Consider the following 101662-nt stretch of genomic DNA (forward strand, 5'->3'; position numbering starts at 1 on the left):
GCTCCGCTGATCGAGCGGAGTCGAGATAGCTCCGCTGATCGAGCGGAGTCGAGATAGCTCCGCTGATCGAGCGGAGTCGAGATCCACCCCGAAGGAGCACCACCATGACCGACGTCATCCCCCACTACATCAACGGCAAGCGCACCACCACGATCGGCGACGCCACGCCCTCGGGCCGCACTGCGGACGTACTGAACCCGAGCCTGGGCACCGTACAGGCGCAGGTCGCTCTCGCGTCGACCGACGAGGTCGCGGCCGCGGTCGCGATCGCCGCCGAGGCGCAGAAGGAATGGGGTTCGTGGAATCCGCAGCGTCGCGCCCGTGTCCTGATGCGGTTCATCGCGTTGGTGAACGAGAACATGGACGAGCTGGCGACGTCGCTGTCGATGGAGCACGGTAAAACGTTCGAGGACGCCAAGGGCGATGTGCAGCGCGGCATCGAGGTCATCGAGTTCGCGACCGGTATCCCGCACTTGATCAAGGGCGAGTACACCGAGGGCGCAGGCCCCGGCATCGATGTCTACTCGATGCGTCAGCCGCTCGGCGTCGTCGCTGGCATCACCCCGTTCAACTTCCCCGCGATGATTCCGCTGTGGAAGGCGGGTCCGGCCTTGGCGTGCGGAAACGCCTTCATCTTGAAGCCCTCCGAGCGTGACCCGTCGGTCACGGTGCGTCTGGCCGAGCTGTTCACCGAGGCAGGCCTGCCGGACGGCGTGTTCCAGGTCGTCAACGGCGACAAGGAGTCGGTCGACGCCCTCCTGACTCACCCCGACGTGAAGGCTCTGGGCTTCGTCGGCAGCAGCGACATCGCGCAGTACATCTACGAGACCGCGGCTGCCAACGGCAAGCGGTCGCAGTGCTTCGGCGGCGCGAAGAACCACATGATCATCCTCCCGGACGCCGACCTCGACCAGGCCGTCGACGCCCTCGTCGGCGCGGGTTACGGCGCCGCCGGCGAGCGCTGCATGGCGATCTCGGTGGCCGTGCCGGTCGGCGAGGAGACGGCGGAGGCGCTGCGCGCCAAGCTCGTCGACAAGGTGAAGGCGCTGCGCGTCGGCCACTCGCTCGACCCGAAGGCCGATTACGGTCCGCTCGTCACCGGTGCCGCGCGTGACAAGGTCATCGACTACATCGGGCAGGGGGTCGAGTCCGGAGCCGAACTCGTCATCGACGGACGCGAACGCACCAGCGACGACTCGACGTTCGGCGACGACGACTTGTCGAACGGCTACTTCGTCGGCCCGACCCTGTTCGACCACGTCACCAAGGACATGTCGATCTACACCGACGAGATCTTCGGTCCGGTGCTGACGATCGTGCGCGCCAAGGACTACGACGAGGCACTCGCACTCCCGACCGAGCACGAGTACGGAAACGGCGTCTCGATCTTCACCCGTGACGGCGACGCCGCGCGAGACTTCACCTCGCGCGTAGAGGTCGGCATGGTCGGCGTCAACGTGCCGATCCCGGTCCCGGTGGCCTACCACACGTTCGGCGGCTGGAAGCGGTCCGGATTCGGCGACCTGAATCAGCACGGCCCGGCATCGATCATGTTCTACACGAAGACCAAGACCGTCACCCAGCGGTGGCCGTCCGGCATCAAGGACGGGGCCGAGTTCTCCATTCCGACGATGGAGTGACGCCTCCTTCTCCCGAGAACTGTCCGCTCATCGCTCCGTTTGGACTATTGGCCCAAACAGGGCGGTGAGCGGACTGATCTCTGCACGTGGCCGCCATTCCAACCGGTCTCCGACCGATCCGACCCGAATCCGAGAGCTGCGCCGTACCGTGACAAACGTGGATGTCCGAGTGAACACAATCGATTCCCTTCTGCGCAGATCAGCGGCGCGCACGCCGAACGCTGTCGCGCTCCGGTTCGCCGATCGCGACTGGACATACCGTGAGCTCGATGACGCCGTGACGCGTGCCGCCGCACGGCTCCTTGCGCTCGACGTCGAGCCCGGGGCGCGGATCGCGGCGTTCGGAGTGAACTCCGACGCCTACTTGATCGGATTCCTCGCCACAGTCCGCGCAGGTCTGGTTCACGTGCCGATCAACTTCGCGCTCAAAGCCGGTGAACTGCGATATCTTCTGGAGGACTCCGGTGCGTCCATCGTGCTCGTCGATCCACCCCTGCGGCCGACGCTCGACGAGGTCACCACCGACCTCCCGGTGATCCCCCTGCGCGACGCGGACAACAGTCTCGTGACGTCGTCGTCGGACGGCCCGGTGCCCGAGCTCGATGTGACGGTCGGCCCGACCGATCTCGCGCAGCTGCTGTACACGTCGGGCACGACATCTGCGCCGAAGGGCGCGATGATGACTCATCAGGCACTGGTCCACGAGTACGTGTCGAGTCTGGTCGGACTCGACTTCACCGTCGACGACTCCCCTCTGGTCGCGATGCCGCTCTACCATTCGGCGGGCATGCACGTGTTCGCGCTGCCGTACCTGTCGATCGGCGCGACGGTCTCGTTGATCGAGAAGCCCGACGTCAGCGAGATCCTCCGGCTCATCGAGGAACGTCGTGTCGGCTCTCTGTTCCTGGCGCCGACGGTGTGGGTGCCGCTCGCGAACAGTCCCGAACTGGACTCACGGGATCTGAGTTCGCTGAAGAAGGCACAATACGGGGCGTCGATCATGCCGGTCACCGTCTTGAATCGGCTGCGCGAGCGCTACCCGGACATCGGCTTCTACAACTGTTTCGGCCAGTCGGAGATCGGTCCGCTCGCGACTGTTCTGCTGCCCGAGGAGCACGCCGACCGTCCCGCATCGTGTGGACGTCCGGCCTTCTTCGTCGAGACCCGGATCGTCGACGGCAACGGTGACGACGTCCCGATCGGCGAGCAGGGCGAGGTCTGCTACCGATCGCCGCAGCTGTGCAGCGGCTACTGGAACAAGCCCGAGGCGACCGAGGAGGCGTTCACGGGCGGCTGGTTCCATTCGGGCGATCTCGTGACCAGCGACGAACAGGGCTACATCACTGTCGTCGACCGGATCAAGGACGTCATCAACACCGGCGGCGTCCTGGTCGCCTCGCGCGAGGTGGAGGACGCGGTCTATCTGCATCCCGCCGTCGCCGAGGTCGCGGTGATCGGTACACCGGACGAGAAGTGGATCGAGGCGGTGACGGCGGTCGTCGTCGTCAAGGGCGGCCAGTCGGTCACCGAGGACGAGTTGATCGCGTTCGTCAAAGAGCACATCGCGCCGTTCAAGGTCCCCAAGTCGGTGCGGTTCGTCGACGAGTTACCGCGCAACCAGAGCGGCAAACTGTTGAAGCGGGAGCTGCGCGCCAAGGCATGATCGGAATCCCCTCGGTGAGGAGATGATTCGGTTGCATCCCATGCGGAGCAGTCCGATTAGACGATAGCCTCGGAAGTGGGCCCGTGCCCCGGTCGCGGGTCCGCCACAGCCCACGTCTACCTCCCTAGGAGGACGAGCATGACCGAGGAGAACAACTACACGACCGCGGACTCCGGCGCGCCGGCAGGAAGCGATGAACACTCTCTCACTGCGGGAGCTGCGGGTCCCATCGTCCTGCATGATCACTACCTGATCGAGCAGATGGCGCAGTTCAACCGCGAGCGCATCCCCGAGCGTCAGCCCCACGCCAAGGGCAGCGGTGCGTTCGGCACATTCGAGACCACCGAGGACGTGTCCGCGTACACGTGTGCCTCGTTGTTCCAGCCCGGAGCGAAGACCGAGATGGTGGCCAGGTTCTCCACCGTCGCAGGCGAGCGCGGCAGCCCGGACACCTGGCGTGACCCGCGCGGATTCGCGTTGAAGTTCTACACCGATGAAGGCGTCTACGACATGGTCGGCAACAACACGCCGGTCTTCTTCATCAAGGATCCGATGAAGTTCCAGCACTTCATCCGTTCGCAGAAGCGTCGCGCCGACAACAACCTGCGCGATCACGACATGCAGTGGGACTTCTGGACGTTGTCGCCCGAGTCCGCGCACCAGGTCACCTGGCTGATGGGCGACCGCGGTATCCCGCGCACGTGGCGTCACATGAACGGCTACAGCTCGCACACCTACATGTGGGTCAACGCCGAGGGCGTCAAGCACTGGGTCAAGTACCACTTCATCTCCGATCAGGGCGTCGAGTTCCTCAAGCAGGACGAGGCAGATCAGCTCGCGGGCGCCGACGGCGACTTCCACACGCGCGACCTGTTCGACTCGATCGCGAAGGGCGACAACCCGAGTTGGACTCTCAAGGTCCAGCTCATGCCGTTCGACGATGCGACGAGCTACCGGTTCAACCCGTTCGATCTGACGAAGGTCTGGCCGCACGCCGACTACCCCCTCCACGAGGTGGGCAAGATGACGCTGCACACCAACCCGACCGACAACCACGCACAGATCGAGCAAGCGGCGTTCGAGCCGAGCAACGTGGTGCCGGGGATCGGTTTCAGCCCCGACCGGATGCTGCTCGGTCGCGTGTTCGCGTACTCGGACGCACACCGCGCACGACTCGGAGCCAACTACAAGCAGATCCCGGTCAACCGGCCGCACAATGAGGTCCGCAGCTACTCGAAGGACGGCGCGATGCGCATCGATCCGGTGAGCGACCCCGTGTACGCACCGAACTCGAAGGGCGGTCCGGCCGCCACGTACTCCGGGCAGGCCGAGCCGCAGTGGGCCACCGACGGCGAGATCGTCCGCACCGCCTACGTCGACCATCCCGAGGACGACGACTGGTCACAGCCCGGCTCGATGGTCCGTGACGTTCTCGGCGACGAGGAACGGGACCGACTGGCGGGCAATGTCGCCGGGCATCTCCTCGACGGCGTCAGCGAGCCGGTGCTCGCTCGAGCATTCGAGTACTGGCGCAACGTCGACGGCGATCTCGGAGCCGAGATCGAACGGCGGGTACGCGCCGGGTAAACGCGATAGACGCGAATGACAGACGGCGCCAGGGCACCCGTGCCCTGGCGCCGTCTACTCTTCCCAGCGCTCGCTCGAACTCGGGTATCGGACGCGGAGATAGCTGTACAGGTAGGTGCTGGCGAGCAGAGCGGCCGCCGAACCGACGGCCCACCAGAGCCACGGATTGACGAGACCGTCGCGGACGGCGGCGACGATCCAGACGAGGATCGTCGCGAAGCTCGCGATCGTCGCCGTCAGTCGGACGGTCAGCACGACGGTCGCGGCAAGCGACCACGCTGCTCGTCGTCCCGCCTCGGTCATATGGGCAACACTATGCGGTCGGCTTGTCGCCTCGCGCATCATGGCAGGTGTCTGCGCGAGCCGTACGCGATTGCGCCGAGCGAGATCCCGAGTAGGACGATCAACGCGATCAGCAGTTCCAGGGTCGTGAACGGCGGCGTGAGCGCGGCCAGGATCGTCGGCATCGCGAACCCGACGTACGCGACTGCATAGAAGATCCCGGTCAAGCGTGCGAGGTCCTCGGGCGGTGCGATCCGCTGCACCTCCATCAGCCCCGAGGTGAGCCCGATTCCGAACCCGACCCCGAACACGATGCTGGCGACGACGCCGATCGCGAGGCTCTCCGCGGTGACGGCGGCGATCATGATGACGATGCCGACCATGAGGGTGGCCAGCGAGACGAGCAGTCCGCGTGCGCTCGAGGCGGAATCGATCCGTTTGGCCAGGGGCTGCACCGCCGCACTGGTTCCGAGCGCGATCACGCTGAGCAGCGTCCCGTACGCCAGGCCGAGGCCGCCTGCTGCGTCGGCGAGCAGCACCGGCTGATAACCGTACGACAGTCCGCACGCGATGAACAGCCAGGGGCAGCAGATCAGCACCACGCGCACGAATCGACGGTGCCGAGCCGACCGCACGAGGAGCGGCCCTCGGTCGACAGTCTGCCCGGACACGGCAGGGGCCGTCTCCGTCGGCCGCAGCAGCAACCAGGCGAACGGGGCCGCGACGGCGATGTGCAGGAGGAACGGCAGGGTATGCGTCCACGGGCCCCATTGGGCGATGCAGCCCGCGACGAGTGCCCCGAGCGCCGAGCCGAGGGTGAACGCGAGCGATGCACGACGTGCACCCGACGACACGTCGGCGCGCGGGTCGAACGGGGCGCGTGAGAGTTCTTTGAGCCAGGTGGTGCCGACCGCTGTCGCGGTGCCGACGGCGACACCGGAGAACATCCGTCCGAGGAAGATCGTCCACAGGCCGAGTTCCTCGCTCGCGAGCAACGCACTGCCGACGAGGCCGGCCGCCACCGCGACCAGCATCGGTGCACGACGCCCCACGCGGTCGGCGACAGCGCCCGAGACGATGAGGGCAGGCACCAGTCCGACGACGTAGATTCCGAGGAACGCCGTGACCGTGGACGCCGAGAAATGATCCTGCTCGCGGTACATGACCAGCAGCGGACTGAACTGGTTACCCGACCACGCGCACACGAAGAGCGCCCCGAACACGAGCACCCAGTCGCGCGAGAGGGTCCTCGCCACCGCCTCTGGCCGGGCGCCGACCTGCGTCCCGGCCGTCACAACGCGCCCTGGTACAGGTCGAAATGGGTCTGCAACAGCGCCGAGTACTGCTCGGCGGCGCCGTCGCGCAGGCAGGCGGCCAGCTGCTCGTGATGATCCAACGACGATCGGAGATTGGCCGGGTCGATGCGCAATAGGAGGTTCCGCAGACGCTGTTGACGAGCCCACAACTGCTCGTAGAAGTGCACGGCTATCGGATTGCCGGAGGCGCGGACCACGATGAGGTGGAACTCGTCGTCGACGCCGATGAAGCCGTCGACGTCCTCAGCGTCCACGAGCACGCGTTGGCGTGCGAGGTTCGCTCCGAGGTCGGCGCGGGTCTGCTCGTCGAGCCCGCCCTTGCCGAACAGCTGAGCTGCGGACGCCGCCTCGATCGCGTGCCGCATCGCCAGGACGTCGTTCGTCTCGGACGGAGTCATCGGCCGGACGACGGCGCCGCGTCGCGGCTGCAGATCCAGCAGCTGCTCCGCCTCCAGACGGAGGAAAGCCTCATGAACCGGCGTACGACTGAGCCCGAGGTCCGTGCTGACGGCGACCTCGCTCAGCAGCGCCCCGCCCGGCAGATCGCCGTTGATGATGCGCCTCTTCGTCGTCGTGTACGCACGCTCGGCAGCGACTTCCGCATTCGATCCCATGACTCATGAAATTACTTGCATGCATACTTGCATGCAACGAACGTGAGCTACGAGACTCCCCGTTGGCCGTCGTCGTGGATGATTACGGTATGCGCACTCTGCTGAACATCATCTGGCTCCTGCTCTGCGGTCTGTGGATGGCGATCGGTTACGTCGTCGCGGGCATCATCTGCTGCATTCTGATCATCACCATCCCGTTCGGGATCGCGTCGTTCCGCATCGCCGCATACGCGCTCTGGCCGTTCGGGCGGACCACCGTCACCAAGCCAACCGCAGGTACGGCCTCCACGATCGGCAACGTCATCTGGATCGTCTTCGCAGGCATCTGGCTCGCCATCGGGCACATCACGACCGGCATCGCCCTGTGCATCACGATCATCGGCATCCCGCTGGGCATCGCGACCTTCAAGATGGTGCCGATCTCCTTGATGCCGCTCGGCGTCGACATCGTCCCGGTCGACGCGGTCCGGCCCGGGGTGTACGAAGCCCGCTGAATCGCACCGATCCAGGCCCAATGCTGATCGAGCGGAGTCGAGATCCCTCACCTCACGCCGATCGAGCGGAGTCGAGATCCCCGGACGACAGTGCGCCGCACGGGGTCTCGACTCCGCTCGACCAGCAGTGGAAGGTCTCGACCAGCGGAGTCGAAGCGCTCGACCAGCAGCAGCAGTCAGTTACCGCGCCGGATCCACTCGTCGAGGTCACCTGCCTCGGCGCCGACCGTGGTCTCGTCACCGTGGCCGGTGCAGACGCGCGTGTCGTCGTCGAGCACCAGGATCCGATCCCGGATCGACGCGATGATGTCGTCGAAACTCGAGAACGACCGGCCGGTGGCACCCGGACCGCCCTGGAACAGGGTGTCTCCGGAGAACAGCACCTTGGCCGACGGCGACCAGAGCACACACGATCCCGGCGAATGGCCCGGAGTATTGATCACCTCGAGGCGGTCGCCGCCCACCTCGATGACCTGCCCGTCGAAGAGGTCGCCGTGCGGGACACCCGGATGGGTCTGCTCCCACAGCATCTCGTCGGCGGGGTGCAACAGGATCGGCGCATCCGTGGCCTCGGCGAGCTCGGGTGCCACGCCGATGTGGTCGTTGTGCGCGTGCGTCAGCACGATCGCGACCACCGTGCGGCCGTCCACCGCGGCGAGAATCGGTGCGGCGTCATGGGCCGCGTCGATGATGACGACTTCGGAGTCGTCGCCGACCACCCAGATGTTGTTGTCGACGTCCCAGGTTCCACCGTCCAACGAGAACGTGCCGGACGTGACCACTCGATCGATGCGCAACGTCATAGCTGAACCACCGATCGCAAGACCTTGCCCGCCTCCATCGACTCGAACGCCTCGTTGACGCCGTCGATGCCGATCCGCTCGGACACGAACTTCTCCAGCGGCAGACGTCCCTGCAGATGCAGGTCGACGAGCATCGGGAAGTCGCGTTCGGGCAGACAGTCGCCGTACCAGGACGACTTCAACGCACCGCCCTGGCTGAAGAAGTCGACCAGCGGCATCTCCAGGCGCATCTCCGGTGTCGGGACGCCCACGAGGACGACGACGCCGGCGAGGTCGCGCGAGTAGAACGCGGTCTCGTAGGTCTCCGGCCGGCCGACGGCGTCGATCACGACGTCGGCGCCGTAGCCGTCGGTCAGTTCCCTGACCGCTTCGGCGACATCCGTGGTCTTCGACGCGTCGATGGTGTGCGTCGCACCGAGTTCGGTTGCCCACGCGAACTTTCCGGGATCGCGGTCGACGGCGATGATCTTCGTCGCTCCTGCCAGACGAGCGCCCGCGATCGCGGCGTCGCCTACTCCGCCGCAGCCGATGACGGCGACCGAGTCGCCGCGCGACACCTGCCCGGTGTTCATCGCCGCGCCGAGTCCCGCCATGACGCCGCAACCCAACAGACAGGCGACGGCTGGGTCAGCCGACGGATCGACCTTGGTGCACTGGCCCTCGTGGACGAGAGTCTTCTCGGCGAACGCACCGATACCGAGCGCAGGCGTCAACTCGGTGCCGTCGGTGAGCGTCATCGGCACACTCGCGTTGTGCGTGTCGAAGCAGTACCAGGGCTTGCCCTTGCGGCAGGCGCGGCACTCGCCGCACACCGCACGCCAGTTCAGGACGACGAAATCGCCGACCTCGACGTGTGAGACGGCGTCGCCGACGGACTCGACGACGCCTGCCGCCTCATGGCCCAATAGGAACGGGTACTCGTCGTTGATTCCGCCGCTCGCATAGGCGAGGTCGGTATGGCAGACGCCGCACGTCTGCACTTTGACGACCACGTCGTGCGCCCCAGGATCGGGGATCACGACGTCGACGAGTTCGGTCGGCGCGTTCTTGGTACGGGAGACGACTCCCTTGACCACCTCGGACACTCCGGGCTCCTATTCGGTTCGATGCATAACTGACCCTGTCGATGGTAGGTCAGTTCTGCCGTCGACCTACTTCAAAGCGGCGATCAGCGCGGCCTTGTTCATCGTCGAATAGCCCTTGACGCCCTTAGCCTTTGCTTCGGCCTTGAGCTGGGCGACAGTCTTCGAGCCACCCGCGGCAGGCTTGGGTCCGGGCTTCGCGGCAGGCTTGGGTGCCGACGCTGCGGCAGGCTTGGCAGCCGCAGGCTTGGGTGCGTCAGCCTTCTTCACGGCAGCAGGCTTCTTCGCTGCGGCGGGCTTGCTTGCCTTCTTGGGTGCATCGGCCTTCTTCGGCGCATCAGCCTTCTTGGGGGCGTCAGCCTTCTTGGCAGTGTCCGCCTTCTTAGGCGCGTCCGCCTTCTTGGCAGCGTCGGCCTTCTTGGGCGCGTCGCTCTTCTTGGAGCCGGACTTGGTCACCGCGGCGACGATCTCGGCGCCCGGCTCATCCTTCTTGGCGAGCGGCGAGTATGCGACGACGAGGTCACGCAGAGCCATCACCTCATTGGTGAGGCGCTTGACCTCGTCCTCAAGGCGCTTGATCAAAGTCTTCTTGGCAGTCATCGGCAGATCCCCTCCGAAGATGTCGTGTCGCCTGCCGGCGGTTCCGAGCAGGCTCGTCAATCACCCTACGACGCCGACCCCTCCGTCGTGGTATCCGGCGCGGCGTTGATGTCAATTCCAGTCACATGCTGCACCTGCAGTTCTTCGTCCAGAACGACGAGATCGGCGCGATATCCGACCGCCAGAAGCCCGATGTCCTCGCGCCCCAGAACGCGGGCGGGCGTCGTCGAGCACATCGCCGACGCCGCGAGCAGCGCGTCATCACGCGGCATCGGATTCGGTTCGGCGACGAGTCCGGCGACGGTCCTGGAGAACAGCGCGTCCATCGTCGCGGTGCTGCCTGCGATCGCATCATTGCTGCGTAGACGCGCCACACCGTGCAGGACGCACACATCGAGAGACCCGAGAACGTAATCGCCGTCGGCCATTCCCGCCGCGACCATCGCGTCGGTCACCAGCGCCGTGCGGCCGGCTCCGACAGTCCGCTCCACGTCGGCGACGAGCGCCGGATGAAGGTGAACGCCGTCGCCGATCAGTTCGACGACGACACGCGGATCCTCGGTGAGCGCCAGGACCGGCCCGGGCTCACGATGTCCGAGCGGCGCCATCGCGTTGAACAGGTGAGTCGCGACACACGCGCCTCGATCGAGGGCCGCGCGGGTCTGCTCGTAGGTGGCGTCGGTGTGTCCGACGGCCACGCGAACTCCCGCGGCGACGAACCGTTCGACGGCGTCGAGCGCGCCTGGCAACTCGGGCGCGATCGTCACCATGACGATGGTCCCGTCGGCGATCTCGAGCAGCCGGTCGATCTCGTCGAGGTCGGGTGCGCGCAGGCGGTCCGGGGCGTGGGCGCCGCACCGCCCGGGCGCGATCCACGGACCTTCCAGATGAATGCCCGCGCTGACCCCGTCCCGGACCAGCGGTGCGAGGCGCGCGACGATTCCCGCCAGCTCGGCGCGACTCGCACTGACCGTGCTGGTGACGGTCGTCGTGGTCCCGTGCCTGCGGTGGAAGGCGACACCGGCACGCACCTGGTCCGGATCCCCGTCCGTGTACGATGCTCCCCCGCCCCCGTGTACGTGCTGATCGACGAAGCCGGGAACCATTGTGCTGCTGCGGAATTCGAGGTCGGGTCCGGTCGGCGGCAGGCCCGAGCCGATATCGTCGATCACCCCGTCACGGATTGAGACCCAGCCCGGCCGGTGAACCACGCCGTCGCCGACGACGGCCCCGGCGGCAATGATCATCTACAGCGTCCGATCACTACAGGGTCTCCGTCACCTTGCGCAGGCCGCGCGGGGTGTCCGGGTCCTCCCCGCGCGCGATCGACAGGTGCAGCGCCATCTGCTGAAACGGGATGATCTCGAGCAGCGGCGACAGTTCCTCGGGCGCGTCCGGGATCGCGACCCCGCCGGTGAGGCCGGCGATCGACGACGCCGCTCCGACGCCGAAGATGTCCGCGCCGCGCTCTACGAGTCGTTCGATGACCGGAACCATCGCGTCTCCGCCACGACCGGCTGGCACCACCGCGAGCACCGGCACCTGCGGGTCGACGGTCGCGAGCGGCCCGTGAAGCAGATCCGCGCCCGAGAACGCCTGCGCGGTCAAGTACGACGTCTCCATGAGCTTCAACGCGGCTTCGCGCGCCGTCGGATACGAGTAGCCGCGACCCGTGGTGAGCAGGCGTTGCGCGTACCGATACTTCTGCGCGGCCTCCGCCAACGCGTCGCTCGCGAGAAGCACGTGGTCACCGAGATCCGGAAGCGAGTCGGCAGCCGACGTGTCGATGCCGCGCCACGCCGCTATCACCAGGTAGAGCGCCAGCAGTTCGGAGGTGTAACTCTTGGTCGCCGCCACGGACTTCTCCACGCCCGCACGCACATCGACGTGGAGTTCGGCCGCATCCGAGAGGGGCGACGACTCATTGTTGGTGATCGCAAGTGTCAGCGCCCCCTGCTCCCGACCCACCTCGACCGACTTCACGAGATCGGGCGACCCTCCGGACTGGGAGACCGCGATCAGCAGTACATCGCGCAGGTCCGGTCGCGCACCGTAGACGGTCACCGCCGACGGCGACACCATGCCCGCCGGTATCTGCAGCCCGATCTCGACGAGGTACTTCGCATACAGCGCGGCATGATCGCTGGTGCCACGCGCGACGAACTGAACGAAACGCGGTGCGCGAGAAGCGATGACGTCGCCGACCTCAGTGCAGGCCGCACGAGCGGTGAGAAGGTCGCGCCACGCCGCGGGTTGCTCGGCGATCTCCGCCGCCATCAGATGTCCGGACTGGTGATCGTTCGCGGTCATGAGAGTCCTTCGCGGCAGGAGCAGACGTGTCGCCTCGACCATATCGACGATCAGCGCGTCCCACAGGCGGACGGCACGTTCGTCAGTTCAGTCCAACTTCGCCTGGTATCGACCCGGAACTGCGCAGATCGGCGATCGATGGACAAGAGAATCCAGCTCGGGCGAGGAGCGTCACGACTTATCCACCCGGCATGCCCAACCACCGTACGGCTACGGACCAGACGGGTATGGACAGGATGCGGCGACCACTCGTTTCAACACTGAGCGCCGAAAGAGCCGCCGCCGGATGACCTTGGTGCTCTCGGCTATCGTCGCGGTCCTCGTCGTCGCGGTCGGCCTCGGGGCGGTGAAGCTGCACCAGGACAAGACCGGGAACATCTTGATCCCGGCGTTGAGCCTGCGGGCGGCCGACGACCCGGGACCCGACCCGTTCACCGACTCCGTGGTCTTGCGCAACCAGATCGATCCGCCGACTATCGCGCCGCGCGGTGCGAGCGATCGCGGCGTCCGAGCAGTCAGCGGCACCACGCCCGGCCTCTACGGGACGACCGGGAGCGCGTCGTGCGACACAGCAGCGCTGGGCACCTCCCTGGCCAATGATCGCGCCGCGGGCGACGCGTGGGCCAGCGTCTTCGGTATTCGACGCGTCGACACCCCGTGGTACCTCAACACCCTCACGCCGGTCGTCCTGACGGCCGACACCTGGGTGACGAACCACGCGTACCGCAGCGGGATGCCTGCACCCTTCCAGTCTGCATGGCAGACCTTGGTTCCGGTGGCGACGGAGACCTCGGAGACGACTGCACCGACGACCACCGAAGAGCCGACGACGACCGTGGAGCCGACACCAACGGAGACGGAGGCTGCGACCGAGACCACGGAACCGGAGTCGAGCGCGGCGTCGGCGGAGTAACCCCCGATGATTGAGACGGTTCGTGATTGTCGTCTCAATATCCTTGACCCCGGTACACGGCGAGGTGAGAGTCGGTAGGAGACACCATTCCTACCGACTCTCCGGAGGCACACCGTGAGCACGACTGCGACGTCTTGGCTGGTACCTGTTCGTCACCCGTCACCCGATGACCTCGAGCTGTGGCTGGAGAAGAAGGCGGCTCGCGGTGAAATCCTCAGCACGGTCGACGCCTGGAGTCCGCTTCGGATGAAGTTCGAGAAGGGCGACGCCAGTCGCTACCGATACGCACTCGAGCGCCGCGACCAGCCGGTGCCTGCCCTCTACTTCAGCGCGCGCGAGGAGATGGGTTGGGAACGAGTCGGCAACTTGTCGAACATCCACGTGTGGCGGCGCGCGTACACGGCCGAACGCCCGGCCGGGTTCATCGGCAACGACCTCGGACGCCGAGCCGCCCTGGTCGGCGTCGGGCTGAGCGTCGTCGCTGTCATCGCGTTGATCGGGGCGATCGCACTCGGCGTGATCGCCGGCCTCGCGGACTTCGCCGCGGCGGACGACTTCTGGATTCCCACGGCGGTGCTCGGCGCGGTCGCTGTCGTCGCCGGGGCTACCGCACTGGTCATCGGCGCATCCCGCCGTTCGGCCGCTGTCGCAGAGTCGGAGACACCGAGCGATCGCGAACTCGTCCGCTCCTGACGTCTGCCACCACCGTCCGCCAGGGCCGTGCAGTTACGGCGTGAAGAACCGGGCCGTCTGATCTTGATCGCCCGTCAGGTATGCGGGGTCGGGGACGTCCCACACCACACGGAACGCGTACTCGACCGCGACGGCAGCGGCGTCGACGTGTCGGCGGTCGAAGTCGATGGCAATCGTGTCGTCGCCGTGCACCTGCCAGCCCTGGGACCGCAACAGGTCGACGCGGGCCGACCGATCTGTCGCCGCGTCGGCGAGTCGTCCGGTCTCGACGACGAGTTCGAGTGTGTCGTCGGTCGTCGCGACCGCTTCGGCGTGCGCTGTCGCGCCCTCGTGATCGGCCATCATGTCGTAGACGGTGAACCGGTGCCCGGCGGTCAGATCGGCAAGATAGTCAGCCAACCGGATCCGGAAATCCCGCCATCGTGAATCGAGTTCGGCGTCGTACGCGGACTCGTCGAATCCGTTTACGTCCTCGGTGATCGGATCTGTCACAACACACTCCCGCGTCGGCGAAACGTGGCTTGCATCTTCAACCGTAGTCTCACCTCGATCCGTCATGGGCGGATTCGACGCAGCCTCTCGCGCTCGTCGCCGGTTCACTATGCGCAAGTGTCGATTTCGCCGCGAACATCACCCAAATGTGGGTACGGTCAGTTCACCCGAAGAGTCGACACTGCGAAGTTGTGCGGTTCTTGGGAACATTACGAGACTCGGGCGACCTGCCTAGGCGGTCACAGTGCCGCGGTCGGCGTCCACCAGGGAGAACGCGACCATGAGAATCAAAAGCGCCGCCTTACTGACCGCCGCAGTCCTCGCGACGACCGCCGTCGCAGGCTGCACGAAGACTGACTCCGGCGACACCGACACCCTTGCGAGCCTCCGCGACGCCGGTACGGTCACCGTCGCGTACGCCGATGAAGCTCCGTACTCGTTCGACAAGGACGGCGAGGTGACCGGCGCGACGATCGCGCTGCACCGCGAAGTCTTCAAGCGCCTCGGAGTCGACGAGGTTAAGGGCGTCAAAACCGATTGGGCCGGGCTGATCCCTGGTCTGAACGCGAAGCGGTACGACCTGGTAAGTGCCGGAATGTCGATCACACCGGAGCGATGTGGACAGGCCGCGTTCAGCGTCCCCGAGATCAACTACACGACCGCGCTCATGGTCAAGCCCGGCAACCCGAAGAACTTGTCGGACATGAACTCCATCAAGTCGAGCGGCGCACAGATGGCCGCGATCACCGGCGCGATCGAAGCCAACTACGCCGACGAACTCGCGATCCCGAATCCGATGCTCGTGAAAGACCAGCAATCGGGAATCGATGCGGTGACGTCCGGGCGCGCCGACACCTTCGCCCTCACCGCGGTGTCGTTGAACTACGCAAAGGAGAACAACCCCGGCCTCGACGTCGAGGTGACCAAGCCGTTCATCGCCGTGATCAACGGCAAGGAACAGAACCCGGCCGGTGCGACGGTCTTCCGGAAGGACGACACCGAGCTGCGAGACGCGTACAACACCGAGGTGAAGAAGATCCTGTCCGACAAGGCCGAGTACATGCGGATCCTCGGGCCGTTCGGATTCACCGAGGAGAACATCCCCGACCCCTCGCTGACGACCGAGCAGCTGTGCGCAGGCGAGTAGCGGGCTCCACAGACTGGTGAACACCAATATCGACGACCTCGTCGACTCCCTCCCCCGGATCGGCGAGGGGATCGTCGTCACCCTCGAACTGACCGCAGGCGGTGGCCTTCTCGCATTCGTCCTCGCGCTCGCACTCGGAACCGTTGTGCGCGTTCGGTTCTTGCCCGTCCGATTCGTCGCGCGCGTCTTGATCGAATTTTTCCGCGGGACGTCGCTCGTTGTGCAGTTGTTCTGGCTGTTTTATGTGCTGCCGTTGCTCGGCTATCAGCTCGAACCGCCGTTCTGCGGAATCCTGGCCCTCGGGTTGAACTACGGTGCCTACGGTGCCGAGGTGGTTCGCGGCGCCCTCAACGCAGTGCCCGAAAGTCAGATCGAGGCGACCATCGCGTTGAACTTCACGCCGTGGCAACGGCTTCGGCTGGTGATCTTCCCCCAAGCGTGGGCAATGATGGTGCCGTCGCTGGGCAACCTGCTCATCCACCTACTCAAGGGCACAGCGTTCGCGTCGTTCATCATGTTGCAGGACCTGACGGCACGCATCGTCGACCTGCAGAAATCGACCGGCGACACGCTGTTCTCCTTCGGCATCGGCCTGCTCATCTACCTGGTCTTGGCCTACGTCGTGACGTTGGTCATCAACCTCGTCGAAGCGAGAGCCAAACACAAGCTGGGACGTGGACCGTCGTTGCGTGAGGTACTGAGCTTCCGTCCGACGACGGACGCCGCCGTCGGAGGTGGCCTGTGATCGACTGGAGCTGGCAGCGCGCCGAAGAGTCGATGCCGATCCTGTGGGACGGCTTCAAGATCACCTTGCTGGCGACGGCGATCGGCTTCCTGGTGGCTGCCGTCCTCGGCCTGCTGATCGCGGTGATCCGTCGTTCGGGTCCGCGCTGGTTGTCGATGCCAGTACACGCGGCGAGCGAATTCGTACGATTGACGCCCCTCGTGGTGCAACTCCTGTTCGTATACGCCCTGTTCCCGCAGTTCTCGGCGCTGTCGATCGGTGTGACCGTGCTCGGCGTCCACTACTCGAGTTATATGGCCGAGGTGTATCGCGCGGGCATCGAGGCGGTGCCGAAAGGCCAGTGGGAGGCAGCGCACGCGTTGTCGTTACCGCAGTTCCGAACGTGGCGCGCAGTGGTCCTCCCGCAGGTGATGCGGAACAGTCTGCCCGCGCTCGGCAACAACGCGGTCGCCATGTTCAAGGACACCCCCTACTTGTTCACCATCAGCGTCGTCGAACTGGTGACGGCCGCACAGACCTACGGTGCGTCGCAATTCGCCTACCTCGAGGCGTTCACGTTGGCAGGCGCCTTCTTCCTGGTGGCCAGCTACCCGACCTCCGTCCTGATCCGACAACTGGAGAAACGCCTTGCCTACTGATCTGACTAAACAGACGCCCGGCGGGCCGGGCGAGATGATCCGCTTCGACAACGTGGTGAAGAAGTTCGGCGACCACGTGGTGCTCGACGAACTCGACTTCACCGTCGACCGCGGCGAGAAGGTGACGCTGATCGGGCCCAGCGGGTCCGGCAAGACGACGATCCTGCGGCTGCTGATGACCTTGGAGAAGATGACCGAGGGCGACATCCTGGTGGACGGCGTGTCCCTCAACCAGAAGGAGAAGAGTCTGCGCGAGGTGCGCAAACGCATCGGGATGGTGTTCCAGCAGTTCAACCTCTTCCCCAATATGGATGTTCTCAGCAATATCACCGAGGCTCCCGTCCACGTTCTCGGACAGAGCCGGGGCGAGGCGCGGACACGGGGAAACGAACTCCTCGAGATGGTCGGCCTCAGCGACAAGGCGCACGCGCATCCCAGCCAGTTGTCGGGCGGACAGCAGCAGCGCGTCGCGATCGCTCGATGCCTCGCGATGAATCCGGAAGTGATGCTGCTCGACGAAGTCACGTCCGCACTCGATCCCGAACTGGTCGACGACGTGCTGTCGGTTCTGCGCGACATCGCGACGAGCACCGACATCACGATGCTGATCGTCACGCACGAGATGCGCTTCGCGCGAGAGGTGTCCGACCGCGTGATGATGTTCGACGCCGGCCGCATCGCCGAGACGGGACCGCCGGCGCAGATCTTCGAGGATCCGCACAGCGACCGGACCAGAGCGTTCCTCAAAGCAGTCCTGTAGCGCGGCCGTCGGCTGCCATGATCAGGCCACAGCACCCTTCGTTCACGAGGCAACGCGAACGATCCGCCGTTCCGACGCACTCCGCTCTGCGTTTCGCGTGCGTCTCGCGCTTGTTTCTACTCCGTGTCTAATCCCACATTCCAAGAGCGAAGTTTCACGTGATCGTTACACGCGGCTACAGTTACACGCGGAATCGCCCGGCGACCGATACGTGTTACACGCGTTCGCCGAGGTCGAGGGACGTCGCAATGGCGGGACGTCACTCAATTTCTAGTAGAGAGAGTTGCCTATGAGTACCTGGGATCCCCAGCTCCAGGAGATCTTCGACGCCGTCGACCGCCGCAACCCGGGTGAGCCCGAGTTCCAGCAGGCAGTACGCGAGGTCTTCGATTCGCTGAGCCCGGTCGTGGCCAAGCACCCCGAGTACGCCGACGTGCTCACCCGGATGTGCGAACCAGAACGCCAAATCATCTTCCGCGTGCCGTGGACCGATGACCAGGGAAACGTCCAGATCAACCGCGGCTTCCGCGTCGAGTTCAACTCAGCGCTCGGACCGTACAAGGGCGGACTGCGGTTCCACCCGTCGGTCAATCTGTCGATCGTCAAGTTCCTCGGCTTCGAGCAGATCTTCAAGAACTCCCTGACTGGTCTGCCCATCGGCGGCGGCAAGGGCGGCTCGGACTTCGACCCAAAGGGTCTGTCCGACCTCGAGATCATGCGCTTCTGCCAGTCGTTCATGACCGAGTTGTACCGCCACATCGGTGAGTACACCGACGTGCCCGCGGGCGACATCGGTGTCGGCGGCCGCGAGATCGGCTACCTGTTCGGCCAGTACAAGCGCATCACCAACCGCTACGAGTCCGGCGTACTGACCGGCAAGGGCATGTCGTGGGGCGGCTCCCAGGTGCGACCTGAAGCCACCGGTTACGGCGCGGTGTTCTTCGTCGACGAGATGCTCAAGTCCAAGGGCCAGAGCTTCGACGGCAAGCGAGTCCTCGTCTCCGGTTCGGGCAACGTCGCGACCTACGCGATCGAGAAGATCCACCAGCTTGGCGGCACTGTGATCGGCTGCTCGGACTCGTCGGGCTACGTCATCGACGAGAAGGGCATCGACCTTGAGATCCTCAAGGAGGTCAAGGAGGTCCGACGTGCCCGCCTGTCGGAGTATGTAGAGCTGCGCGGCAACGGCACCAAGGTCGGCACCGAGGGCTCGCTGTGGCAGGTTCCCGCCGACATCGCGTTCCCGTGCGCCACGCAGAACGAGCTCGACGCCGCAGACGCCGAGAGCCTCGTGAAGAACGGCTGCACCATCGTGGCCGAGGGCGCCAACATGCCGACCACGCCGGACGCCATCAAGGTCCTGCAGGCTGCAGGCGTCGGCTACGCGCCGGGTAAGGCTGCCAACGCAGGCGGTGTCGCAACCTCGGCGCTCGAGATGCAGCAGAACGCCTCGCGTGACTCGTGGAGCTTCCGTTACGCGGAGGAGCGTCTCAACGCGATCATGCGCGACATCCACAACAACTGCCTGACCACCGCCGACGAGTACGGCGATCCGGGCAACTACGTGACCGGCGCCAACATCGCCGGCTTCGTGAAGGTCGCCGACGCGATGCGGTCGCTGGGCGTCATCTGATCTGGACTCCCCGTACGTGCGACGTGCGGACTCACGTGGCCGCCGTACCCTCTCAATGGCGCGAGGGGACGGCGGCCATCGTCATTTCGGTAGCCATTGTCATCGGGCGCACTACCAGCGAACTATTAACTTCTGTCCCACCTATAACTTTCGACTCACCGTGGGCTATTCGACTGGAACCCCCCGGCAGGAGGGCTGACCAGCCCGTATACGGCGACCTTCGGTTTCGATTTGCTGCACGGTTGCTCCACTGGTGGAATCAAGGCGGGGAAACGCTCCGCCGACGAAGATCCGTCGGTAGACGAAACAGGGGGTTTGGTCATGGGAGGAAACGGTCAACACCGACGGCAGGGTCTGGCGTCGGAGGTCTCCGCGATAACGGCGCACGGATCACCATCTCTGCGTGTCGCGATCTTGCAAGTCAGCGTTCTGATCGCAGTCGCCGTCGCGATCGTGCTCGCGGTCGTCGCCGCTCCAGCGCAGGCGACGACCGCTGACAGCCCGGACGGTCGACTCGTTCACGCCGTGCACCCGGGCACGGCCGATGAGCGATGACGCCGCGCACACGCTCGCGCTCGCACTCCGACTGATCATGGTGATCGCGACGGTGCTGGCGCTCGGAGCCGTACTGTTCGCCGGGCGATGATCAGCGGAGGTCGGCAATGACTACGTCTCGTCGACCGCTTTCTGAACGGCCTTGACAAACACCTCGTCGAAGCCGGCGCGGTCGATCGAACCCGACGGGTTCGGCGACGACGCCTGCACCGACACGGTGTAGCCGTTGACCTCGGCGTAACCGGCGATCATGTGTTGCGTCACCGACTGAGTGCCGACCTCAGACACAGTCGTCATATCGACGACGAGGGTGTCATCGGCACTCGTCTTCGGGCCGTCGATCAGCTTCTGGTCGACGGTCCCCTTCACCGACTGGCCTTCGACAGACATGTTCATCGTCAGGTGGGCGCAATCGCCACTGACCTGTGTTCGGTACTGCTCCAGCGACGCCGTCGAGACACCGACGCTCTCGGCGATCATCGACTCCGTCCCCTTCATCGCGACCGCGAGTCCCAGATCGTCTGCATCGACGGTCGGCGGGACGGCACTGAGTTGCAGACAGTGCGACGGCGTGATGTCGGCGGACCGCGTGCTCTTGAGGATCGTGTCCACCATCTGCTGAGTCTGACCGCGTGGCACCTCCTGCACTTCGTAGCCAGCCGGAAACTCACCGGCGCCCAGTACGAGTTGGCGAGCCTTGGCCGGATCAGCAGCCGACGGCGTGCTCTGCGACCCAAGTGAACCGGCCGCGACCGGGGAGCCGTCGGTCCCACACCCGGCGACCAGACCGATCAGACCCGCACCCGCCACACACGCGCCCAGCGTTCGCTTCAACCTGACACTCACGACCGACTCCCTCATCCTCGACTTGGCATCGTTCTCACTCGGCGGGGTCTCGTCCCTGCAAGATGTCGCAACCCTACGGCGACGACTGTACGAGCATCGGTTGTCCGAATGGTTCTCTTCGTCAGCCCGACGCGGCGACCTTCCGCACGGCGGCGGCGAGGGTCGCGTCGAAGGCCGACCGGTTCGGCGCCGAGCCATCGGCGTTCACCGCCTGCACCGTGACGAGGTAGCCGTCCACGGGCACGCGCCCGATGACGAGTTCCCGGGATTCCCCACCCTTGTCGGGAAAGGTCGACACCTGCCGGAACACGACACCGCGATGGCCGTCGACGGTCGGCGTCGTGACGTCTGCGTTGGTGATGTCGAGGGTCGTTCCGCTCGCTGCGCCGGTCGTCACTTCGACGTGCACTCGGGCGCACTCCCCGGTGACGGCTGCGCGGAGCGTCGCGTCGTCGACGCTCGACGCGGTGACCGACTGACTCAGCGTCGACTGACCGTTGGACGCGACCACACGGCCCGTCTTCGCGACATCGGGTGCGTCGTCGTCCGACGTGCACCTCGCAGGCGTGACGGTAGCGTCCTTGCGGCTGTCGTCGAATTGCTCGGAGATCGCGCTCTCGGCATCCTTCCCGAGCTTCACGACGCTGTAGCGCGCGGGAAACTCGCCGTCGGTCAGTGCCGAGTCGAGCGCGCGCTGTGTCTGTGGGTCCACCGACTCCGGCTGCCCGCACGCCGCTAGCGTCGCAGCGAGTGCGGCGCCGGTGAGGACTGTGGCGACTGCCCGAGAGGTCTGCGACATGCAGATCAATCTACTGTGCGACGTCCTTGTAGTAGACGAGCTGGTGGGTGGTGGCGAGCAGGACGTCGGCGTCACCCCAGATCTGACCGTACTGGTCGAAGTGGCCGTTGCCGAACCGAGCGCCTCGTGCGGTCGCCCTGACCGCATTCGCGCCTTGTGCGGCGAGCTCGCCGCGGGTCGCGTGGAAGTAGGTGGTCAACGAGATCGTGCCGGCGGGCATGTAGGTCCCATGCCGAAGGAACACGCGGGGAAAGAAGGCGTCGGTCATCGAGGTGAGCGCCGGGAAGTCGAGTGGGCGCGGCGGTTCGTCGCGCAGCCAGAGCGTGGACGTCGAATCGTCGCTCGCGGCCTCAAGACTTCCGGTGACGAACCGCTTGTCGTAGTTGCGGGCCCACGCGATGAAGTCCGGGAAGTCCACGGCCGGCACATCGTCGACAGGAGGCAGTTGCGGTGCGTCACCCTCGGTGTCGCCCCAGGTGTCACGTCGCACGCCGAGCACCGCGGTGCCGGAGGCGACGACCTGATCGTTCTGGTCGATGGTGAACGTCCAGTGCTGATTGGTCCGGTTGGTGCGGATCAACACGAGCGCGAGATCCCATTCGCCTTCGGCGATCGGTGCCGCGTAGTTGATGGTGAGCGCGAGCGGCTCACCGAGCGCTTCGGGGTGCTCCTGCAGCGCACGGACGACGGTGGCCGCGGTGACCCCGCCGAACGGCCCGACCATGTTGTTGTAAGCCGGGTGCGTGGTGGCACGGACGACGTGGCCATCGGTCTTGTCGAGCCGGGCGACGGCGGTTGCTTCATCGAAGACGTGGGTCATGTCTTAGAACCATACATACCAATCGTTCTACTGCGCTAGGCTGTGGGCATGCCCACCCCGTCCGTACACGACCGACTGGTGTTGTCGGCGGTCACGATGCTGCGCACGCACGGTGCCGACGGATTCGGAATGGCTGCGCTCCTGGAACACAGCAACGTCGCGAGACGTTCCATGTACCAGCACTTTCCGGCCGGAAAGGGCGCCCTCCTCTGCGAGGCGACCGCCGTTGCGGGCAAGGCCCTGTGCGGCCAACTCGCGGCCCTCCTCGCCGAACACGACGCGATGGACGCGTTCGATCTGTGGGCCGACTACTGGAAATCGGCCCTCACCGACAGCGACTACACGCTCGGCTGTCCGCTCGCCGCGGCGTCGTTGAGCGCCCCGGAGTATCCGGACGCCGCCGCCGAGGCCGCAAGAGCGTTCGAGCGGCTCGCGTCGATCATCGGCGACGCGCTGGAGCGTGAAGGCCACGACGCCGAGCGGGCCCGAGCCGCGGGGAGCGCGATCGTGTCGGGGATCGAAGGCGTGATCATCGTCGCGCGTGCCACGAGGTCCGTCGAGCCGTTCGACAGCTTCGTCGCGCACACTCGCGCCACGTGGGGTCGCAGGCCGCACTGACCGACCCGATGCTCGTCCTGCCGTTCTGGGAAATCGGCGCCGTTCAATTCGTCGTGCTCCTCGTCGGCGTCACGTTCACCGTCGTACGGCGTGGGGCCCGGCCGCCACTACTCTGCGACTCTGCCGTGACAGCGGACCCTATAACCGGTTCCACCGTTCATCCACTGGTGACCCTGGCCGAGCTCCGTGGACTAGTTGTTGCTGGCCATGAGGTTGTTTACGGCCCGGTGTTCAAGCGTCCCAGTCGAACGCGTCTTTCGGTCATCGAGGCGGGCCCTGGGTAGCCGGCTGGGTCGGTTCCTGGGGCTGGATGCGTCTGCTACTGTTCTGTTATCAGAACGGTGGTGATGCGTGAACGAGTCAATGGGCTCCAAACTGCGGCGGCTTCGTGGTGAGCGCGGCATGTCTTTGTCGGAGCTGTCGCGGCGAAGCGGGATCGGCAAGGGCACCATTTCGGAACTCGAGAACGATCGCCGGGGGGCTCGGCTGGATACGCTCTTCGCGTTGACGACCGCTTTGGGCGCTCCCCTCGGCGCGCTCCTGTCTGACGATGCCGCCGCTGAGACCGAACCTGTCGCTGGTGCGTCGGTTAGTGCAGTCTTGCTTGACCGTTGGACGATCAGCTCCGGTTTGGTGGAGGTCTATCGCGCGACCCTGGCGCCGGAGCGGCAGGACTCGCTCGCCCATGCTGCGGGGGTCGAGGAGACCGTCACGGTCGTGCGCGGGCGTGTCTGCGTCGGGCCGGTCGGCGCCGAGCGGGAGTTGTGCGAGGGCGAGAGCCTGCGCTACACGGGCGCGGCCTCGCACATGTTCCAAGCGTGCGGACGCTCGGCCGAGGTCGTCCTGCTCATGCACTACCCCCAGCATCTCTCCGAGGAAGGAAGTATCCGTCATGACCGATGACCAACAGTTGCCCGAGCGCAGCCGGATTGTGCAGCAGTACCTGATCGAGGCCGGCCTCACCGCCCGTGTGCGGGAACTGCCGGACTCGACCCGCACCGCCCCCGAGGCGGCGGGCGCATTGGGCTGCGAGGTGGGGGCGATCGCCAGCAGTCTCCTGTTCCTCGCCGACGGCGACCCGCTGCTGGTGATGACCAGCGGCCGGCACCGCGTGGACACCGGCATTCTTGCGGGCCAGGTGGGCGCGGCCGTGATCGAGATGGCCAGCGCGAAGCGGGTCCGCGCCGTCACGGGGCAGGCTATCGGCGGGATCGCCCCGGTGGGGCATCCGGCGCCGCTACGCACCGTGGTCGACGCGACGCTAGGGGACTACGACACAATTTGGGCCGCCGCCGGCACCCCGCACACCGTGGTCCCGCTGACCTTCCCGCAGCTCACCGCGCTCACCGGCGGCCAGCAGGTTCAGGTCGCATCGCGCTGACGGCCGGCCGCCGGTCAGCCCATCGTCTGCGTCTGCCAACACCGCATCGAAGGAGGAGCCCGATATGACCAGCGCAACGTTCTCCCACATCTCCACCCCGGCCGGCTCTGTCCCCGCACACGCACCCGCGTGGAACCGACAACGGCACTCGCAGATGCCGTCCCACCGCTACCAGGACGTGTACTCCCGCGTGGGGGTGCCACTCACCGAGCGTGACTGGCCCACCCGGCGCCTCACCGGTGCGCCACTGTGGGTGCCGGTGGACCTCCGCGACGGCAACCAGGCCCTGGCCGAGCCGATGGACCCGCAGCGCAAGCGCCGCTTCTTCGAGCTCATGGTCCAGATGGGCTACAAGGAGATCGAGGTCGGCTACCCCTCCGCATCCCAGACCGACTACGACTTCATACGGCTCATCGCCGAGACCGACATCGCGCCGGACGACGTCACGATCGTCGTCTTCACACCCGCCCGGCGCGAACTCATCGAGCGCACCGTCGAATCCATCCATGGCATCCGCAACCCCGTCGTCATCCACATGTACACCGCCACCGCGCCTATCTGGCGCGACGTAGTGCTCGGCAAAAAGCGTGCCGAGCTGCGCGAACTGATCCTCGTCGGCGGACGCGACGTGCTGGAGCTCGCCGGGCACATGCCGAACGTGCGGTTCGAGTTCTCGCCGGAGGTGTTCAACCTCACCGAGCCGGACTACGTCATCAACGTCTGCGACGCCATGACCGAGCTGTGGGACGCAACGACCGAGCGCCCCGTCATCCTCAACCTCCCGGCCACGGTCGAGGTCGCCACGCCGAACGTGTACGCCGACCAGATCGAGTACATGCACAAGCACCTCGCGCGCCGGGATTCCGTGATCCTCTCCGTCCACCCGCACAACGACCGCGGCACCGGTATCGCCTGCGCCGAGCTCGCAGTCCTCGCCGGCGCTCAACGCGTCGAGGGGTGCATCTTCGGAAACGGTGAGCGCACCGGCAACGTCGACATCGCCACCCTGGCCCTGAACCTGCACGCACAGGGCATCGACCCGATGATCGACTTCTCCGACATCGACGAGATCCGCCGCACCGTCGAATACTGCAACCGCATCGAGATCCACCCCCCCGGCACCCCTACGTCGGCGACCTCGTCCACACCGCCTTCAGCGGCACCCACCAGGACGCCATCAAGAAGGGCTTCGTCGAGCATCGCGCCCGCGCCACCGCCGAGGTGCGGCCGGAACAGGACATCGACTGGCAGGTGCCCTATCTGCCAATCGACCCGGCCGACATCGGCCGCAGCTATGACGCCGTCATCCGCGTCAACTCGCAGTCGGGCAAGGGCGGCATCGCCCATCTGCTGGAAACCGATTACGGCATCAAGCTGCCCCGCCGGCTCCAGATCGACTTCGCCCGCCACGTCCAGCAGCACACGGATGCGACCGGCAGTGAAGTCACCACCGAACAGTTGTGGGACATCTTCCACCTCACCTACCTCGCCACCCCGACCGAGACGCCTGTCGAACTTGCCGGCTTCGACACAACCAGCCAGACCACGACCATCACATTGCGAGCCAGCGGCATCGAACACACCAGCAGCCACGGCGGCATCGGCCCGGTCGAGGCGCTCACCACAGCCCTCGCCCAGATCGGGTTCGCCATCGAGATCCTGGACCTTCACCAGACCAGCACTAGTGCCGGCAACGACAGCGAAGCAATCACTCTCATCGAGTACCGCGACGATCGCGGTACCAAATGGGTCGCAGGCAAACACCGATCCGTGCTCACCGCCACCCTCACCGCCATCGTGAACACGACGGCGGCCAAGACGGTTCCGCTCGCGGAGTGAGCAGCCACCGGAACGCGCCCCTCACCCCTGAGGAGCGCACACGGCTAATCGAGCGCTGCCGTACCCGTCCGATCGCGCACGTGGCTGCGGAGATAGGCATCTCGCGGGCGACCGCGTCGAAATGGGTCAACCGGTACCGCAAGCTCGGGCTGCTGGACCGCCCGTCCGCTCCAGTCCGGCAGCTGACTGCGACACCCGGTGAGACGGTGGCGCGGATCGAGTCGATGCGGCGGGAGAAGAAGTGGCCGGCATCGCGAATCGACCCCAACGGCCAGACGAACCGCGAGGCCAAGAAGATCACCGCCAAGTATCCCGGGCACATGGTCCATCTAGATGCTGCGGGGCAGGAGGTTCATGACGGTCGCAAAGGACGTCCTCGCGGTCATGGGGATAGTTGTGGTCCGAGTCGTTCGAGGTAGTTCTTGATCAGCGTCTGGGCGTCGGCCTCGGAGAGCTGTCCTGTCATAACCAGTGTCCCGACTCCGTGGGCCAATGCCATTACTTCCAGTGCCAGGCAGTGTGCGGCCGTCGCGCTAAGGCCACTGGACTTCAGGACGCCGGCAAGGTGGTCTCCAAGCCCGCTCAGATGTCTCTGATAGGCCTGCCCTGCCATGTTGGGGTCGGTGAGCGCCAGAGCCTCCATGGAGACGCCGACGCGGTGGAAATCTTGGCTCGCCCGATCTGTTGGTAGCGCCTCGTCGTAGAAGGCTTTGATGACCTCGAGCGGCGACTGGCATCCCCACTGTCGGGCACGAGCCTGCCACCGTTCGACGCTCTGGTCGGCAAGGCGATCCAGCACGGCACCGAGGAGCTCATCCTTGGTGCTGCCGTAGTACTGGACGAGTCGGAGGGATACGCCTGCTTCGGCGGCGACGGCTCGCATGGTGACGGCGTTGAGCCCGCCACGGGCCAGGAGGCGCTCGACGGCCTCCATGATCTCGGTTCTGCGCGTGGACTCCGCCATCCAAGACTCCTTCCATTCCATCGATGATACGCTCGTACCAGATGATACGAACGTATCAAGGAGCGGTATGTCTACCCGGTTGCAGCGGCTCGGGCTCTGGACATCCTGTCTGGCTCAGCTGATCGTGGTACTGGATGTGTCGGTGGTGAATGTCGCCTTGCCCTCGATCCAGGCCAACCTCGGACTCTCCGGGGTTGCCGCGTCGTGGGTGGCGATGGCCTACAGTCTCGGCTTCGCTGGATTGCTCCTAGTCGGCGCGAGACTGGCCGACGTCGTGGGCACCGCGAGGCTGCTCGCCTGGAGCGTGGCGGCATTCACCCTGGCGAGTCTCATCGGAGGTCTCGCGACGGAAGGCTGGGTGCTCATCGCCGCCCGTGCCGCACAGGGCATCTCTGCCGCTGCGGCGTCTCCGGCGACGTTCACCTTGCTGACGACCACCCATGCTGAGGGCCCGGAACGAACGCGAGCCATCGCTGTCTGGACCGCGGTGAGCCTGGCCGGGGGCGGATTGGGCAACATCGCCAGCGGGTTGCTCACCGATCTAGTCTCCTGGCGAGCCACCTTGTTGATCAACCTCCCCATCGGGGCCGGTATCGTCATCGCGGCCCTCGTTCTCCACCGACGGACCCCCGCACAGCGCAGCACGGGGCGCATCGACTTCATCGGCGCGGGGCTGGCAACAGCCTCATTCACGGGCGCCATATACGCGCTGTCCGTCGCAGGTGAGGGAGCCTCGGGTGGCCTTCTAGCCGTAGTGGGATCGCTCGCGGTCGCGTTGTTCGTCCTGCTCGTCCTTCAACAGCGCCGCACGTCCCACAAGCTCGTGCCAAGCGATCTCGCACGAGACCGGCTGATAGTCCTCGGCAATATTGCGACCGCGTCGACAGGGGCATGCTTCCAAGTCGGCCTGTGGTACTTTCTGACGTACCGGATGCAGACTCAGTTTGGCTATTCGCCGATCCAGGCCGGTCTGGCGTTCCTCCCTCTCACCGCGAGCATGCTGGTCGTGAACCTCTGGTTCACGCCGCGCCTGATGAAACGACGCGCACCCCGGGTGCTTATCGTGGCCGGTGTCGTCATCGCCGTTCCTGGACTGATCTGGCTCACAGTCGTCGACGGCGGGTCCTTCGCTGTCGCCGTCCTGGTTCCCACCGTCACGATTGGGATCGGCGGTGGCCTGATGAACACACCGCTCGCCACGCTCGTCACCACAGGTGTTCGTCCCGAACATGCTGGCGCAGCCTCTGGCCTGATGAACACTGCGAAGCAGTTCGGCGGCGCGATCGGCCTCGCAGCCGCGACCGCCGCCGCGGCTATCGCCGGCACCGACAGAGCCGCCTTCGTCTTCATGTCCGTAGCGCTCCTCGCCGTGATCGCCACGGCGGCCGCAATCCCCGCCCAACGCAGCGAACCACAGCCCGCCAAGACGACAGGGAGAGCGTCGTGACTCACGCCAACGCACCATTGAGTATCGAAGGCCGCCGTCGGCTGGTTGAGCGATGCAAGACCCGGCAGATCGCCCACGTGTCGACCGAGATGGGCATCTCTCGGGCATGCGCCTCAAAGTGGGTCAACCGGTGGCGACGTCACGGCGACACCGGGCTTCAAGACCGCTCGTCGACTCCATATCGGAGTCCGCACGCGACACCCGCCTGTCTGACGAAAAGGCGAGCCACCGCAACGGAGATCCTGGCCCGAGCCAAGGTCTGGTTCATCCCGCTGCTTGGTCGAAGTGCTCGGCCCCCGCCCGGGCGGCGCGCCCGGGTGTCGAATGTCGCGGTCATCGTGCACCTTCCCTGTCCGGACTGTCGCTGGACTTCGTTCGATCTCAGTCGACCCAGGGGCGCTGGACCGGCACACGTCCATCGATCATGAACGGGCGAAGAACCGGCGGAGTCGCCCGCGGCGGGTTCATCGTCTCTGGCATTAGCACCTTGTGGAGAATCCACGGTTGCTGCGGCGTCAAAGAGCCAGCCTCTCGGCCGCTCGTGATGAATGTCTGTGCATTGGAAATCTATGCGCGGCACGCCTTGCCATCAATGCCCGACACTGCGGTCACCGGATTCCCGTGCAGGTCGGAGCCTATTGATCGGCGCGCACGTAATCGTGGGCCTTCTCACCGTCGACACGTAATGCTACGTTAGTGTAGGAATTGGTCCTACACGACTGTAGGAATCTGAGAAGGGCGCCATGGAGATCTTCAATCCGACGACGCAAACGTTCGACGAGTTCGACTCTGCGACGCAGCGCATCCTGCGCGGCACCGTCGACTACTTCGAGGGACTCGGCAAGGCGCGACTGCTCGCCGACAATCGGGACCGGGTCTGGTACCAGGACTTCCTCGACTTCAACCGACGCGAGAGGGTGTTCGCCACGTTCCTGACACCGGAGGCGATGGCGGACGGTGATCCGGACAAGCGCTGGGACACTGCTCGCAACGCGCGGATGAGTCAGATCCTCGGCTTCTATGGCATGCAGTACTGGTATGTCTGGCAGGTCACCGTGCTCGGCCTGATGCCGATCTGGCAGAGCACCAACCCGGCGGCGCGCAAGCGTGCAGCCGCGAGCCTCGAGCACGGTGACATCTTCGCGTTCGGCCTCTCCGAGCAGGCACACGGCGCCGACGTCTACTCCACCGACATGCTGCTCGACCCCGCCGATGACGGCGGATTCGTCGCGAACGGCGGCAAGTACTACATCGGCAACGGCAACGCGGCTCGCATGGTGTCGGTGTTCGGTCGTCGCAGCGACGCACCCGTCATCGACTCGGCAGACACGACGCACCGCATCACCGATGACGAGTACGCAGGCTACATGTTCTTCGCCGCGGACTCTCAGCACGCCGACTACCGGCTGCGCAAGAACGTCGTCGATTCACAGATGTATGTCGCCGCCTTCGACCTGCAGGACTACCCCGTCGACGCCGACGACGTCCTACACACCGGCCGTGCGGCGTTCGACGCGGCCATGAACACCGTCAACGTCGGCAAGTTCAATCTCGGCTTCGGCGCGATCGGCGCATGCGAGAACGCCATGTACGAGGCGCTGACCCACTCGGACGACCGCATCCTGTTCGGCCACCGTGTGACTGAGTTCCCACAGGTCAAGGCACTCGTCTCCGACAGCTACGCCCGACTGGCCGGGATGAAGATGTTCAGCGAGCGCGCCGTCGACTACATGCGATCGGCCGACCTCGACGACCGCCGATACCTGTTGATCAGCGCGATCGAGAAGATGTCGGTGACGCGCACCGGGATGAAGATCTACGAGGACATCGCCGACGTGATCGCCGCGCGCGGCTTCGAGAACGACATGATGTTCCCCGGCGGGCTCACCTCCATGTTCGGTCTGCCGCGCCTGGAGGGCACCGTCCACGTGAACATGGCGCTGTCGCTGAAGTTCATGCCCGCGTACATGTTCAGCCCGTCCGACGTCGGGCTCCTCGTCCTCAAACACGTTCCGGCAGCGGCCCCGTTGACCGGAGTGCTACGGCGGGCAGGAGCGCTCGCAGCGGGAGTGGTGCCCCAGCTACGCGCCGACGCCGCAATGGCCGCCGTCCGCGAGGTGCCGGTGCGGCGCGAATCCGCCGACGACTCGTTCCTGTTCCGCCAAGGGCCGAGCTCCGGTCTCGGAAAGATCGCGTTCGGAGACTGGCGCCCTGTGTTCGACGGGTTCGCTCACATCCCGAACGTCGCGGTGTTCACCCAGCAGGCGCTCGCCTTCCAAACGCTCCTCGCCGCCGCCGAACCGACGGCCGCGCAGCGCAGCGACGTCGACTTCCTGTTCTCCATCGGCGAACTGTTCACGATGATCCCGTACGCCCAGCTCGTCCTGGAGCAGGCGCGGATCGAGGGCGCGGACACCGACGTCCTCGACCATCTCTTCGACGTCTTCGTCCGCGAGTTCTCTCGGCACGCAGTCTCTCTGCACACCAAGCCCACGGCGACGACGTTGCAGCAGACGCGCGCGCTCGACCTCGTCCGGCGTCCCGTCCCCGACCTCGACCGCGCCGACCGTGTCCTGCATCGGGCCCGCGGACTCGCCGGCGCGTACACGATGAAGCCGTGACCTGCGACTCTTATCACTGGAGGAACCATGACTGAACAGACCACGTCCCGACCGGCTTTCGGCGCGCCGACGATGCCGCTGCGCGCGACCGACTACGGCTTCTTCGGCCCCGGCTCCCCAACCTGGAAGGTGTGGACGGCGCCGACCGCATTGATCGGCTTCCAGCGGGCCGTCACACTCGAGCACTTCGACCCCGATCTGACAGCGTCGGTCGCCGACGTCGGCGGCATCTACAGCGACCCGTACGGGAGGCTGGACCATACGTTCGCGTACTTCCTGATCGCTGCGGTCGGCGACAGCCGAATGGCGGTCTCCGCCGCCGACCATCTGATGAAGGTGCACGCGGCGTCCACCGGGATCGAGCCGATTTCCGGGAAACGGTACAACGCTAACAATCCCGCGTCGCAGCTGTGGATCCATGTGACGGGCTGGCATTCGGTCCTCAAGTGCTACGAGATGTACGGGCCGGGCACGTTGACGCCGGACGAGGAGCAGCGGTTCTGGGCCGACTGCGTGGTGGCCGCCGAGTTGCAGACGTGTCGCCCATCGGACGTGCCGACGTCGCGCGACGAAGTACACGACTACTTCGAGTCGGTCCGGCCGACTCTGTGCGTATCCGAACGCGCACGACGCGGCATGCACTACCTGCTGCACACGCCGCTCGACCGCGGGCCGCGGGTGTGGGCGTCGAGCCGCCTCGTCGCACCGGCCGCGATCGCGACGCTGCCGAAGTGGATGCGGACACTCGGCGGGTTCGACCAGCCTGCCGCCGTCGACGTCGCCTACCGGGCAGCGACGCGGGCCGCGGTGAGCAACATGTCCCGAAGCCCAGAGTTGATGGACCGGCTCGTGTCGAAGGCGATCGGACCGATGACCGGCGGGCTGTACCGCCAGCATCGCCATGCGGGGACACCGACGTTCGCGCATACGGTGACCGTCGCCGATGCACGCGCGAAGTACCTCGGTGCCCCCGGCGGAGCCGGAACCGCTGCCTACCCCGACGGAGTCGGAGCTTCTCACTGAACCGTAGGGTGGGAGGTTGCTTCGACGAATCGAGCGGGAGGTGGGTGTGGCGGTGGTTTCTCGCACGTCACGGACGCGTGCACCGCACCTCGGTCCGGGCCGCCGCCGTCCGCAGATCTTGGATGCGGCGTTGGAGATCGCCAGCCGCGACGGCATCTCATCGGTGACGATGGCCGCCGTCGCATCGGCTCTCGACGTGACCCGGCCGGTCGTGTACGCCGCCTACCCGAGCCGGTCGGAGATCCTCGGCGCGTTGATCGCGCGGGAGGAGACCTACCTCGGCGAAGCTCTGTCGAGCATTCTCCGCGACCGCCGCGTGAACGCGACCGAATCGGTGTTCGTCGAAGGGTTCCGGTCGCTGCTCGAAGCAGTCGACGCACGGCCGGAGTCGTGGCAGCTCCTCTACGGGAACCCGGATGCGGAGGTGACGGACCTGTTCGGTCGGGGCCGCGCATTCGTACTCGCCCGCTGCTGCGATCTTCTCCGTCCGACGCTCGCCGCGTGGGGGACGCAGGACGCAGACCGAAAGCTGCCCGCACTCGTCGAGTTCTGGGTGTCGTCGGGCGAGGGAGCAGTCCGGACACTGCTCGCATCACGGGAGGCGGACGACGGCGCGTGGACGCCGTACAACCTCGGTGCGTTCGTCGGCGCGGCGGTGTACCGCGGACTCCGCGGAGCCTGACTACTCTGGCCACCATGCGATACGGGATCTGCATCCTCCCCGACATGCCGTGGCGTACGACCCGCCCGCTGTGGCGACGCGCCGAGGAGATGGGATTTCACCACGCGTGGACATACGACCACCTGGTGTGGGGCGGACTCCCCGACTCCCAGTGGTTCTCCTGTATGCCGACATTGACCGCGGCGGCCGCGGTCACGTCCCGCATCGGCCTCGGCACGTATGTGGCGTCGCCGAACTTCCGTCATCCGGCGGCATTCGCGCGTGAAATCCAGACCGTCGCGGACATCTCCGAGCGCCGGCTGCTCGTCGGGCTGGGCGTCGGCGGATCACCCGACTCGGGGATTCTGGGGCAGCCGGAGCTGCCCGTGCGACGACGCGTCGACCGCTTCCAGGAGTTCGTCGGCGTCCTCGACCGCACCCTGCGTGACGACCACGTCACCGTCGACGGTGACTTCTTCGCCACGCGCGACATGCGTCTGGTCGGCGGCGAGGTCCGTTCGCAAGTGCCGCTTATCCTCGCGGGCAACGGGCCTCGCTCGGTGCGGTTCGCAGCCCGGAACGGCGACGGCTGGGTGACGACGGGTTCGGCCGCGGACACCCTCGACTCGTGGTTCGCCGACGTCGCCGCCAATCACGACCTGCTCGTCGAAACCGCCGCGGGGCGGAGTATCGACACGTATCTGTCGCTCGACTTCGCGCCCGTCTCCCCACTCGCCTCGGTCGGTGCGTTCGACGATCTCGTCGGGCGCGCCACCGCGGTCGGGTTCAGCGACGTGATCGTCCACTGGCCGCGCGAGGACGCACCTTATCGCGGCGACGTCACGGTGCTGGAGGAGGTGGCATCACGTCTGAGTACGAATCCGTGAGTTCAGTTCCCTGAGCGAGCGTTCACGAAGTTCACTGCGAGGTAGGCGCCGTAGAGGCCTAGACCGACGAAGCCGATCTTGCGGGTCTGCGGCACCGCGATGGCCGCGCCGATCGCCGTCTCGAGGCCGCCGTTGATCTTCAGCGCGGTCTCTGTGTCGTCCGGGAACGCCGCCTCGGTTATCCCCCGGAAGGCGTCAGGCACGGCGAAGTGCGCAACGCCAGTGGCGGCGAGGCCGGCCCCGGCCAGGGTGACAAGACGGTTCGACTCAGACATGGTGTCCTCCCCCTCATGGCGCCGTCGACGACGGCAGTTGTGTCATGCTACCCGTGCCCCAGACCGAGCACCTGGTTCGACACGAATCGACGTGCCTCGCTGTCGATTCCGGAATTGTTCGGATATCTCGCGTTCCCGTACCCGCGCATCGCCGGACGCACACATTCGTGATAGACCGGAAGGCGTAATTAGTTAGGCATTCGAATTAAATCGCGGCACGGCGACGTGCTCGACAAAACGAGATCAGGGGGTCTGTACATGTGTGGAATCGTCGGCTGGGTCGGCTTCGAGCGGGACATCGCGCGACAACGCGAGATCGTCGAGGCCATGACCGACACGATGCGATACCGCGGCCCGGACGATGCGGGAACCTACATCGCCGACCACGTCGGGCTGGGTCATCGCCGTCTCGCCATCATCGACCTGCCACTGGGCCGACAACCGATGACGCTGTCCACTCCGGCAGGCGAACTCGCCATCGTCTACAGCGGTGAGGCCTACAATTTCCGCGAGCTGCGCGCCGAGCTCACAGGACTCGGCCACCAGTTCACGACCGAGAGCGACACCGAGGTGGTCCTGCACGGTTACCTCCAGTGGGGGCCGGCCGTTGCCGAACGATTGAACGGCATGTACGCGTTCGCGGTGTGGGACGCTCGGACCGACCAGCTCGTCATGATCCGAGACCGCCTCGGCATCAAACCGCTCTACTACTCGGAGACCGACGACGGCGTCGTGTTCGGCTCCGAACCCAAAGCCCTGCTCGCGAACCCGCTAGTACCCGGCGACGTCGACGCCGACGGCCTCCGCGAACTGTTCGCGATGACCAAGAAGCCCGGCTGGTCGCTGTGGAAGCACATCCGCGAGGTAGAGCCGGGGACCATCGTCACCGTCGACCGTCGCGGCTGCTCCACCCGCACCTACTGGCAGCTTCCGACGCACGCACACGCCGACGATCTGGACACCACGGTCGATCACGTCCGCGAGCTCATGACCGACATCGTCGACCGTCAGCTGATCGCCGACGTCCCCCGCTGCGTCCTGCTGTCCGGCGGACTGGACTCGAGTGCGCTCACCGGCCTCGCCGCAGCGAAGCTGCACGCCGAAGGCGAACGCGCGCACAGCTATTCGGTCGATTTCACCGACCAAGAGGCGAACTTCACCCCCGACGGCATGCGCGATACTCCGGACTCGCCGTTCATCCGCGACGTCGCCGGTCGCGTCGATTCGCTGCACCGCGATGTCGTCCTGGACGCCGCCGAGCTCACCGACCCCGACGTCCGTCGCGCCGTCGTCGCCGCACGCGACATCCCGGCCGGACTCGGCGACATGGACAACTCGCTCCTCCTGCTGTTCAAGGCGATCCGGGAGCAGTCGACGGTCGCCCTGTCGGGCGAGTCCGCCGACGAGGTGTTCGGCGGCTACCGTTGGTTCTTCGACGAGACGTCGCGCAACGCCGAGACCTTCCCGTGGCTGGCCTTCTCCGGCACCCAGATGGACTCCCGCAGCGCCATGCTGACCCCGCATGTCCGCGACGTGCTGGATCTCGACCGATACATCGCCGACGAATATTCGACGGCGCTCGCCGGAATCCCCGCCGTCGCAGACGAATCAGACGTCGAGCGGCGCATGCGGGTCATCTGCCATCTCCATCTGACCCGATTCGTGCGCATGCTCCTCGATCGCAAGGACCGCACGTCGATGGCCGTCGGCCTCGAGGTGCGCGTCCCGTTCTGCGACCACCGACTCGTCGAATACGTGTACAACACGCCGTGGGCGTTCAAGACGTTCGACGGCCGCGAGAAGAGTCTGCTGCGCGCCGCCACTCGACACGTCCTCCCCCAGTCGGTAATCGACCGCACGAAGAGCCCCTACCCGTCGACGCAGGACCTCGGATACACCGAAGCGCTGCAGAAGCAGTTGTCCGAGATCGTCGGGGACGACAGCGACCTGTTCGGCATCGTCGAACGCGACGCGGTGCGCGCAATGTGCCGCGCCGACGCGACCACCGTCTCCGGGGAGCTGCGCAACCAGATGGATCGGGTGCTCGACCTCTACCACTGGTTCGACATCTACAAGCCGACGGTCGACGTGGCGTGACGCCGATCGGCCTGCGCTGATCGAGATGAGCGGGATGGCCTGCGCGGTGCCGAGTTCGACGATCGGTCCATGGCTCCTCACCCGAACGTGACGCTCACCGGACGTGGACCGGTGACCATCGTCGGCATCGACCGGCCCGAGGTCCGCAATGCTGTGGACCGTCCGACCGTGGCGGCCCTCGCCGCCGCGTTCCGAACGTTCGACGCCGACCCCGACGCGTCCGTGGCAGTGCTGCACGGGAGTGCGGAACCTTCTGTGCCGGCGCAGATCTGAAGACGATCGCCGCCGGATTCGGAAATGGTGTCGCCGAGGAGAGCACGGTGATGGGTGTCGTCTGCCGACGGTGGGGCGTGCCACTGATCGACGGCGGTACGGTGCGGCTGCCCCGCCTCATCGGCGCCAGCCGCGCGATGAACCTCGTCCTCACCGGGCGGCCGGTGACCGCGGCCGAAGCACTCGACATCGGCTTGCTGAACAGGGTCGTGGCCGACGACACCGGGCGGCACGGATCGTTCGGCGGGTAGCGAGTACTGGCCGCGCTACTGCGTACGCTCGGACCTGCGCAGATCGCGGCCGCACACGACGAGTACGACGACGAGCAGCAGTTCGACGACATTGACGAGCCATACGCGAGACAGCGCGATCGACCAGACGGTCGTCGTCTCCCCGGGCTCGGCCGTCCCCGGGAGCCCGGCCTCGCACCGGTCGTCGAGCCAGGCGATCGAGTGCGGCGCGGCCAACGGGTGCAGCAGGATGTGCTCGCTGAGCCGGTCACGGAGAAAGGTGACGTCGGCGCCCTCCCCCCGGTAGCGGTCCACCTGAGCGGCCACGTCGTCGACGCTGATCACCGGATCGTTCACGGACTGGGTCACCAGGACCGGCATGGCAGGAGCCCGCCCACCGAGTCGGATGTCGTCGAGAACCGTCTGCAGTCCGGGGTCGGCGAGAATCTCGGGCATCGTCAGATCGGTGAACTCGGAGATCTCATGACGCGCGAACTCCCCGATCGCTTGCATCGTCGACATGCCGGCCGCGCGCTCGAGTTCCTGCTTGCCGCGGTCGGTCCCGTGCACGTCGACCAACGCGCACACTTCTGGGTAGTTGCGGGCGAGAGCGGCGATCATGAGCACCGGAAGGCCGGCGAAGACAGTTCCGTTGAGCCGACGCAACGTCTCGCCGGGATCGCCCACCGGTGACCCCAAGACTGCGCCGATCACGTTGAGCTCTGGAGCGTATTCGGCCGCCATCTCGGCCGCCCACGACGAGGCGAGACCGCCGCCGGAGTATCCCCACAATCCGACTGGAATCGCGGAATCGGTGGCGGATTCATCGTTCAGAATCGCTCGGACGCCGTCGAGAATGTGGTAGCCGGGCTCCCGGGCGACTCCCCAATTCCCATGCAACCCTTCATGATCGGGAATCGATACCGTCCATCCGCGGCGTACGGCAGCGGCGACGAGAAGATACTCCAGGCGGGGCACCGAAACGACGAACCGGCTGCCGCGCTGGAACTCGTACGACGGGAACTGAGTGCTGTCGATCGCGTCGATCGCGCACTGGTACGACAGCACACGCGTCGGCACTGCGCGGCCTTTGCCGCGGACGACGGTGGTGACGGCGACTGTCGGCTCACCGTTCATCGTCGTCGAGTGATACAGCATCTGCGTCGCGTCGACGAGTTGGGGAACGACGCCGAGGAACCCGATCTCGACGGGTCGCGTCCTGATGATCGCGCCCGGCACGTCGTGCTCGAAATCAGCCGGCAACGCGTAGAACGGATCGTCCGCAGGGATCAACGGTCTCTGACGCTTCGACATGCGAACTCCCCCGGTCGGATACACGCTGAGCCGCCCAGTAACGAACGCGGCATCGTCGCGCGCGGGCGCTCGTCGAGTGTAGGGCACGGGCCGCGTTGCTCGAGCATCGCTGAGCGGAGGACGGACCGGATATCCGGCGAATCTCGACGTCTGTCCATAAATCGGTCAAGAACGCCGGTCGGAGTACTCGGTGTAGGCGCGTCCGTCTCGAGGTAAGCCGTCGATCACGCCGGACCAGCGGTAGCCCGCGATATAGCCCATGCCGGCGTACAGCCATTGAGTGTCGACCTCGCCATCGATGTACGACGTCGAACCATCGCTCTCGACGAATGTCCACCGGAAGGTCGATGGCATCACCATTCTTGACCGTCCGTGATACGAAATCGGCTTCGAGTCGAAAGTTGTGACCTCGAATGTCGAGCTGATGCCGAGCCGACGCGAGCCGTCCTCGGCGGTTCGGATGTCTCCGGCCATGCCGGCGGTCAAGTCACCGAATGCACCCATCACGCACGCCACCAGCTGTGTCTCGTGATCTATCGCGATCACGTGGTAGCTGAAGAAGTCCGCCGGAATCTTGAGCGCTTTCGGCAGCGGCCGAGGAAGGTCCATGTACGGCAAGTAGCCCGTGCCGTACTCGAATGTGCACATACCTTTCACCTGTTGCCGCTCCCCGGAGTCGGTGAGAGCGATCTGCCCCTCGTACGCGCACAGCAAAGTGAAGTGTCGGTAGATGCCGCTGTCGGAAACCCAGGTGTTCACGTCGGTCGAGGTGAGCCGCAGATCGACGTCCAGCCCCTGCAGTTGGGCCTGCAGGGAGATCTCTGGATACGTGATGGCGATCCTGTAGTTGTCGCCGAACTGCAGGACGCTCCCGTCGGACTCATGGTGCAGGTCGTCGGCGTCGAACACGTGTAGGGAGTCGCCCGTGGTAGCTGCGGATCCCCAGCCCAACTGACTGGTTCTGCGTGGGGAGCCGACTGGAATGTCGTTGTCGTCCCATGCCCGAAACCCAGTGCTGCCCATGATGATCAAGTTCGCCAGGAAGCGGTGCGGCGGCGGCAGGTCGGGGATCATGATTCCGTAGTGCGCGACTCCTCGCGTGAACGGCCGTGCCGATATGGGAGGAAAATTCAATCGATCGGGCAGACCGGTCCGGATCACACGGTCTTGGTTGCTTGAATTCATCAGGCGGGTCATCGCCTTCACCGCTGCACCCCGTAGGCCACTCGGTGCCGGCGAGCTTGAGTAGCGGACGGGACGCTGCGGCTGCTCCGCGGTCATGCCTGGGCCTCCTTTGGGAAGCGTTTGCCGAAATGACGTCGCGTATCGGCTGCCATACGAGAGAAGTTGAGGTGGTTCAGTGGGCGACCCGCGGCGAGGAAGAGACCGAAACGTGGCGCAGGGTCGAACGCGAATGTCCAGGTGAAGGAGCATCCCGTCGCTGTGGTCTCGACCAGATAGTCTTCGGCGAATGAGCGGAAGAAGGGGACACTCGCCTCTGTTGCGTAGAAGCTGTGGCGACGTTCCCGGTCATCCCACCGAAAGAAGTACTCCCGGAACTTGATCAGTCCTCCTCCCGAGGACACCGCCCGCCGCGCCCCGACACCGAGCGGCTCGGGGGTCGTGTAGTGGGCGTCGAGGCTACGCACCCACGGAAGCGGATCGGTGGACGCGATCTCGGCCCAGACATCGTCGGCGTCGGCATTCACGTCAACACGGTAGGAGAAGCGCTGCTTCGCCATCGAAAAGTAGGTCTCGTCGACCGGGGTCAGTTCAGTCCAGCGTGCCATGGGAGAGCTCCGTCCTTCATGAGGATTTCGATCTATATGTGATTGGTAGTTACACAAAGAATCGACCTGGCGGTAATATAAGCGCACGCCATCGACGGATGTCAACCCCTCGCACGATCGGCGGCCACGCAGGGTAGCCTCCCCGGAATGGGTAGTAGCAGGTCAGGCTCAAAAGGAGTCCCGCGCGCCGAACGCGAACAGCAGATCCTCGATGCTGCAGCACTAGAGTTCGGGACGCGCGGATACGCCGCGGTGTCGATGGTTTCGATCGCCGACCGTGCGGAGATTTCGAAGCCGCTGATATTTGACTACTTCGGATCCAAGGAGGGTCTGTACCGCGCTTGCTGCCGCCGTGCAGGACAGCGAATCACCAGCCTGATCGAGACCGCGATGCAGACGTGGCAACCGGGAGAAGTCGATCCTCGAGGCATCGAAGTGTTGGCGGCGATATTCAGCGCCCTTGACGGTCGTCCCCACGACTGGAACGTCGTCTTCGATACGTCCCTGCCTGACAAAGGAGCAGCACTTGACGAGGCGAAGGTTCATCGGCGCACACTGATCGGACAGGCCGCGGCAGGCATCGGGTCAACGTATGCCGACATCCTCGTCGACGAGCACGACGTGTCCGCCCTGGTACACGTCTGGACTTCAACGGTCAGTTCACTCGTCGACTGGTGGCTTCACCACCCCGAGTACACCGCGAGCGAGATGACCGAACGAAGCGCACGGATCCTCAGGGCGTTACAGAGTCCGCTGCCGGAATGAACCGTGAAATTGAAGCTCTCAGACGCTGTGGCGGACACCCCCACTCAATCGTGCGCCGCGTAGATAGCCTCCGCCAGTTCGGTTCTCAAACGCTGGAACTCGGCGGTCGCCGTCACCGACCTGTCCCGCACCACGTCTGGGCCGTCGCCGGGCAATTCTATCTCGCGGTCGATCACGACCCGGCCAGGCCGAGCCGACATCACGATCACACGGGTACTCAAGAACACGGCTTCGTCCACCGAGTGGGTGACGAAGACTATAGTCTTGGCCGCCTCGCGCCACAGTTTGAGCAGATCGACTTGTAGTCGCTCGCGGGTCAGCGCGTCGAGGGCGCCGTAGGGCTCGTCCATCAGAACGATGCCGGGATCGTTCACCAACACCCTCGCGATCTGGGCACGTTGCTGCATGCCGCCGGACAGCTCGTACGGCCGTTTGTCTCCAGAGTCCCCGAGGCCGACTTGCTCCAGCAGTCGCTCGGCCTGCTCACGTCGCTGTGTCTTGCTCACGCCGCGGACCTTGGGGCCGAATTCGACGTTGCCGCGCACGGTGAGCCACGGGTAGAGCGTCGGCGCCTGGAACACGACACCGCGGTCGGCAGACGGAGCGGTGACGCGCACCCCGCCCACCTCGACGATTCCCTCGGTGGCATCCTCGAAGCCGGCGATCAGCCGGAGCAGTGTCGTTTTACCGCAGCCTGACGGACCGACGATCGACACGAACTCGCCCGGATCGATCGCCAGGTCGGTGGCTTCCAAGGCAAGCGTCTCACCGCTCGACGCCTGGTAGGTCTTGCTGACGCCCGTCAGGTCGACGCGTTCTGTGCCGCTCATCGTGTCCCCTCACCGTGTCCCGACCGCGTAAACGCCGTCCGTGTAGTGCTGCGCCGACCCGACGCCTTGCACCTCGCCTTGTTGCAGCAGGAATTCGGCTGTCCTGCGGATGTCTCCGGCGACCCGTCCGCCTAGGTACTCCGGGCCTGCCTGGGTAGCGGCGTCGAAGTAGTCGTAGCCCTTGATCTGGTCTGCGATACGTTCGACCGGCACACCGAGCTGGCCTGCGATGTGTTCGGCGGCCTTTGTCGGATCCGTGTTGATCAGATTCGCGGCCCACCCCTGCACCGTCGTCCACATCTTCACGAATGCCGGGTTGTCTCGCACGAACCCGCCGCGGGCCCCTTCCAGGTCGTAGGTGGCGGCACCTAGTTCACCGACGTCGGCGCTGGTCGTAATGATCCTTCCGCCATCGCCGGTCAGTTGGCTGAGCGTCGGCTCCCAGATGTATGCGGCATCGATCTGTCCACCGCTGAAGGCACCGCGGATGGCGTCGGGGCTCAGGTTGATCACCTGTGTCTGAGAACCGATTCCGGCCTTGTCGAGCGCGGTCAGCAGACTGTAATGGCCGGTCGACGCAAAAGGTACACCGATTCGTTTGCCACGCAGGTCGGCCACCTTGGTGATCGACGGGTCGCGGGCGACGAGCGATTCGGCAGCACCGATCCGGTCCTGGATCCAGATCACCTTCATGTCGATGTTCAGCGGGGCCGACAGCGCCTTCGCGGCGGGCGCACTGCCGAGCAGACCGATGTCGAGCGAATCCGCTCCGAACGCCTGGACGACGTCACCGCCAGAGGCGAACTTGCTCCACTCGGTCGTCACGTTCGGCAGGCAGGTGTTGAGCAGGCCTGTGTCTTTGACGATCAGGTCGCCGTTGGGAATTTCCTGCCAGCCGATCCGCACAGTGCCGGTGACGGACTCGTCGGGTTCGACGGGGCAGGGAGTGGCATCGCCCAGTGAGCGGGCTTGTTCGGGTCGCCCGGATTCGACGATGCAACCGGACAACGCCAGTCCGATCGCGACGAGGGCCGCGACGTGCGCCGCGAGACGGCGGCCCTTGCCGAAGGCGGGTCTCATGCCTTTCCCTTCCACGGAACCAGCAGCACGCCGATCCATTTGATGAGTGCATCGAGGAGCAGTGCGGTGATGCCGATGACGATGATGCAGGCGATGGTCAGCGGTGCGTTCAGCTGCTGACCTGCCAGGTACGCCAGGCCACCGATGCCGGGGATGCCGTTGTTGAGTTCTGCGGCGACGACCGTGGTCCAGGCGAAGCCGACGGCGATGCGGATGCCGTTGATCACCTCGGGCAGGCTCGCGGGCATCACCACACCGGTCAGCACCTGCAGGCGGTTCGCGCCGAGCGCGCGGGCGGCGTTGATCTGGTCGCGGCTGACGCCTTGCACGCCGCTGACGGTGGAGATCGCGATGGCCGGGAAGGCTGCGAGAAACAGGAGCCAGACCTTTGAGGTGTCGCCGATCCCGAACCACACGATGAGTAGGCCGATGTAGCCGAGCGGCGGTAGTGCGCGAAGGAAGTTCAGGTACGGCTCGGTGACCGTGTTGAAAGTCTTCGACATGCCCATCGCGAAGCCCACAATCGGCCCCAGGACGATCGCGACGCCCACGCCTGCGAAGATCCGCTGCAGGCTCGCCACCAGGTGTTCCCACAGAAAGTAATTCTGTTCGCCGAGCACTTCACGCGGAACGCCCGGCGCTACCTGGTGCCAGGTGCTCGCACGGACGGCGGCGTCCCAGACGGCGCTTGGCGCGGGCAGGAACTTCTCGTCGACCAGGTGCAGGCCGGCGATCAGCAACCACACTGCGATGAACACGACGAGCGCGATCAGTCGGACCAACCACGACCGGACGACGTCTGGCAACGATTGTTCGACGGCGTTCTTCACCCGCAGCAGCGGGGGCTCTCCAGCCATGAGTTCCTCTCTCGTGTCGCCCCGAGGACGGCCCGAGCGGCAACTCTGCCCGACCCGTGCGCGGGAGGGTAGAGATTCGCGCGTGATGATCTTTTCAGTTGCGCGGCCGGTGGCGTAGACACCGTACGCGGCGCCCGCGCAGGATCTGGGTCTACACGGACAGTAACGAGTACCTGTCGGTCAATGACTTGCCCCATTCGCCAACTCGGGGGTGCCTCGCGTGCGTTCGGCGGGTCTCAGACCACAGTATTGCCCAGCTCATCGGTGTCCGCGGGCGAAGCCGCAAACGGCGACGACGCGCCCGGAACCACTGCGACTCCGACCACGCACGCAGCCGCGAAGCACCCGAGAGCGACCCACGGCCACGCACTCATGTGCACCGTGTCCGACTGCATCTGGACCGACGATCCGAACGCGGCGAGCCGGTGGTCTGCGTCCATCACGGACCAGAGGACGCCGACGATTCCGGCGACGTCGGTGATCTGCCAGCTCTCGTCCCGGTCGAGGGTCACCGTGTATGGCGTGACGGTGTTCAGGCCGTCCGGATTCTGGGTGCTCGTCATCGCCGTCGACACGAAGACCTGAACGACGAACTGTCGGTCGGCGCGCACGTCGACCGTCGTCGCAGCGATCAGTTTGGCGGTCTGGGACCACTGGACCTCTTGGATGAGCGGGGTCAGAGTCTGCACCGCCGTGTCGAACCGCGAGTTGAGTTCGGGGCCGTCCCCTTCTTCAGCACGGCGGACCAGGCGGGCAGATCATCGGCCTTGAAGGTCGCGGCTCCCACGGCGTACTTCCCTGCGACGCTCTGGGCCGCAGTCTTGTCTTGATCGAGCTGTCGCGTCGACTCCAGGTCGCCGGACTGCCGCGTGAACGCAACGACGAGGACCGCCGTCGCAACGAGTGCTGCGATGCACACGACGACGATCCCGCAGATCACCGGATGTCTACGCGGGTTGAGGTATTCGCGGACCCGCGAGCCGGCCAACGCTTCGGATCGCAGTGGCAGGTGTCGCCAGCACGAGGGCCTTCATCAGATCCCTCACGGACGATCGACCGACGCGAACAGACGCAGCGTCGTCAGGAAGACCGGATCCTCAAGGCAGCCGCGGGCGAGTTCCGGCGTTCCGGCGTCCGGCACGCGAGCATCGACAAGATCGCCGAAGACGCAGGCGTCAGTCGCAGCACGCTGTACCGCAGGTTCCCCAGCAAGGACGAACTGCTCGATGCCGTCGTCATCCGATTCCGCAGACAGTTCGTGCGCGATATCAGTGAGAAGGTCCACGGTCTCGATCCTCGAGCCGCTGTCGTCGAAGCGTTCTGCCTGGGGATGTCGCACGTCAGCCACGACGACTTGCTCAAGCGCGTGCTCGGCGACAACCCGGACGCCGTCGACGTGCTGATCGGCTTCAGCGCACCGCAAGCCGCGGACATGGTCGACGAGTTCAGCCGTGGCATCGTCGCCACCCTGCGGGCCGCGGGCGCGTCCATGCCCGACCGTCAGCTGCGGCTCGCCGCCGAGATTCAGGTTCGCATGGTCATATCGCTGATCACCGCGCCGTCGCGTGCTCTCGACATCGACGACGAGGACGCCCTTCGGGACTTCGCCGAGACCCTGCTCGCGCCGATGATCTGGTGACTTGCCGGATCAGACCTCGGTCCGTCGGCTCACCTCTGGACGGAAGCCCGTTCGAGGTGTAGTACTCGGCGTCATGAGCGAGCATCGTGCACCGTCGGTGACCGTACGGTCTCAGGGCCCTGTGACTATCATCGGGATCGACCGCGCCGAAGTCCGCAATGCGGTGGACCGCAGGACGGCCGAGGCGCTCGCCGACGCGTTCCGTGCCTTCGATGCCGACCCCGACGCCGCAGTGGCCGTGCTGCACGGTGAACACGGGACGTTCTGTGCTGGCGCCGATCTCAAAGCGATCTCCGCTGGCTCAGGCAACCGAGTGGCTGAGGACGGCGACGGGCCGATGGGTCCGACCCGGCTGCGGCTGAGCAAGCCCGTCGTCGCGGCATTGTCCGGCCACGCGGTTGCCGGAGGTCTCGAACTCGCTTTATGGGCGGACCTGCGCGTTGCCGAGCAGAGCGCCGTCCTTGGCGTCTTCTGCCGCCGTTGGGGTGTACCGCTGATCGACGGTGGAACAGTTCGGTTGCCTCGCCTGATCGGGACGAGTCGGGCGATGGACCTCATCCTCACCGGGCGAGCCGTGAGTGCCGCCGAGGCCCTAGACATCGGACTCGTGAATCGGGTCGTAGCCGACGGCGAAGCACTCCCCGAGGCGGTCCGACTTGCCGCCGAGATCGCCCAGTTCCCCCAGGACTGCATGCGGCAGGACCGGCTGTCAGTTCTCGAACAAGAGGGCCTCGCCGAGGACGATGCACTCCACAACGAGTACCTCCACGGGTTGACATCCCTGCAGGCCGACACCGTCGCCGGAGCCACCAGATTCGCCCACGGAGCGGGCCGCCACGGGTTCTTCGACTAGCGGGAGTCGCGTGGCCTCGGCCCGAAAGTCCCTGCGCTCCGACGACAGTGAGAACAGCAGGCCCGCGACCATGCCCATCACGATCGGCGGCGGGAGCGCCGCCATCACCGCGCGCACGCGGCCGGTGAGGCTGACTACCAGGATCAGCACTCCCGTGATCAGGAAGGCGCCCAACACTCCCGGCCAGGTCAGGCCGTCTTCAGCGAGGATGGCCCCGTTGACGATATAGCTGCGCCGATGTCGCGCAGGACCGACGACGGTCGCACGACGCGATGCTCCGGCCGATCCGATTCAGATGTCCCGACGATCTGTGAGTTGACCCGCCGAGCGCAACAAGCACGCGGTGGTGACTACTCCACCGATGCGAACGCACGCACCGGAAACGTCGCGAGCCCCCGAATCGCAGGCGGAGCGGCGGTGAACTTCGCGCCGATCGCGGGGAGCCGGTCGAGATTCGTCAGGTGCTCGACGACGGGGATTTCGGCCGCGAGCAAGACGGTGTGCGCCGGACGATGACCGCCGACGGTGTCGTCGATGTTGACGGAGTCGATGCCCACCAGTTCTGCACCCTCGGCGACGAGGTACTCGGCTGCGTCCTCGGTGAGATGCGGGTGCGAGCCGTCGCCGTAGAAGTCGGTTCCCCAGTGCCGGGCCCAACCCGTTCGCAAGAGCACGGCACAGCCTGAGATCCCGTCGATCTCCCTCAGCGCACTCTGTTCGATCGGGCCGGGCCCGGCGTCGATGACGAGTGCAGGCAACAACGCGCACCGTTCGAGCGGCAGATCCGATAGATCGCGACCGCCCCGAAATCGATGTGCCGGCGTGTCGAGGTAGGTACCCGTGTTGGCGACCATCGTCACCGTGCCGATCGCGAACTCGGTGCCCGGAGCGTAGTGATCTGCCGACTCCTCAAAACTGAGGTGCTGGCCGATCATCGGGCCCGGGAGCCCCGGATACGTCACCGTGCCGTCCTTGATCTGATGGCTCAAATCGATCAACTGCATACCGCCATTGTTCCGGGCGCGAACGATTCCTGCTGCGACCGCCCCGACGTCGACCCTTGGGTCAGACGTCTGCCCGCGTCAGGCGGTTCCCGACCGCTCGATGCGATCCTTGATCTTCCGCTGCTTGTGACGAGCCGCCTTGATGATGAGCGGCATCAGCGCCCGTCCGACACGAGGCGACGCGGCCCCGATACGGACCTGCGCTCCGCGCCACTTCGGCAACGAGGTGATCTCCCGCGGTGCGTCGAGGACCTTGCCCACCGCGGCGACGACCTCGTCCGGCGACAACAGCTTCCCGGAGAACGACAGCGCCGACGCGGGGTCGTCGAGCTTGTCGTAGAGCATCGGCGTCCAGATGCCGTCGGGGCAGATGCACGAGATATCGATGTCGTCGATTCCGGCGAGCCACAGGTCGGCGACCGTGCTCAGACTGAACCCGACGGCTGCGTGCTTGGACGCAGCGTAGACGGCCTCACCCGGCACCGGCGTGAGCCCGGCGAGGGAGGCGATGTTGACGACATGGCCGCCACGCGCGGCCTGCCGCATCGTCCTGATGGCGGCGACTGTTCCGTGGATCGTCCCCAGCGCATTCACCTCGAGCATCAGACGGTGCACCGAGGCTTCCTGGGTCCACGCCTGACCCGTGACAAGCACGCCCGCGTTGTTAACCCACACGTCGAGACCGCCCGCGACCTCGACGATCCGGTCCGCCGCGGCCTGCACCTGGTCGGCATCGCGCACATCGAGCGCCATCGGCGTCGCATGGGAACCGATCTGGGCAGCAGTGGCGGCCGCGAGATCGGCGTCGAGGTCGGTCACGAGAACGTGGTACCCGCGATCGGCCAGGAGTTCCGCTGTCTGCCTCCCCAAGCCGCGACCGGCGCCGGTGACAACGGCTCCGCGCCGCGCCCTACTCATGTGCGCCCCTCCTCGGTCGGACCGTACTCGAGGCCGCTGTGGACAGATCGGTGCAGACGCCATGGCTCCAGCGACGGCCTGCTGGACAGGCGCCGTCGTCCGGGTCTGCGGATCATCGGCATCACTGCTCGAAGAGGGCGGCCATCGTGGTCTGTCCGTCGATGGCCTCCCGGACGATGTCGGCGTGACCGCAATGCTGTGCGGTCTCCCGCAGCATGTGCAGCACGAGCTTTCGGACGCTCCACCACTCGCGCTCGGGCTGCCAGGGCGCTGTGGGCTGCGGAATCGGATCGTCGAGGCTGTCGACACTCGCGATGACGCGATCGAGCTCGGTGGCGGATCGTTCGTAGTCCTCAAGAGCTCCGTCGAGGGTCTCACCCTCCCCCAGTTGGTAGGCATCGCTCAACGCTGTCATGTCGACTTCGGAGTTCTCGTCGCGTTCGACGATCTGGCTCGTCATATCCCGCTCGACGCGAGCAACGTGCTTGATCAGACCTCCGACGCTCAGCGCGCTGACCGTCGGAGCGCTACGCGCCTGCTCGTCGGTGAGTCCGCGCGCGGTGATTCTGAGCAGTGCGCGTTGATCGCGGAGCAGCGTCAGCAGGTCCGCCCGCTCAGCGTCGACGTCGAGATCGATGGTGACTTGGGTGTATGTGCCGGCCATGAGGTGCCTTTCGAAAGGTGTTCCGGTGACGTTCCGACCTCACGCTAGTCCGGATTGAGGTCAGTTATTGACCGGTACATCTTTTCGGGCTTCGGTACTTTCCAGTGTCCGCGTGCTCTTGACAGCGCCGTCCGACTTCCCGAACCAGTCCAGGCGCACGTGGACAACGACCAGATCTGCCCCGAGTACGCGCACGTTGATTGCGTTCAACGCCCGGAGCGGGTGCCAGGCAACGATGTGGCGTTGCCTGGCCAACGCATCGTCGTCGACAAGCACCGCGGCAATGCCCGGGATCCAGCGGTACCGCAGACCGACGCGCAGTCGCACCCGTACGTGGGGGTCGGCGCGAACGTTCTGAACGTATCCTGCGCGCAGCCCATGTTCTGCGATGATCCAGAACGACTCCCCTTTGCGCCCATTGCCGACCGGCGTGCGCCGGGGTAGACCTGACCGTCGTCCACGGGTCTCTAGGATCGCCAAGCCGAGCGGGTTGAGCCCTATTGCAACGAGCGCTCGCATAACCGGATTGATCGTCCATCGCTGAACGGTGCGGACCACCTTCACCTTGAGGCGAGGATTGGCCACCGTCAACGCCAGTAAGGCGAGGTAGATCGCGCTCTGCACGATGGGGGCAGTGCTGCTGCTCCCGGGTTCGAGTGCTGAGACGGTCCACGCCACTGCGATCGCCGCCACGGTTCCCGCAACGAGTCCGCGAGGAGGCGTCAGTCGGTTGAACAATCCCATACGCTTGTATTGGTCCATACATCTGTATGATCCTCGTCATGTCGGAGAAGTCAACAGCGAGATCTCGCAGGGAAGCGGTCTCGGACGCCGTGCTCGAGATCGTGGCCACCCACGGCCTGGACCAGGTGACCGTGCGCGAGGTCGCGACGACAGCCGATGTCTCCATCGGCACCGTGCAGCACCACTTTCCGACCAAGCAGCAGATGCTCGCCGGCGCGTACGCCGAAGCGTCGCGCCGTATTCGGCGGCGACTGCAGGACCTGCCACTGGGACCGGACTCACGCCGAAACATGATTCATGTGGCCGGCCAACTCCTGCCGCTCGACGCCGAACGGTCCACCGAGGCCCGCGTCTACGTCGCTTTCGCCGCGGGGGCGGCCACCTCCCCCGACCTTGCCGAGATCCAGCAGAGCCTGCTCGAGGAACTCCACACGGCGCTCACCGCTGCATTCACAGACGCATGGGGAGGCGCCGCCACGCCCGCCCGCTGCGCACTCGCCGCACATACGGTGATCGCCCTGGTCGACGGCCTAGCGCTGCACAGCGTGACAACGAACAGCTGGATCACCGACCGGCAACTCACCGACGCGGTCGCCATGGTGCTCGACGGTCTGCACATCGCGGACCCGAGCTGAACCTCCGGACTACAGAACACCCATTTGCCGGGTGCGACACCCAGCCGACTTCACGCCCCGATAGCGGGCCCGATGACCCGCCACGACTGACGCAGCCCACCTTCGAAGACGGCCCACCCATGGTCGCCGCGCAGTCCGTCGGAGGTCACGCGAACGCCCTGTGCACGCAGCGCCGCGGCCGACGCATCCGAGCAGGCCCGGATCGGGAGTTCGGGGCCGACATCGCCTGCCGAGATGTAGATCGCCTTGCCGCGCAGGCGCGCAGCGTTCAGTACCGGATCGTGCGCTACGTAGTCTCCGGGTGTCCACATGTTCAGCGGGTTACCGCCCTGTCCGATGACCGTGCCCACCACTGCGGGGAAGCCCAGGGCCTGGGCGGGGCACCCGCTGTACGACGCCGCCGCGCGGTAAAGGCGCGGCGCTCGCGCCGCCAGGTCGACGGCCGGGCCAGCGCTCATCGACACGCCTGCGATCGCGTTGCGACCGTTACCGCCGAAGTGCCGGTTGACCGCGGCCGGCAGTTCCCTAGTCAAGTAGGTCTGCCACTTGTTCACGCCGAGCTTCGGGTCGGGCGAACGCCAGTTGGCGTAAAACGAGCCTTCACCGCCGACCGGCGACACCACGGTCACGTTCTTGTTCCGGAAGAACTCGCGATAGTTGGTATTCCACTCCCAGCCGATGTGGTCGCTGCCGCCACCCGCGCCATGCAAGAGATAGAAGACGGGAGCCCTCCCGCCACCGGAGGCGGGCAGTACGTTGTTCATGATCGTTCGGTGCATCGACGGCGAGTACACCGGGAATTGAACCAAGCCCCGCGCCGGTGCGGCCTCAACGCGCCCAGTCCCGGACACTGTGCCCACAGCGGTGAGCAGAAGTCCCGCGATCAGTGAGATGGCCAGTAGTCGTCGCATACGCGCCCCTACGTCTCGTCAGTTTCGTCCTGCCCGAAGCCTAGCTTGGATCCTTCATCGGAGAACTCGACTTGCCACCCTGAATGCTGACGAACGGTAGGGACTGCTGCACGAACTGGTGACAGCGCTGGCTTGGCTGCAGCGCTCACTGCCAAAGGCGAGTTCGTCGTCGAGTTCGATCACTCCAGTACGCGCCCGGCGAGAGACGGCGCGAAGTCCGACTCGCTGGACGCCGTCCGCACAGCACGCGAAATCTTGGGGCGCACGACCTGGCCGACGCTGCTCGACGAGCCCGGAGTCGGCGTGCTCATCGCCGCTGAGATCTTGGTGTCGTGGTCTCACCCCAGCCGCTGCCGCGACGAGGCGGCGTTCGCCAGGCTCGGTGGAGTCGCGCCGCTCGAGGCGACTTCGGGCCAGACCCAGACTCGCCACCGACTCTCCCGCGGCGGCGACCGCCAGCTCAACCGTGCACTACACACCGTCATCCTCGCGCGGGCCAAGCATCACCAGCCGACCAAGGACTACCTCGCCCGCCGGACCACCGAAGGCAAGACGAAGAGGGAGTCGATGCGATGCCTAAAGCGCTACTACACCCGGAACCTCTTCCGACTTCTCGAAGCTGCCCCAATGACCCCTTGACACTGATAGGAGCATCTCCATCGCCGCGTTATCACCGGCTGCACCGACACAGGCCATCGATCCGACCATGCCGTGACCGCCCAGCGCGTGGACGAACTTCCTGCTCCGAAATTGAACTCGCCCTGTACCTCTGCGCCACCAAAGACATCTTCTCCCGCCGCATCGTGGGCTACTCGATCTGTAAGGGGCGTCGGAGACGAATGACCACAGGGACGAATGACCACAGGTGAGTGCGAGATTGACCACGTGACACAGCGTCGCCGTGTCAGGAACGGATTCTTTTCGGTCTGTGCATCGAAGAGTCCTAGGGGGTCCGCCTCCGATAGCTGGTGGGTGCACTCCCGATCCAGCGACGAAAAGCTCGACGGAAAGCACTCGGTTCGGAATAGCCGAGTCGCGCTGAGATCTCGGCAATCGACTCGTCGCTGTGTACCAAAGCTTCGACCGCACGGTCACTCAGAATTGAGTCCTGTATGGCGCGGACCGACGTTCCTTCGCCGCGGAGGCGTCGGCGCAGGTTGGGGGCGCTCATGAAGATCAGGCCAGCCAGCGCCTCCGAATCGATCCACGGATCGTTCTCGAGAATCCGTCGGACGCGAGATGCCACGGTCGCCGCGTTCCCTCTCTGATAGAAGAGCGACCCCGGAGCGTCTCGCAGGTAGGGCTTCAGGTCCGATTCGTTGCGGATCACGGGCCTGCTGAGGAGAGCCGCGTCGAACGAGATGGACATCTCGTTCGCGGAGAACTCGGCGGGCGAACCGAAGATGGTCTCATAATCGGCCGCGAGGTGGCTCGCGTCGAACGGGAACCTGAGCGATTGAACCGTGACCGGAGCGTCGATGAGCCACGAGGAGAAGCGGTGCACCCCGGCCGCGGCGCTGAACGCGATGATCGGATCGACCGAGTCCTCGGGTGTGGTCTCCAGCCGCAGGGTGGCGAGCCCGTCGTCGACCATGAGGGCGCCGTGGACGCCCGTCGTCACCGCAGTGAACTCGAGGATGCGATTAAGCGCCGACCGCAGGTCACGGGCGTGGATGACGGTCAGCGCGGCCAACCGCATCGATCCACGCGGCAGATGTCGCGGACCGACGCCCAGCAGCTCGTCGTCGGTCTGATCCCACAGGCTGCGCACGAACGCCGTCGCCTGCTCCGGCGTCATACGTGAACGGTCGGCTGCGAAGGCCTGCCAGTCCAGGCCGGACTCGTGGACAGCGTCGACGATGTCGATGTCACGCCGGGACAGCGCCTCGATCGTCGCGTGGAAGAACTGCATCGGAATCGTGTACGCCACGCTGATCCTTACCAGGGGAATGCTCGTGGCGCAGACGATACCAGCGTCGTGATCGTTTCGGTCCCCCACTTGCCTCGCTTCGGTCCTCGTCGCCGTCCGCGCAGGTCAGTAGCGTTCGTCTCAGTAAATCCATCCACAGACCGTGTATCGAGGAGAGGACCCCAAGTGGCACAGGGAGCGAGAGGGGCACAGCGAGTATTTGTGGTCGGTGTCGGTATGACCAAGTTCGAGAAGCCGGGCCGGCGCACGAATGAGGACGGCAGCCCGTGGGACTACCCGGACATGGCGCGAGAGGCGGGGGCCAAGGCGCTGGCCGACGCGGGGGTGGAGTACACCGAGATCGAACAGGCCTACGTCGGATACGTCTACGGCGAGTCGACATCCGGTCAGCGCGCGGTGTACGAACTCGGATTGAGCGGAATCCCGATCGTCAACGTCAACAACAACTGCTCGACTGGATCGACGGCGCTCTACCTCGCCGCGCAGGCCATCCGAGGAGGACTCGCGGACTGCGCGCTGGCCCTCGGATTCGAGAAGATGCAGCCGGGCTCGCTCGGCGCGATGTACGACGACCGCGAACAGCCCATGGCCAACCACATGCAGGCCCTCGCGGAGATCTCCGAAGTCCTGTTCCCGCCCGCACCGTGGATGTTCGGTGCCGCGGGCCGCGAACACATGGAGCAGTTCGGGACCACCGCCGATCACTTCGCGAAGATCGGCTTCAAGAACCACAAGCATTCGGTCCACAACCCGTACTCCCAGTTCCGCGACGAGTACACGATGCAGGAGATCAAGCAATCGCGGACGATCTACGACCCGCTGACCAAGCTCCAGTGTTCGCCGACGTCCGACGGATCAGGCGCCGCGATCCTCGCCAGCGAGGACTTCATCGCCGAGCACGGATTGGCCGACCAGGCCGTCGAGATCGTGGGACAGGCGATGACGACGGACTTCCGGTCGACATACGACGGCACCGCGAAGAACATCATCGGTTACGACATGAACGTGCAGGCCGCGCGGAGTGTGTACGAGCAAGCGGGTCTCGGCCCGGACGACTTTCAGGTTATCGAGCTTCACGACTGCTTCTCAGCCAACGAACTGCTCTTGTACGAAGCTCTCGGCCTGTGCGAGCCCGGCGAAGCCGGACGTCTCCTCGACGACGAGGAGACCACGTACGGCGGCAAGTGGGTCGTCAACCCGTCGGGCGGACTCATCTCGAAGGGCCACCCGCTCGGCGCCACTGGCCTCGCTCAGTGCGCGGAGATGACGTGGCAATTGCGGGGGACGGCCGACGCCCGCCAGGTGAGCGACGTGACCGCCACTCTGCAACACAACATCGGCCTCGGCGGCGCGGCCGTCGTCACCGCCTATCAGCGCGCGAATCGCTGAACACCACGTCACCGATCGACGCCGCGTCGCCAATCACAGATCACCACCATCACCACCACGACAAAGCAGGAGACATTCACATGGGACACATCGAGAAGACCGAGACCCTGTCCGCGAGCCCCGAGAACATCTGGAAGATCATCTCTGACCTTTCGACATGGAGCGATTGGTTCACCATCCACGAGCGCTGGATGACCGAGCCGCCCGCGACCCTCGCGTCGGGAGCGAACCTCACGGCGAAGATCTTCATGCTCGGCATGGCGAACAAGATCGAGTGGGTCGTCGAGGACGTCGTCGAACCGACCAAGCTCGTGCTGAACGGCACCGGCATGGCCGGCGTGAAGGCGAAGTTCGCCTTCGAACTCGCCCCGTCGGACGACGGGACCGTGCTGAACGTCTCGGGCGACTTCGAGGGCTCGATCATCAAGGGCGCCCTCGGCAAAGCTGTGGAGAAGGACGCGACCAAGCAGGTCCAGGCATCGGTCCAGAAGCTGGAAGCGCTCGCCGGTGCCTGAGACGCCGAAGATCCACGAATTCGACCTCGACGGCCTCAATCTGTGGTGCGACGAAGAGCGCTTCGAGGTGACGCGGGAGCGCCTCGCCGAGTACGCGGCAGCCGTCAACGACCCGATCCCGGCGCACCGCTCCGGCGACATCGCGACACCTGTGTTCGCGATCGTGCCGGTCTTCGACGCGATGATGTCGCCCGCGGTCGACGTAGTGCCGATGGAGATCTTCGGACGGATCACCCATGGTGAGCAGGACTTCCATTTCCACCGGCCGATACGGCCGGGCGACACACTGGTGTCCAAGGGTCGCGTCATCGGCTGGGAGACCAAGAGCACCGGTTCGCTGGTCTACATCCATCTCACCTGCCACGACGACGTGAGCGGAGAACTGGTCAACGAACAGTACCTGTCTGGATTCTTCCGCGGCGTCGACGCCGGACCAAAGGTCGCCGACGCGATTCCGGAGATCGCCCCCAACACCGAGGCGAAGGACGCGCCGCCGATCGCGACGATCGCCGCGCACGTCGACGACGATCAGACATTCCGGTATGCGCCCGCGTCGGGCGACCCGGTGCCGATCCACCTCGACGAGGACGTCGCCAAGGAGGCCGGCCTGCCCGGAATTATTGCGCACGGACTGTGCACGATGGCGATGGCCGGTTGGGGAGTACTTGCCGAAGTCGCCGACTCGGACGTGTCGCGCGTCAAGCGATTCGCCGTCCGCTTCTCCAAGTTCGTGTTCCCCGGAGACGACCTGCAGACCCGCGTCTGGAAGGTAGGCACCACCGACGGCGTCACCGACTACGTGTTCGAGACCGTGCGCGGCGACGAAGTGGTGCTCAGCAACGGCGTCGCGGAGATCACCGACTGAACTTCACGTTCGCTGACCGCACAGACAGACATTTCCCACGAAGGAGTTACGTAGATGAGTGCCCTTGACGGCCGGGTGGCAGTGATCACCGGAGCAGGACGAGGTATCGGACGCGAGCATGCACTGCTGTTCGCACGCGAAGGCGCCGTAGTGGTCGTCAATGACCGCGGCGGCAGCAACAGCGGCGACGGCGCGGACGCAGGCCCGGCGCAAGAGGTAGTAGAGGAGATCGTCGCCGCGGGCGGTCGAGCCGTCGCAAACACCGATAACGTCGCCGACTGGGCGGGCGCCGAATCGCTCGTCGCACAGGCGGTGTCCGAGTTCGGCGGCTTGGACATCGTCGTCAACAACGCGGGCATCCTGCGCGACGGATTCCTCCCGACTTTGGCGGAATCCGACTGGGACGCGGTGATCGCGGTACACCTCAAAGGTCATTTCGCGGTTATTCGTCACGCATCGGCGTACTGGAAAGCCGAGTCGAAGGCTGGTCGGCCGCGCAATGCCGCGATCGTGAACACCGCGTCGGCATCCGGGGTGACGATGCCCAACGCCGGACAGGCCAACTACGGCGCGGCCAAGGCCGCCATCGCGGCGTTGACGCAGGTCGCCGCGGACGAACTCGAGCGCTACGGTGTACGCGCCAACGCGATCGCGCCGATTGCCCGGACACGTCTGACTCTCGCGACGCCGGGTATGGGCGCAATGATGGCCGCGGAGGCCGAGGATGTCGAGGAGGGCGGATTTGACCCCTTCAGCCCCGCGAACATCTCACCGCTCGTCGCGTATCTGGCGACCGCGGACTGCCCGATCACCGGCAAGGTGTTCGCCGTCCAGGGCGGAGCCATCGACGAACTCGCCGGTTGGCACGACGTGAAGACCATCGAGACCGAAGAAGCGTGGAACATCGCCGACATCGCAGCGCGTCTCCCTTGACCACGTAGAAGAGGATCCTGATTAACCATGTTCGAATGGTCTGACACTGACGTACTCGTGCGGGACTCCGTCCGCACCTTCATCGATAAAGAGATCCGTCCCCACCTGGACGAGTTGGAGCACGGCGACCTTCCGCCGTACGACATCATGCGGAAACTGTTCAGTGAGTTCGGTCTGGACGTGATGGCGGGCGAAGCCGTCGACACGATGCTCGCCAAAGCCCGGAACCGCGCCGAGCGCCAGAACAGCGCGGAGCCCGCACCTGAGAAGAAGGAGAAGGCGGGAGCAGGTGCCGGCGATCCACTCGCTGCTCAGGGATCGATGGCGGCGGTCCTCGTCAGCGAACTGTCCGGCGTCTCACTCGGCAGCGTCGCGGCCGTCGGGGTGAGCCTCGGGCTCGGGGCCGCGACGATCGCCTCGCGCGGCACGCTGGAGCAGAAGGAGCGCTGGCTCAAGGACATCGTCACGCTCAAGAAGGTCGCGGCGTGGGCGATAACCGAACCCGACTCCGGGTCGGACGCCTTCGGCGGCATGAAGACGTACGTGCGACGAGACGGCGAGGACTACATCCTCAACGGCCAGAAGACGTTCATCACGAACGGGCCGTACGCCGACACGATAGTCGTGTACGCCAAACTCGACGGCGGCGGCGACGACAAGCGCGAACGCAAAGTCCTCACTTTCGTCCTGGACAAGGGCATGGACGGATTTACCCAGGGGTCGCCGTTCAGGAAGATGGGCATGCACTCGTCGCCGACTGGGGAGTTGTTCTTCGACAACGTTCGCCTCACTAAGGACCGACTCCTCGGCGAGACTGAGGATCACAAGGGCGGCGACGGCCGCGATAGCGCGCGCTCGAGCTTTACTGTCGAACGCGTCGGATGCGCGATCCTCGCCCTCGGGATCATCAACGAATGTCACCGATTGTCGGTCGACTACGCGAAGACCCGCACGCTGTGGGGGCAGGAGATCGGACGCTTCCAGTTGATTCAGCTGAAGCTCGCCGAGATGGAGGTCGCCCGACTGAATGTGCAGAACATGATCTTCCAGGCGTTGAGCGCGTTCGAAGCCGGTAAGATGCCGAGTCTCGCCGAAGCGTCGGCGATGAAGCTGTACTCGACGAAGGCTGCGACCGATGTCGCGATGGAGGCCGTTCAGCTCTTCGGCGGCAACGGCTACATGGCCGAGTACCGCGTCGAACAGCTGGCACGGGACGCGAAATCGTTGATGATCTACGCCGGCAGCAACGAGATTCAGGTGACGCACGTCGCCAAAGCGCTGATCGGGGCCTGATCGATGGCCGTGCGCGCGCTAGACCTGACCCGGAACATCGTTAGTCGAGTGCGCGCCGCGCGCATCGTCGCAGCCTCCGGGATCGTAGATGTGACCCGCCCACACCTTGCGGTGTCGGCCGCTGCTGACCTGCATGCGTACGGACCGGTCGCCGGTGCGTTACGGGCCGCGGCACGCAGATTCGGCGATCGTACGGCTCTCGTCGACGAAGCCCGTTCGATGACGTACGCCGAGTTGGACGTTCGGACCGATCACGTCGCGGCCGCCTTGCGTCGGTCCGGCCACAGCGAGGGCACGATTGTCGCGATCCTCTGTCGGGACCACTGCCGGATGGTCGAGGCCATGATGGGGGCCGCCAAGGCGGGAGCTGGGCTGGTGTTGATGAACACCGGCATGAGTGCGAGTGAACTGCACGACGTGTGTGTGCGCGAACGTGTCGGCCTGCTCGTTCACGACGCCGAGTTCGCCGGCACGGTCGCCGACGTTCAGACCGAGCGTCTGGTTGTCGGCGGAGATGGCGACGAGTTCGATTCCCTGGTCGCCCGGGGCACCGGGCTGCCCGCGGCGGGACGTCCTGACCGGCCTGGAAAGCTGATAGTGCTCACCGGCGGCACGACCGGCACGCCGAAAGGCGCACCGCGCACCGTGCGTTCGCCGCTGGTCGCCGCTCAGTTCCTCGATCGGATCCCGCTGCCGGTCCGTGGCACTACGCTCGTCTGCGCGCCGCTGTTCCACGGCACCGGGCTGAGCCAGTTCCTGCTGTCGGTGGCGCTCGGTACCACGACCGTGCTGGTACGCCGATTCGATCCTGTGCAGGCACTCTCGGCCATCGCCGAGCACCGGTGCACCACCGTCGTACTCGTGCCGACCATGCTTGGCCGGATCCTGTCCCTGGGCACCCACGTCATCGACCGGTACGACACGTCGAGCGTCTCGGTGATGTTCTGCGCGGGCTCACCGCTGCCAGTCGCGGTCGCCGAGGAGGCGAGCGCAGTCTTCGGGCCGGTTATCTACAACCTATACGGGTCGAGCGAAGTCGGTGTCGCGGCCGTCGCCACTCCGGCGGACATGGTGGCGGCGCCGGGCACCGTCGGTCTTCCGCCTGCGAGTTCGGTTGTCCGGATTTACGACGAGAACGATCGGATCATCGACAGACCGCACCGGTCCGGCACGGTCTATGTTGGCGGGCTGCTCTCGTTCACGGGTTACAGCGGCGGCGGCCATAAGAAGAGCATCGACGGGCTGCTGTCCAGCGGCGACGTCGGACATCGCGACGAGCAGGGACGCCTGTTCATCGACGGGCGGGACGACGACATGATCGTCTCCGGCGGCGAGAACGTCTTCCCAGGTGAGGTCGAAGACCTGCTGTACGCACACCCCGACATCGACGAGGCCGCGATCGCGCCGGTACCCGACGACGACTTCGGTCAGCGACTGGTCGCGTACGTCGTCCCCAGGGCGGGCGCCGACCTCGACGAGGAACGCGTGCGTGACTACGTGAAGGCAAAGCTGTCCCGGTACAAGGTGCCGCGCGAAGTGGTCTTCCTTGCCGAGCTGCCTCGGACCCCATCCGGAAAACTGCTGCGCCGCAATCTGACCGGCGAATGATGATCGCCGTCGCCGTTGCGTCGGTGTCGGCAGCAGGACGGGGGCTCCAGGGGCGTCGGTGGGCACCGCAGACGCCACCACCCCAATACCGGCAGTCGCCACACCCGCTGCGAAGCGGTGACCGGTACTAGCGATCGCACTCGGCGCACCCGAATCCATCATCGAAAAGGACGCCTGGCGAGACACCTACCACCGCACCGCGAGAACCGCCTACCTCGACTTCCTCGACGAAGTCACCGGCCACACCCTCACCGACATCGAGAAATCCATGACCGGCACCGTCGACCCCGACACCATCACCCTCGACTAACCACCAGGTGGGCCGGGTGAGCACACCGCCACCCGGCCCACCACCTCGGACCGACAGACCGGAGTTCGCATCCCTAAGGCGGAGTGCCGTCGCTGTCGGTTGTGGAACCTGAGCTTGTTTTCCTTCGCCAGTTCCACCGGTACCGGTAATGCGTCAACCGGGACGGGTCTCAGTACATCGCTTCGATCTGCTTGGCGTATCGAGCGGCAATCGGCTTGCGGCGCAGCTTGTTCGTCGGGGTGAGGCAGTCACTGCCGGGGCCCCACACCTCGGTCAGGATCGTGAACTTCTTGATCTGCTCGACTCGCGACAACGTTTGGTTGGCCGCCGCGACTCCGTTTTCGATCTGCTCGATGATCGCTGGATCCGCTACCCAGTCGGCAACCGACCGAGCGCCCAAATTCGCGAGTGCGTCGGGATCAAGTGTGATGAGGGCGGTGTTGTAGACCCGCTGTTCGCCGATCACGGCCACTGGTCCAGCGATCGGAATGTTGGCCGCCAATGCGTTCTCGATATTCGTCGGCGACATGTTCTTACCTGCGGCATTGATTATGATTTCCTTCTTGCGATCGACGATCTTGAGAAATCCGTCGTCGTCGAATACACCGATGTCGCCTGTGTGCAGCCAGCCATCGACGTCGATCGCTTCCATCGTCTTCTCCGGTTCTTTACGGTAACCGCGCATGACATTCTTGCCACGCACGAGAACCTCGCCGTCGGCGGCGATCCTCACTTCAACACCGAACGCTGGCTTTCCGACGGTGCCTACCTTGATGTGGTCCTGACGATGGACCGATGCCGCTGCAGTGCATTCGGTCATGCCGTAGCCTTCACACAGCGGAATGCCAAGCGCCAGTATGAAATCGTGAACCTCGGGGGGAATCGGAGCCGCACCGGTTACCGCCATTCGCAGCTTGTCCATACCGATTCTCCTGCGGATCGACGACAACACGACTCGGTCGGCGACGGCATACCGAACCCGGGCCGCAAAACTGAGTGGGCGGCCCGCTGAGGTCGCATGAGCCTTTGCCCTCCCGATTGCGATTGCTTCGTTGATGAGGGTGCGCTTGACGACGGACTCGGTTGCTAGTTGTGCCTCGAGGCCGGCCTTGGCCTTGATCCATAGGCGTGGCACGCCAAGAAAGGCCGTTGGACGAATCTCCTTCAACGCTTCGAGGACATGCTTAGCGTCGCTGACCGTGGTGATTTGTGCACCGTGCAACAGCGACTGGTAGTGCGTGAACCACCGGTTCGCAGCGTGCGCATCCGGCAAGTAGGAGATTCCGCGGTCGGCGGACGAGACCCCTCCGAACTCCTCGACGATCTTCGCGTTCTCAATGAAGTTCTCGTGCGTCAGTTCAACGCCCTTGGGGTTTCCCGTCGTGCCAGAGGTGTAGACAATCGTCAGAACATCATCGGGGTGCACAGATTTCCATGCCGCGTCGAAGTCGAAGCCGTCACAGGTTCGGTGCTCGAGGTCTTCGAGGTCGATCGATGTGCTGTCGCCGCCATCGACGCACACGACGTGCTCGACCGTTCCTCCGAGCTGCATCGCTTCCCGGATGGCGGGGAGGAACTGCTTTTCACACACGACGACGCGGTTGTCAGCGTTACTGAAGAGGTACGCGAGCATCTCCGGGGGGTTCGTGTTGTACATGGAGAATGGCGTCGCTCCCGCGTGCAGGGTCGCGGTGTCGACGAGGTGGAACTCCGGACGGTTGCTGAGCATCAAGGCCACCGTGTCCCCGCTACCAACGCTCAGACTGGCGAGTCCTGTCGCGATGGACTGAACTCGATCGCGGTACTGCCGCCATGTGATGGTGACGCCATCGCCAGGTGTGCGCAAAGCGATCGCGTCAAGGTTGTCCAATGCGGTTCGCTGGAAGGCCTCGGTGAGCGTCTTCGGATGAGACACGATGAACTCCTTTATCAGAACCGGACCGGCTGGGCGGCCGCGGTTGGCTACGAAGCGCCGTACTTTGCAGACGATGTGGATACGCTTGGCCGAGTACGGATACGGGTGCGATCTTCTTTCGTCCGAGTCGGTGATCGGGGGCGTGGCGACCTTCCGTGCAACCCAAGATCGGTCGACCTGTGCGGTCGCGCCCGGTGCCGGACAGTTGCCATTCGGCATGTCGGGATCCGAAGCGCGAATAGGTTGACGCGCATCGTTGATGGGCCCGCGCCCGGATGGAGTTGCCGGAAAATCCGTACACCCCTCATCCGTCAGGTGAGGTGCTATCTGATGGGACGGCTATGTCGGTGATCGCCACAAGGTGTGCGATTTCGGCGTTGAACACATTTGGATCCTCTAGGTTCGTGCAGTGACCGGTGCGCGGGATGGTTACGTGGCGATACAGATGATCGTTTTCCCGCAACACATTCGCGATGCGCTGGGAACTGTTCATCGGCGTGAGTAGGTCGTTCTCACCCACGAGTACTGTGGTTGGGACGACGATGTTGCGTAAGCCGTCAATGACATCGACGCCCCGAAGTGCGCGCCCCCACTCCACGCGCGTTTTGACGGGACACGATGCGATCATCGAAGCCATGAAGTCGACCACGGCCGCCGAGGCATAACGCGACGCGACAACTTGTCTGAAGTAGCGCCGGTAGACCTTCAACGCCCAGGTCGGGAGCGGCAGCGGGGCGGTCAACAACGCGGCCAGTATTGGTGCTCGAATAGCCCTATGCTTCTCGGGGTGTGGAAGAAGCGCAGTCTGCTTGGCGAACCCCTTACCGACCGTGTCGGCGAGCATGATCGTTGACGTAAATGCAGCAACTTCGTCAGGATGGGTCTTCGCCCAGGCCATCACGGTGATTCCACCGAAACTGTGGCCTACAAGAGTCGTTCGCCGAGCAGACGCCACATTCCGAAGAACCAATGACAGGTCGTCACCCATCACGGCGGGTGAAAGCGACCGAGTGCCACGACGACTGCGCCCACTGATTCGCTGGTCGTAGACGACCACGCGATAGTTCTCGGCAAGCATATTGATCTGCGGGTTCCAGTACTCGGAACAGACTGCGAACCCGTGCACGAAGACGATGCAAGGTCCAGTCGCTGGGCCGTACGTCCGCACGTGAAGCAGTGCACCGTCGTCGGTCTCCAGCTCCATCGCTTCGTAGGGAAGCTGCGGATCGGCGAACACCCCGACACCGCTGCGCTCGGTGGCGGAACTTCTTGAAGCATGACGGCACATGCAGGCACTCCCTTACACCCCAATACGATTGAACAGTTAACGATACAGTTGTACCGCACCTTCTCGGCTAGGGAAAGGGGGACTTCCTAGGCCTCCGCAACTTCGATTCTGAGTCGCGGTACTCCACCGTCTGCGGGGCCGGCCACGCGCTCCCAGACGCCTTCAATCAACGGCTGCAGCATGAGCTCGCCGACCTGACGGACGACCAGCCCGAGTATTTGCTCCGCTTCCGCACGATTCGTCGACGCGAACCCAGCATCCCGCAGCCAGCGAACCTCATTCGCCGTGAGTTCGAGGAACACATCCAGCAGGTGGGTGGACGCTGGAGTGGGGTCGAGTAGCGCGCGGCGCACATAGTTGACGACGTTCGGATTCTGATTGAGCATCGCGGCGACCGCGGCATCGCGAGCTGCTGCGTACTCGCGAGGGTTGTCCGACTGCGGTACCGAAGCGATCGTTTCTGCGAAGTACTCGATTATCAGCTGGTCGACCGCTTCCCTCAGGCCAGATTTGGTCTTGAAGTGGTGCTGGACGAGCCCGAGGGTTACACCCGCTTCGGCTGCGACGGAACGCAACGAGACTCGCTCCTCACCCTGCTGGGCATACAAGTCCATCGCGGCGTTTCTGATCCTGGCCTTCGCGGTGAGGTCCTCGTTCTTAGCTCGTGGATTTGTCATGTGGACCATCGTATTAGCCAACCCAGGGAGCGATACGCTCATATCGTGTACGATACAGTTGTATCGTCCGAATGAGCTGAGAGGTCGTAATGTCGCTTCCCCTTGACGGCGTGAACGTCGTTTCCGTAGCGATCAACCTGCCAGGACCCCTTGCCGCCGCCCGCCTAGCCGAGCTGGGTGCATCCGTAACCAAGGTCGAACCAGCGTCCGGCGACCCCCTCGCGGTCGCCGCACCGGCCTGGTACGCCGAGTTGGTCGCTCACCAAACCGTCGTCTCCCTCGACGTCAGAAAGGATCGTGAAAAGTTTGACGAACTACTCGCCGACGCCCACCTCCTCATCACCTCGATGAGGCCGTCGGCACTGATGCGGTTGGGACTCGCACACCCTTACACGCAGTTTCCCAAACTGTCGCTCGTCGAAATCGTAGGTCACAGTGGCGCTCGTGCCGAAACGCCCGGCCACGACCTCAACTACCAGGCGGCTTGCGGAACTCTGACGCCTCCTCATATGCCGAAGGTCCCTATCGCTGACATTCTCGGAGCGGAGCGCACAGTATCGACAGCCCTCGCGGCTGTGATCGCGGGCACCGTCAGCGGTGTCGGTGCGTCGTATCGGGTCGCCCTCGAAGACGCGGCGGCGGTTGCCGGATCTGCAGTCAATTACCACCTCATGGGTGACGGAGCAATTCTGGGAGGAGCCTTTCCCGGTTACGGGATCTACCGGGCCGCCGACGGCTACGTCGCTCTCGGCGCTGTAGAGCCCCACTTCTTCATGAGAGCGCTCGAGGTCCTCGGTGTCGACGGCACGCACGAGACATTCGCAGAAGCCTTCTCGAACAAGACGATTGCGGAACTCGAAGCCTTGGCGGCTGAGCACGACCTACCACTGAACGGAGTGAATTAATAGATGTCCGCACTATTCCCCAACTACGCCCCCAGCTGGGAAACCGACGAGCATCGCGAACTGCGCCAGCTTGCCGGTCAGTTCTTTCGGAAGGAATCGGCCCCGCACCAAGAGCGCTGGGCGAAGCAGCACTGTGTGGACCGCGAGTTCTGGAACAAAGCCGGCAACGCAGGCCTGCTCGGCCTGGACCTTCCCGAGGAGTTCGGCGGCGCAGGCGGTGACTTCGGTATGCAGGCAGTCGTTCAAGACGAGATGGTCTACGCACACGACAGCGCGTTCGGCTTCCTCGTGCACTCGCCGATAGTCGCTCACTACGTCTACAAATATGCGAACGACGTACAGCGTCAGCGCTGGATGCCGGGCATCATCAGCGGCGAAAAGGTTCTCGCAATCGCCATGACCGAGCCGGGCACCGGTTCGGATCTACAGGGTGTGCGTACCACAGCGATCCGTGACGGTGACGACTACGTCATCAACGGTTCGAAGACGTTCATTTCGAATGGAACGCACTGCGACTTACTCGTCGTCGTCGCCAAGACCGACCCGTCGCAGGGCGCGTCCGGCGTCTCCCTCATCGTCGCAGAGGTTGACGAACTCGAAGGATTCGAGCGCGGCCGTGTACTCGAGAAGATGGGCCAGCACGGTCAGGACACACGCGAGCTGTTCTTTTCTGACATGCGCGTGCCGGTCAAGAATCTGCTGGGCAGCCAGGAAGGCCTCGGCTTCTATCAGCTCATGGAGCAGCTTTCGCGCGAGCGTCTCATAATCGCTTCGGCCTGCGCGGCGCTCGCCGAAGCTGCAATCCTCGAGGCGCTGAAGTACTCGCGTGAGCGGGAAGCGTTCGGTCGTCCGATCGGAAGGTTCCAGCACAACGCGTTCACCCTCGCCGAGTGCAAGGCGGAAGCGTTCGCAATTCGCACCATGGTCGACGCCACGATTCAGCAGTACATCGACGGCGCCAACGACCCTGCTACCGCCTCGATGGCGAAGCTTTTCGCGGCCGAGACAACCGACAAGATCGTCGACAAGTGCCTTCAGATCTTCGGCGGCTACGGCTACATGATGGAGTACCCGATCGCATCGATGTACACGGGCTCCCGCGTGAACCGTATCTACGGCGGCACCAGCGAAATCATGAAAGAAATCATCAGCAGGAGCATGTAATGGTTACTGAAGCTTACATTTTCGACGCTATCCGCACCCCTCGTGGGAAGGGCAAGAAGACTGGCGCGTTGCACGGGATCAAGCCGATCTCACTGGTCACTGGCCTGATCGAAGAACTCCGCGCACGTTTCCCTGACCTCGAGGAAGACCGCATCTCCGATCTCGTGCTTGGCTGCGTTACACCGATCGGCGATCAGGGCATGGACATTGCGCGCACTGCCGTCAACCTGGCGAAACTGCCCGACACGGTCGGCGGAGTCCAGCTCAACCGCTTCTGCGGGTCGGGTCTCGAAGCCGTCAACGTCGCAGCGAAAGGCGTGCGCTCGGGCTTCGACGAGATGGTGCTGGCCGGCGGTGTCGAATCGATGTCCCGCGTGGCAATGGGTAGTGACGGCGGAGCGATGGCGTTCGATCCCGCCACCGCGTACGACAACTACTTCATCCCGCAAGGTGTCGCCTGCGATGTGCTCGCCTCGATCAACGGCATCACCCGTGAGGACACGGACAACTACGCGGTCCGCTCGCAGCAGCGTGCGGCCGCAGCATGGTCGGGCGGCTACTTCGCGAAATCGGTCGTCCCGGTCAAGGACATCAACGGCGTCACGATTCTCGACCACGACGAACACGTGCGGCCCAGCGCAACCGTGGCGGACCTGGCCACGTTGGAGCCGGCGTTCTCGATGATGGGCCAGTTTGGCGGCTTCGACGCGGTTGCGATCCAAAAGTTCCCGTACCTCGACAACATCGACCACGTGCACACCGGCGGCAACAGCTCGGGCATCGTCGACGGCGCTTCCCTCGTACTCGTCGGCTCGGAAGAAGCAGGTCGAGCCTCTGGAATTATTCCGCGTGGACGCATCGTCTCCGCTGCTGCCAGCGGCTCCGACCCGGTCCTGATGTTCGAAGGTCCGATCCCGGCGGTCAACAAGGCACTCGCCACCGCAGGCCTGACCATCGATGACATCGACGTCTTCGAGATGAACGAGGCCTTCGCGGCCGTGGCGCTCCACGTACAGAAGACCTTCGGAATCCCGGACGACAAGTACAACGTCAACGGCGGCGCGATCGCCATGGGCCACCCGCTCGGAGCGACCGGCGCGATGCTGCTCGGCACCGTGCTCGACGAACTCGAACGCCGCAACGGCCGCTACGGACTGATCACCTTGTGTGTCGCTGGCGGCATGGGCGTCGCAACAATCATCGAAAGAGTCTGAACAACATGAGCATTCACTGGGACAAAGACGCCGACGGCATCGTCACGCTGACGATGGACGCACCTCATGCACCGGCCAACACCATCACTCCGGAATTCGGCGCTGCACTGTCGGACGCGCTCGACCGAATCGAATCGGAGAAGGACGGCATCACCGGCGTCGTCCTGACCTCGGCGAAAAGGACCTTCTTCGCCGGCATGGACCTCAACGACCTGGTCAACGACGTCATGGGCCTCGAACCGGAAGCGCTTCTCGAGCTCACCGCCGAACTCAAGGCAGGCTTCCGCCGACTCGAGACATGCGGTAAGCCCGTTGTCGCAGCGATCAACGGCGCCGCGCTCGGCGGTGGACTCGAACTCGCATACTGCGCACATCACCGCATCGCGGCCGATGTCCCAGGTTCACAGATCGGACTGCCAGAAGTCCTCCTCGGGCTACTCCCCGGCGGCGGCGGCATCGTCCGCACTGTTCGCCTCGTCGGAATCCAGTCGGCGCTTATGAACGTGCTGCTCACCGGCGCTCGCATGAAGCCTGCCAAGGCTCTCGAAATTGGCGTCATCGACGAAGTCGTTGCCGCGGAAGAGTTGATCCCAGCCGCCAAAGCATGGCTCCGGGCCAACCCGGACGGATCGGTTCAGCCGTGGGACGTCAAAGGCTACAAGATCCCCGGCGGCTCGCCGTCCACTCCAGCCTTTGCAGAGAACCTGCCAGCCTTCCCGGCCAACCTGCACAAGAACCTCAAGGGTAACGACCATATGCCCGCGCCGCGCGCGATCATGGCAGCGGCCATGGAGGGCGCGCAGGTCGACTTCGCCACCGCGGAGCTGATCGAGTCTCGCTACTTCGTTTCGCTGGTCACGAGCCAGGTCGCGAAAAACATGGTCCAGGCGTTCTTCTTCGATCTGGAAAAGGTTCAGAGTGGCGCTGCCCGACCGTCAGGCATCGAGAAGAAGGCGATCGAGAAGGTGGGCATCCTCGGTGCCGGCATGATGGGAGCGGGCATCGCATATGTGACCGCCAGGGCAGGAATCGACGTAGTCCTCAAGGACGTCACCGAAGAAGGTGCCCAGAAAGGTAAGGCGTACTCCGAGACAATCGAGTCCAAGGCGCTTGCCAAGGGCCGCACCACCGCGGAGAAGTCGAAGGCACTGCTGGACCGCATCAAACCGACCGCTGATGCCGCGGACTTCGACGGCGTCGACTTTGTGGTCGAGGCAGTGTTCGAGAAGACCGAGCTCAAAAACAAGGTCTTCCAGGAGATCGAGGATCTGGTCGAATCCGGCGCTGTGCTTGGTTCGAATACTTCGTCGCTGCCGATCACCGGGCTGGCCGAGGGCGTCCAGAAGCCCGAGGACTTCATCGGAATCCACTTCTTCTCGCCGGTCGAGAAGATGGATCCCGTTGAGATCATCCGCGGCGCAAAAACATCGGACGAGACACTTGCCCGCGCGATCGACTACGTGCTGGCGATCCGCAAGTACCCGATCGTCGTCAACGACGGCCGGGGCTTCTTCACTACGCGAGTATTCAGCATGTGGCTCATGGAGGCCATGGCCATGCTCGCCGAGGGTATCGATCCGGCCGTCATCGAACAGGCGGCGTTCCAGGCCGGGTACCCCGCGGCACCACTACAAGTAGCGGATGAACTCAGCTTCGATACGATCCGCAAGATCATGGACGAAACCATGGAGGCGGCCCGCAACGAGGACTTCCAATTGGCCGAGTCCGTCACGTCGGCAAGCGATGTCATCGACCGACTGATCGGGTTCGACCGCCACGGCAAGCTGTCCGGCACCGGGTTCTATGACTACACCGCCGGAAAGCGCTCGGGTCTATGGTCTGGCCTCCGCAGCGAGTTCAAGACCAACCGAGAAATCAAGGTTCCGTTCGAGGACCTGGAAGATCGGTTCATGTTCATCCAAACGATCGAAACGCAGCACGCGTACGACGACGAGGTCATAGATTCGGATCCGGATGCGAACATCGGTTCGATCTTCGGCATCGGCTTTCCGGCGTGGACCGGCGGTGTTCGACAGTTCGTCTCAGGGTACCCGGGCGGTCGACAGGCCTACCTTGAACGCGCAAGCGAGTTGGCTCAAAAGTACGGTCAGCGGTTCACCGTAAGCTGAAGGGTATAAAGGTGGCCATCCCGCCATCGGATGGCCACCTTTGTCCGACCCGCGTTGACGGCACCTGAGTAACAGTTCCCGACCGAAGCCTGTCGCAGTGTATGGCAATAGCGACAGTAGGCACTCCGCGCCACCCCCGTTCTCGAAAGGTGGCATGCAAGTTCCGCCTAAGTTTTATCACGGACTCGGACATGTTGGACTTCGCTGGTCGTGACCTGCTGGTTTAGGCCCGTCTTGGGCTGGATTTGTGCACTAAGGATCGCCGATAGGGTAGGTCGATGGCCTACGTTCGGACCGTGAACACCGCCTCGGGCGCGCGAGCAGTCCAGATCGTGCACGGTTCGCGGAAGGGCTCGCGGTCGATCGAGCACATCTGGTCAGCGCACACTGACGATGAGTGCGCCGCGCTCAAGGCCGCTGCTGCGCGGCGTCTTGCTGCAGGTCAGGGCGAGTTGGACCTGGGCATCGCTGACGTGGTGCCGGTCTCGGACGAGCCGTTGCCGATCCAGTCCTCACGGATGGGGCATCTGTGGGACGGACTCGAGTACGTCTACCGCGAACTGGTCTTCGACGACGCGACCTGCGGTGGTCTGGTCGTCCGCGACCTGGTGTTAACGCGGATCATTGAGCCCACCAGCAAGCTCGACTCGATTCGCGTCCTTGAGCAAGTGGGCGTGCCAGCGATGTCGTATCCGACGATGAACCGTCCTGAGGTTCATGGCCGCTCACGACCTCTCCGACGTCACCGTCGTGGCCGATGCCGGGATGATCTCCGCTGAGAACATGAAAGCGATTGAACGAGAGGATCTGTCGTTCATCCTCGGTGAGCGGATGCCGTCGATCCCACACCAGATCCAGCGATGGGTCGCCGACCATCCCGATCAGACGCCGGCCGACGCGCTGCCTCTGGTCCAGCACCATCCGGCGAACGCGAATACAAGCTCTCGGCGCAGTCGGGTCACTTACTACAGGTATTCGGCCGATCGGGCTCGGCGCAGCCTGCGCGGGATCAACGAGCAGGTCGACAAGGCCGAGAAGTCCGTTGCCGAGAAGGCCGTTGCCGGGAAGGTCCCGGTCAAGCCGAACAGGTTCGTCACCCTCACCGGTGCGGACAAGAGCGTCAATCGCGAGTTGGAGACGAAGGTACGGGCGCTGGCTGGGCGCAGGGCCTACATCACCAACATCAATGCGCCGACACCGGAGTTCGTGATCGGCGCCTACCATCAGCTGTGGCGGATCGAGAAGAGTTTCCGCATGTCAAAGAGTGATCTGGCGGCGCGGCCGATCTATCACCGGACCGAGGACTCAATCCGTGCGCACCTAGCGATCGTTATGGCGGCGCTCGCGGTGACCCGGGTGATCGAGGAACGAACGGGCTGGTCAATCAAGAAGTTCGTGACCACCACCCGCCGTTACCGGACCATCGAGATCCGCGTCAGCGACCGGACCGTCACCGCCTCAGATCCGCTACCGGACGATCTCGCCGACGCGCTCAATGTGATCCAAGGTGCGCACTAAATTGATAAAAGTCAGGACGGCCGACTCGAATTTCTCCGCGGGATCGCTCGAGGATTCCGGAACCTCGAACACTACATCTTGCGGTCCCTACTGCACTCCGGTCAGTTCGGCGATCGGATCCACGCACTCTGAAAGATGAAGAGCCCTCAGTTCAAGATCTCCGCCTCATGCGCCGATGCATTCGTCGCGGCCATCCCCTTGGCAATCAATCGGTGTCAAACTGGCGCAAGCGTCATTGAATACGCACCGTGTCATCGCGCTTATGTTCCCGAACGAGCACGGGGAGACCGACCGCAATCCCAAGACCGTTTGCTCCGGCGCCGACCCAATGGCTCCAACTCCGCGGCGAACCAATGCCGGCAACAGCGTGATTGAGACTGAACAAGGCCGACAACACCACCAGTCCGCGCAACTGCGCACGGGCAGCGTTCGAGCCCTGGCCGACAGCCCCGACACCGGCGACGATCGCGCCCAGATTCCACACCGCGATCTCGCGTTGCCACCCACTGTTGAATCCCCAGGACGTGTGTCGAGCGAAACGTCGGGCGAAGCCGGCTTGAAGAATCATTGCCCCCGACGATCCCATCAGCCACGCAAGCACCGCCACCTGCGGAGACATTCGGCGAGCGGCATCAGAGATGCTATTGAATACGACCATAATAGTTGAACGTAGTAGCCTCTAGGTATCATGTCAATGGCACCCGTCGCCCGAGGCCGACGACGGCTCGACGTCGCAGATCGCCGTGCCGAACTGCTCGACGTCGGCGTCAAACTGCTGGCCGCACATAGCTACGATGAGATCACCATCGCATTGGTCGCAACCGAAGCATCGGCATCCCCTGGCCTGATCTACCACTACTTCCGTAACAAGCACGGCTACCTTCTTGCCGTAGTTGAACGAGAAGCGACGCGCCTGGCCGATGCGACCCGGCCCCGCAGCGACCTCCCACTACGAGAACGCCTCGTCGCAAGCCTCGACGGATACCTTGAATACGTTGAGGAATCACCTCTCGCCTACAAGGCTCTCTACCGAGGCACGATGGGCGCAGACGCAAGCGTCCGTGCGATCATGGATGCCAATATTCGTATGCAGAGTGAACGGATCCTCCAGGCACTTAGTCCCGACGCGCCTCCCGCAGCATTACTCACAATCACAGTGCGTGGATGGCTTTCCTACCTCGTAACTGCCTGCCTCAACTGGATCGAACTAGGCGAAATGTCCCGCAACGACCTGCGCGATCTATGCGTCCACGTCCTGGCCGACAGCCTCGCATACGTCCACAACTCAGCCTGATCCGCGGCTCCTTCATGCACGTCCACAAGCAGCCTGAATGTGATGTGAGAAGCATCCCGGCGTGTCCGGAGATGAATCGCCTGTAAGTCTTCGTGGTGGCTGACCTGGGGATGGCTAGCAGGGTTGGCGTCGTCACCTCGCGCTCGTTGTGACTCCTGAATCGCCTGACCCTACCGAATCAGCCGATCTGAGGGAGCTTCGGAAGCGAAATCGGTTGTTGGAGCAGGAGAACGAGGTCATGCGGCGGGCGGCGGCGCATCTGTCGCAGGCGAATCTGCCGGGAAAGGTTCTACCCGCTCGTGACCGAGCTCGCTGCCGACGGGATTCCCGTAGCGGTGTCGTGCCGGATACTCAAGCTCTCGCGCCAGCCCTACTACCGGTGGCTCACAGACGCGGTCACTGCGGCAGAGCGAGCTGAAGCCGCACGGGCGAATGCCCTGTTCGCTGCGCATCGTGATGACCCCCGGAGTTCGGGTACCGGTTCCTCGCCGATGAAGCCGCGGCTGCTGGTCAGCCGATGAGCGGGCGGACGGCGTGGCGGTTCTGCTCGGCCAACCAGCGGTGGTCGAGCTTCGGCAAGAGCGCGGAAAGAACGGGAAGAATCCGGGCCCGCCGGTACACGATGACCTGGTCGCCCGCGACTTCACCGCGGAGGCGCCGAACGAGTTGTGGTTGACCGATATAACCGAGCATTGGACTGACGAGGGCACGCTCTACCTCTGCGCGATCAAAGACGCCTGCTCGGGGCGGATCGTCGGCTACAGCATCGATTCCCGCATGCAGTCCCGCCTGGCCGTACACGCTCTGAACAACGCGGTCGACCGCCGAGTAGGAGACGTCGCGGGTTGTATTGTCCACTCGGACAGGGAATCTCAATTCCAATCACGCAAGTTCGTGTCTGCGTTGAACCGACACGGCCTGGTCGGATCGATGGGCAGAGTCGGTGCCGCCGGCGATAACGCGGCGATGGAATCGCTCTTCGCTCTCCTCCAGAAGAACGTCCTCGACCGGCAACGCTCGGCCACCTGCGAGCAGTTGCGGATCGCGATCGTCACCTGGATCGAACGGACCGACCACCGCCGCCGCCGCCGGCAAGCTCGCCTCGACCAGTTGACGCCCATCGAATACGACTACCATCATCAACACAGCCGCCTCAGCGGCATGACACCGTATCTGTCACCCGATCGTGCACCAGTCCCGAGTCGACGTAGAAGCGGGTGACAGGCACCTTGCCGTCGGCGCCGAACACCGGAGGCGCCAGAATTCGTCGTTACTGTCGGCTCCTGGAATCTGCAACTCGACCCGATCACCGGCGAGAGGCCAGTGGATGTCATTGGGTGACGGAGCGGATCCTGGGTACCGTATTCGACACCCGTTCTCGTGGTGCAAGACCAAGCCGACCGCGCGTCCATATGATGAGGAACACCGCAGCGATGGTCGAGGCGGTCAACTGCACGATGATTGTCATGGATTCGACGTTTTGGTCCGGGAACGACTCGGGCCACAGCACGCTGAATGTGTTGTTGATGCCGGCATGCAGGAGCATCACCATCGGGATACTCTGACCTGTCTTGTTGAACACCCATGTCATGACCAGGCTCAGCGGGACACACGAGAGTACGAACAACACCGGACCCCACCAGCGAACGTCGTCGCCTGCCCAATCCGTGAGAAACAGCGGCGCGTGCCAGCCGCCCCACAACAGGCCGAGAACGAGCGTCCCGAGGAAAGCGCCCCATCGTTGTTGAAGCCGAGGCAATGCGAAGTCGCGCCATCCCGGCTCTTCTGCCAAAGATGTGGTGATGATCTGCACGATCAACATCGGGACGTAGGCGATCAGTGCCTCGAGCGGGAACCACTTCGCGTGCTCCCACGTGTTCGGAAACAGCAGCGTGATGGCCAACAACAAGGTCGGCACCATCAGCACCACACCGAGGTACCACCTCCACCCCACGCGTAGTCGAGTGAAACGTCGCGCCCACGCCGCAAGTCCGGCGCGCCCATCAACCACGGCTGTCACAATGAACGCTGCGCTGACAGGACCAAGATACGCCCCAGGCAAGATCCCGATCAGCTGTCTCATCCCCGATCCGCCTGGCACCGTGAAGTGCACAGCCCCCAGACCGCTGTCCGAGAGCAGATACGGCGTCCAGGCCAGCCAACTCAACGCGAAAGCGGTGACGAAGAAGGCGGCAAGCGGACGCTCGTGAAAGACATGGCGGACGGTGCCGCATTCACGTGAAGTGGCGCTCGAGCGTGATCGTGAATGAGAACTACGAGGGGTGGTCTGCATGGATGCCGATCCTTTCGGGATACGCAGAACCGGTCACCGCGACTAACCACTGGCTTTGAGGTAGAGCGTTCACCAGCGTTTACCGGTCTACGGCGAGGTCGGGTCGAGAACTATTTGAGTACCTGTACGCACGCAACAGGCCAACAGCGTTGGGTCGGTCGCGCGGGGGCGATGGGAGGATCTGAGCCGTGGACGTCCGATCACGTCATGTCCCCAGCTAGAGAGAACAGTGGTGAGTCCTGTCTGCACGAATTGCCCGGTCGCCGGACGGGCGAAACTGCATCGTTCTCGGCGCGGAGCTACTTGCCTTCGGCCAGCCGTACCTGGGAACGCCGTGATCCGCGAACGTCGTCCAATACTTGATCATGCGATCTGAAAGGGCCTGTTGGTTGCTCTGCCAGCATTCGCTACCGGACCCCGAACTAAAGGCACCACCGTGGAACCAAACCATCACTGGCACCACGCCGGACTCCGAGCGTGGAGCAGTGACATCCAAGTACAAGCAGTCCTCCGACGAACGCGGATCACGTTGGTTGCTCTCGTCAGGCTGAATACAGCGGCGCCCAGACGTGGTCGCGTCGCTAATCTTGTCCCAGCTTTTCGGCGGACTGGGGCGCTGCCAACGTCGATCGCCTACTGGTGGCGCAGCGTACGGGATGCCTCGGAAGCGCCGTGTACCACTGTCGGGGGACCCACGCAGCTCCCCATCTTCGGTACTGATCACCGCGGGATCGGTACGTTGCCCGGATCGTATGGTGAAGAGCACCACGACACCAACCACCAGAACTACAACACAGACCGCGGCCACCAAGACTTGGGGCCATCCCCGGCGTGACCTGAGTCGTTGAAACAGCGTGATCAGCGGGTTCGACATCATCAGGTCGTCACATTCTTCTTGAAGGATTACCGAACGGTTGACAGCGAAGACGTACCGCCTGCACAGTGCGGGAGTCGCGAATTATCGGGCGTACGGGTGCCGCAACCCCTCGGTGAATCGACCCCTTAGTCGTCACCACGAAGTTCCGGGCTGGCGGGCAGGAGTACTTTGTGGAGCACACAACACGCGAGAGCCAGACACACGAGGGCATCAGCTCCGTGCGCCGCGAAGGCGCCCAGAGCCGACGGGCCGCCCCAGGCATTGACCCTGAACGAAGGCTCCATCACCGCCGTCGCTTGGAATCCCATTCTGAATAGAAGAAGCACTATAAAGCCCAGGGCGATGCTGGCGCCGACTAGCCGCAGAAGACGCGATACCGATGTACTCGCTGACCGGAATGTCCGACCATATCGTTCACCGACTGATGCACTGATCGGCCACCACACCCAACGAATCGACCTCGTGGCAATTGTTCCACCGACGATGAACCCCAGTACCACCAAGCCGACCAAAACATGAGGTAGAACGGCATTGTCCTGCGGGCGGTGCTCGACAACCTTGCTTGCGGACGACACAGCAACCAGTGCGCCAAGGGTAAGTCCGGCACCACTGGCGACGGCCACCAAGGCCGTCAAGGTTATCGAGAGGCGTGAACGCGAACCGCGCTTCACCGGTTGGCCATTCTCACTATCGACACTGGCTGGCGTGCCTTGTCTCGCGTTCGCGATCATCATTTCGCTAACCAGGCGAGGAGTATGTCTTCCCAGTGCGGATTATCCGTCTTCTCCAAGAACGACCGATGGTCAAACAAGAAGTAGATGGATCGCCCATCGTCTAGGTCCATGATTACCGGGGCGCCCCACTTACTCGAGGCACCTCCGACGAAAGCGCCGTATTGGGAGTCAAACTGACGGGTGACCCGGCGTACTTCTTCCGGTGCGATCTGCAATTGTCCTTGCCTGTCCCATTCGCTCAGCGTCAGATACCCGGGGGTTAACTTGGCGCGACCCCGATGAGGGAACAGGACCTTCTGGCTCAGCAGGGCGGTAAAACGTCGACCGCGCCCGGATTCCTGCAGCTCGCTGCGGAGGGCTGCAAGGTAACTGGCTGCATCAATAACGTCCAAAGTCATGCCGAACACGCTAGGCAGAGGGGACTTGGACAGCATCCGTCCCACGTCTATATCGCGGTAGCCCTTACGTCTATAGCTCGATAACGAAAGTCGGACGTCGTGCCGGTGATGAAGGTATCTACAGTCGCTGCGGGCCGGGCCAAAATTGCTGGACAGAGGTTCCGGACCGGACGAGCAACAGATCAGGTGCGGTAGATGTGCGCGCAGTGGTTGATGCAGTAGTGCCCCATAGAGTGAACCGTCCTGGGTCTGGTGGAGACTGTGGTGTGTACTGGGTTCCACGCAGTCAGCCAGCATTGGATTCGGGTGCCACGGTGATGATGCGGTTGCGCTCGAATTCTACAGGTGAGAGCCATCCGAGCTGACTGTGACGGCGCTGCCGGTTGTGCCAGATCTCGAGATACTCGAAGGACAGTCCAGTTCAGGATGCGTCAGCCCTGGAGGGCTGTGAAGACTTCTCGCGCGAGGTAGCGCTTCTAGCATCGGAAGATCTCGGGCATCGAGTTACCCTCTGTGGTGCGGCGATTCGCGTATTCGCGGGCGCCGTGGTGGTAGCGAAGCCGTATACCCGATCAGTCTGGTGACCTGCGCCGTCGTGTCTTCGATGTGAGCTGCGAGCTTCTGAGCGTCGGATCGGATTGACATAAAGTGTGAATCTCCTTGTCTCGTACGGTTGCCGGATCAGCGTGTGCTGGTGGGCGGGCCGACCACCATGAGCGGTTCGCTACTCGTGGGGTTGGTGACGGCGGCGCCGACTTCAGGAAGTCGGACGCTGGTTGGCCACTCCCACAGCTCGGCGCTGGCGTTTGCGTGTTCCGGGTCGCAGTTGCGATCGGGCTTCACGAGCCCCTGATCGGTGCGCTCAACGCCCGAGGGAAGTAGCCCCTCGCCGGGTGCGACACAGACCTTTCGAACGGCCGCCGCGGACTCCTGCGCGGAGTCTTCACCGCAGCCGGCAGCGAGGAAGGCGAACACGGCTGCTGCGAATGCGATCACGAATCGAGTGAGGTTGTGTCGTCGTGCGTACGGCTACCGCACTACGGGCGGACGTTGAGTTCGTAGATGCAGGGATCGCCATTGTCGTCCTGGTCTACCCGGTGGATACCAAGCACCACTGACTGAGGTCCGGTTGTGGCGATCTGGTGAAAAGTCAGGGGGTCGCTCGGTGACCTACGAACCAGGTCGCTTAGGTTATAGGCCTCCTCGAACCCGATGCCTTGGTACGGCGGCGCGCGAGGCGTTCGGTGTATGCAAGCAGGGTGGTGGGGATGGCGGCGATGATTGTGATCGCGAGCACCCACCAGAACGTGGTGGCGAAGCCGCTGGCCTGCTCGGCGGGTGTGGCCTGGTCGCGGAATTGGCCGGCGAGGACGACGGCGAGGACGGCGGTGCCGATCGCGCCCCCGACGCGTTGAAGGATGTTGAGCTGCGGGGTCGCGTCAGGGATCTGCCCCGGCCGCAGGGCTTGGTAGGCGGCGGTCATCGTCGGAAGAATCGACAGGCTGAACCCGATGCCGCGGGCGACCATGACGACGCACAGCAGCCAGTACGAGGTGGTCGTGGTCAAGAACAGGAACGGGATCGTGGCGACGGCCAGGATGGCGGCGCCCACGAACGAGGTGACCCCGGGGCCGAAGCGGTCGGTGAACGGGGCCGAGAGGAGCGCGCCGATCGCGGTGGGTGCGACCAGCAGCCCCGCGATGATCACGTCCTCGCCGCGGACAGCCTGCAGATAGAGCGGCATCAGGATCATGCCGCCGTAGTTCGCGGCGCCGAGCGCGAACGTGGCGATCATCGCCGCGGTGAACTCCCGATTGGCGTACAGCCGGACATCCAGCAGCGGATACTTCGACCGCAGAGCGTGCAGAACGAAGCTGGCCAGGGCGAGTACCCCGGCCAGAAGCCCGATGACGGCGGCCGTATCCAGCCGACCGGCGACACCGATCTCGGCTAGGCCGTAGGTGATGCCCACGATCCCGAGGGAGGCCAGGACGAGGCCGAGCAGATCGAACCGTCCCGCGTCGCCGCCCTTCTCCATCGGCAGGAGGCATAGGGCGAGCACGATGCCCGCGATACCGATGGGGACGTTGAGCCAGAAGATCGCCTGCCAGCCGATCCCCTGGATAAGCAGGCCCCCGACGACAGGCCCGATCGCGGGGGCGAAGATGATCGGGATCGCCAGCAACGCAATCACCTTCCCCATCTGCGGCTTGGCGGCGTGCGCGGTCCAGATGATCGTGCCGACCGGCATGATCATCCCACCTCCGATACCCTGTAGCGCCCGGGCAGCGATCAGCATCCCCATGCTCGGCGACAACGCGCACCACACCGATCCGATGGTGAACACGACCAGCGCGAAGACATACAGACGGGCGGCGCCGAAGCGGCGGGCGGCCCAGCCGCTGACCGGGATGACCGCCGCCAACGCGAGCAGGTAGGCGGTGATCACCCACTGCACGGAACTCAAGCCCGCATACAGGTCAGCGGAGAGGCTGTGCACCGCGACGTTGACGATCGTCGTGTCCAGGAACGACAACGACGCGCCGATCATCACCACGCCGATCGCCCGGCGCAGGCCCGGCGAGAACCGCTCAGGTCCAATCACAGCTATCGAATCGGTCATCGGTCTCGTACTCCGCTGGTTAGGCACACTTCAAGCTACGATGGCCGTTATGCGCATGGCGGACAATCAGTACCCCGAACCGGCCAAGTTCGTGGAGCCAACGTTCTCGCCCGTCCTGAGCATCGACCGCGACACCGCCCAAGGTCACGAACTGCTGCACCTGCACGCGCACCCCGAGCCGATGCTCACCTGGAGCTCGACCGCGACACTGATCGGCACCGTCGCCGGTCGCGATTGGCTGATCCCACCTGGATACGGGCTCTGGGTGCCCGGAGGCATCGAACACTCCGGTGCGGTGCTGCACGCCGGCGAGCTATTGACCATCACCTTCGCCGCAGGCCCCAGCCCGCTCACCTGGACCGGGCCCACCAGCTTCACCGTCGGGCCGCTGCTGGGCGAGATCATCGCCCACCTGCACCAGATCGCTCCCGACGACCACACCCGTCCCGCCGCCGAGACACTCATGTTCAAGCTGCTGACCCCGCTGCCCGAACATCACCTCCACGTCACGATGCCCACCGACCCGCGCGCCCGCGTCGTCGCCGAACAGCTCATCGCCCACCCCGGCGACCAGCGCGAGCTCACCGCCTGGGCCGACCACGTCCACACCAGCGTCCGCACCCTGTCACGGCTCTTTCGCGCCGAGACCGGACTCAGCTTCGCCACCTGGCGCACCCAGGTCCGTACCCAAGCGGCCGTCCAGATGCTGGCCGACGGTAAGTCGGTCGAGGCCACCGCCAGAGCGGTCGGCTACCGCAAACCCAGCGCGTTCATCGCCGCCTTCCACCGGATCACCGGCCAGACCCCCGGCACCTACGTAGGATCGCCGCAGCGGGAACACCTGAGGTGACTATGCCGTACCACTGATTGAATCGTGTCGGGTTTGATGGAGGGTAGGAACACCGGGAAGGACCCGCCATCATGGCAGCACCTCGCAAGTATCCCGTCGAGCTCAAAGAGCGAGCGACGCGCATGGCGATCGACGCCCGCAAGGATCCTGAGACCCGCAGCGGCGTTTTCAAGCGCGTCGGTGAGCAGCTCGGTGTCCATCGGCGAAGCACTGCGCACCTGGGTCAAACAGGCCGAGACCGACGAGGGTCTGCGCCCGGGCCGCACGACTGAGGAGTCCGCGCGGATCGCCGAGCTCGAGCGCGAGGTTCGGGAGTTGCGGCGGGCGAACACGATTTTGAAGCAGGCGTCAGCTTTCTTCGCGGCGGAGCTCGACCGCCCCTCCCGATGAGCGAACGCGTCCGCTTCGTTGCCGAGCATCGTGACGAGCACGGGGTCGAGCCGATCTGGCGGGCCTTGGAGGACACACCCGGTCAGATTGCCCCGTCGACGTTCTATGCCGCTTGTTCCCGCCCTCCCTCGAACAGAGCGGTCCGGGACGGTCAACTGCTGATACTGATCCGGAAGATCCATGCCGACAACTACGGGGTCTACGGCGTCCGGAAGATCCATGCCGAACTGCGCCGGCAGGGCGAGAAGGTCGCCGAGTCCACGGTCCGGCGTCTGATGCGCGAGGCCGGGCTGCGCGGGATCTCGCGGGCGAAGGGCCCACGCACGACCAAGCCTGCACCAGGAAAGACCAACAACCGGCATCGCCTGTACCGCGGTGGGAACCGACAGGCCAACGCCGCGCTCTACCGAGTCATCATCGTGCGTATGCGATGGCACCAGCCGACTATCGACTATGTCGCCCGTCGCACCGCTGAGGGCATGTCGAAGCGGGAGATCATCCGCTGCCTCAAACGCTACCTCGCTCGCGAACTCTTCCGGCTCCTTCCAGCACCGGACGTCAACGCCACCCCCCGGCAAGGAGCTCGACACGGCCGCCCTGATCGACTTGACGATCGATTGGAGCATCAACGCCCTGGCAGAGGCCTTCAACTCGCTCTACAAGGCCGAACTAGTCCGCAACCGCGGTCCCTGGAAGAACATCGACGACCTCGAGATCGCGACTGCTGAATACGTCGACTGGTTCAACCACCGGCGACTGCACGGCGAGGTCGGCATGATCCCGCCCGCCGAGCTCGAGGACACCTACCATCACAACCACCCCACACCGGCACCCGCCGACGCGGCACTTGCGAGCCTCTAACAAACCCGCGGCGATTCACATCCAGGCGACACCGCGTCGGCTTATTTGTCGAACTCCGATCGCCGACATCGTCAGCAACCACCGAAATCTGGCTCTTCGCGTTTAAGCGTGCGTTCGTGAGATCCGGGGTGGGCGCGGACGACCACAACGTGTAGGCGGGCCCTGGAGTGTGAGAATGAAAGTTCCTGCACACTCAAATCCCGACGACGCACTAGCCGCGGTGATCCGAGCCGCTGTGGAGTTACATCGCCGGCGGTTAAGTCACGATCGGCTGCGCTAGAAACCGGCACAACGTCACCGCGTCACCAACGCCCGCGCATCATGCAAGTAGCGACGTCAACTGGAAACCGGGTCGTAGGTCCAGGTCAGGTTGTCACCGATCCGCGGGGCGAGTCCGGTTCGTGTTCACCACGTGTCGAAGTGCACGATCTGTTCCAGGTTCGATCGGCGGGCAGGCTTGAACTCGGTGCCTTTGGTGTACGCGACGGGTACAAGGGCGCCCTGGGAGATCCGTTCGTATGGGATCCCGAGAATATTGGCCGCTTCGACTTCGTACATCAAGTGCAGTGTGGTCCAGGAGGTTCCGAGGCCCCGCGAGCGAGCCGCTAGGCAGAAGCTCCACACGGCGGGCAGGAGCGATCCCCAGTGCGAGGCACTGCGCACAGTCGGAACGTTATCGGCGCGGCCCTCCACGCACGGTACGAGCAGGACAGGTACCTCACCCATCTTTTCGGCGAGGTATTCTCCCGAACTCACGACACGCTGCATCTGCGCATCGAACGCAGTGTCGCCGGTAACAGTGTTGCCGACGAACTCCGGGCGGGCCGTGTACTCCTGCCACCCTCGCCTATACAACTTGCCCAGTGCGCGTCGCTTCTCGGGGTCTGTGACCACCATCCAATGCCATCCCTGACTGTTCGTACCAGTCGGCGCCTGTATCGCGAGACTGATGCATTCGCGAATGAGATCGAGCGGAACCCCACGCTCAAGATCGAGCCGTTTTCGGGCAGCTCGAGTGGTCGACAGCAGTTCGTCTGCAGATAGGTTCAGTTCGATTGGCACGATGCAACCTCGTCAGCGTCTGGGATGCGTCCTTTCGACCGTACATCTGGCGGTCGTCTGCGGTACTGCTTCGGTAGCATCGACGCGCTCGCGATAGAACCTTGACCGACCATTAGGCGCTATGATCAGCGCCGATGGCAGCCGCAAGATCGGCGGAGGGCCATCGACTCCAAGCAGGACTTCGCCCTGGTCGTGCACCTCTATTTCAAGCCGCAAGCCGCGCAGATGGCGGCCATCGCCGGGCGAGACCCTGCAGGAGCCGACCCGATCCCACCTCGAACTGGTCCAGGGCGCGGACTTGCTCATCCTGTCGTTCCCGCTTAGGTGGTTCTCGATGCCTGCAATCCTCAAGGACTGGATTGACCGCGACTTTGTCAGGGGCGCGCCCTCTTCGGCGGCGAGCACGGCATCTTCGAACAGGTCGCGATGCAGGGAAAGAAGGCCAACTCCTCCTCACCACCCCGGGGGTGCCGAGGAAGCCTTCGCCGACGATGACGCGGAGGACACGGACGGTCACGGTGCTATGGAGACCTTCTTGTTCCACATCCACCGCGGCACGCTCGAGTTCTGCGGCTACGAAGTCCGGCCCCGGTAGCCACCTTTGGACCGGTTCGCCTCGATGATCAAGCACGAGCCGAGGCCCTCAACGACGCCGCGAACCGTGTTGGGATCGCCGTGAAGCCACAACACCGGACCGAAGTAGTCAACGCAGGGTGCGCCACGACCCGCGCCCGAGGGGTCTGAATCGTCTTAACTATCCCGGGTCTAGGTCAGTTCATGGGTCGGTTGCTGGGCACGGTGAGCCAACTCGGAGCGTGCGGGTTGAGGAGGACGTGTTCGGGTTTGAGTCGTGAGTCGTGTGAGATGGGGCCGAATGATGTGGCGCGGGGCGCGTTGAACGCGTACACGCTGACCCGTAGCCGGTGTCCCGGTTTCAGGAGGGCGTCGGTGCCGAGCATGCCGATGTCGAGATATTGTTTCGATCCGGGGGTGACGAGGTCTCGGTTGAATGCGTCGAGGGAGAGTCGTGGATCAACGAGGTCGCCGTTGGGCGCGTACTGCGAGTGTGACTTTTCGATTTGGTTGCGGATGGAGACGGTCATGGACCCGGTGGTGATGGCCTTCGACGCGCCGTTGGGGGCGACGTCGCTAACGACTGCGGCGTAGAAGCCGTCTTTTGCGTCGACTTGGGTTCGTAGGTGAAGGTTGATCGGCCCGTTGATCGAGGTTGCCCGCGAGGTGGGCCGGGAAGTGAAGGTGACAGCGCCGCGTTCGGCGGTGCGGTTGTCGGCGCTGCACACATCGAGCCAACTGAGGAAACCGATCTGGTCGCGATTGGTATCACCGGAACACAGGGTGGTGATGCCTGGTGTGATGGTCCATTTGGCGGCACGAGATGGTTGCGAGCGTGCCAGGGATCCGTCTCGGACAGAAGTTGGCGAGGTGCCGCTGCGTCGTGGGGTCAGGTACAGGCGGCGATGTTGCTGTCCTGGTCGCGGAAAATTGGTGGACTGGACCCATCTGCCACCTTGCTGATGGCTCGTTGCCGGGGCGTAGCGGTCGATGCCGTTGTCGATGCCCTTGATCCATTTGTCGAACCATGCGCGTTGCAGCACTGACCAGGAGGGCGGCTGTCCCGGACCGCCGCGGGTGTCCCATCCGTTGGTGAAGTGCTGACCGGTGCTCATCAGCAGCTTCTTCTTACTCGGGTCGAGTGCGCTGAGTTGGTCGAGCGCACGCCATTCCATGTTCGTGAACAGGTCTTGCCATCCTCCAACGACGAAGGTGGGCACCTTCACCTTGGCCGCATCGGTGGTTAACGCTCTCCGGTACGCGGATTGGAGTTGAACGATCTGCTTCGTGCGGCCGGTGAGCGAACCCGTCGTCGGGGCGGTCAGGCCCTGTAGATACTCGGGGACGAACACTGCTGGATTGTTCAACCGGTCGCGCAACCATGTCGGATCGAACTGGCCGCGCAACAGGCGAGGCAGATCGGGAACGGTCTTGGTCGTGTTCACTGCGATGAGCCATAAGGCGAGAAACCCAGCGCCGTAGCCCGATCCGGGGGCTACAACGTCGGCGACGATGTCGGTCATCGGTGCCGCCGGGAAGATCGCTTTGAGGCCGAGGGGTTGCTCAGATGCTGCCTGCAGCTGATTGACCGCAGAATACGAGTATCCGGACATGCCTAGCTCTCCATTGGCGTACGGGCGGGTTCGGGCCCATTTGAGGACTTCGAGGGTGTCTTTGCGTTCGCGCGGACCGAACACATCCCACACTCCTTGCGACGCGCCGGTGCCGCGTACGTCGACGACGATCTGCGTGTAACCGCTACGAATCAGCTTCGGATCGACCGAGAATGAACTCAGCAACCCGCCCGCCGGCATTTTCAGCAGGCGCTCGGCCCCTGAGATCGGTGTTCCCGACAGGTTGAGCCCGGCAAAAAAGTCGATGACCGGTTTGGACAGGCCTGGAATATTGGTTGCGCCTCCGGTGATCATGCTGATCAGCTTGCTGTACGGCGTCATGTTCACCACGACCGGATTTTTGTCCCGGGTCGGTTTTCCGGCGTGGTCTGCCGGGCGGTAGATGTCCGCGCGCAGGACTGTGCCGTCAGACATGCGGACCGGCACACTCGGCGTCACGTGTACGCCTGGATAGTGTTGGGGTCCGTCGTAGGTGGTTGTCCACTGCGGCGGATTGATTCCGAGCGCCCTGGCGTGCGCCGAGGGTGGCATGAGGAGGCCAGCAGGTAGCGCGGCGATCAGGACCACGAGAGCGGCCCCGATGCGCCGACCCACGGCCGTGACTTTCGCCCGACTGCGGGACGTGTCCGCGCGCGCCGATAGCAACGGGACAGGTGCAGACGTGTCGTGGGCGGTGTGCATAGTCGTTCTCCTGGGGCGCAGCAGTGATCGATTCTGTGGGGCTGGCATTTCTGGCCTGATTTACCCGGGCTCGCTGTCGCCGTCGTTGTCTGGCAGCAAGTGTGATCTCAGGTGGTCCAGGACCATGTCCAGTGCGTGACGGGTTGGTTCTCCGGGTCGATCTATCAGGTGTTCGGTCAGCACCGAATGCGGCGCTAAGAGCGCACGGGGGTTGGCATCGCGGTCATCGAGTTCAACTGCGAGGAACGCATCGCCGAGGGTCTTGCGAAGGTGGGCGAATCTTTCGTCAGGTACGTACCGGTCACTGCGAAATCGCAGGCCGAGGATTTTCAGGCCCGCAGCGCATCGGTGCTGAACGGCCCGCATATCGGCATCGCTGACGTCTATTGCTGTTTTGCGGCGTTGGGTAACCGGCAGCGGTAACGACGGTTGTGACAGGACAGGGGCGATCACGGTGTCGTCGGCAGCCATCGCTAAGGCGAATCCACCTGTCAGACACATGCCGACTACCCCGACACCAGGCCCGCCCTGCTGCCTGTGCTCATGGGCAGCAAGCGCTCGTAGCCAGGCCACTATTGGCGACGTGCGCCCGGTGGCAAACAGTGTGAACTCCCGGCTGATGCACAACTGGCCGACGGTCCGCGCACCATAGGAAACCGTGCCGACTGGTCCGTGAGCGGGGAGATTCGGATCGCGACCGGCAACCCCGAACATATCGGGCATCACTGCGGTCATTCCCTGATCGCGGACCGTGCGCGCGAACCGTGCCACGTTCGGAGTGATCCCGGGGATCTCGGCCATGATGACCACCGCCGGCCCAGACCCCGACCGGAAGACCCCGTGCGTGGTGCCACCGTCGGTGAACTGCCTGCAGTGGAAGTCCGTTAACGAGTCGTCGACCATGATGGGTTTCAGTCTGCGTAGTGCTGGTCAGCGAGGAGGGCCGCTGCCATAGCGGCGGCGGTTGCTGCCGCGAGGGGTCTTAGCCACCTCGGGATCGGCCACCGGCGTCGTGTCCGGGCGCGTGGCGTGCCACTGTTGGTGTGGGTCATGGCGGATACTCCTTTACCGCATGGGGGTCAGTCGGGTGACGGTGCCGAGGAAACTTGTCACGTACAGCGATTGCCGATCCCATCCCGGCCCGGAGCCGAACCGCACCGACGACGAGAGCGGAAGGCGGTCCGCGACAGTGCAGGAGTGCCCGGTTCTCGGATCGACCCGCACGACGCGCCCGGCTGCGTTGAGCGCGATGTACAGGCCTCCGTCCGGACCCACGGTGAGATCGTCTGCTGAGTTCGCGGGCCCGAAGCCCGGGACGGTGTACGTCACCAGCGGTATGTCCGGCCGGTTCAGGTCCAGGGCGGTGATCATGGTCCGGCCGGTGAACGTGCTCGAGACATACAACCGTGTCCTGGCCTCATTCATCGCGAGCCCGTTGGTCGATGAGAGGCTACGCGGACCGAACGGTCGTACTGATCCCGTCGCGGGGTCCGCGATACTCAGGCCGGTGGATGAGCCGATGTCCCGGCTCGTCACGAAACGGCCGTCGGCCAGCGCGACGAGGCCGTTGGGCTGCACGAGTCCCCGCACCACTGTCCGGCTCCGGGCGTGGGCTGTATCGATGCGCGTCACGGTTCCGGTCGACCGGTTCAAAAGCCCCGACTGCGCTGTACTTCCCGTCGCGACGAACACTCCACGTTCGGTGACGGCGATCCCTGCAGGGCCGCCGACATTCTTCACAACTGGCCGAGGCTTTCGGCCGGGTTCGATCGCCAGGACCGACCCGCCGTCACCGGTCAGCGTCTGGGACGAGACCAGAAGGGACCCCCGGCCGTCGAATCCGAGATTCTCCACGGTGCCCAGGTTCGATGCCACTGTCGACCGGGTCCACGGTCCGCATGCCGTCGCGTTCGCCTCGGCCGCAATGGCCACAGAACCCGATGCTGCCGCACCGGCGATGGCCAAGCTCGCGACGCTGCGGCGAATGGTGTTGTGCACAGAACCTCCCAAATACTCGGACGGTCGTCCGACCGATGGACGGTAGACTACTCGTGTTGTTCGAGCTCGAGGAAGGAACCGGCCAATGTCGGGTGAATCCCGGTGAAATCAGCGGACCGCCGCGTTCAGGTGACCGCCGCGGCGCGCCACGTCCTGGAGCAGTCGGGCATGGAGGGGCTCACCATGCGTGCGATCGCGGCTCAGGCGCAGATCCCATTGAGCACGATCCACTACGTGTTCCCCACCAAGGACGCCATCGTCGCCGCCATCGTCGACGACCTCGCCGCCGAGATCTCCGACGCGCTGGTCCAACCGGCCACCGATGACGACACATTCGGCGCCTCGGTACGAGCGGCCGCCGCCTCGTTCTGGTCGGTCCTGGTCGAAGGCAGGCGCGACCTCCAACTCATGCAGTACGACCTGACCGTGTACAGCATCAGATCGCCCACGCTCTCCGCAGTCCCGGCACACCAGTACCGCGCGTACGTCCAAGCGGTATCGCGATGGTGCACAACCGCCGCCGCGCGGACCGGCGCCACTCTGATGATCGATCCGGAAATGCTCGCGCGGATGATCGTCGCCCTGGCGGACGGACTGATCCTGCAATACGTGTCCGACCCCGACGACAACCGGTCGCGACGCGATCTGGACACCGCGCTGATGCTGCTCCTCACTGACGCCACCAGCGAAGGGCCATGAGCCAGCTGGGCCCGTGGGAACTCACACACAAGCGCAAGCGCGGTCCGGCCGACGACATCTCGTTCGCTCAACTCCCCGCCGACACACAGCAACTCGACGTCAACAAGCTGGCCGCCGAGACCCGTGGGCATCCCGAACAGGCGAGATCGGTTACCTCGGCTTCGAGGAACCAGGGACCGTCGCCAATCGGCCCGTGCATCTTGGCGTCGGTGAGTTCAACCGGGGCGCTCGACCAGCCGCTCAGCACCGACGCCTTCAGGGGATGACTGGGTGTGGTGGATGATCGCCCATGACGAGCGGGTTGGAGTGGCTGCCGCTAAGGAATTCGTGGAGGGGTCCGGGGTGGAATGGCGCGGCCCGTTCCAGCCTCGATACTGCGTCGTTTGAAGGGTGGAGATCGAGTGCGGCGGCGTTGTCGGTGACCTGGTCGGGTGTGCGTGCCCCGACGATGGGATGGACTCGGCCAGTCTGGGCGATTGTCCATGCGAGCGGGACTTGCGCGGGGGTCGCGCCGACTTCTGTCGCGAGCTCGCGGACTGTAGCGGCGGCACGCTGGTGCTGCTGCGACAGCTGCTGGGGGTCGACGCGGCGAGTTGATCCGGCCAGTACGCCGTGGCCCATCGGGGCCCACGCGCCCACGGTGAGGCCGAGTATCTCGGCCATGGGGAAGGTCTCGCGTTCGATGTCTCGGTTGAGGAGATTGTATGGGACTTGAACTCCGGCAAGCGGAGTCCAGTCGTGCCAGAGCGCCAGAGCATTAGCGCGGCTGACGATCCAGCTCGGTGTATCAGAGAAGCCAACGTAGAGGATTTTGCCGGCGGTCACGGCGTCGTCGAGTGCTCGCATGGTTTCCTCGATCGGGGTGTGTCGGTCCCATAGGTGCACCCAGTAGATGTCGATGTAGTCGGTGCCCAGGCGGCGCAGACTCTGTTCCAACGTGAGGGCAAGGTTCTTGCGGTGGTTACCGGTACCGTTAGGGTCGGTCCGGTCGCGCGAGAGAGTGTATTTCGTGGACACGACGAACCGATCACGGTCGGTCAGCGCGCGACCCAAAATTTCCTCGCTGTCGCCGTAGGCCGAGGCAGTGTCGATGACGTTGCCGCCCACCTGAGCATAGGCATCGATGAGCCGGCGACTCGAGTCGATCAGAAGTAGGCTCGTTCATGGGTCCCTGCGGAGTGCAATGATCGTGTAAGAACTTTCATTCTCACACCGCAGGGCCCGCCTACATCTTGTGGTCGCAGGCGATCCGCCGGACCTCAGCTACGCACTCTCAAAGGCGAAGAGCCAAGAAACCTCCGGAGCCACCGCCGGATTTCACAGGCCCGGAGAGAGTCCTTTAGATCGTTCGGATACAGGAGGATCTGCTGGTCAACTGCTGTTGGTGAATGCGTCGAGACGATGAAGCCCGGCGATGAGCAAGTCGGTGTACGTGGCTCGGCCATCGAACCGCAGCCGCCGCCGGCGAGCGTGCCGCGCCAGACGGGCCGCAATCGCGAACAACCGAAGACGCAAAGTCTTCAACTCCCAGGTTCGTGCGTCCGTGCTGGTCAACGCCAGCATCTGCATCCACGCCTTCAGGTCGAACGCCAACGCCACGATCGCAGTCCACACCTGATTCTGCGCGAACGAGAACAGCGGCAGGTTCATCAGTCCGCAGTCCTTGCTCTGCCGGATCCGATCCTCGCACCGCGCACGCCGCCGGTGCCGCAGTTCCAGGTCAGCGAGTTGCCCGCTGGTGGTGTTGGTGGCGGATGAGGTCAGTCGCCAGCCGTTCCGGTCGGTGATCGGTAGTTGGGCATCGGGGTGCGGTTTTTCGCGCCGCACGATCACCCGCATCCCGGCAGGCCATCCCGACAGGTCGATGACCCCGTTCAGTTCGCCGACATCAGCACCCTTCTGTGGCTCACGGTCACTGTTGTAGGCCGGAGTCCGATCTGCGATTGCCCTAGAGGACGTACTGGTTCCCGACCACGACGACCATTAATGAAAACGATAGTCATTATCTGATAGTCTTCGTTTTGCCTTGGGCTCCGGGCCACCGGACCCAATACAGCAACGAGTGAGGGCGGGATCATCATCAGCGGACAAGAGACCACGACCGACCGGCCCGACGCAGACTTCCTGGCCACGACGACCACGCAGCGCGCCTATCTGACCGGGCGCGACGGCGCACAGCCGCTAGGCGGTGTGGACTGTCTCGGATACGTGGAGTTCTCGGAAGGCGGAGTGACACCGGACCGGCTGCAGGCGGCGGTCGACGCCGCGGTCCGGCATCCGTCACTCCGGTCGGTGGTCCCCTCGCCCGACCGGCTGGTGGACGCCGATGCCCCGGCCCCCACGGTCCGCGTGCACGACCTCATCGGCGACGAGGACGGCGAAGCCCGGATGGCGGAGATCCGCGAACGGATGGCCGCGACGTTCTTCGACCTGGAGCACGGTGACACCTGGCGGGTCGAACTCTCGCTGCTGGGCGACGAGGGCGACGGCGGGCGTCGTTCGGTGATTCACCTGGCGGTGGCCTTGTCGGTGGCCGATCTGGCCGGCATCCTGCTGCTCTGCGGCGAGTTGGCGGCCCATATCCAAGCGCAGCGTGACGGCGACGGTGCGGCACAGACGCCGCCGCGGATCACCTTTGCCGATGTCCGCGAGGCGCAGGCCGGTGCGTCGCCGAACCTGCCGACGGTCTCCGGAGACGTCCTGGCCGGGCGCGTGGACGCGGTTCTCGAGGCCCCGGACCTGCCCACGGAGCCGACGAGTCTGGATCGGCTCGGATCCGGCATGTACCGGCTGGTTGAGACGGTCGACGAGGCGACCTGGGACCGGCTGGGTGCCCTGGCCCGGGAACTCGGTGTCACGCGTGCGTCGATGATTCTGGCGATCTACGCCGAATCCCTGCGCCGATGGTCGGATCGTGACGACTTCCTGGTCACCGTGCCCGGCCTGTCCGTGGCAGGGACCGAAGACCACGTCCTCGATCGCACGCAGATCTATGCGGTGCGCTGCATGGACGATCCGCAACGCACCGCGGCCGCGAGTTTCGCCGAGTTCGCCGCGGAACTGCGCTATCGCATCGCGCGCGACCTCGACGCCGTCGAGGAACTGCGTCGGGCCGTCGTCTCCGGCTCCGGCCACCGCGGCCTCGCGCCGTACGTCCTGACCTACAGCGCCGACCGGCCGTTGCTGCCCGAGGCCACGACCGATGTGCTGGGTCACCCGATGATGATCCGATCGTCGACCCCGCAGGTGATCATCGACTTCCAGGCCTACCGTTTCACCGCCGACAGGGTGCATCTGTCGTTCGACGTCCGCGCCGGAGTGCTCGCCGACGGCGTCGCCGAACAGATCTTCGCCGCCACCGTCGAAGCCGTCGATCGCCTGGCCGGGTGGAGCGTCGACGAGGCGTCGTCGCGCACGATGGCCGACCTGGTGACGCTGCCGGCGGCCGTTCTGCGCGAGCGAGAGGCACTGAACTCGACGCCCGCGGCGCCGCGCGGACTCCTGCACGACGATGTCGCGGCCACCGCTCAAGTGTCGCCCGACCGGATCGCGCTGGTGTGCACCGCCCGCGACACCGACCCAGTCGCGGAGCAGTACGCACAGCTGACCTATGGGCGGCTCGACGGCCTCGCGAAAACCCTTGCCGCAGAACTGATCGGTCGCACCGAGCCCGGCGACCTGGTGGCGGTGGACCTGCCGAAGGGGCCGGGCGAGGTGATCGCGGTGCTGGGAATCCTCTACGCCGGATGCGCCTACCTACCGGTGCCCGCGGGACTGCCACGCCAGCGCCGCGAGGCGCTGGAGACAGAAGCCCGCCCGGCGGCGGTGATCACGGCGACCGACCTGCCGCTGAGCCCAGAGGTTCCCGACGGCTTCGAACCGCGCAGCGTCGCACCCGAGGACACCGCCTATGTCATCTTCACCTCGGGATCGACCGGCACCCCGAAGGGCGTCGAGATGTCGCACGCGGCAGCCACGAACACCGTGCGTGATGTGCGGCAGCGCAACGACATCGGCCCCGAAGACACCATGATTCCGGTGGCCTCCATGGCCTTTGACCTGAGCGTCTTCGACGTCTTCGGCATGCTCGGAGCGGGCGGCCGGCTGATCTGTGTCAGCGATGTGGACGCCCGCGATCCGTTCGTCTGGCTGCGACTCATCGCCGAGCACCGCGTCACCGTCTGGAACAGCGCACCGATGTTGCTGGAGATGCTGCTGGAGGCGGCCGGGCCGGACACTCCGCAACTGCCGCTGCGGATCGCGATGTGCTCGGGGGACCGGATCGACACCGGCCTGTATCGCCGGCTCGCCCAGCTCGCCCCACAGGCGGTTCTGGTGGCGATGGGCGGAGCCACCGAAGGCGGGATCTGGTCCAACGAGTTCCGCATCGACGCCGCGACGAAGTTGCACCCGGACTGGACGTCGGTGCCGTACGGCTTTCCACTGGCCGGTCAGAGCTACCGGGTCGCCGATGCGCACGGCCGGGACTGCGGAGCTCGGGTGGTCGGCGAACTGTGGATCGGCGGCGCAAGCCTGGCGACCGGATATCTGCATCGACCGGAGCTCACCGCCGAACGGTTCGTGCACCACGACGGGGAACGCTGGTACCGGACCGGGGACCTCGGGCATTGGGACGCGCGCAATGTCCTGGTGATCCACGGGCGCAACGACGGCCAGGTGAAGATCCGCGGACACCGGATCGAACTGGGCGACGTGGAGGCCCAGCTGCGCGGCCTGCCCGCGGTGACCGAGGCGATCGTCTTCCCGATCCGGGATCGGACCGCGCTCGGTGCCGCCGTGGTGCTCGACGCCGGGGCGCGCGACGTCGACGGCGAAAGCATCCGCGACGAGGCGACGCTGGTCTTGCATGCCCATATGCTCCCGAGCCGTATCGACGTGTGGGATCAGCTGCCGGTGACTGGGAACGGAAAAGTGGACCGGGCGGCGATCGCCGCGCACGCCGCCGGTCCGTCGGGTGGGCCCGGAGCCTCCGGTGCCGGTGTGCCCTCTCAGACGCGGCTCGTCACCGAATTGTTCACCGAGCTCCTGGGTGTGCCGGCCGACGAGCACACCAATTTCTTCGCTGCAGGCGGGGAGAGCCTGTCCGCCGCGCGCTTGGGCCGCCGCCTGCATGACGCCGGTTACGACATCGGGGTCGCCGACATCCTGGCCGCACCGGCAGCCGGTGAGCTGGCCGCGATGCTGGCCGCCCGGGGCCGGTTACGCCGACCAGTCGGCGCGGACCGGCCCCGGGCCACGGGCCACGAGTCGACCGACGAGTTCCCGCTGACCCCGCTGCAGCGCGCCTACGCTCTGGGCCGAGACGGCCTGCGCGGGCAGGTCCGCGCGAGCACCACGTTCGCAGTGATCCTGAAACTGGGTCGCGGTGTAGACCCGGCCGCCGTGCATCGCGCCGCGACGATCCTCACCGAATCGTGGGAGGCGCTGCGCTGTGTGCGCCGCGGAGACGGTGCGCAGGGCCCCGCCGCCGTCGACGTGGCCTTCGACCACATCGTCGAACCGCTGCGCTCGCACCTGCCGTCGTATCAACCCCAGCAGGTGTGCTCGGTGCTGGTCTCCGACCGCGATCCCGGCGAAGTGGGACTGGTTCTGGACTATCTCGCGCTCGACGCCCGCAGCCTGGTCACCATCACCACCGCCCTCATCGAGGTGGCCGGCAGAGCGCCGGTACCGGCACAGGTGGAGCCCAGGATCGGGGACTTCGCGCGGCATGCACGGACCGTGGCCGAACTGTCGACAGCGGCGCACGGACCGGACGCACACCGCACACGCAACGAGTCGGCCCAAGACCCCCTCGACCTCGTCCTTCCGGTGCAGCACATCGGCGAAGACACCGTCCGGTTCGCCTCGCGGCGGCTGCTGATCGACGACGTCGACGGCCTGTCGGCCGCGGCCGAGCGCGCCGGAATCACGCCGAGCGCCCTGCTGCTGCACCACTTCGGTGCGGCCCTCGGCGAAGCCCTGGACGTGGATCGGGTGCCGGTCACCGTGCCGGTGTCCTATCGGCCGCACGAAGGGTCGCTGGAGGTGCTCGGCAACTTCACTCGGCTCGAGACGGTGGTCGTCGACGGCACCGCCCCGCCGCAGGAGACCGGTGCACAGCTCTGGCAGGTCTTCGGCCGCGACCTGTCCCACGATGCCGCGCTGACTGCACGTCCCGAGTCGGCCTCCGCGCATCGGGTGGTCTTCACGTCGACACTCGGGCTGGACTTCTCCGCCGCCGACTTCGCGGGCGCCGAGGCCGCGGCGACTCCCGTGTGGTCGTTGACCTCCACCCCCGGAGTACTCATCGACTGCCAGGTGGCCGATCACCGGGACGGCATCGAGATCCGCTGGGATCATCCCGACGGCCAGCTCGATGACGGCTTCCTCGATGCTGCGACGACGAGATTCGCCGCGCGCCTCGGGCTGACAAGCGGCCCGGAGTCCGTATCCGCCGAGTTCCGGTCCGATACCGGCACCTCGGTTCCCGGGCTGGAGGCGCTGACGGCCGAGAAGATGATCGACGCGGTGCTCACGCACTTCGCCGGGACGCCGCCCGAATCGGCCCGGCCGGCCCTCGAATCGATGGCCGGTCCGCAGGCGGACCGCCTGCGGACCGGGTCGCCGATGACTTGGAGCGCAGCGGATCTCGCCGATCTCATCGCGGTGCTCGAGGGCGCGGTGCCCACCACCGCGCTGCTCGAGCATCCGACCCTGGGGCCGGAGGCGATTCTCTCCGCCCTTCCCGGATTCCGGGCCTTCATCGGTGATCTCACCGACGAGATCGCCGACCGGGCACGCACCCTCGAACGACCGGTGCGGGTCCTCGAGCTCGGCACGTCCGCCGGGCTGGTGGTCGCCGACCGTCTCACCGCGATCGGCGCCGATCACGTGTGGCGATGCGTGGAACCCGACCGGGTGCTGGCACACATCGCGCATCGCCGGGGTCAGTCGGTCAGCGCCGATCTGCCTCCCGGATGGACGGCCGACGTGGTGGCGATCAGCGCCTCGGCTCACCGCGATCCGCGGATTCTCCGACGGCTCGACCAAGTCGGGATCTCCGGCGACGGATCGGTATGGCTGTGCGAACCCACCCTCGACAGCCGGGTGATCCTGCTGTCGGCGGCGGTGCTGAACCCGGCGGTCGTCGGGCAGCGCGTCGACGAGCCGCTGTGGCATTGGGCTTCGGTGCTGCGCGATGCCGGCTTCACCCCGGCCAAAGCGGTCGAGCACGACGGCGTCGTGGTCGTCCGTGCCCGCCCTGCCGACGCACCGCACCCCGCACGCCCGGATCCGCAGCGGGAACTGCCTGCCCCACCGCCGTCCGCACCTGCCCCGGTGCCCGACGACCCGGATGTCGGGCTGACCGAACTGGTCGGCAGAGCATGGCAGCAAGCCCTGGGGTCGCCGGACGTGCCCGGCCCGGACAGCGACTTCTTCGCCGACGGCGGTGATTCACTGACCGGCACGCGCATCGTCGCGCAACTGGCCGAGGCCGGCGTCGGCGGAGCCCGGCTGGTAAATCTGTTCAACAATCCGCGATTCGCCGACTTCTGCGCTGCGCTGAGCCGCACGGATACCGCCGAACGCCGCAGCGCGGCACCGTCATCCGAGGTCGGCAGGGTGGCGGCCGGTGCCGTCGCGACCGGCCGCGTACCCCTCACCGCCGTACAGCGCGCCTATCTCGCCGGCCGCGACGCCGAGCAGATCCTCGGCGGCACCAATGCGCACTGCTACTTCGAGCTGACCGTCCCCAATCTTGATGGCGCGGCGCTCTCCCGTGCAGTGCAGACCGTGGTCGCACGGCATCCCGCGTTGCGTTCGCGGGTCGTTGACGCGTGGACCGGTGAGGTGGTGCCCGAGCATCGCAATTCGCTACCGGAGGCGTGCACCGATCCGCGCGCAGCCACCGAGGCCGAAGTGACCGACCCAGCCGAGCCCGGAGCGCTACGCGTCCGGGTGAGCACGTCCGGCATGCACGGCACACGGCCCGCGACGGTGGGTATCGGCATGGACAACCTGTGGCTTGACGGTGCGTCAATGTTCGTGGTGCTGCGCGAGCTGACCCTGGCCTACCGAGGTCTGCCGCTGCTGCCGGCACCGGCCCTGGGCTCCGGCGAGTATCTGCGGGCCCACCCAGGCCTGGTGACCCCACAGGCCGCCCCGGACCGGCTCGACGCGGTCGCCGCCGGACTGCCGCCGGCACCGAGACTGTGGACTGCTCCCCTGACATCGGTTGGGCGGCCGGTCTTCGATCGGGCCGAGGCGCTCGTCCCCGCGGCGCGCTGGCAGGAGATCCGACGGTGGGCCGCCAGCCGGCAACTCTCCGCGCCGAACGTCGTGCTGGCCGCCTATGTCCGGTCGCTGGCTGACTGGAGCGGCGACCCCGCGCTGGCAGTCAACGTGACGCAGTTCGACCGCGATCCGGCGGTACCGGACGCGGCCGCGCTGGCCGGCGACTTCACCCGGCTGTTCGTGGTCGGCGTGCCGGATACCTTCGCGGAGTTCACCGATCTCGCCCGCACCGTACAGACGGCGGTGATCGACGGAGTGGCCGATCCCGCGTACACCACCACCGAGGTGGCCGCGCAACTGCTTGCCCGGAACGGCCAGCCCGCGGATGCACTGTTCCCGGTGGTTTTCACGTGTGGCCTGGGGCTGGCGGCCGACGGCCGCGACGATCTATTCGGGCGGCTCGACCGGGTCCGTTCCCAGACTCCCCAAACGGTCTTGGATCTGCAGGTCAGCGAGAGCTCAGCGGGCCTGCACCTCACGGCCGATTTCGTCGTCGACCTGCTTCGGGCAGACCGGGTGCAACGCTGCGTCGACGACGTCGCCCGGTACCTGGTGGACCGCCCGTCCCGTCCGCTCCAGCACCCACCGGTCCCGCCCCGTCCAGTGCAAAGCCCTGCGGCACAACCGGATACACCCGGCCGCCGGGAAGACGGGCCGACCGCGGAAGACGACCTCACCGACCAGATCGCCCGACTCTGGTCGACGGCACTCGGCGTACCGCACGTCGATCCGGACACCAACTTCTTTCAGGCCGGGGGCGACTCGCTGACGGCGACCCGCCTGATGCAGACGCTGCAGCACCAAGGGATGGACGAGCTGTCGTTGCGGACGCTGCTGGAGAACCCACGCTTCGTTGACTTCGTCTCCCGAGTTCACACCGACGGAGCCCGGATGCCGGCCGGCGCCGTCGAGGAAGGGATCCTGTGACAATCGATCAGCTCACCCGGCGCATCGCCGATGCCGGAATCCAACTATGGGCGCAGGACGGGCGACTGCGGTATCGCGCACCGCGCGGCACCCTGACCGACGACCTGCGAGCCGAACTCGTCGCCCACCGCAACACACTGCTCGCCGACCTGACCCGAACCGCCGACCTGGCCGAAAACACCGACGGGGACTTCCCACTCACCGAGATCCAGGCCGGATACCTGGTGGGCCGGACCACCGCGTTCGCGGACGGCGGCGTCGGATGTCAAGGATATCACCAGTTCGACATCGATACGGCAGCGGCCGGGATCCCGCCGGCCCGACGGGCGCAAACGGTCGCCGCCGCGTGGGACCGGCTGGTCGCGCTGCATCCGATGTTGCGGGTCCGCGTGGATCCAGATAGGTTCGCCCAGCGCGTCGACGAATCACTGGCCCTGCCGCTGCAGGTGACCGACTACGCGGACGAGCAGCAGGCCCGCACCGCGAACGATCGGCTCGCCGACCGGCTGGTCCGGCACGTCTACGACCCCGCCCAACAGCGTCCGCTGGTCGACGCGGCGCTGGTCCTGGGGCCGGAGAGTGCGGTACTGCACCTGTCGGTGGACCTCATCGTGACCGACTACGTCGGCATCCGGACCCTCGTCGACGACCTCGACCGGATCCTGGCCGGCGAGACGGTCGAACCGCCCGCCGCGACCTTCCAACAGTATCTGGCCGCCGACGCGGCACGCCAGGGAACACCGGAGTTCGCCGCCGCCGAACGGCGCGCCGAAGAGTACTGGGACCGGCGCGTGCCGCAGCTCGCGCCGCCCCTGCGTTTCCCCGCCGCGACGACCGCCGGCACCGCCTCGTTCCCGCCGGCGAACGGCTCCGGCTATTCCCGCCGCTCGCACACCCTGACCACCGCCGAATGGGCAGGTCTGTGCGCCGTTGCCGCGCACTACGAGGCCACGCCGGCCGCGGTCCTGCTCGCCGACTTCGCAGACGTCGCCGCCGCATACGGATCGCCGCGCGCGACCATCATGATGACCAGCGTCGACCGCCGCCCGATCGTCCCCGACGCCGACCGGATCGTCGGCGACTTCACGTCGACGGTGGTGGTGGAACTGGCCGCGGGCGGTGACCGGGCCACCGCGATCAGGGCCGTCCGCGACGACGTCTTCGCCGGGCTCGAACACTCGGCGGTCTCCGGTATGCGCGTCGCCCGGCAGCTGGCCGGCGACGCCCGCGAGCAGACTGCGATGCCGGTGGTCTTCACCTACACCGTGGCCGCGACCGGTACCCCGGCGCCCCGACTGCTGCGCCCGCGACCAGGAACCGGACGCAGCCGCACTCCGCAGGTGCTGTTGGACGTGCAGGTGACGCCGCTGCCGAACGGGGTGTCGCTGGACTGGGATTCGCGGGACGACGGCTTCGCGCCGGACGTGCTCGACGCGGCCTTCGCCGACTTCGTCGAGCGCGTGCGGTCCACCGCGGCAAGCAAAGACACCGGGCCGGCCGTCGGAGAGCCCGCCGCGGCGGCCGACCCGGTGGCCACGGCCCTGGCCAGCGCGCACACCCGGCTCAGTCCGCGCAGCGCAGCCGCCGCACACATGGCCACCGACAGCGAACGGGTGGTCCGCGAAGTCATGGCGTGGCACCTCCAGCGCGCCGGCATGCACCGACCCGTCACCGTAGACGAGGTGGCGCGACGACTCGGCGCCACCGATCGAGAAGCATTGGTGGGCCGATGGATTCAGGAACTCGCCGAGGCAGGACTGGTCCGTATCGGCAGCAGCGGGGCAAGCCTGACCCGCCCGGTGCAGCCGGTCGACGAGAGTCTGTCGCAGTGGGCGCACATCCGGCGGCGGGCGGCTGAGATCGACTACGGCGATGCTCAACTCGCCTACGTGGAAGACTGCCTGCGATCTCTCGGCGGACTGCTCGATGGCAGCGTCGATCCCCTGACTCTGCTGTTCCCCGACGGCGACTTCGACGTTGCACGTGCCGCCTACGACGACAACCTGGTGGCCCGATACCTCAACGGACTGTGCGCTGCTGCGATCCGTGCGGTCGCCGACGGTCACGACCGGCCGCTGCGGGTTCTGGAGATCGGCGGCGGCGTCGGCGGCACCACCCGTCCGATCCTCGACGCCCTGGCCGGCTGCGACGTCGACTATCTGTTCACCGACGTCTCCCACGCCTTCCTGCGGGCGGCACGGGACCGATGGCCGCAGCTGACGACGGAACTGTTCGACGTCGACGACGATCCCTCCGCCCTCGGGCGACGTTTCGACGTCATCGTGTGTGCGAACGTTCTGCACAATGCGAGCGACATCCCGGCGACGATCCGCCGTCTGACCGAGGCGTTGACCCCTGGCGGCTCCCTGGCGATCATCGATTCGACCGCGCCCTCGGCCGCGCTGATGGCGACGATGGAGTTCAAGGAGGGCCTGACCGATCACCGGGACCTCCGCGCGCAGACCGGCGCGCCGTTCCTGCGGCTCGACCAGTGGCTCGACGTTCTGGGTGAACACCGTCCGACGGTCTATCCACCGGCCGGCCACCCGCTGGAGACGGCCGGCCAGCACTTCTTCTGGCTGACGCCCCGCGATCGCCCTGATCGCCGGGAACAGCCGGACGACGACCGGATCGCCCAGGTCGTCGCGATCTGGGCCGACGTCCTCGACGCGCCGGCCGAGTCCCTCGGCCCCGACTCCGACTTCATGGCGCACGGCGGTGATTCGCTGTTGCTCGCGCGCTGCGTCGGCCGGCTGCGACGGGAACTCGACTGGCCCGAGCCGTCGGCGTGGGACCGGGTGTACCGGGCGATAGTCGCCGAGCCAACGGTTCGCGGCTGCATGGCTGCGCTGCTTCCTGGCGCGTCCAACACCCCCGACACGTCGAAACTACCTGGCCCACAACAGGTTCCGGCCGCCGGACCGCTCGCGGACCCCGCCGCCCCGATCACCCGGCCCGGCCGCCGCGATCACGGGGACGGTCCGGTGCAGCTGACCGAACTGATCGCCCCCACCGCGCCGGACGCCGTGCCGATGGTGCTCATCCACGACGGCTCGGGCGGGCTCGGGCCGTATGCCGAGCTGCTTCCGGAACTGGGTGACGCGGCGGGCGGTGTGTACGGGATCGAGCGGTCGCCGGACGACGGTTATCTCGACCTCCCGCCAGCCCAGCTCTTCGACGTGCTCGAGCGACGCTATGCCCGCGCACTTCTCGAACGCGGATTCACCGCCGCGCATGTGGTCGGGTTCTGCATGGGAGGGTTGCTGGCCGCGGGTGTCGCCGCCGTCCTCGACGCCCACGACGTGGTCGCCGAGACGACCGCGATCAGCTCGTACCGCATCCCCTTCGAGATCGATGACGACGTCCTCACCGACTACGCCTTCGCCAAGGTGCTCGGCCGCGACCCAGCCGAGTTCGGCATCGTCGTCGACGACGACGCGGTCGGAGCCACGCTGACCGCCGCCCGGGCGGCCGGGCACCGGGTGATCGACCGGTCGATCGTCGCCGAGTTCGGTCCCCCCGACCTTCTCAACGCGCTCCAGTCGGCGCCCGCGACGACCGGTGAACGGCTTCAGCAGGCACTGCGCGCTAGTCCGGACGACGGGGTCACCGAGGAGACGCTGCACGGCATGCGGGCGATCTTCGTGCACAGCCTGGCCGCGGTCGCCCAGTGGCGACAGCCGCCGCTGCTGGCACCCGCCACCTTCCTGCGACAGCAAAGACCGATGAGCTATCTGCCGACCCTGGGCGAGGACATGTCGGCGTTCTGGCGCACTCACTGCCTGGGCGAGTTCACGGTGATCGACGTGCCCGGCGACCACTTCACCTGTCTGAACGGCCCCAACGCGGGCGGCGCCGCGGACCTACTCACCGCTAGTACCGGCCGGCGCGCGACAGCCGACGGAAGGAGCCGACCATGAAGACCGTCATCTTCGGCGCAGGCGGCGCCGTGGGACGTCATGCCGCGCAGGCCCTCATCGCCAACGGCACAGCCGCGGACGAGATGGTCCTGATCACCCGGAAGCCGCACTCTCAGACCACCCGCGACGGCGGACCACGTGTCACCGTCATCGACCTGCGGCTGCCGCTCACCGATTGGCCCGACGAACTGCGCGGAGCCGATGTCGTGCTGTCGTGCGCCGGACCGTCCTACCTGCACGCCCGCGCCCTTGCCCGCTTGTGCTCCGAGCAGGGTGTGCCCTATGTCGATGCCGGTGGCGACCAGCGCCTGGTCGACGAGCTTGCCGCCTCCCCCGCCCCGGTTCTGCTGGGCGCCGGAGTGCAACCGGGCGTGATCGCCCGTCTGATCTCCCGGACCGCCGAACCGGGTGCCGACGTGTTGGTGCTGTGCGGCGGCGCCCAACCGCTCACCGAAGCGGCCGTCAGCGAGTACGCGCACAGTGTGACCCAGCCGGACGGCTGGCCCGGCCGGATCTGGGCAGCCGGCGAGGTGATCGCCGACGACGGCGCCCCGCCCGTGCCACCGTCGCGCACCGCCTCGGTCCACGCACATCTGGACCCCGAATGCGCACGTGCAGCCGAGCGCATCGGCGTACACCGGCTGCGCTGCTTCAACATCATCGACGCGCCCTCCACATCGCAGGCGCTCAGCGCGATGATCTCCGGCGAGGATTCGATCGACGCCGTGCGCGACGCCGCGGCAGCCGACGCGAACCGACGGTCCGCGCAGGGCCGCGAGCCGTACTTCGTCATCGCGGTCACCAGTCATGGGCCGCACGGGGTGCGGCGGGCACGGATCCGGGTGACCGATAGCTACGCGCTCTCCGGGGCGGTGGCCGCCGCGACCGCGCTAGCCGCGACCGGTGAGCCGACCGGCGCGCGCTGGGCCTCAGAATCGTCGGCCGCCGTACGGTGGGACGGTCTCCTCGACGTCTGCTACGACGCCGGCGATATCGTGGTGGTCGGCGGCACCTTCGGTCGCGTCTACGCCGAAGCCTTCGCCGATCCGCTCGCAAGGGTGAGACTGGCGGGAATCGCCGGAACCGGTGGCGCCCGGACCGCGGCGCTCGCCGACCGACTCGACGTCCCGCTTCTTCGCAGCCCG

Annotated in this window: 88 protein-coding genes, 11 pseudogenes, 1 riboswitch and 1 other annotated feature; of the genes and pseudogenes, 54 read left to right on the forward strand and 45 right to left on the reverse strand. The window is 65.3% G+C overall.

The genetic code is table 11. From position 1 onward, the window contains the following. The first annotated feature begins 104 nt into the window (after positions 1-104). From ACTIMF_RS00425 to ACTIMF_RS00435, 3 genes are all read left to right on the forward strand, one after another. A complete protein-coding gene (locus ACTIMF_RS00425) occupies positions 105-1640 on the forward strand; it encodes a CoA-acylating methylmalonate-semialdehyde dehydrogenase (RefSeq protein ID WP_442348294.1) in 1536 nt (511 codons plus the stop codon). 169 nt (positions 1641-1809) lie between these two features. Next, positions 1810-3303: a fatty acyl-CoA synthetase gene (locus ACTIMF_RS00430; RefSeq protein WP_442348295.1), complete on the forward strand. Its 1494-nt coding sequence runs from the start codon at positions 1810-1812 to the stop codon at positions 3301-3303. Positions 3304-3441: 138 nt separating this feature from the next. Then, positions 3442-4890 carry a catalase gene (locus ACTIMF_RS00435; RefSeq protein WP_442348296.1) on the forward strand — a complete coding sequence of 483 codons (1449 nt, stop codon included), beginning with the start codon at positions 3442-3444 and terminating at the stop codon, positions 4888-4890. 54 nt (positions 4891-4944) lie between these two features. Here ACTIMF_RS00435 and ACTIMF_RS00440 read toward each other — a convergent pair whose 3' ends face one another. The 3 genes from ACTIMF_RS00440 to ACTIMF_RS00450 are packed head-to-tail and all read right to left on the reverse strand — an operon-like array spanning position 4945 to position 7102. Continuing rightward, complete coding sequence (locus tag ACTIMF_RS00440) at positions 4945-5193, reverse strand: hypothetical protein (protein WP_442348297.1); 249 nt, start codon at positions 5191-5193, stop codon at positions 4945-4947. A 38-nt stretch (positions 5194-5231) separates the two neighbouring features. Next, positions 5232-6428: an MFS transporter gene (locus tag ACTIMF_RS00445; protein ID WP_442348298.1), complete on the reverse strand. Its 1197-nt coding sequence runs from the start codon at positions 6426-6428 to the stop codon at positions 5232-5234. Positions 6429-6463: 35 nt separating this feature from the next. After that, positions 6464-7102 (reverse strand): GntR family transcriptional regulator, encoded by a 639-nt coding sequence (locus tag ACTIMF_RS00450; protein WP_442348299.1) that lies wholly within the window; start codon positions 7100-7102, stop codon positions 6464-6466. 89 nt (positions 7103-7191) lie between these two features. Here ACTIMF_RS00450 and ACTIMF_RS00455 point away from each other — a divergent pair, with 89 nt between their 5' ends. Then, positions 7192-7596 (forward strand): YccF domain-containing protein, encoded by a 405-nt coding sequence (locus ACTIMF_RS00455; protein ID WP_442348300.1) that lies wholly within the window; start codon positions 7192-7194, stop codon positions 7594-7596. A gap of 176 nt (positions 7597-7772) precedes the next feature. Here the strand turns inward: ACTIMF_RS00455 and ACTIMF_RS00460 are convergent, their stop codons facing one another. The 5 genes from ACTIMF_RS00460 to ACTIMF_RS00480 form a co-directional block, all read right to left on the reverse strand. Continuing rightward, positions 7773-8399, reverse strand: a complete 627-nt coding sequence (locus ACTIMF_RS00460) for an MBL fold metallo-hydrolase (protein ID WP_442348301.1) — start codon at positions 8397-8399, stop codon at positions 7773-7775. Further along, positions 8396-9484 carry an S-(hydroxymethyl)mycothiol dehydrogenase gene (locus tag ACTIMF_RS00465; protein ID WP_442348302.1) on the reverse strand — a complete coding sequence of 363 codons (1089 nt, stop codon included), beginning with the start codon at positions 9482-9484 and terminating at the stop codon, positions 8396-8398. The genes ACTIMF_RS00460 and ACTIMF_RS00465 overlap by 4 nt, the downstream gene beginning before the upstream one ends. Positions 9485-9550: 66 nt before the next feature. Beyond that, the gene (locus tag ACTIMF_RS00470; RefSeq protein ID WP_442348303.1) at positions 9551-10081 is read right to left on the reverse strand and encodes a Rho termination factor N-terminal domain-containing protein; all 531 of its coding nucleotides are present in this window, start codon (positions 10079-10081) and stop codon (positions 9551-9553) included. A 65-nt stretch (positions 10082-10146) separates the two neighbouring features. Then, positions 10147-11328 (reverse strand): N-acetylglucosamine-6-phosphate deacetylase, encoded by a 1182-nt coding sequence (locus ACTIMF_RS00475; RefSeq protein ID WP_442348304.1) that lies wholly within the window; start codon positions 11326-11328, stop codon positions 10147-10149. A gap of 16 nt (positions 11329-11344) precedes the next feature. After that, positions 11345-12358: an SIS domain-containing protein gene (locus ACTIMF_RS00480; RefSeq protein ID WP_442348383.1), complete on the reverse strand. Its 1014-nt coding sequence runs from the start codon at positions 12356-12358 to the stop codon at positions 11345-11347. 319 nt (positions 12359-12677) lie between these two features. On the opposite strand from ACTIMF_RS00480, the gene ACTIMF_RS00485 reads away from it, so the two are divergent. Continuing rightward, entirely contained in the window at positions 12678-13304 is a 627-nt protein-coding gene (locus ACTIMF_RS00485) for a DUF6777 domain-containing protein (RefSeq protein ID WP_442348305.1), read from the forward strand. Positions 13305-13418: 114 nt separating this feature from the next. Then, positions 13419-13997 carry a DUF2812 domain-containing protein gene (locus tag ACTIMF_RS00490; protein WP_442348306.1) on the forward strand — a complete coding sequence of 193 codons (579 nt, stop codon included), beginning with the start codon at positions 13419-13421 and terminating at the stop codon, positions 13995-13997. 33 nt (positions 13998-14030) lie between these two features. On the opposite strand, the gene ACTIMF_RS00495 is transcribed toward ACTIMF_RS00490, so the two are convergent. After that, entirely contained in the window at positions 14031-14489 is a 459-nt protein-coding gene (locus ACTIMF_RS00495) for a TY-Chap domain-containing protein (RefSeq protein ID WP_442348307.1), read from the reverse strand. Between the two features lie 280 nt (positions 14490-14769). Here ACTIMF_RS00495 and ehuB point away from each other — a divergent pair, with 280 nt between their 5' ends. The 6 genes from ehuB to ACTIMF_RS00525 all read left to right on the forward strand — a co-directional run bounded on the left by ehuB (position 14770) and on the right by ACTIMF_RS00525 (position 19967). Then, positions 14770-15636, forward strand: coding sequence for an ectoine/hydroxyectoine ABC transporter substrate-binding protein EhuB (gene ehuB, locus ACTIMF_RS00500; protein ID WP_442348308.1), 867 nt, complete (start codon positions 14770-14772; stop codon positions 15634-15636). A 16-nt stretch (positions 15637-15652) separates the two neighbouring features. Then, on the forward strand, positions 15653-16381 hold the full coding sequence (gene ehuC, locus ACTIMF_RS00505; RefSeq protein WP_442348309.1) for an ectoine/hydroxyectoine ABC transporter permease subunit EhuC: 729 nt from the start codon (positions 15653-15655) through the stop codon (positions 16379-16381). A gap of 32 nt (positions 16382-16413) precedes the next feature. Further along, positions 16414-17019 (forward strand): ectoine/hydroxyectoine ABC transporter permease subunit EhuD, encoded by a 606-nt coding sequence (gene ehuD / locus ACTIMF_RS00510; RefSeq protein ID WP_442348384.1) that lies wholly within the window; start codon positions 16414-16416, stop codon positions 17017-17019. A 34-nt stretch (positions 17020-17053) separates the two neighbouring features. Further along, the gene (gene ehuA, locus ACTIMF_RS00515; RefSeq protein ID WP_442348385.1) at positions 17054-17779 is read left to right on the forward strand and encodes an ectoine/hydroxyectoine ABC transporter ATP-binding protein EhuA; all 726 of its coding nucleotides are present in this window, start codon (positions 17054-17056) and stop codon (positions 17777-17779) included. A 289-nt stretch (positions 17780-18068) separates the two neighbouring features. Further along, on the forward strand, positions 18069-19412 hold the full coding sequence (gene gdhA / locus ACTIMF_RS00520; RefSeq protein WP_442348310.1) for an NADP-specific glutamate dehydrogenase: 1344 nt from the start codon (positions 18069-18071) through the stop codon (positions 19410-19412). A gap of 321 nt (positions 19413-19733) precedes the next feature. After that, positions 19734-19967 carry a hypothetical protein gene (locus ACTIMF_RS00525; protein ID WP_442348311.1) on the forward strand — a complete coding sequence of 78 codons (234 nt, stop codon included), beginning with the start codon at positions 19734-19736 and terminating at the stop codon, positions 19965-19967. 111 nt (positions 19968-20078) lie between these two features. Here ACTIMF_RS00525 and ACTIMF_RS00530 read toward each other — a convergent pair whose 3' ends face one another. The 3 genes from ACTIMF_RS00530 to ACTIMF_RS00540 form a co-directional block, all read right to left on the reverse strand. Beyond that, positions 20079-20813, reverse strand: coding sequence for a hypothetical protein (locus ACTIMF_RS00530; RefSeq protein ID WP_442348312.1), 735 nt, complete (start codon positions 20811-20813; stop codon positions 20079-20081). A gap of 121 nt (positions 20814-20934) precedes the next feature. Beyond that, positions 20935-21612: a hypothetical protein gene (locus ACTIMF_RS00535; RefSeq protein ID WP_442348313.1), complete on the reverse strand. Its 678-nt coding sequence runs from the start codon at positions 21610-21612 to the stop codon at positions 20935-20937. A 10-nt stretch (positions 21613-21622) separates the two neighbouring features. Beyond that, the gene (locus tag ACTIMF_RS00540; protein ID WP_442348314.1) at positions 21623-22432 is read right to left on the reverse strand and encodes an acyl-CoA thioesterase; all 810 of its coding nucleotides are present in this window, start codon (positions 22430-22432) and stop codon (positions 21623-21625) included. Between the two features lie 48 nt (positions 22433-22480). Here ACTIMF_RS00540 and ACTIMF_RS00545 point away from each other — a divergent pair, with 48 nt between their 5' ends. From ACTIMF_RS00545 to ACTIMF_RS00565, 5 genes and pseudogenes are all read left to right on the forward strand, one after another. Continuing rightward, positions 22481-23050, forward strand: coding sequence for a TetR/AcrR family transcriptional regulator (locus ACTIMF_RS00545; RefSeq protein ID WP_442348315.1), 570 nt, complete (start codon positions 22481-22483; stop codon positions 23048-23050). Between the two features lie 363 nt (positions 23051-23413). Then, a complete protein-coding gene (locus ACTIMF_RS00550; protein ID WP_442348316.1) occupies positions 23414-23953 on the forward strand; it encodes a helix-turn-helix domain-containing protein in 540 nt (179 codons plus the stop codon). Next, positions 23943-24431 (forward strand): YbaK/EbsC family protein, encoded by a 489-nt coding sequence (locus ACTIMF_RS00555; RefSeq protein ID WP_442348317.1) that lies wholly within the window; start codon positions 23943-23945, stop codon positions 24429-24431. The genes ACTIMF_RS00550 and ACTIMF_RS00555 overlap by 11 nt, the downstream gene beginning before the upstream one ends. Before the next feature lie 154 nt (positions 24432-24585). Beyond that, positions 24586-26270: pseudogene (locus tag ACTIMF_RS00560) on the forward strand (2-isopropylmalate synthase). Further along, positions 26267-26659: pseudogene (locus tag ACTIMF_RS00565) on the forward strand (helix-turn-helix domain-containing protein); the annotation flags it as partial. The pseudogenes ACTIMF_RS00560 and ACTIMF_RS00565, both read left to right, overlap by 4 nt. On the opposite strand, the gene ACTIMF_RS00570 reads toward ACTIMF_RS00565, so the two are convergent. Further along, positions 26653-27234, reverse strand: a complete 582-nt coding sequence (locus ACTIMF_RS00570; protein ID WP_442348318.1) for a TetR/AcrR family transcriptional regulator — start codon at positions 27232-27234, stop codon at positions 26653-26655. The pseudogene ACTIMF_RS00565 and the gene ACTIMF_RS00570 sit on opposite strands and share 7 nt — an antisense overlap. 67 nt (positions 27235-27301) lie before the next feature. Here ACTIMF_RS00570 and ACTIMF_RS00575 point away from each other — a divergent pair, with 67 nt between their 5' ends. The 6 genes and pseudogenes from ACTIMF_RS00575 to ACTIMF_RS00600 all read left to right on the forward strand — a co-directional run bounded on the left by ACTIMF_RS00575 (position 27302) and on the right by ACTIMF_RS00600 (position 33873). Continuing rightward, entirely contained in the window at positions 27302-28681 is a 1380-nt protein-coding gene (locus ACTIMF_RS00575) for an MFS transporter (RefSeq protein WP_442348319.1), read from the forward strand. After that, positions 28678-28944: pseudogene (locus ACTIMF_RS00580) on the forward strand (leucine zipper domain-containing protein); the annotation flags it as partial. The gene ACTIMF_RS00575 and the pseudogene ACTIMF_RS00580, both read left to right, overlap by 4 nt. Before the next feature lie 198 nt (positions 28945-29142). Then, a riboswitch (SAM riboswitch) is annotated at positions 29143-29232 on the reverse strand. A 192-nt stretch (positions 29233-29424) separates the two neighbouring features. Then, positions 29425-31302, forward strand: coding sequence for an acyl-CoA dehydrogenase family protein (locus ACTIMF_RS00585; protein WP_442348320.1), 1878 nt, complete (start codon positions 29425-29427; stop codon positions 31300-31302). A 27-nt stretch (positions 31303-31329) separates the two neighbouring features. Continuing rightward, the gene (locus ACTIMF_RS00590) at positions 31330-32325 is read left to right on the forward strand and encodes an oxygenase MpaB family protein (protein WP_442348321.1); all 996 of its coding nucleotides are present in this window, start codon (positions 31330-31332) and stop codon (positions 32323-32325) included. Between the two features lie 40 nt (positions 32326-32365). Then, entirely contained in the window at positions 32366-33007 is a 642-nt protein-coding gene (locus tag ACTIMF_RS00595) for a TetR/AcrR family transcriptional regulator (protein ID WP_442348386.1), read from the forward strand. Between the two features lie 14 nt (positions 33008-33021). After that, entirely contained in the window at positions 33022-33873 is an 852-nt protein-coding gene (locus tag ACTIMF_RS00600; RefSeq protein WP_442348322.1) for an LLM class flavin-dependent oxidoreductase, read from the forward strand. A 2-nt stretch (positions 33874-33875) separates the two neighbouring features. Here ACTIMF_RS00600 and ACTIMF_RS00605 read toward each other — a convergent pair whose 3' ends face one another. Next, positions 33876-34148 carry a hypothetical protein gene (locus ACTIMF_RS00605; RefSeq protein ID WP_442348323.1) on the reverse strand — a complete coding sequence of 91 codons (273 nt, stop codon included), beginning with the start codon at positions 34146-34148 and terminating at the stop codon, positions 33876-33878. Positions 34149-34406: 258 nt separating this feature from the next. On the opposite strand from ACTIMF_RS00605, the gene asnB reads away from it, so the two are divergent. Together asnB and ACTIMF_RS00615 are read left to right on the forward strand one after the other, a co-directional pair. After that, complete coding sequence (asnB, locus tag ACTIMF_RS00610; RefSeq protein WP_442348324.1) at positions 34407-36245, forward strand: asparagine synthase (glutamine-hydrolyzing); 1839 nt, start codon at positions 34407-34409, stop codon at positions 36243-36245. 69 nt (positions 36246-36314) lie between these two features. Continuing rightward, a pseudogene (locus ACTIMF_RS00615) lies at positions 36315-36803 on the forward strand (enoyl-CoA hydratase-related protein); the annotation flags it as partial. On the opposite strand, the gene ACTIMF_RS00620 reads toward ACTIMF_RS00615, so the two are convergent. The 3 genes from ACTIMF_RS00620 to ACTIMF_RS00630 all read right to left on the reverse strand — a co-directional run bounded on the left by ACTIMF_RS00620 (position 36785) and on the right by ACTIMF_RS00630 (position 39852). Further along, on the reverse strand, positions 36785-38062 hold the full coding sequence (locus ACTIMF_RS00620; protein ID WP_442348325.1) for a lipase family protein: 1278 nt from the start codon (positions 38060-38062) through the stop codon (positions 36785-36787). The pseudogene ACTIMF_RS00615 and the gene ACTIMF_RS00620 sit on opposite strands and share 19 nt — an antisense overlap. A gap of 165 nt (positions 38063-38227) precedes the next feature. Then, positions 38228-39343 (reverse strand): DUF6670 family protein, encoded by a 1116-nt coding sequence (locus ACTIMF_RS00625; RefSeq protein ID WP_442348326.1) that lies wholly within the window; start codon positions 39341-39343, stop codon positions 38228-38230. After that, the gene (locus tag ACTIMF_RS00630; protein WP_442348327.1) at positions 39340-39852 is read right to left on the reverse strand and encodes an SRPBCC family protein; all 513 of its coding nucleotides are present in this window, start codon (positions 39850-39852) and stop codon (positions 39340-39342) included. Before ACTIMF_RS00630 ends, ACTIMF_RS00625 begins: the two co-directional genes overlap by 4 nt. A 147-nt stretch (positions 39853-39999) precedes the next feature. Between ACTIMF_RS00630 and ACTIMF_RS00635 the strand changes: the two genes are divergently transcribed. Continuing rightward, positions 40000-40617 (forward strand): TetR/AcrR family transcriptional regulator, encoded by a 618-nt coding sequence (locus tag ACTIMF_RS00635; protein ID WP_442348328.1) that lies wholly within the window; start codon positions 40000-40002, stop codon positions 40615-40617. A gap of 44 nt (positions 40618-40661) precedes the next feature. Here the strand turns inward: ACTIMF_RS00635 and ACTIMF_RS00640 are convergent, their stop codons facing one another. The 5 genes from ACTIMF_RS00640 to ACTIMF_RS00660 form a co-directional block, all read right to left on the reverse strand. Further along, complete coding sequence (locus tag ACTIMF_RS00640; protein WP_442348329.1) at positions 40662-41447, reverse strand: ABC transporter ATP-binding protein; 786 nt, start codon at positions 41445-41447, stop codon at positions 40662-40664. Positions 41448-41456: 9 nt separating this feature from the next. Then, positions 41457-42527 carry a taurine ABC transporter substrate-binding protein gene (locus ACTIMF_RS00645; protein WP_442348330.1) on the reverse strand — a complete coding sequence of 357 codons (1071 nt, stop codon included), beginning with the start codon at positions 42525-42527 and terminating at the stop codon, positions 41457-41459. Continuing rightward, a complete protein-coding gene (locus tag ACTIMF_RS00650) occupies positions 42524-43384 on the reverse strand; it encodes an ABC transporter permease (protein ID WP_442348331.1) in 861 nt (286 codons plus the stop codon). Before ACTIMF_RS00650 ends, ACTIMF_RS00645 begins: the two co-directional genes overlap by 4 nt. A 236-nt stretch (positions 43385-43620) precedes the next feature. Further along, positions 43621-44073 (reverse strand): hypothetical protein, encoded by a 453-nt coding sequence (locus tag ACTIMF_RS00655; protein WP_442348332.1) that lies wholly within the window; start codon positions 44071-44073, stop codon positions 43621-43623. Further along, positions 44061-44372: a hypothetical protein gene (locus tag ACTIMF_RS00660; RefSeq protein WP_442348333.1), complete on the reverse strand. Its 312-nt coding sequence runs from the start codon at positions 44370-44372 to the stop codon at positions 44061-44063. The genes ACTIMF_RS00655 and ACTIMF_RS00660 overlap by 13 nt, the downstream gene beginning before the upstream one ends. 21 nt (positions 44373-44393) lie before the next feature. Here ACTIMF_RS00660 and ACTIMF_RS00665 point away from each other — a divergent pair, with 21 nt between their 5' ends. Next, entirely contained in the window at positions 44394-45023 is a 630-nt protein-coding gene (locus ACTIMF_RS00665) for a TetR/AcrR family transcriptional regulator (RefSeq protein WP_442348334.1), read from the forward strand. Positions 45024-45096: 73 nt separating this feature from the next. Then, entirely contained in the window at positions 45097-45876 is a 780-nt protein-coding gene (locus ACTIMF_RS00670; RefSeq protein WP_442348335.1) for a crotonase/enoyl-CoA hydratase family protein, read from the forward strand. A 48-nt stretch (positions 45877-45924) separates the two neighbouring features. Here ACTIMF_RS00670 and ACTIMF_RS00675 read toward each other — a convergent pair. The 5 genes and pseudogenes from ACTIMF_RS00675 to ACTIMF_RS00695 all read right to left on the reverse strand — a co-directional run. Continuing rightward, a pseudogene (locus tag ACTIMF_RS00675) lies at positions 45925-46167 on the reverse strand (hypothetical protein); the annotation flags it as partial. Positions 46168-46226: 59 nt separating this feature from the next. Next, positions 46227-46880, reverse strand: a complete 654-nt coding sequence (locus ACTIMF_RS00680) for a cyclase family protein (protein ID WP_442348336.1) — start codon at positions 46878-46880, stop codon at positions 46227-46229. Positions 46881-46958: 78 nt separating this feature from the next. Continuing rightward, entirely contained in the window at positions 46959-47798 is an 840-nt protein-coding gene (locus ACTIMF_RS00685; RefSeq protein ID WP_442348337.1) for an SDR family oxidoreductase, read from the reverse strand. A 121-nt stretch (positions 47799-47919) separates the two neighbouring features. Next, positions 47920-48462, reverse strand: a complete 543-nt coding sequence (locus ACTIMF_RS00690) for a DinB family protein (protein ID WP_442348338.1) — start codon at positions 48460-48462, stop codon at positions 47920-47922. Positions 48463-48522: 60 nt separating this feature from the next. Further along, positions 48523-49224, reverse strand: coding sequence for a nitroreductase/quinone reductase family protein (locus tag ACTIMF_RS00695; protein ID WP_442348339.1), 702 nt, complete (start codon positions 49222-49224; stop codon positions 48523-48525). A gap of 20 nt (positions 49225-49244) precedes the next feature. On the opposite strand from ACTIMF_RS00695, the gene ACTIMF_RS00700 reads away from it, so the two are divergent. Further along, positions 49245-49841, forward strand: coding sequence for a TetR/AcrR family transcriptional regulator (locus ACTIMF_RS00700; RefSeq protein ID WP_442348340.1), 597 nt, complete (start codon positions 49245-49247; stop codon positions 49839-49841). Positions 49842-49891: 50 nt separating this feature from the next. On the opposite strand, the gene ACTIMF_RS00705 is transcribed toward ACTIMF_RS00700, so the two are convergent. Beyond that, complete coding sequence (locus tag ACTIMF_RS00705; protein WP_442348341.1) at positions 49892-50752, reverse strand: alpha/beta hydrolase; 861 nt, start codon at positions 50750-50752, stop codon at positions 49892-49894. 132 nt (positions 50753-50884) lie between these two features. Here ACTIMF_RS00705 and ACTIMF_RS00710 point away from each other — a divergent pair, with 132 nt between their 5' ends. After that, the gene (locus ACTIMF_RS00710; protein ID WP_442348342.1) at positions 50885-51391 is read left to right on the forward strand and encodes a transposase; all 507 of its coding nucleotides are present in this window, start codon (positions 50885-50887) and stop codon (positions 51389-51391) included. Between the two features lie 304 nt (positions 51392-51695). Here ACTIMF_RS00710 and ACTIMF_RS00715 read toward each other — a convergent pair whose 3' ends face one another. Next, a complete protein-coding gene (locus ACTIMF_RS00715; protein WP_442348343.1) occupies positions 51696-52682 on the reverse strand; it encodes an AraC family transcriptional regulator ligand-binding domain-containing protein in 987 nt (328 codons plus the stop codon). Between the two features lie 165 nt (positions 52683-52847). Between ACTIMF_RS00715 and ACTIMF_RS00720 the strand changes: the two genes are divergently transcribed. The 6 genes from ACTIMF_RS00720 to ACTIMF_RS00745 all read left to right on the forward strand — a co-directional run bounded on the left by ACTIMF_RS00720 (position 52848) and on the right by ACTIMF_RS00745 (position 59285). Beyond that, positions 52848-54071 carry a lipid-transfer protein gene (locus ACTIMF_RS00720; protein ID WP_442348344.1) on the forward strand — a complete coding sequence of 408 codons (1224 nt, stop codon included), beginning with the start codon at positions 52848-52850 and terminating at the stop codon, positions 54069-54071. A gap of 80 nt (positions 54072-54151) precedes the next feature. After that, positions 54152-54586: a type II toxin-antitoxin system Rv0910 family toxin gene (locus tag ACTIMF_RS00725; protein WP_442348345.1), complete on the forward strand. Its 435-nt coding sequence runs from the start codon at positions 54152-54154 to the stop codon at positions 54584-54586. Further along, positions 54579-55451 (forward strand): MaoC/PaaZ C-terminal domain-containing protein, encoded by an 873-nt coding sequence (locus ACTIMF_RS00730; RefSeq protein ID WP_442348346.1) that lies wholly within the window; start codon positions 54579-54581, stop codon positions 55449-55451. Before ACTIMF_RS00725 ends, ACTIMF_RS00730 begins: the two co-directional genes overlap by 8 nt. 54 nt (positions 55452-55505) lie before the next feature. Continuing rightward, positions 55506-56384, forward strand: a complete 879-nt coding sequence (locus ACTIMF_RS00735) for an SDR family oxidoreductase (protein ID WP_442348347.1) — start codon at positions 55506-55508, stop codon at positions 56382-56384. A gap of 27 nt (positions 56385-56411) precedes the next feature. Then, positions 56412-57677, forward strand: a complete 1266-nt coding sequence (locus tag ACTIMF_RS00740) for an acyl-CoA dehydrogenase family protein (protein WP_442348348.1) — start codon at positions 56412-56414, stop codon at positions 57675-57677. A 48-nt stretch (positions 57678-57725) separates the two neighbouring features. Then, on the forward strand, positions 57726-59285 hold the full coding sequence (locus tag ACTIMF_RS00745; protein WP_442348349.1) for an AMP-binding protein: 1560 nt from the start codon (positions 57726-57728) through the stop codon (positions 59283-59285). A gap of 479 nt (positions 59286-59764) precedes the next feature. Here the strand turns inward: ACTIMF_RS00745 and ACTIMF_RS00750 are convergent, their stop codons facing one another. The 3 genes from ACTIMF_RS00750 to ACTIMF_RS00760 all read right to left on the reverse strand — a co-directional run bounded on the left by ACTIMF_RS00750 (position 59765) and on the right by ACTIMF_RS00760 (position 63475). Beyond that, positions 59765-61510, reverse strand: a complete 1746-nt coding sequence (locus ACTIMF_RS00750; protein WP_442348350.1) for an AMP-dependent synthetase/ligase — start codon at positions 61508-61510, stop codon at positions 59765-59767. 304 nt (positions 61511-61814) lie between these two features. Then, entirely contained in the window at positions 61815-62798 is a 984-nt protein-coding gene (locus ACTIMF_RS00755) for an alpha/beta fold hydrolase (protein WP_442348351.1), read from the reverse strand. Positions 62799-62884: 86 nt separating this feature from the next. Beyond that, complete coding sequence (locus ACTIMF_RS00760; RefSeq protein ID WP_442348352.1) at positions 62885-63475, reverse strand: TetR/AcrR family transcriptional regulator; 591 nt, start codon at positions 63473-63475, stop codon at positions 62885-62887. An 89-nt stretch (positions 63476-63564) separates the two neighbouring features. Here ACTIMF_RS00760 and ACTIMF_RS00765 point away from each other — a divergent pair, with 89 nt between their 5' ends. The 5 genes and pseudogenes from ACTIMF_RS00765 to ACTIMF_RS00785 all read left to right on the forward strand — a co-directional run bounded on the left by ACTIMF_RS00765 (position 63565) and on the right by ACTIMF_RS00785 (position 70405). After that, positions 63565-64380 carry a CoA transferase gene (locus ACTIMF_RS00765; RefSeq protein WP_442348353.1) on the forward strand — a complete coding sequence of 272 codons (816 nt, stop codon included), beginning with the start codon at positions 63565-63567 and terminating at the stop codon, positions 64378-64380. A 3-nt stretch (positions 64381-64383) separates the two neighbouring features. Further along, positions 64384-65544: an acyl-CoA dehydrogenase family protein gene (locus ACTIMF_RS00770; RefSeq protein ID WP_442348354.1), complete on the forward strand. Its 1161-nt coding sequence runs from the start codon at positions 64384-64386 to the stop codon at positions 65542-65544. After that, the gene (locus ACTIMF_RS00775; RefSeq protein ID WP_442348355.1) at positions 65544-66758 is read left to right on the forward strand and encodes an acetyl-CoA C-acetyltransferase; all 1215 of its coding nucleotides are present in this window, start codon (positions 65544-65546) and stop codon (positions 66756-66758) included. The genes ACTIMF_RS00770 and ACTIMF_RS00775 overlap by 1 nt, the downstream gene beginning before the upstream one ends. 5 nt (positions 66759-66763) lie before the next feature. After that, positions 66764-68887 (forward strand): 3-hydroxyacyl-CoA dehydrogenase NAD-binding domain-containing protein, encoded by a 2124-nt coding sequence (locus ACTIMF_RS00780; RefSeq protein WP_442348356.1) that lies wholly within the window; start codon positions 66764-66766, stop codon positions 68885-68887. A 278-nt stretch (positions 68888-69165) separates the two neighbouring features. Beyond that, positions 69166-70405, forward strand: a pseudogene (locus tag ACTIMF_RS00785) (IS1634 family transposase). Positions 70406-70637: 232 nt separating this feature from the next. Here the strand turns inward: ACTIMF_RS00785 and ACTIMF_RS00790 are convergent. Next, positions 70638-71063 (reverse strand): hypothetical protein, encoded by a 426-nt coding sequence (locus ACTIMF_RS00790; RefSeq protein WP_442348357.1) that lies wholly within the window; start codon positions 71061-71063, stop codon positions 70638-70640. Between the two features lie 30 nt (positions 71064-71093). On the opposite strand from ACTIMF_RS00790, the gene ACTIMF_RS00795 reads away from it, so the two are divergent. Continuing rightward, on the forward strand, positions 71094-71699 hold the full coding sequence (locus ACTIMF_RS00795; protein ID WP_442348358.1) for a TetR/AcrR family transcriptional regulator: 606 nt from the start codon (positions 71094-71096) through the stop codon (positions 71697-71699). Between the two features lie 160 nt (positions 71700-71859). Continuing rightward, positions 71860-72864: pseudogene (locus tag ACTIMF_RS00800) on the forward strand (IS3 family transposase); the annotation flags it as partial. Between the two features lie 165 nt (positions 72865-73029). Here the strand turns inward: ACTIMF_RS00800 and ACTIMF_RS00805 are convergent. From ACTIMF_RS00805 to ACTIMF_RS00830, 6 genes are all read right to left on the reverse strand, one after another. After that, positions 73030-73620 (reverse strand): CPBP family intramembrane glutamic endopeptidase, encoded by a 591-nt coding sequence (locus tag ACTIMF_RS00805; protein ID WP_442348387.1) that lies wholly within the window; start codon positions 73618-73620, stop codon positions 73030-73032. Positions 73621-74209: 589 nt separating this feature from the next. Further along, positions 74210-74869: a carboxylesterase family protein gene (locus tag ACTIMF_RS00810; protein WP_442348359.1), complete on the reverse strand. Its 660-nt coding sequence runs from the start codon at positions 74867-74869 to the stop codon at positions 74210-74212. 730 nt (positions 74870-75599) lie between these two features. Continuing rightward, positions 75600-76001, reverse strand: a complete 402-nt coding sequence (locus tag ACTIMF_RS00815; protein WP_442348360.1) for a hypothetical protein — start codon at positions 75999-76001, stop codon at positions 75600-75602. 286 nt (positions 76002-76287) lie between these two features. Further along, on the reverse strand, positions 76288-76416 hold the full coding sequence (locus ACTIMF_RS00820; RefSeq protein ID WP_442348388.1) for an IS3 family transposase: 129 nt from the start codon (positions 76414-76416) through the stop codon (positions 76288-76290). A gap of 266 nt (positions 76417-76682) precedes the next feature. Next, positions 76683-76997: a hypothetical protein gene (locus ACTIMF_RS00825; RefSeq protein ID WP_442348361.1), complete on the reverse strand. Its 315-nt coding sequence runs from the start codon at positions 76995-76997 to the stop codon at positions 76683-76685. 190 nt (positions 76998-77187) lie between these two features. Continuing rightward, positions 77188-78624 (reverse strand): DHA2 family efflux MFS transporter permease subunit, encoded by a 1437-nt coding sequence (locus ACTIMF_RS00830; protein WP_442348362.1) that lies wholly within the window; start codon positions 78622-78624, stop codon positions 77188-77190. A gap of 55 nt (positions 78625-78679) precedes the next feature. Here ACTIMF_RS00830 and ACTIMF_RS00835 point away from each other — a divergent pair, with 55 nt between their 5' ends. From ACTIMF_RS00835 to ACTIMF_RS00855, 5 genes and pseudogenes are all read left to right on the forward strand, one after another. Beyond that, positions 78680-79474, forward strand: a complete 795-nt coding sequence (locus ACTIMF_RS00835; RefSeq protein WP_442348363.1) for an AraC family transcriptional regulator — start codon at positions 78680-78682, stop codon at positions 79472-79474. Between the two features lie 192 nt (positions 79475-79666). Further along, entirely contained in the window at positions 79667-79864 is a 198-nt protein-coding gene (locus tag ACTIMF_RS00840; protein ID WP_442348364.1) for a transposase, read from the forward strand. Further along, positions 79825-79959 (forward strand) — a sequence feature (AL1L pseudoknot). Its footprint overlaps the gene before it by 40 nt. Further along, positions 79861-80166: pseudogene (locus tag ACTIMF_RS00845) on the forward strand (IS3 family transposase); the annotation flags it as partial. Its footprint overlaps the feature before it by 99 nt. The gene ACTIMF_RS00840 and the pseudogene ACTIMF_RS00845, both read left to right, overlap by 4 nt. A gap of 51 nt (positions 80167-80217) precedes the next feature. After that, positions 80218-80409, forward strand: a pseudogene (locus ACTIMF_RS00850) (IS110 family transposase); the annotation flags it as partial. An 82-nt stretch (positions 80410-80491) separates the two neighbouring features. Beyond that, positions 80492-80671, forward strand: a pseudogene (locus ACTIMF_RS00855) (integrase core domain-containing protein); the annotation flags it as partial. Between the two features lie 459 nt (positions 80672-81130). Here ACTIMF_RS00855 and ACTIMF_RS00860 read toward each other — a convergent pair. After that, positions 81131-81781 carry a nitroreductase family protein gene (locus tag ACTIMF_RS00860; RefSeq protein WP_442348389.1) on the reverse strand — a complete coding sequence of 217 codons (651 nt, stop codon included), beginning with the start codon at positions 81779-81781 and terminating at the stop codon, positions 81131-81133. Between the two features lie 127 nt (positions 81782-81908). Between ACTIMF_RS00860 and ACTIMF_RS00865 the strand changes: the two genes are divergently transcribed. Then, complete coding sequence (locus ACTIMF_RS00865; RefSeq protein WP_442348365.1) at positions 81909-82382, forward strand: NAD(P)H-dependent oxidoreductase; 474 nt, start codon at positions 81909-81911, stop codon at positions 82380-82382. Positions 82383-82557: 175 nt separating this feature from the next. Here ACTIMF_RS00865 and ACTIMF_RS00870 read toward each other — a convergent pair whose 3' ends face one another. The 3 genes from ACTIMF_RS00870 to ACTIMF_RS00880 form a co-directional block, all read right to left on the reverse strand. Continuing rightward, complete coding sequence (locus tag ACTIMF_RS00870; protein ID WP_442348366.1) at positions 82558-84588, reverse strand: CocE/NonD family hydrolase; 2031 nt, start codon at positions 84586-84588, stop codon at positions 82558-82560. Between the two features lie 147 nt (positions 84589-84735). Further along, positions 84736-85578: a dienelactone hydrolase family protein gene (locus ACTIMF_RS00875; RefSeq protein ID WP_442348367.1), complete on the reverse strand. Its 843-nt coding sequence runs from the start codon at positions 85576-85578 to the stop codon at positions 84736-84738. A 162-nt stretch (positions 85579-85740) separates the two neighbouring features. Further along, a complete protein-coding gene (locus ACTIMF_RS00880) occupies positions 85741-86673 on the reverse strand; it encodes an SMP-30/gluconolactonase/LRE family protein (protein ID WP_442348368.1) in 933 nt (310 codons plus the stop codon). Positions 86674-86775: 102 nt separating this feature from the next. On the opposite strand from ACTIMF_RS00880, the gene ACTIMF_RS00885 reads away from it, so the two are divergent. Both ACTIMF_RS00885 and ACTIMF_RS00890 read left to right on the forward strand, forming a co-directional pair. Next, positions 86776-87372 carry a TetR/AcrR family transcriptional regulator gene (locus ACTIMF_RS00885; RefSeq protein WP_442348369.1) on the forward strand — a complete coding sequence of 199 codons (597 nt, stop codon included), beginning with the start codon at positions 86776-86778 and terminating at the stop codon, positions 87370-87372. Continuing rightward, entirely contained in the window at positions 87369-87638 is a 270-nt protein-coding gene (locus tag ACTIMF_RS00890) for a hypothetical protein (RefSeq protein ID WP_442348370.1), read from the forward strand. The genes ACTIMF_RS00885 and ACTIMF_RS00890 overlap by 4 nt, the downstream gene beginning before the upstream one ends. On the opposite strand, the gene ACTIMF_RS00895 is transcribed toward ACTIMF_RS00890, so the two are convergent. Together ACTIMF_RS00895 and ACTIMF_RS00900 are read right to left on the reverse strand one after the other, a co-directional pair. After that, positions 87628-88521, reverse strand: coding sequence for an aldo/keto reductase (locus tag ACTIMF_RS00895; protein ID WP_442348390.1), 894 nt, complete (start codon positions 88519-88521; stop codon positions 87628-87630). The genes ACTIMF_RS00890 and ACTIMF_RS00895 overlap by 11 nt on opposite strands. A gap of 222 nt (positions 88522-88743) precedes the next feature. After that, positions 88744-89304 (reverse strand): annotated as a pseudogene (locus ACTIMF_RS00900) (transposase); the annotation flags it as partial. A gap of 297 nt (positions 89305-89601) precedes the next feature. On the opposite strand from ACTIMF_RS00900, the gene ACTIMF_RS00905 reads away from it, so the two are divergent. The 3 genes from ACTIMF_RS00905 to ACTIMF_RS00915 form a co-directional block, all read left to right on the forward strand. Beyond that, positions 89602-96597, forward strand: coding sequence for an amino acid adenylation domain-containing protein (locus ACTIMF_RS00905; protein ID WP_442348371.1), 6996 nt, complete (start codon positions 89602-89604; stop codon positions 96595-96597). Continuing rightward, a complete protein-coding gene (locus tag ACTIMF_RS00910) occupies positions 96594-100517 on the forward strand; it encodes a condensation domain-containing protein (RefSeq protein WP_442348372.1) in 3924 nt (1307 codons plus the stop codon). Before ACTIMF_RS00905 ends, ACTIMF_RS00910 begins: the two co-directional genes overlap by 4 nt. Then, positions 100514-101662, forward strand: a 1149-nt coding sequence (locus ACTIMF_RS00915; protein WP_442348373.1) for a saccharopine dehydrogenase NADP-binding domain-containing protein, incomplete at its 3' end; no start/stop codon positions are given. The genes ACTIMF_RS00910 and ACTIMF_RS00915, both read left to right, overlap by 4 nt.

This window comes from Gordonia sp. (in: high G+C Gram-positive bacteria) (genome assembly GCF_052106715.1).
Lineage (GTDB): Bacteria > Actinomycetota > Actinomycetes > Mycobacteriales > Mycobacteriaceae > Gordonia.

What these genes read in the sequence shown, in the direction of transcription:
- ACTIMF_RS00625 (WP_442348326.1), bottom strand. Translation starts at nt 39,343, where the DNA reads ATGACCGCGGAGCAGCCGCAGCGTCCCGTCCGCTACTCAAGCTCGCCG.
- ACTIMF_RS00630 (WP_442348327.1), bottom strand. Translation starts at nt 39,852, where the DNA reads ATGGCACGCTGGACTGAACTGACCCCGGTCGACGAGACCTACTTTTCG.
- ehuD (WP_442348384.1), top strand. Translation starts at nt 16,414, where the DNA reads ATGCCGATCCTGTGGGACGGCTTCAAGATCACCTTGCTGGCGACGGCG.
- ACTIMF_RS00455 (WP_442348300.1), top strand. Translation starts at nt 7,192, where the DNA reads ATGCGCACTCTGCTGAACATCATCTGGCTCCTGCTCTGCGGTCTGTGG.
- ACTIMF_RS00585 (WP_442348320.1), top strand. Translation starts at nt 29,425, where the DNA reads ATGGAGATCTTCAATCCGACGACGCAAACGTTCGACGAGTTCGACTCT.
- ACTIMF_RS00540 (WP_442348314.1), bottom strand. Translation starts at nt 22,432, where the DNA reads ATGACCCACGTCTTCGATGAAGCAACCGCCGTCGCCCGGCTCGACAAG.
- ACTIMF_RS00685 (WP_442348337.1), bottom strand. Translation starts at nt 47,798, where the DNA reads ATGAGTAGGGCGCGGCGCGGAGCCGTTGTCACCGGCGCCGGTCGCGGC.
- ACTIMF_RS00695 (WP_442348339.1), bottom strand. Translation starts at nt 49,224, where the DNA reads ATGGACCAATACAAGCGTATGGGATTGTTCAACCGACTGACGCCTCCT.
- ACTIMF_RS00805 (WP_442348387.1), bottom strand. Translation starts at nt 73,620, where the DNA reads ATGGTGCCGACCTTGTTGTTGGCCATCACGCTGCTGTTTCCGAACACG.
- ehuA (WP_442348385.1), top strand. Translation starts at nt 17,054, where the DNA reads ATGATCCGCTTCGACAACGTGGTGAAGAAGTTCGGCGACCACGTGGTG.
- ACTIMF_RS00475 (WP_442348304.1), bottom strand. Translation starts at nt 11,328, where the DNA reads ATGATCATTGCCGCCGGGGCCGTCGTCGGCGACGGCGTGGTTCACCGG.
- ACTIMF_RS00875 (WP_442348367.1), bottom strand. Translation starts at nt 85,578, where the DNA reads ATGGTCGACGACTCGTTAACGGACTTCCACTGCAGGCAGTTCACCGAC.
- ACTIMF_RS00775 (WP_442348355.1), top strand. Translation starts at nt 65,544, where the DNA reads ATGGTTACTGAAGCTTACATTTTCGACGCTATCCGCACCCCTCGTGGG.
- ACTIMF_RS00525 (WP_442348311.1), top strand. Translation starts at nt 19,734, where the DNA reads ATGGGAGGAAACGGTCAACACCGACGGCAGGGTCTGGCGTCGGAGGTC.
- ACTIMF_RS00450 (WP_442348299.1), bottom strand. Translation starts at nt 7,102, where the DNA reads ATGGGATCGAATGCGGAAGTCGCTGCCGAGCGTGCGTACACGACGACG.
- ACTIMF_RS00425 (WP_442348294.1), top strand. Translation starts at nt 105, where the DNA reads ATGACCGACGTCATCCCCCACTACATCAACGGCAAGCGCACCACCACG.
- ACTIMF_RS00480 (WP_442348383.1), bottom strand. Translation starts at nt 12,358, where the DNA reads ATGGCGGCGGAGATCGCCGAGCAACCCGCGGCGTGGCGCGACCTTCTC.
- ACTIMF_RS00890 (WP_442348370.1), top strand. Translation starts at nt 87,369, where the DNA reads ATGAGCCAGCTGGGCCCGTGGGAACTCACACACAAGCGCAAGCGCGGT.
- ACTIMF_RS00810 (WP_442348359.1), bottom strand. Translation starts at nt 74,869, where the DNA reads ATGATGTCGAACCCGCTGATCACGCTGTTTCAACGACTCAGGTCACGC.
- ACTIMF_RS00755 (WP_442348351.1), bottom strand. Translation starts at nt 62,798, where the DNA reads ATGTGCCGTCATGCTTCAAGAAGTTCCGCCACCGAGCGCAGCGGTGTC.
- ACTIMF_RS00640 (WP_442348329.1), bottom strand. Translation starts at nt 41,447, where the DNA reads ATGAGCGGCACAGAACGCGTCGACCTGACGGGCGTCAGCAAGACCTAC.
- ACTIMF_RS00470 (WP_442348303.1), bottom strand. Translation starts at nt 10,081, where the DNA reads ATGACTGCCAAGAAGACTTTGATCAAGCGCCTTGAGGACGAGGTCAAG.
- ACTIMF_RS00690 (WP_442348338.1), bottom strand. Translation starts at nt 48,462, where the DNA reads ATGGCCGGCACATACACCCAAGTCACCATCGATCTCGACGTCGACGCT.
- ACTIMF_RS00795 (WP_442348358.1), top strand. Translation starts at nt 71,094, where the DNA reads ATGTCAATGGCACCCGTCGCCCGAGGCCGACGACGGCTCGACGTCGCA.
- ACTIMF_RS00765 (WP_442348353.1), top strand. Translation starts at nt 63,565, where the DNA reads ATGTCGCTTCCCCTTGACGGCGTGAACGTCGTTTCCGTAGCGATCAAC.
- ACTIMF_RS00815 (WP_442348360.1), bottom strand. Translation starts at nt 76,001, where the DNA reads ATGACTTTGGACGTTATTGATGCAGCCAGTTACCTTGCAGCCCTCCGC.
- ACTIMF_RS00740 (WP_442348348.1), top strand. Translation starts at nt 56,412, where the DNA reads ATGTTCGAATGGTCTGACACTGACGTACTCGTGCGGGACTCCGTCCGC.
- ACTIMF_RS00600 (WP_442348322.1), top strand. Translation starts at nt 33,022, where the DNA reads ATGCGATACGGGATCTGCATCCTCCCCGACATGCCGTGGCGTACGACC.
- ACTIMF_RS00570 (WP_442348318.1), bottom strand. Translation starts at nt 27,234, where the DNA reads ATGGCGGAGTCCACGCGCAGAACCGAGATCATGGAGGCCGTCGAGCGC.
- ACTIMF_RS00680 (WP_442348336.1), bottom strand. Translation starts at nt 46,880, where the DNA reads ATGCAGTTGATCGATTTGAGCCATCAGATCAAGGACGGCACGGTGACG.
- ACTIMF_RS00760 (WP_442348352.1), bottom strand. Translation starts at nt 63,475, where the DNA reads ATGACAAATCCACGAGCTAAGAACGAGGACCTCACCGCGAAGGCCAGG.
- ACTIMF_RS00780 (WP_442348356.1), top strand. Translation starts at nt 66,764, where the DNA reads ATGAGCATTCACTGGGACAAAGACGCCGACGGCATCGTCACGCTGACG.
- ACTIMF_RS00535 (WP_442348313.1), bottom strand. Translation starts at nt 21,612, where the DNA reads ATGTCGCAGACCTCTCGGGCAGTCGCCACAGTCCTCACCGGCGCCGCA.
- ACTIMF_RS00735 (WP_442348347.1), top strand. Translation starts at nt 55,506, where the DNA reads ATGAGTGCCCTTGACGGCCGGGTGGCAGTGATCACCGGAGCAGGACGA.
- ACTIMF_RS00700 (WP_442348340.1), top strand. Translation starts at nt 49,245, where the DNA reads ATGTCGGAGAAGTCAACAGCGAGATCTCGCAGGGAAGCGGTCTCGGAC.
- ACTIMF_RS00460 (WP_442348301.1), bottom strand. Translation starts at nt 8,399, where the DNA reads ATGACGTTGCGCATCGATCGAGTGGTCACGTCCGGCACGTTCTCGTTG.
- ACTIMF_RS00435 (WP_442348296.1), top strand. Translation starts at nt 3,442, where the DNA reads ATGACCGAGGAGAACAACTACACGACCGCGGACTCCGGCGCGCCGGCA.
- gdhA (WP_442348310.1), top strand. Translation starts at nt 18,069, where the DNA reads ATGAGTACCTGGGATCCCCAGCTCCAGGAGATCTTCGACGCCGTCGAC.
- ACTIMF_RS00545 (WP_442348315.1), top strand. Translation starts at nt 22,481, where the DNA reads ATGCCCACCCCGTCCGTACACGACCGACTGGTGTTGTCGGCGGTCACG.
- ACTIMF_RS00550 (WP_442348316.1), top strand. Translation starts at nt 23,414, where the DNA reads ATGGGCTCCAAACTGCGGCGGCTTCGTGGTGAGCGCGGCATGTCTTTG.
- ACTIMF_RS00770 (WP_442348354.1), top strand. Translation starts at nt 64,384, where the DNA reads ATGTCCGCACTATTCCCCAACTACGCCCCCAGCTGGGAAACCGACGAG.
- ACTIMF_RS00575 (WP_442348319.1), top strand. Translation starts at nt 27,302, where the DNA reads ATGTCTACCCGGTTGCAGCGGCTCGGGCTCTGGACATCCTGTCTGGCT.
- ACTIMF_RS00725 (WP_442348345.1), top strand. Translation starts at nt 54,152, where the DNA reads ATGGGACACATCGAGAAGACCGAGACCCTGTCCGCGAGCCCCGAGAAC.
- ACTIMF_RS00830 (WP_442348362.1), bottom strand. Translation starts at nt 78,624, where the DNA reads ATGACCGATTCGATAGCTGTGATTGGACCTGAGCGGTTCTCGCCGGGC.
- ACTIMF_RS00555 (WP_442348317.1), top strand. Translation starts at nt 23,943, where the DNA reads ATGACCGATGACCAACAGTTGCCCGAGCGCAGCCGGATTGTGCAGCAG.
- ACTIMF_RS00705 (WP_442348341.1), bottom strand. Translation starts at nt 50,752, where the DNA reads ATGCGACGACTACTGGCCATCTCACTGATCGCGGGACTTCTGCTCACC.
- ACTIMF_RS00865 (WP_442348365.1), top strand. Translation starts at nt 81,909, where the DNA reads ATGATCAGCGCCGATGGCAGCCGCAAGATCGGCGGAGGGCCATCGACT.
- ACTIMF_RS00605 (WP_442348323.1), bottom strand. Translation starts at nt 34,148, where the DNA reads ATGTCTGAGTCGAACCGTCTTGTCACCCTGGCCGGGGCCGGCCTCGCC.
- ACTIMF_RS00645 (WP_442348330.1), bottom strand. Translation starts at nt 42,527, where the DNA reads ATGAGACCCGCCTTCGGCAAGGGCCGCCGTCTCGCGGCGCACGTCGCG.
- ehuB (WP_442348308.1), top strand. Translation starts at nt 14,770, where the DNA reads ATGAGAATCAAAAGCGCCGCCTTACTGACCGCCGCAGTCCTCGCGACG.
- ACTIMF_RS00590 (WP_442348321.1), top strand. Translation starts at nt 31,330, where the DNA reads ATGACTGAACAGACCACGTCCCGACCGGCTTTCGGCGCGCCGACGATG.
- asnB (WP_442348324.1), top strand. Translation starts at nt 34,407, where the DNA reads ATGTGTGGAATCGTCGGCTGGGTCGGCTTCGAGCGGGACATCGCGCGA.
- ACTIMF_RS00440 (WP_442348297.1), bottom strand. Translation starts at nt 5,193, where the DNA reads ATGACCGAGGCGGGACGACGAGCAGCGTGGTCGCTTGCCGCGACCGTC.
- ACTIMF_RS00835 (WP_442348363.1), top strand. Translation starts at nt 78,680, where the DNA reads ATGGCGGACAATCAGTACCCCGAACCGGCCAAGTTCGTGGAGCCAACG.
- ACTIMF_RS00650 (WP_442348331.1), bottom strand. Translation starts at nt 43,384, where the DNA reads ATGGCTGGAGAGCCCCCGCTGCTGCGGGTGAAGAACGCCGTCGAACAA.
- ACTIMF_RS00670 (WP_442348335.1), top strand. Translation starts at nt 45,097, where the DNA reads ATGAGCGAGCATCGTGCACCGTCGGTGACCGTACGGTCTCAGGGCCCT.
- ACTIMF_RS00790 (WP_442348357.1), bottom strand. Translation starts at nt 71,063, where the DNA reads ATGGTCGTATTCAATAGCATCTCTGATGCCGCTCGCCGAATGTCTCCG.
- ACTIMF_RS00635 (WP_442348328.1), top strand. Translation starts at nt 40,000, where the DNA reads ATGGGTAGTAGCAGGTCAGGCTCAAAAGGAGTCCCGCGCGCCGAACGC.
- ACTIMF_RS00620 (WP_442348325.1), bottom strand. Translation starts at nt 38,062, where the DNA reads ATGTCGAAGCGTCAGAGACCGTTGATCCCTGCGGACGATCCGTTCTAC.
- ACTIMF_RS00485 (WP_442348305.1), top strand. Translation starts at nt 12,678, where the DNA reads ATGACCTTGGTGCTCTCGGCTATCGTCGCGGTCCTCGTCGTCGCGGTC.